Here is a 108,873-nt window from a genome sequence, read left to right on the forward strand (position 1 = left end):
GTCATAATTACTGACCAGTAACGCCATTTTCAGATCGAGCGTCTGCGCACGCCACATCGTCATATACTCTTCAGACCGGGTAATGTGCTTTTGGGACTTGCGTAATTCCGCCTCGATTTTTTTGATACGGCGGTAACGCACATCCGGACGCTCCTTGTATTTCGCATGCTGCAGAGAGGCCTGCGCGCGCTGTTCCCAGTATTCGGCGCGCTCGAACAGCATCACCGCACGTTTCATGCCGTTCTCAATTTTCTGCGCATGCCGGCGCGCGCGGCGCTCGCTGTGGTGGCCTACCAGGATCGGCTGTCCCAGCGGGACAGCCGATGCCAGCGAATCAACATGCGCAAGCGCCTGCTCCGATTCAACCGCCCGCCGGTCACTGTAGTCACTGAACCGCCCGGCGCGCTGCTCCTGGCGATCAAACAGGGTGCTGTCCTCGTCCTCGATATCACCGGCGAGGGAAAGCAGGACATCCTCCCGCCCCGGCGTCCAGGCTGGCGCCACAAATAGTTCCTGTTTGGGCGCCCAGCGAAAGCCTGCTTTGTTGATCAGGGAATACGTTTCTTCATCGAGTCGCAATGATGCGTAAAGTCGCAATTTATTATCATCGGGTGAATAAGTTGCCCGGTAAGTCTGGCTGACGGTATTTTCCGTCATGATCTGTGCGGTAGTCGGTGCCATTGTGTTTTCTCCTTCCTGCAGTTGCCGCCCCTCGCGGGGCGGCTCACCTCATCAGTTAAATGCGCGTTTCAGTTCCAGCGTGCGGAGTACCTGCCCGAGGGCGGTATTTTTCATCGCGGGGATGTGGACACCGCGCCCTTTGCGGTGACTTCTGGCGATATGACGCCCGAAAGCTCTGAGAGCGGGATCAATCTCAGGTGCGGTGATATCTGCGCGCAGAATGCGCGAATGACGACGGGGCTTTACAGCGCCTGCGGAAGGTGAAAAAATAGAAACGATCATAAAGTTGACTCCTTATGGTAGTTAACGAAGCCGGAAAAACCGTTCGTGCGATTTTTACGGCGTGGGAGAAGCAGGGTTTACCCTGCTTTTTTCATATCTGCGGTTTGCTTCCCGCTTCTTCTTCCTCCTTCTTAAGCTGATCGGTAATGTCTTCCGGTTCGCCCAGAAACCAGCCTTTGACGGGTTCACAGCGTTCAATAAACGCTTTTATCGCCCGTTTTCCGGTCGTGGCCTGCACCCGGGTAAACATCGGCAGATTGCCGCTGGCATTGCTTCCCAGAAATGCGATCCGATACGTTCGCAATGAAGGATCCTGCATTTTTCTTTTTCCTGATTTTTAAAGAACATCACCCGTTGCTTTTAAAAAACCATCACCCGTTGAGTTGCCGGGGCCGCGGTTTTGACGTTTTGCGGGGACCTGCTGAACGCCCCCGCTGGTTGTTACCTTCACCCGTTTGAGAGCCGTTCGCCGCAGGGGCGTAAACCAGCGCGGGCGATGGCGGATGTCCGGGGCGCGGTTTACCGCGTGCCATTTACCCTGGACAGCTGACAGCGGCTGTGCTTGTCTCAGCCCCGGCGAAAGGACTCAAAAGGGTGAAAAAACCAGGCAAGGAATGAGCAGGAACCCGCCGCAACGACGGAAAGCGCGGGCGCGAAACGGCGTTGCCCCTTACAGCCCGGCGGCCGTTGATTTTCGCCGGGGTGCAGGGAGCGCAGGCCACGGCGCGACAGAGGCGGCGCATCCTGATAAGGATGCTGCAAGCCCTGGTGTTGCGTCATGGGATGGAAGCCCGAAGGGCGGAGACGGTTTACCGGCTCCGTTCACGACAGCCCGCCCGGACGCCCGCAATGAAAACGGGAACGGGCAGAAAACAGAAAACGGGAGGATAAGAATGGATTACATGCGGCTAAAATGATGGCTGACGATCATCCAGCTTGATGCCAGCCGGGAACATCAGGAGCGAAAATGCTTTTCTTTTCTGTACTGCACAACGCTATACCAGGCCGAAGCCAGGAAAGCAAAAACGGTGATCAGCACTCTTAATTCGTCCCCCGGCTCCTTCCCCTTCAGCATCAACATTATGATGATGCCGGCAACGATAATCCATGCAACGCCACTCCAGAGACGCAGTTTATCCGCCGCGACATTAATCAGGATAAAAGCAACGGCCAAGATTCCCCCCCATAGAGCCGGTACAGGCTGAAACGGAATAAACAACAGGTTAATACCGGTTAAAAGAGTCACGGCCGCAAACATCAGAGACATACGCATAAAATTTCCTCCCTGGACACACTGACTATAAGAATCACTTCTGCTGCTCATCTCCGGGTTTATTATATTCGGGCGCATTTGCGCGCGGCAGCTGCTGACTGTTCTGCCGATGAACGTCAAGCCGTTCACGAAAATACTGGCGAAGATGTTCAGGCTGTTCCCGTTCAACAAGCTCAGGCACAACAGGCTTGTTCATCCTTTCCTGCCAGGCAACGGCAGCGGCGGCTTTATCGACTGAGACCTTATCCTGATCATCTTTTGAGAAAGAGGCGATATTCCACTTCGACATATGCTTCACCGGTCTGCTTTACAGGAAGATATCCCTGATAATACGCGCATTCCCGGGCAACAGCGACTGACAACGGAGAGGAGAGTGCGCGGCGCCGGAGGCGCGGCGAAGTTTCTCTCCGGCAGGCGCAGCCTGCCCGGTTTTTCGCGCGGGCTGACAGGCGCCCTCCGGCCCGGACGCCTGCCATCATACTTACTGGCCTTTTCCACCCTGTAAGATGAAATGACCGCCGATGTACACGGCACACTGACAGGTCATGTATTCGCAGATTTCATCCATCACCTGCGCGGTGGTCAGTTCCCGCTGACCGGCATCACGTCGGCGGGCATTAATCAGGGCTTTGTACTGTCGCAGGATCTCGCGGGTTTCCGGTGCAAGTTTCATACGTTTTCTCCTTAACCGGCGGGTTTCCCCGCCGGACATTAATCAGTTGCTGAAGACATAGCCGTCATGGAACACATAGCCGCTGCTGAACAGGTCACGCGCCCAGGCTTCAAAATCGAAATAGCTGCGCAACGGCTCCGGCACCTCATTTAACAGGCCGTTGTCCTCCACCATCTCCCGCGCATAGTCTTCCTCGCTTTCCGCCTCGCCGCGGTACGCATCATCAAACGCGTCATAGTCACATTCGCCGGTATACTCCGCCCAGGCGATAAAAGCGGCTTCCCTGCCCTCTTCTTCGGCGCGTTTGTAAGCGGCGATAAAATCCCAGTCAATGGAGCATTCAGAGACGAACTGCGACGGAATGCCTTCCCAGTCCTGGAACATAAACTCGGCATCCCATTCATCGGCATGCAGTGCCTGACAGGCCTCGTAAAAATCTTCCCTGCCGTCAAACTCCGTCAGATCAAACCATTTGCCGAAAATGCTGCCGCAGTTGTATTTGTGATACGTGCCCACGTAAACAGCCGGTGTGGTGGTTGTAGTGCTCATAAAAAATCCTCCATAGTCGATGTCGTCTGAGTTCCGGCTTACGCCGTGCCGACACGACAGCCGGGCGAAAAGCGGAGGATGCAAGGGCGTCACCGAAGCCGCAGCGCAGTAAAAAAGCAGGAGCTGGCTGGACGGTTTGACGGCGAAAATTGAGCCGGAAAACGACGGGAAGACGGCGGATAACGTATGAAATAAACTGCGACCGGGTGAAGGTGACGGCGTTTACGCTTCCCTTGCATCAGCCGCGGCCCGGCTATAGTAGAGGCACGGCGTTTGCCGCAGGCCGCACGGGACGTTACTCACCGCGAAGCCGGAACAACGTGAAGGAAGAGCCGTAAAAGTGGAGCCGGCGACATCCTTCGTGGTGGATTCAGGGGGCCGCCGCCCCCTGCTGTTCGCTACACTGGCCGGATTGCTGACAGGGCATTGCGGACAAGACTGATTTCTGCACGCGCTTCTGCCATGACCTCATGTAACAGGGTTAAATCCATCCACCGGCGCGGAGGCTCGCCCGGAATACGCAGCACATCGCACATCTGGCCACATGCCAGGATTTGATCAACTTTGTCGCTGATAACAAAGAACTCGACGCTGCTGTAGCGTGCCCCTTTGTTCAGGATGGCATCGAGCACCACCGGCAAATTGTCATCATCGTCCAGCCAGCAGGGCATATCATTTTCCTTCACAACCAGACGGAAGTTTCGGGTCTGGCGATAAAACAGCGTTTCCCCGCGCGTGGTCAGCGCCGCCTTTATCCGGCGCGCATCCTCCCATACCTGCCGGGAGACATCCCGCACGGCGCGGGACAGGCAATCCGTTACAGCCTGAATCTCCGGCTCCGTCAGCCATTCCCCGGCCCAGGGGAAAGCTATCTGTGTTCCGTCCTCCGGAAGCTGCGGCGCGTCGGCATAGCGGCTGCCGGATAAAATAATCTGCGCTGGCGTCCCGGCTATTTTTGTCATGGCACTTTGCAGCTCTGCGGGTACGTCACCGGTACAAAGCAAAGGAAGCAGATGAGCAATATTTGCCGCATCCAGACGGACATAAATGCTTATCCATCCCGGTTTATTGACCGGATCACGCTGATCAACATCGGTATGGTCAGGCCATCCATAATCAGCAATCAAATCGCGCGCACGGCGCATGACAAGGGCGGTTAACGTGGTGATTTCCTGCATAATGGGTTCCTCTGAACGGGTTCAGTACACGCCGCCCGGGCGGCGTGTTGATTTCATTTTTTCAGTAAGGCGCGAACTTTCGCCGCATCAGCCAGGCGACGGGTTACGCTTTCCGGCACCGGATGGTTCTCATCCCGGGCGGACCACTCCCTGTGCCACAACGCCTGTTCAGCGGTTATCAGCAGGGTTTCAAGCAGATCCGCCGGCACCATCACCGCCGGAACGGCCTCTTTCACCTGTTCAATCAGATCCATCACCGCACCGGCAGACACGCCCGACTCAAGCCGTTGTTCCTCCGGAATGGCGTCCATACGCGCCAGTACCGCCCTTGTGTCCTGCTCCGAAACGGCATATTCCATTCCGTCGGCCAGCGCTTCGATATCCGCCGGGGACCAGACAATGAGGTTCAGCGGGGTTTCTGCGGGATACTGTTCACGCAACAACCGGCAGAGGGTTTCACAGGTTCCGTACATGTTTTTCTCCTTAGTCCTTAAAGCAGGCATCCAGCTCAAGAATTTCGTTGTATGCCGCCATAAACAGGGCATTGATGCGAAAAAGGGTCTGACGGGCCAGGCGTTCGGCCAGCACATCGGAGTCAAAGCGATAGCGGTGCTCCATCCCGTTCAGCGTCGCCCGCAGGTCACACATGTTGTTAGCGACGTCCGCCACTTCTGCGCGGAGTTTCTCGTGTCCGGCATAGTTCATTACGCGGCCTCCGGGAACTCGTCGTTGGCGGCCGGGTACTGCATGGCGCGCCGGACGGCGGCCAGACGTTGCTGTCCGTTCCGGTGGTACTGTTCCAGCAGTTCGATACCGATGTAGCGACGGCCAGCCTGGAGGGCAGCTACACAGGTGGAGCCACTGCCGGCAAAGGGGTCGAGCACAATCGCACCGGGATGTGTGAAGGACTCAATCAGCGGTTGCAGGCTGGCTACGGGTTTTTCGGTAGGGTGATGCCGGTTGCCTGAATATTTCCACGCAATCACGTCATTCAACGGGTTTTGCGGCAGGGGCGGACGGCCTTTTGCAAGGATGTAGGCGCATTCGTGGCGGTAGCCCACATATGCGGCCTTCGATGTGTAGGTTTTAGGGAAAACCAGATGACCAACAACGCTGAACCCGGCCTGTTTCCACGCAGCCATAAAGCGATCGACGCGGTTCCATCCGTAGAAGCTCACCATCAGCGCGTCTTTTTTGAGGACGCGATACATCTCATGGCAGGCGGGTTGCAGCCATTCATCGGTTTTATCGCCGGCGATGGTACGCCCCTGACGGTCACGAAAACCGACGAGATATGGCGGGTCGGTGAGAATGAAATCGACAGCATTATCCGGAAAGCCGGACATGATATGGACGCAATTACCCTGGATAAATCGGGACATGGTAGTTCTCCTTTCTCAAATGCGGCGCCAATTACGCCGTGCCGATACGACAGCCGGGCGAAAAGTGGAGAATGCAGGGGCGGTGCCGCAAGCCGCAGCGCAGTGAAAAAGCCCACGCTGGCTGGACGGTTTGACGGCGAAAATTGAGACGGAAAACGACGGGAAGACAGCGGGTAAAGCCTTTGAAATAAACTGCGACCGGGTGAGGACACCGGCAGAGCGAACCCTTGCATTCGAAGCGGCCCGGCTACAGTAGCGGCACGGCGGCCACACGATGGCAGGAACCTGAAAAACGGCCTATGTTCTGAACTGATGAAAACACAGATTTCGCATGCGAAATCTACACCGGAGAAACGATAATGTGCGGTCGGTTTACGCAGTACAACTCCCGCGAGGAGTACCTGGCCTTTCTCGAAGAAGAAGCAGAACGGGACATCCCGTATGATCCGGAGCCCGTCGGCCGCTACAACGTTGCGCGGCACTGTTGCAAATAGTCGGTGGTGATAAACTTATCATCCCCTTTTGCTGATGGAGCTGCACATGAACCCATTCAAAGGCCGGCATTTTCAGCGTGACATCATTCTGTGGGCCGTACGCTGGTACTGCAAATACGGCATCAGTTACCGTGAGCTGCAGGAGATGCTGGCTGAACGCGGAGTGAATGTCGATCACTCCACGATTTACCGCTGGGTTCAGCGTTATGCGCCTGAAATGGAAAAACGGCTGCGCTGGTACTGGCGTAACCCTTCCGATCTTTGCCCGTGGCACATGGATGAAACCTACGTGAAGGTCAATGGCCGCTGGGCGTATCTGTACCGGGCCGTCGACAGCCGGGGCCGCACTGTCGATTTTTATCTCTCCTCCCGTCGTAACAGCAAAGCTGCATACCGGTTTCTGGGTAAAATCCTCAACAACGTGAAGAAGTGGCAGATCCCGCGATTCATCAACACGGATAAAGCGCCCGCCTATGGTCGCGCGCTTGCTCTGCTCAAACGCGAAGGCCGGTGCCCGTCTGACGTTGAACACCGACAGATTAAGTACCGGAACAACGTGATTGAATGCGATCATGGCAAACTGAAACGGATAATCGGCGCCACGCTGGGATTTAAATCCATGAAGACGGCTTACGCCACCATCAAAGGTATTGAGGTGATGCGTGCACTACGCAAAGGCCAGGCCTCAGCATTTTATTATGGTGATCCCCTGGGCGAAATGCGCCTGGTAAGCAGAGTTTTTGAAATGTAAGGCCTTTGAATAAGACAAAAGGCTGCCTCATCGCTAACTTTGCAACAGTGCCCGCGCATCTTCGTCGCGTCCAGGCACCCTAAAAGCTTCATCTCGCTCGACAACGCGGATCACCTTCTCACCGACGTCGCGGACGCGAACTACGCCGCGGCCATGGTGGCGGTTTGGGCGAGCCGCTTTCTCCCACCACTCAGCGCGGATCTTCCGCAGGTCGAGGTTGCGGAGGGCGTCGTCTCCACCGAAACTCTTGCAGGGACGTTCCAGCTCAAGGTCCGCAGCGGCGAGCACACTCTGTTCGCCGACGAGCCAGCATCGGTCGGTGGCCTCGGGACCGGACTATCTCCCTACGAACTCGTATCTGCCGGCCTCGCAGCCTGCACGGTGATGACGATGCGTCTCTATGCGAACCGCAAGGGCTTTCCGCTCGAACGGGCGAGCACGACCGTGCAGCACGAGAAGGTGCCGGACATGATGCCACCCGACCGGTTCACCCGCACCATTGTCCTCGATGGGCCGCTGAGTGATGATCAGCGCGCTCGGATCCTCGCGATCGCTGATCGGTGTCCCGTCGATCTGAGTCTCATCCGGGGTTCGGACGTGCAGACCGAGCTCTTGAGCGCCAGTCAGGCTGCGGATCCCGCGAGGCTGGCTTGACCGTGGCGCACACGGAGGAGGGCGAACGGACTGTGAGCCAATCGCCTACCGGCAATAGGGCGGCCGCGACAGAGCGAGCAATTCTCGCAGGCGGCTGCTTCTGGGGCATGGAGGATTTGCTGCGCCGAGCCAGGGGAGTCATTTCGACGCGTGTCGGTTACACAGGCGGAGAAATGCCTGATCCGACCTACGCGAGACATTACGGCCATGCGGAAGCAGTGGAAGTGACCTTCGACCCTTCCGTTCTCGCCTATCGCTCGCTCTTGGAACTCTTCTTCCAGATACATGACCCCACGACCTACGAGCAACAAGGCAGCGATGTCGGTCCGAGCTATCGATCGGCGATTTTCTACACCACCGAAGTGCAGAAGGAAGTCGCCCTCACAACCATCGCGGAAATCGAGGCATCAGGAAGCTGGCCAGGCCCGGTCGTGTCGGAGATCAACCCAGAAGAACCCTTTTGGGAGGCGGAGCCAGAGCACCAAGAATACCTGGTGCGCTATCCTGGGGGCTATAGCTGCCACTTCGTGCGCCCGACCTGGCGGTTGGACCGCTCAGACGAACGCCCAGCTGTAATACTTGACAGAAAGAGTTGATGATGACCGAAACCGTGACTAATCAGGCCGCCTGGCAGAAAGCGCCGGGGCAGCCACTGAGGATCGGTGTCACCGCTCTGCCGCATCTGGCGGCGAACGAGATATTGATCCGCAACGCGGCCATCGCGATCAACCCACTCGACTGGATTCTGCAGGACGTCGCGCTTTTGCCATGGCTCGACTATCCCGCGATTCTCGGCAGCGACGTCTCCGGTGAGGTCGCGGCGGTCGGTGGCGCGGTCGAGCGGTTCAAGGTCGGCGATCGAGTCATCGGACAGGCGGTCGGGACAACCGTAAATCAACCTGCGCAGGGTGCGTTCCAGCACCACACGATCGTGCTGGACCACATGGCGGCGCCGATCCCCAACAACATTGCCTTCGCTGATGCGGCAGTCCTCCCGCTTGGCCTTGGCACCGCCGCAAGCGGGCTCTACGGACGGACACAGTTGGCTCTCGCGCCACCGTTACACTCGCCGACCGCGCGTCCAGAGGTCGTTCTGGTCTGGGGTGGATCGTCGAGCGTTGGCTGCAACGCCATCCAGCTCGCGGTGGCGTCGGGCTACAGGTGCGTCGCCACCGCTTCGGCGCGCAACGTCGGCCTGTTGAAGGAGCTGGGTGCAAGCGAGGTTCTTGACCACTCGAGTCCAGCCATCGTGGAAGACGTGATTGAGGCAATGCGCGGGCGCAGTCTCGCTGGAACGCTTCACGCGACCGGTCACATGAAAGACTGTTTTGCCGTAGTTGCGAGATGCGAGGGCTCGCGCCGGGTGGCAGCGACGCTGGCCCCGCCCGACGAGCGTTCATTTGGAGTCGAGGCGACGCACATCTCCGGGACGAGCCTCAAGGATGACGAGGTTGGTCCAATGATCTACCGCGAATTCCTGCCGCAGGCTCTCGCGGCGCGCACGTTCGTCCCCGCCCCTCCGGCGAAGATCGTGGGCCAGGGCCTTGAAATGCTCCAGGCTGCCTTGGAAGCCCTGAAGGCGGGTGTATCCGCAGCGAAAATCGTCGTTACCCTGCCTTGAGTGACCAGCCAGGCGGTTTTTCGCGTTCGCAGTCTGAGGTGGCCCGCACTTTGCCGATTGGGAAGCTCTACCGGGAAAACGCGTTTGGGACGCGCGCTGCGCTCCTGCCGGAGCATGCGTTCCCGAAACCTGTTCCCGACTGCTTTTCCCCGAAACTACCTATCGGACATAGAGAAATGGGAATGCAGCGAGTGGTTTGAACGGCCGCTTCCGAAACCGCGTTCCGATCAATTGAGCGGCTAAAAGTGGGGCGATCACCGACATATTAGAATGAGACCGCCATGCCCGATCGGCCGGCTTGACGCGTAGCCAAAAGAATGCGGCTGATGGTAGGCTCGCTGACATTATGAAGCCCCGCCATCTGAGCAGCGTTGAGCTGCCGCAATTGCGAGTCTCCTACGCGTCGTCGTTCTTCTCGCGGTCCACACCTCGCTCATGCAATTCGGCATCGACGGGGCAGTTCGTGCAGCCCTCGTAGCAGCACAAGCGGCAGATGCGGTATGACTGCTCGAGGTTTTCCAAGCGATTTCGGAGAACGCGTTCAGCGATGTCCGATAAGGTTTTCAGTTCGTCTGGATTAAGGATCGATAGCCCTTCGGCAATCACTTGATCGCGCGAGGCCAGGACCTCGTCGCTCGCGACCTTGCCAGTTGGAGTAAGATAGAGGGATCGCGCGCGCCCGTCTGTCGAATGCTCCCTACGCTCGATCAATCCCTCGCTTACCAATCTATCCACCAGGCGAACAGTTCCAGCATGTGAAAGGCCCACCCCGATCGCAAGCATACGGATCGAGAGCCCGGGCTTGTGCGCGAGCAACGCCAGCGCTGAGGCGGCGGGTCCAGCTTCCGGCGCCCGCGATGAACTAGCGCGAACGATGTCGTCGCTGATCATGAGTGCGAACGCCCCGAAAATGTTTCGATCTCGAGGTCCATCCATTGCCACATCTATATGTGCGCGGAGCATAGACAGCAAGCCATACCGTGGTCCTCTTCCTCCGCGCGGCTTGTGGAAAATGTCCTGTTTTAGAAGGGTTTCGGAGGATTTCGACTGATCGAGCGCGCCGAAAAAAACGGGTCCGGCTCGTTAAGGCCGCGGAACCGTTGATACCTGGCGGCTATAGGGCAAGCCTTTTCGCTCGGAATCGCCGTAGGTCGCGCCCGAGAATCACTCCGCGTCAGCGCTGTCATCCAGGCCGCGCAGGTGCAGATCAGCGAGACCTAGCTTGCCCCCGGCGTCGCACTTCCATCGTGTCACCGCGCGCGATCACGATTGTATCAATCCCATTGAGGAACAGTCCGTGCTCCACGACGTCGGGGATTGCGGCGAAACGGGCGAAGACCGCGTCGCCATGCAGCTGAGCGCCTCCGGGCTCGATATCGCGACGGAGCATCCATGCCCCGCGGAGGTTCTGCAGGATTTGCACGCCCGCCGTCACGAGAGGACCACAGTCACGAGAGCACAAGCGCCCCTCTGTGGCGGACCGAAGCACGCAGCAGCACGAGGGACGCCGCTAGCAGAACTGCGTCCTTCAGTAGAAACTGCCCTGGTGCAGCCGAAATCGCAGGAAAGCCGCCGGCAGTCTGCTCCGCGACACCTGGAGTGGTGATGAAAAAGGTCAGCGTGATCAGATAGGTCGCTGCTGACATTAGTGCGCCTAGCGCAGAGAAGAGTGGACGAAATGCACCAAGGATCAGAACGAGACCGGTCGATAACTCGATAACGCCGATGAAATAGCTTTGCCCCTGCGTCCCGAACATGCCGAGCCAATTCATGATCGGGCTGTGTTCGATAAACGGGGCGATACCATAGGCCTCGTACGCTGTGAACTTCATCGCGCCGAACCACAGAAATACGATCACGAGAGCCCATCTAAGCAGGCCAAGATCCCTCCGACCGTGCTCGGGGACAAGAAATTCATAACGGTCGAAAATGCTCATCTAAAATTCCTCAACAGTGGTCCCGTGGGAACGTCACGAACGTCGTCTACGTGCTTCGGGCAGGCGTTGCAGTATATGCGCGACGCATATACCATATACTAATAAGCGAGATATGTCGAGCGGCTGGCTCGCGCTTCGCTGCCTCACGAAGCCATCCTCATCGGCGATGCCTTTACCCAGCAAACGCGCGACCTTTGCGGGATTTTGACTTGATGGGGCTGGCGCTCCGGGTGGGCCTATAGCCCGTTGGCAAACGTCCAGCCTGTACGGATGGACGCGGCCCTGGACGAGATAACCATGCCCACCGAAATCGTAGCAGCGATCGGCGAAGGCGCGCTCGCTTATCGAGAGAGCGGCATTCTCTCACTGGCAGATGGCAGAGTATTCTCCGCGTGCCGGCAGTATCGCTATCGCTTGAGCGAGGACAGTGTTGTCGTCGAGTTCGCAGACGGACCTCATATCGGGACGCAGTTCCTCAGCTTGAGTTTCTCGCGGACGGATACCGGGTTGGAAGCGAGTGGCGTCTATGCCTGCGGAGACGACACCTACCATGCAACCTACAGGATTCTGGGGCCGGCGGCCTTTGAAGTGGTCATCATGGTCCAAGGGCCTGCAAAGGCATACGAGCTAGTCAGCCGATATTCCCGGTCGGGATAAATGCTCATGTCAGGAGGGCAAGTCCTCTGTTGCCCTTATCATGGCCGTGAAAGGCAGCGCCGGAATAACTTACCACGCGCTGCAAATCCGAAGACGATTGTCGTCGTCATCAGAAGGTAGGCGACTATCCCACCAGGTGAAAGAGTCGGAACCGCTGCGAGGATCAACCCATCATTCCCGCCGGGTATGAGCGCGATGCCGATACCCATCAATGTGCCGCCGACGACAGATCGCAGAATGCCATTGGCTGTCGGCAGTTGGAGACGCAGATTGCCTTGGCGAAAGGAGGCGGTTAGGGCGCCTGCGATCGAAGAGATCACCGCAGTGAGCGCGACCTCGCCGGCCGGGGACATTCTGAGAGGAAGGGCGCGTTGAATCACGTCTGCGAAGGTCCAGGCCGGCGAGAGTGCATATAGAAGTCCGCCAGTGATACCGAGTCCAATCATCGAAGCGCCGAACGACCAACCCGGCTTTGTTCGCAGAACGCTCTTCGTGGAAACGAAAACGAGTGCCAGCACGAGCACAACTAGGAAGGCTAGGAGAGTAACGAGGCCTGTTGCGCTCGGTTTGGAGATTAAGCTTGGCCATGTTGAATCGTAGCCGAACCTGCCATGGTCGGCAGCCAAGATACCAATCGTTAATCCCAAGGGTAGAGCTAGAAGTCGCATCTCCCCATCCCCAAGCCGCGCCAGCGATCCGAGCAGGCATGTGTCATTAATGAGTGCGCCGAGGCCGAAGGCGATGGCGCCGATGAGCAGGAGGAAATTGATGCTGGTCGAGGGTGCGAGTGTTGCGCCCAGTGTTCCCGTCCAGACTATCGGGACCGCAACCAGGCCTGCCGCTGCCGACGCTGCGAGAAATCCGACGAACATTTTCGGCGGCTGTCTTCTGTGTAACTCATGAGCGGCCACCACTAAACAGGTTCCGCCTTGGTTCGCCGCATATCCGAACCCGAAGGCAAGTACGCATAGAAGAAGTTCGAGCGCAAACGATCCCATTATTTCAAGCCTGCCTGATCATATCGTCAGCCTTCTGATGCGACGTTCCAGCGTGGCGAGCGCCCCGGCTTAGCTTTACCACGGGAAGGCGCGATCCTGCTGTAGCCGCACAGATGGCAAAGGCTGACCGAGCCATCTTTGTCGAAGCCGTTTGCCACAAGGAGCCGCTCCGACAGCATGCCTAGAATGTCGAGGTCATTGGGCGACAGGGGCGAAATACATTCGGAGATCACCTGCTCCCGTGCCTTGAGCAAGGCGTCCGTTATCTTCTTCCCCGAATTGGTGAGGTGAATGAAGCGCGCCCGCCTGTCGGTGATTTGTCTTCGTCGTTCCACCAACTGTTCGCGCTCGAGCCTATCGATCAATCGCACCGTCCCGGCATGAGAAAGCCCGATCGAGGTAGCCAAAACGCTGATCGGCAGTCCGGGCTCCATGCTGAGTAACACCATCACGGCGGTCCCCGGGCCGCTTGGTGAAAACGAGGCCGAGACACTGGCGATGCTGTCTGCAACGGCCAACGCGAGTGCACCTAAATGGTACTTGGCGACCTCAGGCTCCATACCGCAAGAATATATGCTTCGCGCATAGACTTCAAGCGTGTGAAAATGTATGACCGCCGCATGCATCTATGACAGATTCGGACATGGTCATGCTCATTGAGGGGCTCAGCTCGGATTCCACATCTGAGATCAACGGACGTGCTCGTTCCCCAGGCGCTAGCGGGGGTGGGCTCGATGAAAGTGGACGTGCATGGGTGCCGCTCACCGGGCGCAGGCGGTTCGCCGATGAGACCGCCGGTATGATCGGACGGGTCTCATGCCCGACCTGACTCTTGATCTCCGATACCTGAAGTACGCCGTTCAGGTCGCCGAGGCCGGCAGCTTCCGCCGAGCGGCGGAGCGCCTATCGATATCGCAATCCACCGTCAGCCGACGTGTGCAGCTGTTTGAGCGCCAACTTGGCTTTTCTGGCACTGTTGCAAAGTTAGCGATGAGGCAGCCTTTTGTCTTATTCAAAGGCCTTACATTTCAAAAACTCTGCTTACCAGGCGCATTTCGCCCAGGGGATCACCATAATAAAATGCTGAGGCCTGGCCTTTGCGTAGTGCACGCATCACCTCAATACCTTTGATGGTGGCGTAAGCCGTCTTCATGGATTTAAATCCCAGCGTGGCGTCGATTATCCGTTTCAGTTTGCCATGATCGCATTCAATCACGTTGTTCCGGTACTTAATCTGTCGGTGTTCAACGTCAGACGGGCACCGGCCTTCGCGTTTGAGCAGAGCAAGCGCGCGACCATAGGCGGGCGCTTTATCCGTGTTGATGAATCGCGGGATCTGCCACTTCTTCACGTTGTTGAGGATTTTACCCAGAAACCGGTATGCAGCTTTGCTGTTACGACGGGAGGAGAGATAAAAATCGACAGTGCGGCCCCGGCTGTCGACGGCCCGGTACAGATACGCCCAGCGGCCATTGACCTTCACGTAGGTTTCATCCATGTGCCACGGGCAAAGATCGGAAGGGTTACGCCAGTACCAGCGCAGCCGTTTTTCCATTTCAGGCGCATAACGCTGAACCCAGCGGTAAATCGTGGAGTGATCGACATTCACTCCGCGTTCAGCCAGCATCTCCTGCAGCTCACGGTAACTGATGCCGTATTTGCAGTACCAGCGTACGGCCCACAGAATGATGTCACGCTGAAAATGCCGGCCTTTGAATGGGTTCATGTGCAGCTCCATCAGCAAAAGGGGATGATAAGTTTATCACCACCGACTATTTGCAACAGTGCCACTTTGGCCGGGTAAATTTTTTACGGTAAACAGCCTTCCCGCGACGATCCTGGCAATGAATATGGAAAGAGTTTTTACCCAGATCGATACCAATGAGCGCAATGTTTTCCATGATAGTTCTCCGAATGAAAGCCTGTCCTCAGCATAGTACCGGGAAGGAGGGAGTGACCATCTCATTAATTATCCCACGCTAAGACTATATTTTGTACAGCAGTGGAGAAGGATGAGAGACCAGCAGTTCATTAACAGGGACTCCTTTTTGCTTAAGCGGCTCAATGGTTCTTTCTATATAAACCGTATTCCAGAGTGTTATCGCCGCCGTATGTAGTGTCAGCGCCGGTGGCGTGGTAACGCTGATCCTCCCACCCCCAGATCCCTGATTTCATTCAGCCGGTGCATGAAGGATGCTCGCCCAAGGGCCTCACCCTTATTCAGCCCCGCCTGTATGCATCGGCCTAAGCCTTTATCGCAAAATCAGTCCAGCATAAACAGCGTCCGATCTCTGCAGAAAATCGCCCTCTGCGCTACGAGTTTGAACGCATTTACTCTGTTTATAGGTAACATTCGCTCCACGATATAATGATATCGGCAACGTATTCAGCATCCTGAGCATGAGTCAGAAGGTGATCCGCCTTACCCAACGAAATGAAACTCTTGGGATGCTTTGCTGCTTTGAATATTTTTTCGGCCTGCTCAATTAACACAGTATCATCTTCAGTCGCATGAAAAATAAGCAGAGGCTTGTTCATGGCGAACACCTTATGAGCGATTTTGTGTTCCTGAATATTGTCCAGCATCTGTTTCTTTAAGGTAAATACCCGCCCGGCCAGCTCAACGGGATAGGCTCCATGCTGGTTAATGTTTTCAACATCATCCTTAAAAAGACGTTTTACGTGTGTCAGTTCTCCGGGTGATCCTATGGTGACAACGGCCTTTGCCTCAGGAACTTCGCCGGCAATAGACAGAATGGCCGATCCCCCCAGGCTATGGCCGATGAGCAAAGAAGGCGCTTCGTACTGTCGGCGGAGATAATCTACCGCGCAAAGCAGGTCCGAAATATTGGATGAGAAGTTGGTGTTGGAAAAATCCCCTTCGCTGTTTCCCAGACCAGTAAAATCAAACCGGAGAACGGCGATAGCATTCTCTGTCAGTTTCCGCGCAATACGCGCCGCGCCTTTGAGGTCTTTGCCACACGTAAAACAATGAGCTAACAGCGCAAACGCTTTAGGATTTTCAGGAAGTTCAAGCAATCCGGCCAGTTCTTCACCAGCCGCATTTTTGAACGTAAATTTTAGTTTTTTCATAGGATATTCCAGGTCTTAAACTGATTTCATATGTTTGATCGCAGGGAAAAATAATCTTCTGCTCTGCATCTGGCATTACGCGTTTTCCTTCCTCTACTGGGGATGTGAAACAGAATTCATTCCGAATGCCTGTCCTCACCTTCCAGTTTGAAAGCTGATTATTGCTTCCTGTTCGGTGATCACTTACGCTATGCTACCAACTAGATGGTAGTTTACAAGAATTTTATGAGGTCTCACTGAATGGCCAATTGCGCGCTCATTCTTAAAATATCCCTGGCAATGCTGGCGTTTGCTGCAAACTCTATTCTGTGCCGTCTGGCCCTGCAGGGAGGCCACATTGATCCCCTTTCATTCAGCAGCCTCAGGCTGGCCAGTGGTGCACTCGTCCTGTCACCTTTCTTGTTTTATCACGCAAAAACTACATTATCGCTGTGGCGTCCGCTGAGCGGATTTTACCTCATGGTGTACGCAGTGCTCTTCTCTGTCGCCTATATCCATCTCGATACCGGGGCAGGTGCGCTGTTACTTTTTGGTGCCGTACAGTTTGCGATGGTGATCCACGGATTATTTAAAGGGGAATCACTCTCCGTTATGCGGGCTTGCGGTTTAGTTATTGCTCTGGCAGGAATTGCTGCCCTGCTGTTACCCGGGGCGAAGGCACCGCCGCTTTACAGTGCACTTATGATGATCGTTGCCGGATTAGCCTGGGCCGCCTATTCCGTCAGGGGGAGGGCGGGCCAGGCGGCCGGGGCTTCAACGGCGGCAAATTTTGTACTCGCCACGCCGATGGCTCTCGCTCTTTCGTTGCTGTTTATGAAGCAGGGTCACTATGATGCTGCGGGCATTGCTTTGTCATTGCTGTCCGGTGCCGCCGCCTCAGCCGGTGCATATGTATTGTGGTATACCCTTTTACCCTCTCTCGGCTCTATCACCGCCAGTACCCTTCAGCTCAGCGTTCCCTGTCTGGCAATGCTAGGGGGTGTGGTATTCCTGGATGAATCACTGACGGTCAGAACGATATTTTCTGCCCTGGCGGTGCTGACTGGCATTGTGATGGTGACACGCGAGAAATCCCCCCGTCAGTCGATGACAAAGGCGAGAGAACCTTAATAACGCAATTAATTCATGCAGTTGTGATGATTCTCTTATGTTAATCACACGAGCCAGTTTTCCCGCTCCGGCATCAGACTGACAGTAATACTGAGGTCGACGTTTCTGACTACACCTAAGGCAGGTTTATGAAATGAAATATGATTTTGATGAGTACGTAAGCAGAGAGAAAACAGACAGTCTCACCGTGGACGGCTGGCGGGAATACCTGTTTTCGGGACAGTCCGAATTTGCAATGCGGTATCCGGCAGAAGGGCTAATTGTAACGGCTCGCAATCGAAATCCTTCGGGCTCGCAATCAGCGCAATTTTCGGCTCAGATTAAGTGACAATGAAAATCCTCACAGGCTCACATTAAGTGATAATGAGCTCGCGTTTATCTTTTCCGGCTCGCCATTCATTGCCTCGGGCTCACAATAAATGCAAATGAAAATTCTCCCATTGCGTCACCAGTAGATAATTTATTGCTTCTTATGCTGGCGAAACAGGGCTGTCAAGACCCTTTCAATCATCTCTTTCACCACCTCAGATTTCGGACGCTCCAGCGCCGTCAACGCCAACCCTTTTTCCAGTGTGGTAATAAAACAGGCAAACGCTTCAGGAGCAAGGTAAGCAGGCAGCTCTCCACATTGCTGCGCCTCTCGCGCTTCGTTTTCCAGCCACTGGGTAAATGCCTGCCTTTCATCGCGTAATTGTGCGGCAAGGCCTCCTTCATCAATCTGGAAAGCCAGTGCGGAAAAGGTCATGGCGCACCCCAACGGTTTACCGTCACAACTGAACAACGTAAAGGCGTCATGAAGAAAATGACGCATCCGTTGTTCGAAAGTTTGTGTTTGATCCTGCAGACACTGTTCCAGCCCCCCCAACCAGTGCTGGCGGTAATACATAAGCGCCGCCGCATACATCCCCTCTTTGTTACCGAAGGCCAGATACAGCGATGGAGGTTTCATTCCGGTTACATGGGTCAGGTCTGCTATCGAGGTTGAGGCATATCCCTTTTGCGCAAAAACCTGAAATAACGCCTCCGCCAGCTTATCTGATGAGATGAGTTTTGGCCTGCCAGTTTTTTTCTTTTCAATCATGGAGATAGCCTTATCTTTTAACTTAATCATTATGTTCATAGTATCATGTTTTATAGTTATCGCTAAAAAACAATTGCATCACTGAAATATTTACCTTATATTTTTTATTGATCACTACAAAATACGAACGGGATAGGCGTATGAGAAAGTTCATTATTGCTGCAATATTGAGTCTGAGCATCCTGCCCGTGCTGACACAGGCATCAACCGAAATCAACAATTCTCACCAGTGCGAATTGCTTCGCCTTGGGAGCATCAGTGTTTCAGGTGGCACGATTGATGAGTTGACTAGCAAGCTTGCAGCAAAAGCAGAAAAATCAGGCGCCGATTATTTCCGCATCACTTATTTAAATACCAATGCCCATGGATATGCCACTGCAACGCTATACGACAATGCAGGCGCTTAGCTGCAACATAAATTTGACAAGTTAATCTGTTACATAAAGGATGTGTGGCTACAGAACCCTTATGGCTTTTTACATACGCAAAGGAAAATATTATGAAAACAAACATTAAAGCGCTGTTTTTTGCTTCGCACCTGGCTTTATTTGGCGTGGGTTTCGGTGTCGGTATCTATGTACTGCCTATCCTCACCGCTGAGAAAAACTCCAGTGCTGATGAAATTAAGGAAGTTAAAAATAATGCCCGCTACACGGGGGCATTTTTTAAAAACCAAAAAGGGAGTAATGCTGTTCACTGGGTTGATGGAAAGCTGTATGTCTCCGATCAAGAAATCGCATTTGAAGGTAGCATTGCTCCAGGTCCGGATTACAAGATCTATCTGACCAAAACCCAGGCTGATGATCGTAATTCATTTTTAAAAATAAAAGAAGAATCATTATATATAGGTGATTTGAAAAACTACGGCAACTTCAAAAAGAACCTGCCAAATGGTGTCAATATTGATGAATACACCACTGTGCAAATCTGGTGCGAAAAATTCGAGCAATTTATTGGTTCAGCCCAATACAGGTAGTGGGGTAAAACACGGGTTACTGGAGTTATTTTCGCAAACAGATCATGACGCTCTCTGTGTGACTGGCGCAATGATCACCGGATACGCTCGCAATTAAGGCTATCGGACCTTAAGACTCTGTCAAAATAGATAAACTGGAATATCCATTTACCCATATGGGGTCGTCTGGCGTACTGCAATTCAGTCAGCAAATCTCATGGAGTAAAATCGTATTTTATGGGTGCACCCAAAGCATACAGTTTGGTGAGACAGTTTTTCTGTCTCATTTGGATTGTTTTTGTCTCATCTGCATGTTACGTTTTCCTCATCTAGAGTCTAACGAGACATTTTTCATAACAATGGCTTTTTACGGTTATGCCCGGGTTTCAACCAACGACCAGGATCTGGATTTGCAAATACAGACGCTTCGCGCCGCTGGCTGCGAAATCATCCGTTCAGAAAAAGCGAGCGGGACCAGCCGCGATGGACGAACTGAGCTGCAACTGTTGCTGGATTTTCTGCGTAAGGGAGACACGCTGATTGTCACGCGAGTCGATCGCCTGGCCCGTAGCATTAAAGATTTGCAGGATATCGTGTATGCCCTGAATCAGCAGGGCATTACCCTCAAGGCAACAGAACAACCTGTGGATACGCGCACCGCAGCAGGTAAGGCGTTTCTGGATATGCTGGGTGTCTTCGCTGAGTTTGAAACCAACCTGCGCCGTGAACGCCAGTTGGAAGGTATCGCTGCCGCAAAAGCCCGCGGGGTTTATCAGGGGCGCAAACCGCGCATCGATCCTGTTGAGGTCCGTCGGTTGTACGTTGAAGAGAAAATGGGCGCAACGGCGATTTCTCGCCAACTGGGGATCGGTCGAGCCTCGGTCTATCGTGTGCTGGACCGCGATGAGCAGCCGGCGTAAGGCCATTCCAACCGATTCTTTGTTGCAACTGCGACAACGGCTTGACCGTCTGCCACCAAAAAGTCCGGAACGCGCGGCCCAGATCACCGCGATGGCGCTACTCTATTGCATTTCCGTCACCACCGTCTATCGTACACTCCGTGCCTTCCAGAAACCTCACATTGCACACCGGCGTGATCACGGGAAACCCCGGATACTGCCGCCGTCCGAACTCGAATATTATTGTGAACTGATCGCTGCATTGAAATTACGTACCACCAATAAAGCCGGTCGTCATCTGTCCACGACGCGTGCCATTCAGTTGCTCGAAGAACATGGTGTGGAAACGACTCAGGGGCTGGTTAAACTTCCAAAGGGGTTGTTGCGCAGGCCAACGGTTAACCGCTATTTGTCCCTGTTCCGACTCGATCACTCACGTCTGTTACGGGAGCCACCGGCAGCGCGGTTCCAGGCTGAGTGCAGTAATGACTGCTGGCAGTTCGATATGTCGCCCTCTGATCTCAAATATATCGAATGTCCTGAGTGGATTGATCCGGCCCGTGGACAACCTACCCTGATGTTATTCAGCGTGGTGGACGATCGCAGCGGGGTTAATTACCAGGAATACCGCTGTGTGTATGGCGAAGATGCGGAGTCTGCCTTGCGTTTTCTGTTTAATGCCATGGCGCCTAAAAGTCATCCGGAGATGTCTCTCCAGGGGCGACCGAAAATGCTGTACCTCGATAATGGCCCGGTGGCGAAAAGCCATGTCTTCCAGAATGTGATGCAGGCGCTGCAGATTGACTGGCAGACACATATGCCGGCAGGCAAGGATGGCACCCGCACCACAGCCCGGTCAAAAGGCAAGGTTGAGCGCCCGTTCCGTTCCGTCAAAGAAGCCCACGAAACGCTGTATCATTTTCATAAGCCGGAGACTGAACAGCAGGCGAATGAATGGCTCTGGAACTACCTGATACGCTATAACGCACAACGACATCGCAGCGAAAAGCATTCCCGTGAGGAAGATTGGCTGATGCATTTGCCACCAAAGGGAGTGCAGGACATGTGCACCTGGGAACAGTACTGTCGCTTTGCCCGGGAGCCGGAGTCTCGCAAGGTGGGTATCGATGCCCGCATAACGATTGACGGGACAGCTTACGAAGTCGAACCCGACATGGCGGGTGAAACTGTTATCCTGCTGTGGGGCCTCTTTGATGACGAAATGTTCGTGGAGTTTGACGGTGAAAAGTGGGGGCCTTATTTTCCTGTTTCCGGCCCGATACCTCTGCACCGCTATCGGGCATTCAAACGCGGAAAAGCAGCGGTGCGGGCAGACCGTATCCAGTCATTGGCTCGGCAACTGAACTTACCTATCAGCGCCCTGTCCGGTTGTGACCTCAAACTGGTGGCCGATAGCGTTCAGAGCACGCGGGTGTTGCCACATCAACCCTTCGAGTCCACAGCGTTTGAATACTGTTTTCCTACCCCGGTGGCAGCGAAGCTGGCTATTGCGGCTGATCTGGCCACACCGCTGGCGAAATTATCGGATGAAGACAAGGCGTTTATCGACCAAGTACTGACAGACACGCTGATCCGCAGTGAGGTATTTGCCCGGGTCAGGGAGTATTTCCGCAACACCCAATCAGGAGAGGATCATGCGGGTTGAGGTAATGGAACATTATGGACTGGCGCAACCAATCGATCAGGCCGGTTACTATGAGACGGCTCACCATAAGCAGCTTATCAAGGATATCCGCGGTGCTATCCACGAAGGCCGGTTAATTGCCGTTTGTGGTGTGGTTGGCAGCGGCAAGACAGTCACTCTGCGGCGTTTGCAGCAGCGTCTCAGGGAGGAAAATAAAATTACCGTAGCTCGCTCCCTGTCGATTGAAAAGCACAATATTAAACTGGCCACGCTCATCAACGCGCTCTTTTACGATTTGACGCAGGATAAACAGGTTCAGATCCCCAAACAGGGCGAACGACGCGAGCGTGAGTTACAGGAACTGGTCAAAAAAGGAAAGCGGCCAGTGGCATTGTTTGTTGATGAAGCGCATGACCTGAACGGGCATACACTGATCGGACTCAAAAGGCTGATGGAAGTTGTGGAGGACGGTGGCGGCCGGCTGTCGGTTGTTCTGGCCGGTCACCCCAAACTGCGCAATGACCTGCGACGCCCGACTATGGAGGAGATCGGTTATCGCACGGATATCTTTACGCTGGATGGGATCACCGGTAGCCAACGGGAATATATTCAGTGGCTACTGAAAACCAGTATGGGGAAAGGCAAGCCGGAAGACATTCTGACCGCCGACGCCCTCGACCTGCTGGCGATGAAACTACGTACCCCACTTCAGGTTCAACTACATCTGACGCTGGCCCTGGAGGCCGGTTATCAGACGGGAGAAAAGCCGATAACCGCCGCCCTGGTTGAATCGGTACTTTCCCGCCAGCTTGACGATTTGGAGCCGACATTAACGCGTCATGGTTATCGACTGAAAGACATGGTGGAGCAGTTTGATGCCAAACCGGCAGAAATCAGGGCCATGTTCAACCATCAGCTCGACCCTGCTCGAACAGCAGAACTGCGGGACAGGATGCTGGCGGTGGGGCTCCCGATATGACGAATTTCATTTGCAGTTATTGTGAGCCGAAGGAAATGGAATGCGAGCCGAAAAAGATAAACGCGAGCTCATTGTCACTTAATGTGAGCCCGGGAGGATTTTCATTGTCACTTAATCTGAGCCGAAAATTGCGCTGATTGCGAGCCCGGGGGATTTCGATTGCGAGCCGTTACAGCTAATCAACCTCTGGGTTGCTGACATGGCTTTTGCCACACCAGAGCCGATTCTTCAGGCCATCAGAGACCGTCTGGATAGAAAAATACTCGGCTACACTAAAATCTACGACGAAGAATACTATGAGATCTTTGGCAGCTGGTGTGAGCGACAATATGGTCACCGTTTCAAAACGGAAGACATTGTGCTGTCTCCGGGCATTATTCCCGCGCTGAACCGTCTCGTCCCGCTTCTGACCGACATGGATGACAGTATTCTTATTATGACGCCTTCATATGGCCCGTTTAAAAAGGCGGGTGAATACAGTCAGCGTCGCGTGGTGTACTCGGCGTTAAAAAAATCAGCAGGCGGCTGGGAACCTGACTGGGAAGACTTTGCACGCAAAGCCAGTCAGGCCGATTTACGTGTGAAAATTCTTTTCCTGTGTAATCCGCATAACCCGACCGGACGAGTCTGGCGGCCTGATGAACTTAAGCGGATTATTGAAATTTGCCTGGCCAATGACATCTGGGTGATATCTGACGAAATTCACTGCGACCTGTCCCGAAGCGGTATCGGTCATACACCGGCCGCCTCTCTTTTCCCTGATTCTACACGCATTATTACCTGCATGTCCTCGAGTAAAACATTCAATCTGGCCGGGAATTTGTTGGCAAATATCATTATTCCGGATCCCGGTGTCAGAAGCGAGTGGCGTCTCAGACACGACGAGTTCATCTCTCCACTGAGCCTGGCAGCAAACAAAGCGGCGTGGAGTGAATGTGATGACTGGCTTGTCCATCTGAGGGAATATATTGACGGCAATTTCCAGTACCTGCACGACTATCTCAAAAGCTATTTACCCGAAACCAGGTTCTCGATCCCCGAAGGGACATATCTGGCCTGGATAGATATTAGCCGCTACCTGCCCGACACCGCAGGTGAGGATTTATCGCTGTATTTTGCCCGGGAGTCAGGGGTCCTTCTTGAAGGGGGCTTGCTGTTTGTCGACAATGGGGACGGATATATCCGGTTAAATCTGGCCTGCCCACGGAGTATGCTGACAGCAGGGATGAAAAGAATTTCACAGGTACTGCGGATACCGGCTCCTCATCGTGTATAACCCCTTTCTCTCTGGCCGTTTTGTCCTGTCAGGATGTCGTCAGAACCCGGCATAACACCCTGTGCCGGGAACACAAAAGGCACGGATGAACAGGTCGTGAATATTCTTAGTGAAGCCTGCTGATGACATGTCTGGCGACAAAAAAATGCCGCCCTTAAGGGGCGGCTTATGCCAGCGTCACGGGGTTATCGTCTGACCGCCATGATGCCCGCATCGACATCCCAGATAGCGCCCGTCACCCATGAGGTTTTGTCAGACAACAGGAAGAGAATAGTGTTTGCCACATCTTCGGCAGTTCCGACGCGTCCCAGCGGGTGGAAATCGTTCAGCGACTTCATAGCATCTGCGATATCCGCTTTGTCCATGAAGCCTTCGTATATCGGCGTATGAACAATCCCGGGAGACACCGCGTTGACACGAAGGCACTGTTGCAAAGTTAGCGATGAGGCAGCCTTTTGTCTTATTCAAAGGCCTTACATTTCAAAAACTCTGCTTACCAGGCGCATTTCGCCCAGGGGATCACCATAATAAAATGCTGAGGCCTGGCCTTTGCGTAGTGCACGCATCACCTCAATACCTTTGATGGTGGCGTAAGCCGTCTTCATGGATTTAAATCCCAGCGTGGCGCCGATTATCCGTTTCAGTTTGCCATGATCGCATTCAATCACGTTGTTCCGGTACTTAATCTGTCGGTGTTCAACGTCAGACGGGCACCGGCCTTCGCGTTTGAGCAGAGCAAGCGCGCGACCATAGGCGGGCGCTTTATCCGTGTTGATGAATCGCGGGATCTGCCACTTCTTCACGTTGTTGAGGATTTTACCCAGAAACCGGTATGCAGCTTTGCTGTTACGACGGGAGGAGAGATAAAAATCGACAGTGCGGCCCCGGCTGTCGACGGCCCGGTACAGATACGCCCAGCGGCCATTGACCTTCACGTAGGTTTCATCCATGTGCCACGGGCAAAGATCGGAAGGGTTACGCCAGTACCAGCGCAGCCGTTTTTCCATTTCAGGCGCATAACGCTGAACCCAGCGGTAAATCGTGGAGTGATCGACATTCACTCCGCGTTCAGCCAGCATCTCCTGCAGCTCACGGTAACTGATGCCGTATTTGCAGTACCAGCGTACGGCCCACAGAATGATGTCACGCTGAAAATGCCGGCCTTTGAATGGGTTCATGTGCAGCTCCATCAGCAAAAGGGGATGATAAGTTTATCACCACCGACTATTTGCAACAGTGCCCCTGAAACTGCCTTACTGCTGACTGGGACAGGAGCGATTCCACACCCAATGCCTCGACCCGGTGCCGGCTGTCACTCAGCACAAGGTCAAGGGCCAGCAGAATCGTGCTTTTCCCGGACTCATTGTCCCCGACCAGAATGTTACGGTCATGAGTGAAGCGCAGGTCCAGTTCCGGAAACTTTTTAAAGTTTTGCAGCATAAGCCGCGTGATCAGAGGCATCTTTTATTCCTTTATATACCGCTGACTGAAAGAGTGTCCGGCTGCGCCAGACCGCCTGTTTTGTTTTACAGCGTTATCTTACCCAGTCTTCCAGCACAAGACCCGGTACCCGCTCAAATTCCCGCGTATTATTCGTCACCAGCACGGCACCGGCGGCGATGGCGTGCCCGGCAATGGCCGTGTCGTTCGGGCCGATCGGCGTCCCGGCCATTCGCAGCGCCACCTTAATCTCCGTGGTGGCGTCCACCGCAGCGCGATCCCAGGGCAGGATGGCATCGAGGCGGGCGCAGAACGCGTCGACCAGCTCGACGTGGCGCGGGGAGGCCTTCGGGCCGGTGGCCCCGAAGCGCATTTCAGAATAAGTGATGGCCGAGACAACGATGCGCTGGCCGCGCAGCACCGCCTGCTCCAGGCGCTTCAGGACGGCTTCCGGCTGCTCGCGCATGATGAACGAGCAGATACAGGTGTCGAGCATATAGGTCTTGTTCACAGGTTAAATCGTCCTTCGTCGCTGACAACGTCCTCGCGCTCCGCCATAAAGTCCGGGTCTGCCTTCTCGAACTGCGCGAACGAGCCCCAGGTCGGCCGGACGGGACGCAAAATAATGCTGTCCCCTTCCCGGACGATCTCCAGCTCGCTCACTCCCTCAAAATCCAGATCGCGGGGCAGACGAATGGCGCGGTTATTGCCGTTTTTAAAAATGGATACAGTTCTCATCATTTCCTCCTGGCCGACCGGCCTGTATGACTATGTTCAGTATATGCAGATGCAAAGCATATGTATAGTCATAGCATATGCAGATGGTAAGTATATGCGTATGCCACACCTATGCAGATGCCCGGCATATGGATATGTTGAACCTATGTTGTATTCTCTCTTTTCCCGGTCAGATCCGAAAAAAGCTAGTTCCGGATCTGCTTTCCGGCCTCCGGTGCGCAGCGGCCCGGAAACACAAGATGTAGCGGTGTTACCAGCTGAGGATGACGCTATATGTTGTGTCCCTCCCCTGCCCCGCGACCGGCCGCTCACCACCGGAAAACGCCGCTTTGCTTATTCTCTCACCGTGGCACACTTCCGGAAACTTCGTAAAGCGCGAAAAGTCGGATCCGGACGGAACGGCCGTCCTGTAATTTAACGGCGTGGCTGTATGGCTGCTTGTTATCTCTAAGGTGATTATTTTGTATGTGAATTTCACGAAGTGAAATTAATGGCGACATAACAGTATGTTTCAGGCGGGCGTGAGTCAGCTGCATCCTTACGCTATACTGATATGCATATCATCAGTATGTATTCCGGAGTGCATTATGAAGCAGCGCATCACCGTCACCATAGACAGCGACAGTTATCAGTTACTGAAATCCGCAGACGTCAATATCTCCGCCCTGGTGAACAGGGCCATGCAGAATGAGGCCCGTCGTCTGCGTGCCGAACGCTGGCAGGCTGAAAATCAGGAAGGGATGGCCGAGGTTGCCCGCTTTATTGAGATGAACGGTTCATTCGCCGACGAAAACAGGGACTGGTGAGATGCAGTTTAAGGTTTATGCCTATAAAAGAGAGAGCCGCTATCGTCTGTTCGTGGATGTGCAGAGTGACATCATCGATACCCCCGGGCGACGGATGGTGATCCCGCTGGCCAGCGCCCGGCTGCTGTCGGATAAGGTTTCCCGTGAACTCTATCCGGTGGTGCACATCGGGGACGAAAGCTACCGCCTGATGACCACGGACATGGCCAGCGTCACGTCCTCCGTCACCGGGGAGGAAGTGGCCGATCTCAGCCACCGGGAAAATGACATCAAAAATGCGATAAACCTGATGTTCTGGGGAATTTGACAGCCTCCCCGCCCTGAAAGACATCGAGGATGTCAAAACGAAGTATTGCCGCAGAGCTTAACCCTCAGCATGAACTGCTCTCCGGAGCGGATGCCCTGCAGGCTTTCGCGGGGTCAGCTTAAACGAACGGTTCACACAAACACCCTTAAGTCAGTAAAAGGAAACCAGATGAACAGAACTGATGGCGAACCAGAGACAGACGTGATGGCCACCGCTTTCAGCACCATGCGCAAGTACGGCATGAATATCATCACCGCCACGCAGCATATGGATATTAATGCTTACGTGAAATCCGATCCGCGGATGCCGAGAACGCGGCTGCGTCGTTACCTGGGACAGTACGGCCTGCGCGGTGAGGCCCTGAGCGCGGAGGTAAGACGTATCGTCGCTGGCCCTGAACGACCAGATAACACGCTGAAAGCCGGAATCTTCTATACGTGGCCCTATGGCTGGGAGCCTGCGGATTTCACGCCAGTGATGAGGCGCATTTTCAAGGGAAAGCGCACCCGCCATGTGATGTTGTTTGATGAACTGCCTCAGCTGTTTGGCAAGAATGACTATTGAACCGGATACTATTTTTGAGGCGAGGTATGGGTACACCAACATTTAGCTCATTTAACGATGTGGTCCGGGAGCTTGAGGATGTATATGGCCACCAGGAGCTGTGGCTTTATTCTGGCCTTAATGAGGACAGCCCCATCGAGACAGCCCGCAGGCGTCAGAAATGGCGATCTCCAAAAATTCTCAAACGAAACGGCAGAATGGTGGCAGAACAATCAGGCCAGCCTGATTTCTGGGTGCTCACGGGTGACTACCATCTGCCGCAGTCTGAACACAGCGCTCCGCCGTGGAAAGCCTGCCTCATCAATAAGGTCTTTAAAGTGTATTGTTCACTTCACTGTTAGGGAAAAAAACATGACCGACTGTGTTACCCGGACTGGTGACGACAAAACAATGTGGCTCGTGACATTGCCGGAGATCATTACAAATAACAGTACCCGCCAGGAGGAAAATCTGGTCGTTATTCTGAGCAGGGAGGAATCGTGGGGGCCAACTTCTGACCATTTTCCCGACGGATTGTACCGGGTCTCCTGCATAATGACACTGTACCTTGCCGATACCGAACTGACGAAGACTCAGACTTTCACTGCAATCTACTGGCCTCAACAGAAGGCCCTGCATCTGTTTACAGATGAGTTCAGACTGGAACGCCGCCTGCAGGGACTCGGCCTGGGTAGCTGGATCACGCAGCAGTTTGTTCTCTGGGCCAGAGGCCTTCCGCCAGCAACCCTGGTTTTGCCGATTGAAATTTCCCGGGTTGATGAAGAAAACGAAGAAAACAAGATCCGGAGGGACAGGCTGTGGCACGCAATGGGTTTCCGGTTCCCGGCGGGGGAAACCAGCTCAATGCCGCTGCGGGCAGACGAACTGCAGTTGCCACGGGGCAGGTGCTCAACGCTCCGGGTGGAGCCCCTGGTATCCGCGGTACGCCGGCTGGAAGACTGTTATCGCGGGCTGCAGGAAAAAATCGTGCAGCTCGAAGGCAAAAAACGGTCGCAAAAACAGTTAATTACTTCACTTAAGAATCGTCCATTTTATCATCTGTTGCACAGGAAAGAGGGCCAGCTCCCGGACGAGAAATGTGACGCCCTGCCGCTGCGGGCAGAAAAACTGTCTCTGCCGCAGAGCGGGGATTCAGACCTGGAGGTGGCGCAACGGGCAACCGGGGTCATCCGGCTGGCTACCCTGTGTGCTCAGTCGCAGAAAAGAATCCTGGAGCTGGAAAGGGAGCTTGCCTCGCAAAGTGAGGAGCTCGTTGACCTGCAGGCACATCCCTTTTTTAACCTGCGGGATAAATACCGCGGCCAGATCCTGTTCTGGGGATGGGGGATGGGTTTTCTGTGCTTTATCTACTGGATGTTGGTGTCATGAATGTTCCCGTTCCATAGCCACCCACTGAAGAGGAGTGAAACCTGTGCCCGAAAATATCGTGTCTACCGTCATTGACGGGGTAGTTTTGTTTGTGACTTCGTCTGTTTTCTGGCTGGCCGTCGCTGGCTGGTTAGTCATCCTGACTCCGGTAATATTACGAAGAAAATTCTCGGCAAAGAAAAAAATTAACAGAAATTATGAATAACCTGGTTCCAGTTGGATCTCCGGCATCTCCCGGAACATTGCTCCCGGTGGCCATCGATTACCCTGCCGCCCTCGCCCTGCGCCAGATGGCGCTCGTGCAGGATGAACTGCCGAAATACCTGCTGGCGCCGGAAGTCAGCGCCCTGCTCCATTACGTGCCGGATCTTCACCGCAAGATGCTGCTGGCGACGCTGTGGAACACCGGCGCGCGCATTAATGAAGCGCTCGCGCTGACCCGGGGGGATTTTTCGCTGGTGCCGCCGTATCCGTTCGTGCAGCTGGCCACGCTCAAGCAGCGCACCGAGAAAGCGGCCAGGACGGCAGGTCGTGCCCCCGCAGGCAGTCAGGTCCATCGTCTGGTTCCCCTTTCCGATCACCACTATGTCAGCCAGCTGCAGATGATGGTGGCCACCCTGAAAATTCCGCTGGAAAGACGAAACAAGCGCACCGGCAGAATGGAGAAGGCACGTATCTGGGAGATCACAGACCGTACCGTGCGCACCTGGCTTAGCGAAGCGGTGGAGGCCGCAGCGGCCGACGGGGTGACGTTCTCAGTACCGGTTACCCCCCATACGTTCCGTCACTCCTACGCGATGCATATGCTGTACGCCGGCATACCTCTGAAGGTTTTGCAGAGCCTGATGGGCCACAAATCGATCAGTTCCACGGAGGTCTATACGAAGGTGTTTGCGCTCGATGTCGCGGCACGGCACCGGGTGCAGTTTGCTATGCCGGAAGCTGAAGCTGTTGCGTTGATAAAAAAGTTAACCCCAAACCAATCTACATAGGTCAACTATGGGTAATACCCCAGGTTTCGACCTAAAGTAGTTCTTGTGTGGGAAACAGTCCAAGCTTAATGGGGGCTTATCCAGCCTCACTTTTTACAGCTTTCAATCACATTAATTATGTTCAGAAAGGCCCTCATTGCCCTAAAGAAAAAAAATGCAGCCATGAAAATAAGGAATAATTGAGATACAACTCCTGCTAAATCATGGTTGCTACCAGCCACTGATAGCAACGTAAATAGTAATGCAAGCGAAAAATGTAAGGCGATTGTAGTATTTGAATTCATGTATATCCCCTTATGTATAGGACTGAGGCCATCCGCAAATTTTCACTATCGCGAAGTTGTTGCCTCGATATAAAAGGTGTTACCACCCTGAACAAGATAACAAGATAACAAGATAACAAGATAACAAGATAACAAGATATTATCGTTGTTTCGCTTCTGCGATTAATCTGGATATCTCTGTTTTTGATAAACTTTTTAGTGCCTCTACCGCTGCCCTGACTACGTCAGAACGATTCACTCTGCTTTTACCTGAAATCATTTCACCCGCTATAAGATCATCAATGTCTTTTAAGTTTTCTTCAAAAAAGGAAATGCTCACTGGTTTTGCTTTACTTACAGCCAATGGTCTCTCTGAAGTCACTTTGGTATTATCAATACCAGCAGTACCACCGTTAATAAACGCTGCCTCATCACGAGATGGAGTATTTGCTCTATTTCTCACAGAATAACCTCTTTAACTAACGATTCGATTTCTTGTTGTGCTTTGTCATTTTGCGTTTCAAAAATTGTCATTGATTCTGCCCAGGCATCTCGATGCGCTTTTCGATCACAAACTCGGGAACTAGCCAGACGCATTTCAGGATAATCCTTGAGTACGTCAGCTGCCTGATTTGCTTCATTGACAAACATGTTCGTGGGCGTCATGTTTAAAACGAGATATCCCCGGACGTCCTCATTAAAATCTTTTGCTGCTGTAAAAACAGAGCATGTATGAGGCACTACATCCAGGTCCATCTGAGAAGGCCGCAACGGAGAAATGAATACGTCAGCGGCCATCAACCCACTACGCATTTCTGCACTGTCGCGGCCAGCACAGTCTGCGATGACAAAGTCATAAGATTTCTCGTGTTCCTTTAGCATGGCTTTGATGTTGCCTGTTGCGCCAGTAACCGGAATATGGGGAAGATCTTCAGGACGATTGTTGTACCAGGTCAATACAGATTTCTGGTCATCTGCGTCGACAATGATCACTCTATTGCCCAGTGACATCAGATACGCAGCTATAGATACCGCCAGTGTACTTTTACCAACCCCACCCTTTTGACTACCCAATACTATTATCATCATAGCCTCATATTAAATTGTTAAGTTAACAACTTAATATTGCCAAACAGGCGACAATATTGCAATTTCTTTATTAAGTTAATATCTTGTTAAGTTGTTAACTGTGTGATTTATAACTGAATTGTTTTTGTATCTTAACAAATTAGTAAGATGTTAGGATAACAATATAACAAGATAGCAAGATAACAAGATAACAAGATGGCAAAGTGGTGCCTTTATCCGAAATCCCCATAGAACCACATAATGCGGCTTTCAACTCCAGGCTACCTTTAGGGAGGGTAGTATCAACCAGTTATGACCGCGTGAAGCAAAAAGTGGGGCGTAGTGGGAAGCCTTTGAATCTTCGGTGTGTCGAAGTGGGGAGTCGGTGAGACAAATTTGGTAAAAGGTGGTGAGAAGCGGGATAGCTTCTCACTTCTATCCAAAAAGGTGTGTTGAAGTGGGAAGGTGCGTAAGTATATACGGCACTGTTGCAAATAGTCGGTGGTGATAAACTTATCATCCCCTTTTGCTGATGGAGCTGCACATGAACCCATTCAAAGGCCGGCATTTTCAGCGTGACATCATTCTGTGGGCCGTACGCTGGTACTGCAAATACGGCATCAGTTACCGTGAGCTGCAGGAGATGCTGGCTGAACGCGGAGTGAATGTCGATCACTCCACGATTTACCGCTGGGTTCAGCGTTATGCGCCTGAAATGGAAAAACGGCTGCGCTGGTACTGGCGTAACCCTTCCGATCTTTGCCCGTGGCACATGGATGAAACCTACGTGAAGGTCAATGGCCGCTGGGCGTATCTGTACCGGGCCGTCGACAGCCGGGGCCGCACTGTCGATTTTTATCTCTCCTCCCGTCGTAACAGCAAAGCTGCATACCGGTTTCTGGGTAAAATCCTCAACAACGTGAAGAAGTGGCAGATCCCGCGATTCATCAACACGGATAAAGCGCCCGCCTATGGTCGCGCGCTTGCTCTGCTCAAACGCGAAGGCCGGTGCCCGTCTGACGTTGAACACCGACAGATTAAGTACCGGAACAACGTGATTGAATGCGATCATGGCAAACTGAAACGGATAATCGGCGCCACGCTGGGATTTAAATCCATGAAGACGGCTTACGCCACCATCAAAGGTATTGAGGTGATGCGTGCACTACGCAAAGGCCAGGCCTCAGCATTTTATTATGGTGATCCCCTGGGCGAAATGCGCCTGGTAAGCAGAGTTTTTGAAATGTAAGGCCTTTGAATAAGACAAAAGGCTGCCTCATCGCTAACTTTGCAACAGTGCCTGAAGGTCTGATCTACAACTTCGACGGCATGATGTTTGGTGATACAGAAGATGCACACACCCTGCTGGTTGCCGCGCGTAAGGCCGGAATTGCGGACACGGTGGAAGAACGTTTTTATCATGGCAGTATCACCGAAGGTCGCTCTCTCTTTGACCGTCAGCAGCTCGTTGCCATGGCCGTAGAAGCCGGTATGCCGAAAGCTGACGCTGAAGCCGCCCTGGAAAATGACGATTTTCGCGCCACCGTTTCCGACGATGAAGCCCACGCACAGTCTATTGGCCTCAGCGGCGTTCCGGTTTTTGTGATGAACGAAAAATATGCCATCAGCGGGGCTCAGGCAGCAGATAACTTTTTGAATGCCCTGCGTCAGGTCTGGGATGAACAGCAAACCGAATTTTCAGCCACTGCGGGTCAGACCTGCGGAACGGATGGCTGCAGTATTTAATCCGTCAACCGCCGGCAGTTTCACGCTGCCGGCAACGTCTTACCCACCAGTAATGGAGTCAGAAAATGAACACTTTTTTCAAAGGTAAAAAACTGCTCGTCGTCGGCGGTACCAGCGGCATGGGCCTGGCCGTGGCACGCATGGTACTGGAAGCGGGCGGCAGTGTCGTGCTGACCGGGAATAAAAAAGACAAAGCCGAAGCGGTGCAAAAAGAACTGAGCCCTCTGGGACCGGTTGCGGTCATCGCGGCGAACCTGATGACCGAAGAAGGTATGGAAACTATCCGTCAGGAAATTAATGCTCACCATCACGATATCAGCCTGATGGTGAATGCCGCCGGTATCTTCATGCCCAAAGGATTTACCGAGCACAGCTTTGCCGATTATGACATGTATCTTTCGCTGAACCGAGCCACGTTCTTTATTACACAGGATGTCGTGAAGAACATGCTCGCCGCGAAGCTCGAAGGGTCTATCGTCAACGTCGGTTCGATTGGTGCTCAGGCTGCACTGGGTGACTCGCCGGCCTCGGCCTATTCAATGGCAAAAGCGGGTCTGCATGCCCTGACGCGTAATCTGGCGATTGAGCTGGCCAGCGCGGGTATTCGTGTCGGCACTGTTGCAAATAGTCGGTGGTGATAAACTTATCATCCCCTTTTGCTGATGGAGCTGCACATGAACCCATTCAAAGGCCGGCATTTTCAGCGTGACATCATTCTGTGGGCCGTACGCTGGTACTGCAAATACGGCATCAGTTACCGTGAGCTGCAGGAGATGCTGGCTGAACGCGGAGTGAATGTCGATCACTCCACGATTTACCGCTGGGTTCAGCGTTATGCGCCTGAAATGGAAAAACGGCTGCGCTGGTACTGGCGTAACCCTTCCGATCTTTGCCCGTGGCACATGGATGAAACCTACGTGAAGGTCAATGGCCGCTGGGCGTATCTGTACCGGGCCGTCGACAGCCGGGGCCGCACTGTCGATTTTTATCTCTCCTCCCGTCGTAACAGCAAAGCTGCATACCGGTTTCTGGGTAAAATCCTCAACAACGTGAAGAAGTGGCAGATCCCGCGATTCATCAACACGGATAAAGCGCCCGCCTATGGTCGCGCGCTTGCTCTGCTCAAACGCGAAGGCCGGTGCCCGTCTGACGTTGAACACCGACAGATTAAGTACCGGAACAACGTGATTGAATGCGATCATGGCAAACTGAAACGGATAATCGGCGCCACGCTGGGATTTAAATCCATGAAGACGGCTTACGCCACCATCAAAGGTATTGAGGTGATGCGTGCACTACGCAAAGGCCAGGCCTCAGCATTTTATTATGGTGATCCCCTGGGCGAAATGCGCCTGGTAAGCAGAGTTTTTGAAATGTAAGGCCTTTGAATAAGACAAAAGGCTGCCTCATCGCTAACTTTGCAACAGTGCCACGTAGGCATCTCTGAGGCTGGGAATATTCATGCTGCGCAGCTTGCCGGCAATCTGCTCGGGAGACAAACGCTCACGCAGCATATGCGCCACCAATTCGAAGCGCTCGCTACCCGGCAACAGCTTTTGCTTCGGTCGACACACCTGACGGCGGGCCTGCATCTGCTGCTGGGCCACGCGGGCCGAGTAGCCGCCACAGGCATCTCGATTGCGGCGCAGCTCCCGGCTGATGGTCGAAGGGGATCGGTTGATCAAGCAGGCAATCCCGCGCAGGCTGAAACCTTGGGCATGACCGATTTGAATGGTGGCGCGCTCTTCAACGCTGAGTTCGGAATAAGACATAGGGACAGCACCGTACCGGAAAGGTCAGGTGTTGCACTCAGTTTTCGCCGCCGCCCCCTTATTATCACTGCGAGGTGAATAGCTTTTCTGCCAATTGATTATGCCAATGCGATTCTCTTCGCCGAAGATTTCGTCCATGAGCATGCCAAGTCTAAATAGTTCCCTATGATCAATACAGATAGCCATAACCCCGCCTGGGGTTAGCATCTCACGCATCATCCAGATTCTGGGTGTCATGAAGCGCAACCATTTGCTGTGCTTGGACCCATCATCTTTAGGAACTACATCGCCGAGATCTGGATCGTTTGGATCCTTGTCCCACTTGTCGTTATAGCGGAAGTCCTCGCCGGTGTTGTACGGCGGGTCTGTTACTACAAGATCAACTTGACCACGATATTTATAGAGCGTGACCATCGCAGAAAGGTTTTCACCGTCCCAGATCTCATTCTCTGACTGGGCGGTTTCCTCTCCAAAGGATACTTTCTTGATAATACGATGCAGCTTCGGCTTGACCTGGCGGATGATCTGCCAGGGAGCAGCCCGCCCGGTGTAACTCATAACGATGCCATTCTTGCCAGCATCGGCAAGCGCCGCATCATGCTCCTGCAGCATACGGACCAAGGCGGCCCTCGGCAGTTGTTCGTAATCCATGCTTGCCCCTTGAATTCGTGCGGCGGCACCGAAAAGCTGAAAATTCTAGTACCGCTCGTGGATGCTTCACCATCCCTAGGGTGGCGAGTGTACTTGTGAACGTATTGATTTGGCTGTTAAACCGTTGAAAAAGACGGATCAACTGAGTTCCAAACGGGCTGCGTACTGGCTGGCAGATGCGAATCCGGCGCACGCCGCTCCCTTCTGGGCTCAAGCCCGCGAAGCGGGCATAAAGAACCCGGCCGAGGCCGGGATCCTTATGGGCTTATGGGCCGGCGTATTGGTCTGCCCAGTCCAAAGCCGGTGCCACGGGAGCTTGCACCTCCTGAGGCCAGGTTTTGGAGCCCACTGCAAATCGCCCGTAACCCATTAAAAGATAGCTGGGCATCCGACGAAAAGAGCACCAAGGCACCATTACCCTTGAGCTACAGCGCCGCTACGGGGCACCAGTTTGATTTCAACGCGGCGATTTTGGGCGCGACCCTCGGCGGTGTCGTTGGGGGCAATGGGCGAGCTGGAGCCTGCACCAAAGGTTTGCAGGCGCGAAGGATCGACGCCATTGCTGCGCAAAGAGAAAAAGGGGACTGATTTATGTGCGCCAGGCAAAGCTTGGTCGCCTGGGAATGACGGCGCAAGCCGTCACGAAATGGCGTAAGAAACCCAGCGGGTATGACCCCCGCCCGGTAAAGGTTAGCCACCGACCGGAAGCGAGTCTTGCGTGGTGACCGGGTAACCGGCGCTGCGAAGCGTAGACAGCAGAAAAGGGGATTTATTTTCCCTACTCTAAAACGGCCGCTGTTGGCCGATTGCTGCCTGTCGTGGACGACCGTTTAACTTCAAAGCCTGACTGGATTGCAAACTGCTGACACGCGTAGATTCTGTTTTCGACTCGTTTAATGCCGTCGATGCCAGGCCATAAACAGAGAGGAAACAACCGCTCGAAAATTCGAGCCATAGACTCTAGAGCCAGTGGGTAGTCGGAGTCATGTTCCTGCAACCATCAAATCCAGATTCTGCACCGCCGCTCCAGCGGCTCCCTTCCCAAGATTGTCAAACACCGCAGCCAACAAAACCTGCCCCGTCTCATCATTTTCACACACCACCAATCGCAAACTATCAGTCCCGTTAAGCGCCTGAGGATCAAGGCACGTCAACCCTTTGGCCTCCTGCATCGACATCACCTGTACATGGTCCGCATCGACGTAGTGCTGCATAAGACACGCATGCAACCGCACCGCATCCACGCCCGGCGCCAACAAGCGAAGTTGCAACGGTATGGTCAGCACGATCCCCTGCCGAAAAGCCCCATAAGCCGGCACAAACATCGGCCGCTCCATCAGACCGCTTTGCTGCTGAATCTCCGGAATATGTTTGTGTGCCAGCCCCAGACCATAAACCTGAAACGCGGGCGCCTGTGATGCGCCCTCTCCCTCATGCTCTTGCACGCCAACGCGCCCTTTTCCGGAATAGCCCGACACAGCATGAATGTTCGTCGGATAGTCCCTGGGCAGCAACCCGGCCTCCAGCAATGGGCGCAGCAGCCCTATCGCCCCCGTGGGATAGCAACCGGGATTGCTGACCCGCCGTGCCGTGGCGATGCGTTGGGCCTGCTGCGAGTTCATCTCCGCGAAACCATAGGTCCAGTCTGGATGGGTGCGGTGCGCCGAACTCGCATCGATCACCCGAACGGCGGGGTTTTCGATGCTCGCTACAGCGTCGCGTGCGGCTTGGTCGGGCAAGCAGAGAATCGCGATGTCGCAGGCGTTGATGATTTCGGCGCGACGTTGCGGATCCTTGCGATGTTCGGGGCTGAGCGTGATAAGCCGCAGATCGGTCCGGTCGCGTAGACGTTGATGGATTTGCAACCCGGTGGTGCCTTGGTCGCCGTCGATGAATATAAGAGGACTTGCCATGGAATGCTCTCGGACATAGGAAATCAGGAGTTCCAATCTTCAGTGAGGGGCTAAGATAGGAAAAGTTGAATTTCTAAACGATGAAATTCAGCTTTTCTGAACAAGGAGTGACTCATGCGCGAAATCAGCCTGGACCGTCTGCGCACGTTGGTGGCCATTGCCGACCTGGGTTCGTTTGCCGAGGCGGCCCGTGTGCTGCACCTCGCGCCACCCACGGTCAGTTTGCATATTGCCGACCTGGAGTCGCGGGTTGGCGGAAAGCTGTTGTCGCGCACACGTGGGCGCATTCAGCCTTCGGCGATTGGAGAAACGCTGGTGGAGCGCGCGCGGCGCCTGTTGGCGGATGCGGAGCAGGCGCTTGAGGACGTGGAGCGTCAGGTGCAGGGCTTGGCCGGGCGTGTGCGGCTGGGTGCCTCCACAGGGGCCATCGCACAGTTGATGCCGCAAGCTTTGGAGACGTTGGGCCAACGCCATCCCGCTATCGATGTGCAGGTCGCGGTGCTCACGTCGCAGGAAACTTTGAAGAAGCTTGCCGAGGGCTCTTTGGAGATCGGTCTGGTCGCGCTGCCACAGACCCCGGTGAAGGAATTGCGGATCGAGCCATGGCGGCGGGACCCGGTCATGGCCTTCTTGCCGGCTCGCTGGGAATGCCCGGATGTTGTGACCCCCGGTTGGCTGGCCGCCCAGCCATTAATTCTGAATGACAAAACTACTCGGCTTTCGCGCTTGACCTCGGAGTGGTTCGCCAGTGATGGACGGCAGCCCACGCCGCGTATTCAACTGAACTACAACGATGCGATCAAAAGCCTAGTGGCGGCCGGTTATGGTGCGACGTTGTTGCCGCATGAAGCCTCCACGCCATTGCCCGATACCAGGATCGTCATGCGGCCATTACAGCCCTTATTGTGGCGTCAACTTGGTATTGCCCACCGTGGTGGGGACGTCGAGCGGCCTACGCAACATGTGCTGGATGTGTTGTGGGGGTTGAGTGCGGGCTAGGGCGATGTTGTCAGAGAAAGGACCGCTTTCGACCCGGGCATACGGTGATTGAGGTCCCAGGCGTCAGCTACCGCACCTGAAGCCGTCGTTCATCGCTCCAAAGCCGGTGCCTGTCTCCGTTCGCCCAGGCCAGGGTGTCGTAGTACTTGTGCAGCAGCTCGGTAATGGCGGCGGTGTCGTCGGTCATGGGGTTTCCTTGGGGTTGGCGGTGAGGACTGCCTGGACGCGTGCTTGCAGCGCGGGCAGCACGTCTTGTTGGAACCAGGGGTTGCGCACCAGCCAGCGATTGTTGCGCGGGCTAGGGTGAGGCAGGGGGAACGCTTGCGGCCAGTGCTCGCGCCAGGCTTCGACCACCCGGGTGAGCGGCGTCTTGCCAGTACCGAGGTGGTAGTCCATGGCGTAGCTGCCCAGCACGATGACCAGCGACAGGCGCTCGAAACGCTGCATGAAGGCTTCGCGCCAGGCGGGGGGCGCACTCCGGGCGTAGCGGCAGGTCACCGCTTTTGCCGGTGCCCGGATAACAGAAGCCCATGGGCAGAATGGCGATGCGGGTAGGGTCGTAGAAGGTGTCGCGGTCCACGCCCAGCCAGGCGCGCAGACGCGCGCCGCTGGCGTCGTCGAAGGGCACGCCTGAGGCATGGACCCGGGCCCCCGGTGCTTGGCCGGCGATGAGGATGGGCGCACTCGGGTGAAACTGGAAGACCGGCTGCACGCCGTGTGGCAGATGCGGTGCGCAGCGCGTGCAGGCGCGGACGTCGGTCAGAAAGGCGTCGAGTGTCGGCATGGCGCGCTTCCGGAAAGGGTGGCTCGCGCAGGACGGAGGTGCCATCCTGCGCGAAGCGTAACCCGGCAGCAAGTCAGTGCTGGGTCAGTGTCGGATAGCCCTGGATGAATACGCGGTCGGTCTTGGCCGCCGGCACATGGCAGCCCATGCAGTCGGCTTCGTAGCTGACGGCGACATTCTTGGCGGGGGCGTCGGCCTTGAACAGCGCCCAGCCCCAGCCGTCGCCCCACAAGGGGTTGCTGGCGAAACGGCCTTTGGCGTCCTTGACCATCACGAACCACACGGCCGCATCGGAACCCCAGACCACAGGGTTGCCAGTGGTCATGGCGCTGGTTTCGAGCTTGCGGATCTCTTTCACCAGCGTGGCGCCGTCCAAGAACTTGCCGGTCTTGCGGTAGTGCTCGGCCGAGGCCTTTTCGGTGTACACATCGTGCAAGCCGCGAGAGGCGGATTTTTCGTCCAACACCGCATATGAGCCCAGGTGGACGAAGTTTGTGCGGAAGTCTGTGGGGCGGCTGATGCCGCCCTGGCTGTCCACATAGGGCGAAAAGTCGCCGGCCGTGACGGCCAGTGGCAGGACGAGGGCGCTGGCGAGCAGAGCGCCGGTGAGTGCGATTTTCATCGTGTTCTCCTTATATGCCTATGGAGATCAGACGGCGACCACGGGGAAATCCACCGTGGTGTCGGCGATGTGGTTGGTGTAGTTGGTGAGCGTGTTCAGCGCGACGTTGGCGATCACTTCCAGTATCAGGCCGTCGTCGAGCCCCGCGCGGCGGTAGTTGGCCATGGCGTCGGCCGACACCACGCCGCGTTGCTCGACCAGCGCGCGGGCAAAGCCGGCGATTGCATCGTCAAGTGCGTTGGCCGCCTGGCCGGTGCGGGCCGCGGCGATGGCCTCTGCCGACAGTCCGGCACCTTTGCCGATCAGGGTGTGTGCGCTCAGGCAATACTGGCAGCGATTGGCTTGACCGGCAGCGAGCGCAACGATCTCGCGCTGGGAGGCATTCAGGCGGCCGGTGCCCAGCGTTTCGGACAAGCCGAGGTAGCCATTGAGCGCCGCCGGCGCGTGGGCCAGCGTGGCGAACAGGTTCGGCACCATGCCAAGCTTGGCTTTGACGGCCTTGAGTGTGGCAGCGGTAGCGGCGTCAGCGGTGTCGATGGTCAGGGGGGCGATTTGGGTCATGTCTATCTCCGTAGTGGGTGAGGTGCAAGAGCACGTGGGCATGATCGCCCTTTGTTTGGTACGATATGGCACGTAAAGTATCAAATACGTAACCTATCGTCTTATATGGAGAGTGGAATGGCGGATCGACTGGCCGGCTTGCTCCGGCACTACTCGCTTTCGGCGCGCGTTTTTCACAGCGGCGCCTTCTGTGGGCAGCATCATTACGCGGCGCCGCATGGCTATATCCATCTGGTGCGGCGCGGCCCGATTACGGCGCGTTCGCCCGTGCATGAAGATCTGCTGGTTACCGAGCCGAGCCTGCTGTTTTATCCGCGCGTGGCGTCGCATCGTTTTGTCGCCGCCCCCGGCGATACCGCTGAGCGGTTGTGTGCGGAGGTCGACCTGGGCGCTTCGACGGGCAACCCGTTGGCCATGGCCTTGCCGTCGATGCTGCTGATTCCGTTGGCGGACTTGCCCGGCCTCGGGCCGACGCTAGAGTTGCTGTTTGCCGAAGCCGAGCGCGACCAGTGCGGTCGGCAGGCCGCCATCGACCGCTTGTGCGAGTTGCTACTGATCCAGTTGCTGCGTTATCTGATGGATGGGCGGCTTGGCGCCACCGGACTGCTGGCGGGCCTGGCCGACCCGAAACTCGCGCGCGCCATAACCGCCATGCACGATGCGCCGCAGACCGCGTGGTCGCTCGAGGCGCTGGCGGCGAAGGCGGGCATGTCACGCGCGCGCTTCGCCGCCGCGTTCAAGGACGCGGTGGGCGTCACGCCGGGCGACTATCTGGCCGACTGGCGGATGAACGTCAGTTGCACCCTGCTCAAGCAGGGGCGGCCGGTGGCGGTGGTGGCCGACCGCGTCGGCTACGGCAGCCCGAACGCTCTGGCGCGCGCCTTCCGCGTGCGCATGGGCTGCGCCCCGCGCGACTGGCTGGCGCAGCAGCGCGGTGACGCGGCGCTCAGCGGTTCGTGAGTTTGAGTTCGATTCGCCGGTTCTTGGCGTAGGCGGCGCCGGTGTTGCGCTCGTCGAGCGGGTGAAATTCGCATCACGCCGGAACAACTGGCGGAACTTCAGGTGGCGATCCGTCAACGGCTGGTCAGTCTGTTCGTGCGGCGCGGCCGGCTGGACAAGGCTGAGTCAGTGGCGCAGGTAGCTGGATGACGCTGTCCCGCCCTGAGCCGACGCTCACAGGCGGGGATTTCCAGTGTCGTCATTGTCGGCTATTGGCCGGCAGCAGCCCGTCGTTGCCTGATGGATCCAACCCCTCCGCTGCTATAGTGCAGTCGGCTTCTGACGTTCAGTGCAGCCGTCTTCTGAAAACGACAGGTTGAACGCCAAAGAGGGGGCGGGAGCGCTGCAACCGGAGCAGCGTCAGAGCCTCCAGAATCGCCCACACAACGCGGAAGCTGTCAGTCAGGGGGCAAGCCTACCTTGGCACCAGAAACGCGCCCAGGAGGCCGCAGGGGGCGATTTTGGCCGCTGCAACTGTCCAACCTTGGCCGGGCCTCGCCGGGCCGAGTGGGGCGGCCTTCGACCAGGGCGGGCCGGCGACCGTCCGTCGGGCATGGAGGGGACGATAGAGAAAACGGACAAAATCGTACGCTAAGCGTGCGGCCTGTCAGGTTGAGGCCCTAGAGGTTGCAGGCGAGTCGTCAGAAAATGCTGGAATCGGCCCTATTCTGACACTGCCCAAGGTTCCGGCCTGACGCCCAGTTAGGGCATGCCTCAATCTGACGGCTGCGAACCGCCAGGGACAGGCGCAATGTCAGATTCTGTCGCGGCCTTGGCGCGTGCCTGGAAGCGTTCATAGCAATCCAGCCCGCAGAAATGTTCGACGTATTCCGCGCCTTCCGGGGTGAAGGCGGCATCGAGCGGAATTTCTTTGCAGCATACGCAGCAGGTGGTGCAACTGGCAGTGTTCGGGGCGTTTGCGTTCATGGTGGTACTCCTCCAGATTGGTAGCGAAGCTCAAAGCTGCCCACTCTCGGCTGGCTGGGAAGCGGTCATGATCTTCCCTTGAAGGCCCGCAGCAGCCGCGTCACAGACAGGACGGCACTGTTGCAAAGTTAGCGATGAGGCAGCCTTTTGTCTTATTCAAAGGCCTTACATTTCAAAAACTCTGCTTACCAGGCGCATTTCGCCCAGGGGATCACCATAATAAAATGCTGAGGCCTGGCCTTTGCGTAGTGCACGCATCACCTCAATACCTTTGATGGTGGCGTAAGCCGTCTTCATGGATTTAAATCCCAGCGTGGCGCCGATTATCCGTTTCAGTTTGCCATGATCGCATTCAATCACGTTGTTCCGGTACTTAATCTGTCGGTGTTCAACGTCAGACGGGCACCGGCCTTCGCGTTTGAGCAGAGCAAGCGCGCGACCATAGGCGGGCGCTTTATCCGTGTTGATGAATCGCGGGATCTGCCACTTCTTCACGTTGTTGAGGATTTTACCCAGAAACCGGTATGCAGCTTTGCTGTTACGACGGGAGGAGAGATAAAAATCGACAGTGCGGCCCCGGCTGTCGACGGCCCGGTACAGATACGCCCAGCGGCCATTGACCTTCACGTAGGTTTCATCCATGTGCCACGGGCAAAGATCGGAAGGGTTACGCCAGTACCAGCGCAGCCGTTTTTCCATTTCAGGCGCATAACGCTGAACCCAGCGGTAAATCGTGGAGTGATCGACATTCACTCCGCGTTCAGCCAGCATCTCCTGCAGCTCACGGTAACTGATGCCGTATTTGCAGTACCAGCGTACGGCCCACAGAATGATGTCACGCTGAAAATGCCGGCCTTTGAATGGGTTCATGTGCAGCTCCATCAGCAAAAGGGGATGATAAGTTTATCACCACCGACTATTTGCAACAGTGCCGCCTACGTCTGTCGCGAGACGATCTATAACGCGATCTATGCCTTGCCAGTCGGCGAGCTGCGTAAAGAGCTGATCATCTGCCTGCGCCAAAGCAAGACGATGCGCAGGCCGCGCTCTGGCGGCGTGGATCGGCGCGGTCAGATCCCTGAGAGGGTCAGTATTCATGTACGTCCGCCGGAGATCGAAGACCGACTGATGCCAGGGCATTGGGAAGGCGACCTGATCAAGGGCAAGGCCAACGCCTCGTCTGTAGGTACGCTGGTGGAGCGCACCAGTGGCTACCTGATGCTGGTGAAGATGAACGACGCGACGGCGACCTCGGCGATGGAAGGCTTCAGTGCAGCGCTCAATGGCATGCCGCTGGCGATGCGCAAGAGCATGACCTACGACCAGGGCCGAGAAATGGCGCGGCATGCTGAAATCACCCAGCAGACCGGGGTGGCGATTTACTTCTGCGACCCGCACAGCCCTTGGCAGCGCGGCAGTAACGAAAACATCAATGGCCTGATCCGCCAGTACCTGCCCAAAGGCACGGACTTGTCGGTGCATAGCCAGGAGGAACTGGATGCCATCGCACTGCAACTGAACATGCGCCCCCGTAAGCGCTTCGACTTCAAGTGTCCGATCGAGGTTATGGACGAGGTGATGCAGGAAGCTATGGCTATGCGGCATGATGCTCCAGCTTCAATTCAATAACCGTGTTGCACTCAGCTCCTGTAACCGCCCACTTTAATGTCAGGAAGCTTAAGCTCTGTTAGTGTTTTGGCTATTCTCTCTCCTCTTGGAAGACTGGTTGAAAGAGCCAGGAATATTTCCAATAACCCATTAAGTCAATCCCTCTACACTGGGCGCACCGATGAGTTTGGCCAAATAGAGTTTGCTTTACGAATGATGCAAGCTGAAACAGGCGCCATAGTAGGTCGCATAGGTGATGCATCAAATCGGCTTAGCGAACACACCCGAGGCCTACTAAAGGATATTGAGTCAAGCAATGTACTTACAGTTGAGCAGCAGGCAGAGACAGATCAAATAGCAACGGCAGTAAACCAAATGGCGGCAAGCATTCAAGAGGTTGCGAGCAATGCACAGCATGCTGCAGATGCGGCCGGAAGAGCAGACACTGAGACGGCATCTGGCCAGCGTCTGGTAGCCCACACAAGCCAGTCAATCACTGCCCTTGAAGGTGAAATTAGGCAAGCCGCTCAGGTTATTCATGAGCTTGAAGGTCAAAGTAACGAGATATCAAAAGTTCTTGACGTTATACGAGGGATCGCCGAGCAAACGAATTTGTTGGCACTCAACGCAGCAATTGAGGCCGCGCGTGCTGGTGAGCAGGGGCGTGGTTTTGCTGTTGTCGCCGATGAGGTTCGCAGTCTTGCTGCTCGCACACAGCAATCGACAACGGATATTCAAAGCATGATCAGCGCTCTACAAGAGCGAGCGCAATCCGCTGTTACAGTCATGGAGCAAAGTAGTCGGCAAGCGCACACGAGTGTAGCTCACGCAGAGGAAGCAGCTACAGCTCTTGATGGAATTGGCCAACGCGTTAACGAAATTACCGACATGAACGCGCAAATAGCGACTGCGGTCGAGCAGCAGGGAGCAGTAAGTGAAGACATAAACCGCAGTATTATCAATATACGCGATGCTGCTGATACCAATGTACAGACCGGGCAGAATAATTTGCAAAGTGCGAAATCTGTCGCTCAGTTAACTAGCGCTCTGAGCGAACTGGCAAAACAGTTTTGGGAAAAACGAGGATAACGCTTTTCAGTATCTCGACAGGGATAACTTACTTTACCATCGGTTATCCCTTTTAGCCGCACAAATTTTAGCCATGGCTTTTCAGGAAGTCAGGGCTATCAGAATGGCCTTAGAAAGCCTAGTCAAAGAGCTGTCACGAGAACACCGTTAGCTTAGCGTACGATTTTTTCCGAATTCTGCGGTTCCCCCGAGATGGGCCTGGACACGGGTGATAGATGCTGAATTAAGCCGTGTGACGGCAGGCTGTGCTGGGCTGCACGTCGGCATGGGCGTGCGTGGTCAGGACGCAAAAACACACTTGCCCGCAATGGCGGGCAAGTGTGTTTGCAGAGGGGGAGTGCGTTGTTGGTTATTGTTTGTTGCGACCGGCAATCACCACCAGGATCAGCGACGCCAGGATCAGGATCGAACTGATAGCGGCAATGGTCGGATCGATCTCGTCGCGCAGCGCCGTGAACATGCGCTTGGTCAGAGTCTGGTTGTCGCCGCCGGAGATGAACAGCGCCACCACAGTTTCATCCAGCGAGGTGATGAAGGCGAACAGTGTCGCCGAGACCACACTGGGCTTGATCTGCGGCAGGGTCACGGCCATGAAGGCGCGAAAGCGGTTCATGCCCAGGCTGCGCGCCACCATTTCCTGGGACATGTCGAAGTTACGCAGACCGGCCAGCAGCGCGATGATCACGTAGGGCAAGGCGAGCATGATGTGCGCCAGCACCAGGCCGGTCAGCGTGCTGATCAGGCCGACCCGGGCGTAAACGAAGAACACGCCGGCGGCGATCAGGATGATGGGCACCATCATCGGCAGCAGCAGGATGATCTGCAGCGTACGCACCACCTTCAGGCTGGAGTTGTTGATGGCGTAGGCGGCCGCCATACCAATCGGCAGGCTGATGGCCATGGTGAAAAATGCCGTGATCAGACTGACCCGCGCCGCCGACATCCACTCCACGCTGTTGAAGAACGCCTCGTACCAGTGGAAGGACCATTGCTTGGGAGGGAATTGCAGGAAGCGCGCCTCGGAGAACGACATGGGTACCACGATCAGCACCGGGATGATCAGGTACAGCAGGATCGCCGCGACCAGCACCGTGAACAGCACGTGGGACAGGCGAAGGTGACGCAGGTTGGCAAGCAGGTTCATTTAGCGCGCTCCCAGGATGCGTTCGATGGGGATGAAGCGATTGATGCCCCAGAAGATCAGGAACACCACAAACAGCAGCACCAGGCCGACTGCGCTGGCTGCGCCCCAGGCGTGATAGAGCTCGACGTTGCGTTGCACCAGCATCGACACCAGGATCGTGCGGCCACCGCCGAGCAGTTCCGGGGTGATGAAGAAGCCTAGGCAGATGACGAACACCAGGATGGAACCGGCCATGACCCCCGGCGCTGCCATCGGCAGGAAGACCCGGCGGAAGGTGTAGAAGGGTTTGGCGCCAAGGCTCTCGGACGCTTGCATGAGGTCCTGGGGGATTTTTTTCATCACCGAATACAGCGGCAGGACCATAAAGGGCAGCATGACGTGCAGGGTGCCGATTACCGTGCCAGTGGTGTTGTGCATCAGCGTCAGGGGTTGGTCGATGATGCCAAGGTCCATCAGCGTCTGATTGACCAGTCCGCGGCGTTGCAGGAGCACCAGCCAGGCATAGGCCCGCACCAGCACGCTGGTCCAGAACGGCAGGATCACGCAGATCAGAATCAGGTTGGCCCAGAAACCCTGCAGGCGCGAAGCGGCGTAGGCAATGGGGAAGCCCATGACGATCGACAGGATCGTCACCAGGAAACTGATCTTGAAGGTCAGGGCGAAGGTGTCCCAGTAAATGCTTTCCTGGAAAATCCGGATGTAGTTGGCCAGGGAAAACCCTTCCTCGGTCTGGACCGACTGAAAGGCCAGCCAGCACAGCGGCATGATCAACAGCACCACGACCATGACCAGCGCCGGGGTGAGCAGCAACAGCATGGAGGTGTGCTCCTTGCGTTCTTCACGGGCCAGGGCGTCTTCGCTGGTCATGGGCGGCTGGTGCTGCTGGTCGCTGGAGTCGGGCATGGATTTGGCGAGATAGGCGTTGGACATGATGACCTCTCGTCACTGCGCAGTGCTGGAGGGTATCCAGCACTGACGGGTAGCGCTGGCGGTGGCAGTCGTCCTGGCGGACAGCAGGGTGCGGTGCTCGGGTAATGTCATGTGAAGAACTCCCAATGGTGGGCAGGTACTTGAGGCGAGCGCGAGTTGTCTGCACAGGTCACTCTGCGGGACCCTCAGGCCTAATGTACCGGGATGCCAACGAATGAAGTGGACGCAATTGACCGGTGCGCAAGCGCTTTATGTCGAAATCGCGGGGGCAGACGGCATGTCCTGCGCCGAGGCCTCTGGCCTGCGGCGCAGCAACGGCCGATGGCTATTTTTTCTGGACGAAGGACAACCAGCGTTCTTCGGCCTTGACCCCGGCTTCGGAGGCCCACCATTGCGCCGAGAGCAGGGCCTGGCGCGAGATGTTGCCGGGTGCGGAAGGCAGCTTGGCCTCGCGCTCGGCCGGGATTACCCCGGTCTTGAAGGCTTCGGGGTTGAGCGGGCCGTAGTCGATGATCATCGGCAACGCCGCTTGCAGTTTGGCATCGATGGCCTCGTTGACGAATTTCATGGCGGCCCCGGTGAACAAAACAAACCGGGAAAAGTACAGCTGCCCGGTGTGTCATATCAATCTCTGGGGTAAACCGGGGATAGTGGTTTACTGTGGTGGCGAGCACTGTAATAAAGCCGCGTTAGTAGTCTTAAAATAAAGTCCTTTCGGACTTTATTTTTTTTCCATTTCCGAGGTCGTGATGTTATTAATGCTGTACTTCGCGGCTTCTTTTAAAACAGTTTCAGCAAGGCTTGCTGGTATCCAGACCTGAACTAATTTTAATGGTTCGCCGTTCTCGGCTTTAAGAGTGGTGTTCTGGTACAAATCCCAGATTCGCTTAACGGTGCTGGAAATGTTTTGCTTGGAACGGCCTACTCGCGTGGCTACGTCTGATGATTTCTCACCTTTGACAAGCACGGAATAGCCAATATCTGTTGTGATGTGTGCAAAGGAAGCCATTTGCGGCAGCAGCTGTTTCCATTCTGTTTCTGAAATTCTGTTTTTCTGAGCCATCTGTGGCGCCTCCGTAGTTTTGGTTACAGAAAGGATATACTCAGAATAAACAGGGGTCAATACAAGTACGATTTTTATAAACTTTATTTTATTTGAGGGTGAGGCCCGGTGCGGCAGCAGCGCGGGCCTCGATGGTGCCGCGAAGGTGCTGGCGCCATGCTCGGATTAAAACATGAACCGTGAAGAACTGCGAAACTTGTTTTCGCGGTTCTGAGGGGTTGACCGAGCCGCGAAGCGGCGCTGGTAAGCGATGATATGCACATATCCACAGGCATATTTTTAAAAGGTATTTTATAGATTTTTTATCTTTTTAAAGTCTTTTAGAGCTATATAACTCATTGATTTAAAATCATAAATAAGTGTTATCTCTGGGAATTAGCCCACCTTGTTATGGGAATTGGCCCACCTTAGACGAAACTGTAAAAAATGTATTTACTTGTTTGAACTTTGTGGTAGTGTGGAGAGTAATTTTTAACCCACAAAGGCAAGGCGCATGGATAAGTTGCTGAACAAAAAGATAAAAGTTAAGCAGTCTAACGAGCTTACCGAAGCTGCTTACTACCTCTCGCTAAAAGCAAAGCGCGTTCTCTGGTTATGTCTTATGCAGACGTATTTCACAGCTTCAGTAAGCGAAGATGATGATGAGATGGCTGTACTCGGTGACTCTACTTTCAAAGTAAAGGTGGCTGACTATCAGCAAATTTTTCAGGTAAGCCGTAACCAGGCTATCAAGGATGTTAAAGAAGGCGTGTTTGAGTTAAGCCGTTCTGCGGTAATCTTTTACCCGAAAGAGGGGCGTTTTGACTGCGTCGCGCGCCCCTGGCTAACAGAGGCTGGCAGCCGATCAGCTCGTGGTATCTGGGAAATCGAATTTAACCATAAACTCCTGCGGTACATTTACGGCCTGACGAACCAGTTCACCACCTACTCGCTCCGCGATTGTGGCAGTCTTCGAAATCCCCGGACGATCCGCCTTTATGAAAGTCTTGCTCAATTCAAATCTTCAGGCTTATGGGTTACTACTCATGCTTGGTTAAATGACCGTTTCCTTTTGCCGGAATCCCAACAGAAGAACTTGGCAGAGTTGAAACGATCTTTCCTTGATCCTGCACTCAAGCAGATAAATGAGAAAACACCTTTACTTGCTAAGTATAGTATTGATGATTCAGGAAAATTTCTGTTCTCAATAATTGATAAGCAAAATCCCGTCTGACATAAATCAGCACACATGAGCCTGTCATTTGACAAATTTTTGTCATGAAGATGGGCGAATTTCCACACAGCACCGGCGCCCGGCAAGATGGGCGGATTCCCACACGACAGCGGCGCCCGGCAAGATGGGCGGATTTCCACACTACAGCGGCGCCCGGCAAGATGGGCGGATTTCCACACGGCAGCGGCGCCCGGCAAGATGGGCGGATTTCCACACGGCAGCGGCGCCCGGCAAGGTGGGCGGATTCTCACGCGGCAGCGGCGCCCGGCAAGATGGGCGGATTTCCACACGGCAGCGGCGCCCGGCAAGGTGGGCGGATTCTCACGCGGCAGCGGCGCCCGGCAAGGTGGGCCGATTCCCACGCGGCAGCGGCGCCCGGCAAGGTGGGCCGATTCTCACGCGGCAGCGGCGCCCGGCAAGGTGGGCCGATTCCCACGCGGCAGCGGCGCCCGGCAAGGTGGGCGGATTCTCACGCGGCAGCGGCGCCCGGCAAGATGGGCGGATTTCCACACGGCAGCGGCGCCCGGCAAGGTGGGCGGATTCTCACGCGGCAGCCTCGCCCGGCAAGGTGGGCGGATTCCCACACGGCAGCCTCGCCCGGCAAGGTGGGCGGATTCCCACACGGCAGCCTCGCCCGGCAAGGTGGGCCGATTCCCACGCGGCAGCCTCGCCCGGCAAGGTGGGCGGATTCCCACACGGCACCGGCGCGCGGCAAGGTGGGCGGATTCCCACACGGCACCGGCGCGCGGCAAGGTGGGCCGATTTCCACACGGCACCGGCGCGCGGCAAGGTGGGCCGATTCCCACACGGCAGCCGCGCCCGGCAAGGTGGGCCGATTCCCACGCGGCAGCCTCGCCCGGCAAGGTGGGCCGATTCCCACGCGGCAGCCTCGCCCGGCAAGGTGGGCCGATTCCCACGCGGCAGCCTCGCCCGGCAAGGTGGGCGGATTCCCACACGGCACCGGCGCGCGGCAAGGTGGGCCGATTCCCACACGGCACCGGCGCCCGGCAAGGTGGGCCGATTCCCACACGGCAGCGGCGCCCGGCAAGGTGGGCGGATTTCCACACGGCAGCGGCGCGGGGCCAGTGGGATTCAGGAGAATAGGTGTTTTACCGAATGCCCTGACGAGGCGTAAAAAAACCGCTTGGCGGCGGCCTCATAAAGCAGAAAACCCGCTCAAGGCGGGTTATCTGCTCTGTAGCCTGTGATGCTTCGCGGGCATCCGGCATACAGCGAGGTGAAATTCTTCTTTTGGCATGTTAATTATACGTCTAACGCGGCATATGATCAAACCTGTATTAAATAAGCCACTGTACCGTTTATAATGCTCTCAGATCAAAGAGGTAAAGCCCGTTTAGCCGCCTGTGTGATGAGCCAGTTCAGACTCTTCAAAATCGAATTTGGTACTAAACAGGACCCGAACCGTGGGCAAGCACACGGCAACGGTATAGCCCTCTTCCGGTTTCGCACCCGGAAGCCTGGGCGGCAGCGTGGTGAAATTCTTCTTTTGGTTAAGTGAATGGCATAACCGGATGGGCGGATTAGGGAAGGTGCGAATAAGCGGGGAAATTCTTCTCGGCTGACTCAGCCATTTCATTTCTTCATGTTTGAGCCGATTTTTTCTCCCGTAAATGCCTTGAATCAGCCTATTTAGACCGTTTCTTCGCCATTTAAGGCGTTATTCCCAGTTTTTAGTGAGATCTCTCCCACTGACGTATCATTTGGTCCGCCCGAAACAGGTTGGCCAGCGTGAATAACATCGCCAGTTGGTTATCGTTTTTCAGCAACCCCTTGTATCTGGCTTTCACGAAGCCGAACTGTCGCTTGATGATGCGAAATGGGTGCTCCACCTTGGCCCGGATGCTGGCTTTCATGTATTCGATGTTGATGGCCGTTTTGTTCTTGCGTGGATGCTGTTTCAAGGTTCTTACCTTGCCGGGGCGCTCGGCGATCAGCCAGTCCACATCCACCTCGGCCAGCTCCTCGCGCTGTGGCGCCCCTTGGTAGCCGGCATCGGCTGAGACAAATTGCTCCTCTCCATGAAGCAGATTACCCAGCTGATTGAGGTCATGCTCGTTGGCCGCGGTGGTGACCAGGCTGTGGGTCAGGCCACTCTTGGCATCGACACCAATGTGGGCCTTCATGCCAAAGTGCCACTGATTGCCTTTCTTGGTCTGATGCATCTCCGGATCGCGTTGCTGCTCTTTGTTCTTGGTCGAGCTGGGTGCCTCAATGATGGTGGCATCGACCAAGGTGCCTTGAGTCATCATGACGCCTGCTTCGGCCAGCCAGCGATTGATGGTCTTGAACAATTGGCGGGCCAGTTGATGCTGCTCCAGCAGGTGGCGGAAATTCATGATGGTGGTGCGGTCAGGCAAGGCGCTATCCAGGGATAACCGGGCAAACAGACGCATGGAGGCGATTTCGTACAGAGCATCTTCCATCGCGCCATCGCTCAGGTTGTACCAATGCTGCATGCAGTGAATGCGTAGCATGGTTTCCAGCGGATAAGGTCGCCGGCCATTACCAGCCTTGGGGTAAAACGGCTCGATGACTTCCACCATGTTTTGCCATGGCAGAATCTGCTCCATGCGGGACAAGAAAATCTCTTTTCTGGTCTGACGGCGCTTACTGCTGAATTCACTGTCGGCGAAGGTGAGTTGATGACTCATGATGAACCCTGTTCCATGGCTCCAGATGACAAACATGATCTCATATCAGGGACTTGTTCGCACCTTCCCTATAAGCTGGATAAATTGCAAAATGATATCTGGCGCTGGAGCGACCTGAGAAGAACCATCCTGATTTGTAAGGTTGTTGCCTGATAAACGGTGTGCTGTATAACGCAGAACCCGCCAATCAGGCGGGTTCGAGAAATTACAGTAAGCGCATTAGCTGGCGCTGATGGTAACGACCAAGCAGCAATACCGTGGTTAATGCCCCGAGCAAGGCGCAGAACATGTCCGACTGCGTATCCCACGGATCGCCCTGAGTCCCCAGGAAATCATCTGCGCCCTGGCCCATCGCCAGCGCCGCCCACCACTCGATCAATTCATAGGCTGCACTGATGGCCAAAGCGATACAGCAGACCAGAAAACCGACCATTTTACGCCCGCGCACGTAGCCGCTGCGCAGTAAAATTTCTCGCGCCGCCAGTGCCGGAACCAGCCCCTGGAAAAAGTGGCCCAGTTTGTCGTAAGGATTGCGGCTCAGGTTAAACATCTCCTGCACGTCGAAGCCGATGGGCACTTTGGCGTAGGTGTACATGCCGCCGCCGATCAGAATAAGCGCGTGGAAAAAGATAAGCGTGTAAAGGAGGGGCGTCAGCGGGTAGCGACGATGCGTGGACAATAGCAGCGGCACAATGATAATGACCGGGGTGACCTCCATGAGCCAGGTCGTGCGGTCAGCGGTAAAGAGGCCGGTGTAAATCAGGGCAAGCAACAGGATCAGCGCGCCGCCTTTGAGTGTCGATGAGAGTGCGGTTGATGTCATACTCGTCTTCTGTCTCAGTCAAAAAAGCACTATCGCCTGCTGGCGTGCGAAATTCAATGTTACCGGGTGTACGTTTTCGTCACTTCCTGCGCCATTGCCGTAAATGCCTTCACGGCGGCCGTTCTCCACGCGCCTTTGCGTAGCATCAGCGCGGCGGTTCGTTCCAGCAACTGCGGCGTCAGTGAAACGGCTTTTAATCCCTCATTTTGCGCGGCGATTGGCGATGGAAGCAGGGTGGCGAGCGTTGTACGACGCACCAGTTCCAGAATGGCATTGATAGAGTTTGCTTCTATTACTATCTGCGGATGCAGATCTCTTTGGCGGCAATAGCGATCAATTTGTTCGCGCGTCGCAAATTCCTCACTCAGTAAAATGAGTCGTTCATTATTAAGATGTGACAAGGCTACGCACTCCTGTTGCGCCAGAGGATGGCTTTCAGACACCATCAACGCAAGGGATTCCTTCAGTAGCGGCAGTACGTCGATGTCTGCCGAATGAACATCATCAAATGCGATGCCGATGTCCAGTTCATCGTTGAGCAGCAGCTCTTCCATCTTTTTCTGCGACATCTCCTGTAACGCAAGGGTGATATTGGGATAGCGCGCATAAAACCTCGCCATTAGCGGCCCGATAAGCCACGAGGTAAACGTGGGGGTAACGGCGACACGCAGTGAGCCACGGCTCAAATCCTCGACATCATGAATTGCCCGCTTTCCCTCTTCCAGCGATCTCAGCGCATTTTTCGCGTAACCCAACCAGGCTTCGCCAGCATCGGTGAGCTGAATATGGCGACCACTGCGATCGAACAGTTGCGCGCCAAGTGACTCTTCAAGCTGTCTGATTTGCTGAGAAAGCGCGGGCTGCGAAACGTGAAGCGCCGTGGCGGCACGGGTAAAGCCTCGATGCTCAGCGACTGCCAGAAAGTAGTGAATATGTCGTAACAGCATCATCTTTTCCATAAGTTTTACCAATAGACTTGATTATAAATGAGTCTTTTATCTTATGGAACGTAGCGAGTAGCCTGTGTCCATTCCATAGTGAGACAGAGGAACAATCGTGAAAGAGATTATTGATGGCTTTTTGAAATTTCAGCGCAGCGTCTTTCCCGAACGCGCCGAGCTTTTCAGATCGCTGGCAAACCAGCAAAACCCACGCGCGCTTTTTATATCGTGTTCAGATAGCCGCCTGGTGCCGGAGCTGGTGACGCAGCGTGAGCCTGGCGATCTGTTTGTCATCCGTAATGCGGGCAACATTGTTCCTTCTTATGGCCCGGAACCGGGAGGCGTTACCGCATCGGTGGAGTACGCCGTGTCGGTTTTGAAAGTAAATGACATTGTTATATGTGGTCACTCTGACTGTGGCGCCATGACGGCCATCGCCGGATGCCATTGCCTGGACAGTATGCCCGCCGTCAGCCACTGGCTGCGCTATGCCGATTCAGCCCGCGTGGTGAATGAATCACGCACGCATATTTCATTGCAGGCGAAAACCGCATCAATGGTGCGTGAAAACGTTATCGCACAGCTGGCCAATATTCAGACCCACCCGTCAGTACGCCTGGCGCTGGAAGAGGGGCGGATGGCATTACACGGCTGGGTTTACGACATCGAACGTGGCGATATTGCCGCCTACAACGGTGCCAGCGGGCAGTTTGTCTCGCTTGCCGAAAATCCAAATACCTGCGCGATGCCGCTTCGCAGCCTCACCGCAGCTTAATTTTTTCTCTCTATACAGGAGGTTCCATTATGATCCACGCACAAATTAACCGCGATATTCGCCTCTCTTTGGCTGACCAGATTCTGCTTATCAAAGCGAAAAAAGATCTGACCTTTGCGCAACTCACCGATGGTACGGGCTTATCTGAAGCTTTTGTTACCGCGGCCTTGCTGGGGCAGCATGCACTGCCGGCTGATGCGGCGCGTCTGGTTGGTGAAAAGCTCTCACTGGATGAAGATGCGGTGCTGCTTCTGCAAATGATCCCACTGCGCGGCAGTATTGACGATCGCGTACCCACTGACCCGACCATTTATCGCTTCTATGAAATCCTGCAGGTGTATGGCTCTACGCTGAAGGTGCTGGTGCATGAGAAATTTGGCGACGGCATTATCAGCGCCATTAACTTCAAGCTGGATGTCAAAAAAGTGGCTGACCCGGAAGGCGGTGAACGCGCGGTGATTACGCTTGATGGCAAATATCTGCCGACAAAACCTTTCTAAACCCGAGTAAAGCCTGGCGCGTTATCCGCGCCGGGCTCAAAGAACAATATGAATCAATCTCCTCGTACGGGTCTGATGCTCCTTGTGTTGGTGCTGATTGGCCTGAATATGCGTCCGCTACTCACGTCAATCGGGCCTTTACTCCCGCAATTACGTGCGGCCAGCGGCATGAGTTTTACTGTGGCTTCTCTTCTTACCGCATTACCGATGGTCGCGATGGGCGGACTGGCGCTGGCGGGAGGCTGGATCACTCGTCATATTCGCGAGCGTGATAGCGTGGCGGTCGGTCTGTTGATGATCATTATTGGGGCGCTAATGCGTGAGCTGGCGCCTCACAGCGTGGTGCTGCTGACTAAATAGCTGCGCCTAATACCGCTACACTTTTGCCTGACCATGTTTTCCTCCGGGGAATGGGCTGGCGGTTTCCATAAAATGGCGGACCTTTTTCAGTAACTGCCACATTGAGCGGCACTGATGATTACGGGTTATCGTGTCATGAAGTGCCTGCCATAGCCGTTCCACATGATTCACCCACGGCGAGTAAACCGGCTGGTAAATTACCCTGAACTTGGGATTTGCTTTCAACCAGCGCTGTGTTTCGCGGCTTTTATGGATAATGTAGTTATCAACGATCAGCGTGATTGTTTTCGCCCGCCGGTAAGTGGCTTTCAGGTGCTTCAGCAGAGCGATAAACAGCGCTGAACTTTTGCTGTTGCCGCCCACGTAGCTGACTTTACCCGTGCCACTGTGCAGTGCGCCGGCCAGATAGTATTTTTCGTTCTGCCCCGGCGTCACTACCCGTTTCTGCTGTCCGCGCAACTGCCAGTCCGCACCGATTTTAGGATTAAGGTGAATATCCACTTCATCTTCATAAAATACCGGATGCTCTGCGTTGCATTCATCCAGCGCTTTGTGGATTACCGCCATCTTTTCATCTTTATGTGGGTCACGGATGCGCAGAGTTGGCGCGGCCCTGCGCCATACAAGCCCCGCAGATGGCAACCAGCGGCGAACGGTTCCTGCATGTAACTGGCAACCGGTTATCTCATTGATTTTTATTGCCAGTAATTCGGTGCTCCAGCGTGAACGTTGATAACCAAAATCGCCGGGAGAATGCTTTATCAGCTCACGTAACAGGGTGCAGATATGTTCAAAAGGCCAGCGTCGGGAGCGCCCTGCGGGTAAGGATTTCAGGCCTTCAATACCTGAGTGCGTAAACCAGTTAATCCAGCGACCAACGGATGAACGGGCACAACAGAGAGTTCTGGCAACATCGCTGACCCGTTCACCCCGATGAAGCATCAGCATGGCCGTGAGTCTGCGGGCATGATTTTTATCGCGCGTTTTATGAATAGCTTTCTGCATCAGGCGTCGTTCGCCACGGGGTATTGGTGCTATGATCGGCATCGCTCAGTCCGGTTGGTGGTTTTGGTTGGTTTGGCGAATGATCAGATCGCGCAATCCGGGCTGAGTTCCCTTTCAGTGATCTACTATTCCGCGCAGCTATTTAGTGTTGGCCTGCGGGTTCCCCCGCACCCGCTGTATGTAGTATCGGCAGCATCTGAGAAAACCACTACATGTAGTTATCAGCGCCACAACGGCGCGGGGACGAGTGCGGTTCGGAAAAATTGGGGTTTTACCGAATCCGGCAAAAGATTGCTTCCTATAACGTCCGCTTCTGGCACACAGCAGCCGTTAAGATGTAAGGCCTTACGCCAACTAAATCTAATGGGACAGATTTAGTTGGTGATGGTCAAGTAATCTGCAAACGGTCACCAAGTAAAATGCAAATGGGTAGTCAAGTCCGATGCAATTACGCACCCGGCAAGGTGGGCCGATTCCCACACGACAGCAGCGCCCGGCAAGGTGGGCGGATTTCCACACGGCAGCGGCGCCCGGCAAGGTGGGCCTATTCCCACACGGCAGCGGCGCCCGGCAAGGAGGGCCGATTCCCACACAGCACCGGCGCGCGGCAAGGTGGGCCGATTCCCACACGACAGCAGCGCCCGGCAAGGTGGGCGGATTTCCACACAGCACCGGCGCCCGGCAAGGTGGGCCGATTCCCACACGGCAGCGGCGCCCGGCAAGATGGGCGGATTTCCACACAGCACCGGCGCCCGGCAAGGTGGGCCGATTCCCACACGGCAGCGGCGCCCGGCAAGGTGGGCCGATTCCCACACGGCAGCGGCGCCCGGCAAGATGGGCGGATTCCCACACGGCAGCGGCGCCCGGCAAGATGGGCGGATTTCCACACGGCAGCGGCGCCCGGCAAGGTGGGCCGATTCCCACACAACAGCGGCGCCCGGCAAGATGGGCGGATTCCCATATCGACATGTATGTAGCTTGTGTTATCCGTGGATTGTGCAGCTCAGCGGGTCGCTTGTCGTATGGCGTAGTGTCCCCCGTAACCGGCCGCGTGCGGCCGCTAACGCGCAGTACGGCGCCGCGACCCGAAGGCGGGCCGCCGTTCCCGCGCGCAGGCGCGCGGCGCCCACTGCGCACCCCCGTGGGGGACGTACGGCGGCACTGTTGCAAATAGTCGGTGGTGATAAACTTATCATCCCCTTTTGCTGATGGAGCTGCACATGAACCCATTCAAAGGCCGGCATTTTCAGCGTGACATCATTCTGTGGGCCGTACGCTGGTACTGCAAATACGGCATCAGTTACCGTGAGCTGCAGGAGATGCTGGCTGAACGCGGAGTGAATGTCGATCACTCCACGATTTACCGCTGGGTTCAGCGTTATGCGCCTGAAATGGAAAAACGGCTGCGCTGGTACTGGCGTAACCCTTCCGATCTTTGCCCGTGGCACATGGATGAAACCTACGTGAAGGTCAATGGCCGCTGGGCGTATCTGTACCGGGCCGTCGACAGCCGGGGCCGCACTGTCGATTTTTATCTCTCCTCCCGTCGTAACAGCAAAGCTGCATACCGGTTTCTGGGTAAAATCCTCAACAACGTGAAGAAGTGGCAGATCCCGCGATTCATCAACACGGATAAAGCGCCCGCCTATGGTCGCGCGCTTGCTCTGCTCAAACGCGAAGGCCGGTGCCCGTCTGACGTTGAACACCGACAGATTAAGTACCGGAACAACGTGATTGAATGCGATCATGGCAAACTGAAACGGATAATCGACGCCACGCTGGGATTTAAATCCATGAAGACGGCTTACGCCACCATCAAAGGTATTGAGGTGATGCGTGCACTACGCAAAGGCCAGGCCTCAGCATTTTATTATGGTGATCCCCTGGGCGAAATGCGCCTGGTAAGCAGAGTTTTTGAAATGTAAGGCCTTTGAATAAGACAAAAGGCTGCCTCATCGCTAACTTTGCAACAGTGCCGCCAAAGTTGATCGAATTTTTGGCGACATGCCCCGCTACAACCATCGCAATGGAAGCCTGTGGCGGTTCTCACTTTATGGCACGCAAGTTGGAAGGGTTGGGGCATTCCCCAAAGCTGATATCACCACAATTTGTCCGCCCGTTCGTTAAAAGCAATAAAAACGACTTTGTCGACGCCGAAGCTATTTGTGAAGCTGCATCGCGTCCGTCTATGCGTTTTGTGCAGCCCAGAACGGAATCTCAGCAGGCAATGCGGGCTCTGCATCGTGTCCGTGAATCCCTGGTTCAGGATAAGGTAAAAACAACCAATCAAATGCATGCTTTTCTGCTGGAATTTGGCATTAGCGTTCCCCGAGGAGCTGCCGTTATTAGCCGACTGAGTACCATTCTTGAGGATAATAGTTTGCCTCTTTACCTCAGCCAGTTATTGCTGAAATTACAACAGCATTATCACTATCTTGTTGAGCAGATTAAAGATTTGGAATCCCAGTTGAAACGAAAGTTGGACGAAGATGAGGTTGGACAGCGCTTGCTGAGCATTCCCTGCGTCGGAACACTGACAGCGAGTACTATTTCAACTGAGATTGGCGACGGGAAGCAGTACGCCAGCAGCCGTGACTTTGCGGCGGCAACAGGGCTTGTACCTCGGCAGTACAGCACGGGAGGTAGGACGACATTGCTGGGAATTAGTAAGCGAGGTAATAAAAAGATCCGAACTTTGTTGGTTCAATGTGCCAGGGTATTCATACAAAAACTGGAACACCAGTCTGGCAAATTGGCCGATTGGGTCAGGGATTTACTGTGCCGGAAAAGCAACTTTGTCGTCACTTGTGCTCTGGCAAACAAGCTGGCCAGAATAGCCTGGGCCCTAACGGCACGACAGCAAACTTATGTAGCATAACGGCAGAAATACACCGGTTTAAAGAATTACTGATCTGGTTTTGCGAATACTGATATTGATGATACTAACGGCCCACCGGCCTGTTGAGGAACCTGTAAAACGGAAAGGCTCATTGAAGCCGTATATTTTCTGGAGGTTCATCAGGCGCGGAACTCATCAAGGCGCGGGAATAAAATCCCATTCAGACGCCGGATAGATTCAAGCAAGCCAACTTGTCGTCAAAATCGGTGTTGCAAAAACGGGAGTGACCATAGATTCCGTTTTCCAAGCGGACCCCTTAAGTTACGGGCGGCACCAGCCGCCAAGGGCGTACTCGATGCCATCGAGGTGCTTCGCGGCATGAACAGCGACAACGCCCGCAAGGTGCCCGCCGACGCGCCGACCGCATTCATCAAGCCACGCTGGGCGAAACTGGTGCTCACGGACGATGGCATTGACCGGCGCTACTACGAGCTGTGCGCCCTGTCAGAGCTAAAGAACGCGCTGCGATCAGGCGATGTCTGGGTGCAGGGTTCGCGCCAGTTCAAGGACTTTGATGAGTACCTGGTGCCGGCCGAGAAGTTCGCTACTCTGAAGCTGGCCAACGAATTGTCGCTGGCAGTGGCCACCGATTGCGATCAGTATTTGCACGACCGACTGGCATTGCTGGAACAGCAGCTTGCCACCGTCAACCGCATGGCGGCGGCCAATGATCTGCCGGATGCCATCATTACCGAGTCCGGCCTGAAGATCACGCCGCTGGACGCGGCGGTGCCGGAGACCGCACAAGCCCTAATCGACCAGTCGGCGATGCTGCTGCCACACGTCAAGATTACCGAACTGCTGATGGAAGTTGATGAGTGGACAGGCTTCACCCGGCATTTCACGCATCTGAAGACCGGCGACACGGCCAAGGACAAAACCTTGCTGCTGACGACGATCCTGGCTGATGGCATCAATCTCGGGCTAACCAAGATGGCCGAATCCTGCCCAGGCACGACTTACGCCAAGCTGTCGTGGCTGCAAGCCTGGCACATCCGGGATGAAACGTACTCAACGGCGCTGGCCGAACTGGTCAACGCGCAGTTCCGGCAATCCTTTGCCGGAAACTGGGGCGATGGCACCACGTCATCGTCGGATGGCCAAAATTTCAGAACCGGCAGCAAAGCGGAGAGCACCGGGCATATCAACCCGAAGTATGGAAGCAGTCCAGGCCGGACGTTTTATACCCATATCTCCGACCAGTACGCGCCCTTCAGCACCAAGGTAGTCAACGTCGGCGTGCGTGATTCAACCTATGTGCTCGATGGCCTGCTGTACCACGAGTCGGACTTGCGGATCGAGGAGCACTACACCGACACAGCGGGCTTTACTGATCATGTCTTCGGCCTGATGCACCTACTGGGCTTCCGATTCGCGCCACGTATCCGAGACCTGGGCGACACCAAGCTATTCATCCCAAAGGGCGATGCCGCCTATGACGCGCTCAAGCCGATGATTAGCAGCGACCGGCTGAACATCAAGCAGATACGCGCCCATTGGGATGAAATCTTGCGGTTCGCCACTTCGATCAAACAGGGTACGGTGACGGCCTCGCTGATGTTGCGCAAGCTCGGCAGCTATCCGCGTCAGAACGGACTGGCCGTTGCACTGCGCGAGCTGGGGCGCATTGAGCGCACGCTGTTCATACTGGATTGGCTGCAAAGCGTGGAGCTGCGCCGCCGCGTGCAGGCCGGACTCAACAAAGGCGAGGCGCGCAACGCGCTGGCCAGGGCGGTGTTCTTCAACCGACTGGGCGAAATCCGCGACCGCAGTTTTGAGCAACAACGCTACCGGGCCAGCGGCCTCAATCTGGTAACGGCGGCCATCGTGCTTTGGAACACGGCCTATCTGGAACGGGCAACCAATGCTTTGAACGGGCACGGCAAACCGGTAGACGAGACGCTGTTTCAATACCTGTCACCGCTGGGGTGGGAACACATCAATCTGACCGGCGATTACCTCTGGCGCAGCAGCACCAAGGTCGGCGCAGGCAAGTTCAGACCGTTGCGACCACTGCCACCGGCTTAACGTGCTTTATTTAATGAGATGGTCACTCCCTCCTTCCCAGTACTATGCTGAGGACAGGCTTTCATTCGGAGAACCATCATGGAAAACGTTGCGCTTATTGGTATCGATCTGGGTAAGAACTCTTTCCATATTCATTGTCAGGATCATCGTGGGAAGGCCGTTTACCGTAAAAAATTCACCCGACCAAAGCTAATCGAATTTCTGGCGACATGCCCGGCAACAACCATCGCGATGGAAGCCTGTGGCGGTTCTCACTTTATGGCACGCAAGCTGGCAGAGTTAGGGCATTTTCCAAAGCTGATATCACCGCAATTTGTCCGCCCATTCGTTAAAAGCAACAAAAATGACTTCGTTGATGCTGAAGCTATCTGTGAAGCAGCATCACGTCCATCTATGCGTTTCGTGCAGCCCAGAACCGAATCTCAGCAGGCAATGCGAGCTCTGCATCGTGTCCGTGAATCCCTGGTTCAGGATAAGGTGAAAACAACTAATCAGATGCATGCTTTTCTGCTGGAATTTGGTATCAGCGTTCCGCGAGGTGCTGCCGTTATTAGTCGACTGAGTACCCTTCTTGAGGACAGTAGTTTGCCTCTTTATCTCAGCCAGTTACTGCTGAAATTACAACAGCATTATCACTATCTTGTTGAGCAGATTAAAGATCTGGAATCTCAGTTGAAACGAAAGTTGGACGAAGATGAGGTTGGACAGCGCTTGCTGAGTATTCCCTGCGTTGGAACGCTGACTGCCAGTACTATTTCAACTGAGATTGGCGACGGGAAGCAGTACGCCAGCAGCCGTGACTTTGCGGCGGCAACAGGGCTGGTACCCCGACAGTACAGCACGGGAGGTCGGACGACATTGTTAGGGATTAGCAAGCGGGGCAACAAAAAGATCCGAACTTTGTTGGTTCAGTGTGCCAGGGTATTCATACAAAAACTGGAACACCAGTCTGGCAAGTTGGCCGACTGGGTCAGGGAGTTGTTGTGTCGGAAAAGCAACTTTGTCGTCACCTGTGCTCTGGCAAACAAGCTGGCCAGAATAGCCTGGGCACTGACGGCGCGACAGCAAACTTACGAAGCATAAAGGCAGAAATACACCAGTTTAAACAATCATTCATCTGGTTTTGCGAATACTGATATTGATGATACTAACGGCCCACCGGCCTGTTGAGGAACCTGTAAAACGGAAAGGCTCATTGAAGCCGTATATTTTCTGGAGGTTCATCAGGCGCGGAACTCATCGAGGCGCGGGAATAAAATCCCATTCAGACGCCGGATAGATTCAAGCAAGCCAACTTGTCGTCAAAATCGGTGTTGCAAAAACGGGAGTGACCATAGATTCGTTTTCTGAGACGACCCCTAGCGGTGCGTACAATGAAGCCTTTATGTTAAATAGGGGCTTTTGTTGTCCGGAAAAGGCTGAGCAAAAATACGATAAACAGTGTCATACCGGTAACCAGCATGACATAGCCGGCTGTTGGGTTATAAGTCAGACAGAAGGCTGTGCAGGCACTGGGGGCGTGTATGCGAAAAAGCCCGGCAAAACACAGACTGGCCGAGAGTCCGTAAAATAACGATCCTGCGATAACGGTCAGCATAATTCTAAACATTGTCCCTTTGTCCCTTTGACCCTAATCATCCTCATCTTTTTTCTAATATGCCCCTTAAAATCAGGATGTTGATTGTTTTGTATGCAAGAAATGGACTAAAGAAATTTGTTTGTGATCCCATTCTCGTTTCTGCATATGAACAAAAAAGCCCCGCACATGGGCGGGGCTGAATGCTGCGAGTCTGCGACGGTGACTTATCCCGGAAGCGTCCAGTCAGGTCGTTCAAAATGGCAGGTATAGCCGTTGGGATTATGCTGCAGGTAATCCTGATGCTCTGGCTCTGCAGACCAGAACTCACCGGCCTGCTCTACTTCTGTCACCACGACTCCGGGCCAGACTCCTGAATCATCTATTTCACGGATAAGCTGGTTTGCCTGCTGCTTTTGCTCCTCTGTGGTGAAAAAGATGGCTGAGCGGTAGCTTGAGCCGACGTCATTACCCTGACGAAGTATTGTTGTAGGGTTGTGAATACTAAAGAAATATTCCAGTAGTTTTCGGTAGCTCAGTTTATCCGGGGAATACACCACCTTCACCGCCTCCGCATGTCCTGGGTGGTGCTGGTATGTCGGGTTATCATTACGTCCGCCGGTATAGCCCACTTCGGTGCTGACCACGCCATTGAGTTTGCGGATCAGCTCCTGGACACCCCAGAAACAACCACCGGCAAGGATTGCCACATCAGTTTTCATGCTTATCTCCTTTCTCAAACAGGGGAAGAAATTCACCGTATCCTTCTGTTTCCAGAGCGCCTTTCGGGATAAAACGCAGTGAAGCCGAGTTAATGCAGTAACGTAATCCACCGGTATCCTGTGGCCCGTCAGGGAAGACGTGTCCCAGATGGCTGTCACCGTGATGGGAACGCACTTCAGTACGCACCATGCCGTGACTGAGGTCGCTCAGGTTGCGGACGTTGTTTTCCACTGGTTTGCTGAATGCCGGCCAGCCACAGCCCGAATCAAATTTGTCCTTCGACGAGAACAGTGGCTCACCGGAGACGATATCCACGTACAGTCCGTCCTCAAAGTGGTCGTCATATTCTCCGGTAAACGGGCGCTCAGTGGCGCTTTTCTGGGTGACGCTGAACTGCAGTTCCGTCAGTGCCTGAATGGTCTGTGGGTCTTTTTTATACGGTTTGTTCATATCGCTCTCCTGACAAATCTCACTCACCGGGACGGGTCCTGCTCATGAATAAGATCCAGATAGTGTTTTTCAAAGTCCGGGTTGGCGGGGAGCGACTTATTTTCCAGGTAGCGCTCTAAAAAGTAGCGGGGAGTGATCCCCGCCCGAAAGGCGGCTTCCATGCCTCTCACCATGAACCCGGGAGTGGTGTCATATTTGCTGGCCAGAAATATCAGGCTGCTGCGTAATTCAGGGTCACCCCATGGCTGACAATGCGTCAGACGAGCGGGGTTTGTGCACGGCGCTGAGTTGCTTCGCCCTCCGGTTAATCAGTGTCCGTCGCAGGTCATGACGCAACAGCACCAGTCCAGCCCCAATCAGAAGAACATCCTTGATAATGAAGCTGTCAATGCGACCCAGCTGCGGCAGAAGGCTCAGGGTGACGATGCCGGTGCCTGCCACCATCAGGGCGCCTGCTGCACCCACTGCCGGCCGGAAAAATCCGGCAATCAGGGCCAGAAGGGTGATATTTTCCACCACGCCGAGTGCGTAGCTGAGCCCCTGAACGCCGAGAGCCGGATACAGCGCACCGAGCCAGGTGCCTGGCAGCAGGTGGTGAAGGGCATTGGCCTCGAAGGCAAACCATTTGTAGGTGCCAAACAGGGCGAAGATGAAAATCACTGACAGCCGCAGAACCATAATGTCCAGGCCTGACGTTTTACGAAGTAACCGGCGCAGTTGTGTCTCGACGTTATTTTTCATGGTGTGTGTCCTTTTATTTTCGTTTTGTGTTTATGCAAACAGCGTGGCGCGGGCATGAACGAAACGGGCCTGCTCAAGCTCAGAAATCAGATAAGCGGCAGCGCCATGTTCAAGGGCTTCGCGGATAACCTCCCGCTCCAGCTCATCCACGGAAGACACCCAGCCAACAGAGAGTGTACGGACCGGTACCAGAGCTGCTTTTTCTTCCTCAGTAAGATCGGATTTGATGATGACCGGTCCATGGGCTTTACGGGTGAAGACAGCGATAACGTCGTTGATAAGTGCTTTCATGATGATGCCCCCTGCATGTCTGTTTTATTGTGTTGTCGTGTTGTTAATATTTATTCTACCTACCAGTAGATAGATTGGCAAGGGGTAACTGGAAATTAAACGCAAGGAAAGTCTTAATGTCTTCTGAGGCCCCCGGAATACAGGCGTTGTCAGCGGTGATTTTTTTGAGTGCTGGCTGCCCCGGTTAAACCGGGGCAGCCACAGGCGTGGCTTTACGGGCGGGAGAGTAGCTGAATAAGCGCGCTCATGGTGCGGGAACAGGCATCATGAGGAGGGATCCGATTGAGCATCAGGGCCCCTTTAATGGCGCTGCCGATGATAATGGCCACGTCAGCCGGCTCAGCAGTAAAAGCCAGTTCACCGCTTTCACGACCCGAAACCAGCACACTGGTCAGGATGCGCAGGTCGGTTTGTGCCAGTCGTGAGGTGGCTTTCTGAAGAGGTTCTTCAAACAGGGCGCTGTCGGACAGCATGGCGTGAATGCCACACATCTGGCCGCTGTCGGCGCATTTGAGAAATGCGTCCATATAACCCTGCAGACGGGCTTTACCCGGTGGCAGCTGTAACAGGGCAGCTTCCAGTTTCAGCAGGCTGGCCTCCTTGTATTCACAATAGGCAAGCCCGAGGTCGGTTTTGGTCTGAAAATGGTAATGGATACTGGCCTTCCGTATTCCCAGACCGTCAGCGAGATCAGCATAGCTGAAGCCCTGGTAGCCGTTCTGCTGGATAAGGGTATCAGTCAGTTCAATCAGACTGTCATGGGTGGACATAATGTTCTCCTGGCACCTGCGGGTGCCTGTTATTCAGACACAACTGCGCCCGGAAACCAGAAGGGTTCCGGGCGCAGTTGCGAGGGTAACGGGTATTCAACGATACAGGACAGCGGTACCGGAAAGTTTATTCATACCGGTGGCACTGGTGATGCGGTAGTGTGTGGCCCCGGCATCAGCGGCTTTCATATCCAGTGAGGCCACCAGGTCATCCAGGGTGGTGAAGCCACCGGAAGAGACCACCCCAATTTTTTGCAGCGATGCTGCTTCGCTGCGGGAAACCATTTGCGGGCTGGCGGCATAGCTCAGTGCGCTGGCGGACAGGGCGATGATGGCAAGGGTGGTTTTGATGATGTTTTTCATGATGACGCTCCTGATGTTCTGTTGTGTGTTTTTGTTTGTGTGTCGTGTTGTTAAAATCAAATATACCAACCAGTAGATAGGTTGGCAAGTGTTAATTGGGGTCCGCTTGGAAAACGAATCTATGGTCACTCCCGTTTTTGCAACACCGATTTTGACGACAAGTTGGCTTGCTTGAACCTATCCGGCGTCTGAATGGGATTTTATTCCCGCGCCTTGATGAGTTCCGCGCCTGATGAACCTCCAGAAAATATACGGCTTCAATGAGCCTTTCCGTTTTACAGGTTCCTCAACAGGCCGGTGGGCCGTTAGTATCATCAATATCAGTATTCGCAAAACCAGATCAGTAATTCTTTAAACCGGTGTATTTCTGCCGTTATGCTACATAAGTTTGCTGTCGTGCCGTTAGGGCCCAGGCTATTCTGGCCAGCTTGTTTGCCAGAGCACAAGTGACGACAAAGTTGCTTTTCCGGCACAGTAAATCCCTGACCCAATCGGCCAATTTGCCAGACTGGTGTTCCAGTTTTTGTATGAATACCCTGGCACATTGAACCAACAAAGTTCGGATCTTTTTATTACCTCGCTTACTAATTCCCAGCAATGTCGTCCTACCTCCCGTGCTGTACTGCCGAGGTACAAGCCCTGTTGCCGCCGCAAAGTCACGGCTGCTGGCGTACTGCTTCCCGTCGCCAATCTCAGTTGAAATAGTACTCGCTGTCAGTGTTCCGACGCAGGGAATGCTCAGCAAGCGCTGTCCAACCTCATCTTCGTCCAACTTTCGTTTCAACTGGGATTCCAAATCTTTAATCTGCTCAACAAGATAGTGATAATGCTGTTGTAATTTCAGCAATAACTGGCTGAGGTAAAGAGGCAAACTATTATCCTCAAGAATGGTACTCAGTCGGCTAATAACGGCAGCTCCTCGGGGAACGCTAATGCCAAATTCCAGCAGAAAAGCATGCATTTGATTGGTTGTTTTTACCTTATCCTGAACCAGGGATTCACGGACACGATGCAGAGCCCGCATTGCCTGCTGAGATTCCGTTCTGGGCTGCACAAAACGCATAGACGGACGCGATGCAGCTTCACAAATAGCTTCGGCGTCGACAAAGTCGTTTTTATTGCTTTTAACGAACGGGCGGACAAATTGTGGTGATATCAGCTTTGGGGAATGCCCCAACTCTTCCAACTTGCGTGCCATAAAGTGAGAACCGCCACAGGCTTCCATTGCGATGGTTGTAGCGGGGCATGTCGCCAAAAATTCGATCAACTTTGGCCGGGTAAATTTTTTACGGTAAACAGCCTTCCCGCGACGATCCTGGCAATGAATATGGAAAGAGTTTTTACCCAGATCGATACCAATGAGCGCAATGTTTTCCATGATAGTTCTCCGAATGAAAGCCTGTCCTCAGCATAGTACCGGGAAGGAGGGAGTGACCATCTCATTAATTATCCCACGCTAAGACTGTTTTTTGTACAAAGCGGTATCGACTGTACGTAATGAGCGGTATTTTCCGGATCCCAGCTTAAGATTATTACGCCAGACGTAATCTCCACTCAGATTGATATGTTCCCAGCCCAGGGGAGAAAGATGAGAGACCAGTTGCTCATTTATCGGGATACCCTTTCGTTTTAGTGACTCAATAGCTCTTTCTATATATACCGTGTTCCACAACGTGATCGCTGCTGTCAGTAATGTCAGCCCGCTGGCGCGATAACTCTGATTCTCCAGCCCACGATCCCTTATTTCACCCAGACGGTGCAAAAAGACCGCTCGCGCAAGGGCATTACGGGCCTCACCCTTATTCAGCCCCGCCTGCACGCGTCGGCGCAGACCGGGATCACGGAACCAGTCCAGCATAAATAGTGTCCGTTCGATGCGGCCAATCTCTCTCAGCGCTTTGGCAAGTCCATTCTGTTTTGGGTAACTGGCTAACTTTTTCATCATCAGTGATGCGGTGACTGTCCCCTGCTTAATCGAGGTTGCCAGGCGCAATACCTCATCCCAGTGCGACTCAATGTCTTTGATATTTAGGCAGGTTGTTGATATGACAGACTGAAGCCCCGGATAGCGCTCGGCCTTTCCATGAATAAACAGCCGCTTGTCATGAAGATCACGGATCCTTGGCGCAAAAGCGAATCCCAGCAGGTGCATCAGGGCGAAAACATGTTCAGTGAAGCCTGCGGTATCGGTGTAATGCTCGGTAATTTCCAGATCGCTTTCATGGTACAGCAGGCCATCAAGCACGTGGGTTGAGTCGCGCACCCGGCTGATCACTTTGGCGTAGAACGGGCTGTATTGGTCTGAGATATGCGTATAAATCTGCACGCCCGGCTCCTGACCATATTTAAGATTGACCTGACCGGCATAACGTCCGTGACTGCCTACCCGAAAGTTCTGCCCGTCTGACGACGATGTTGTCCCGTCGCCCCAGAATGCGGCCAGAGGCCGCTCTTTCTGTGCGTTGACCAGCTCGGCCAGTGCCGCTGAATAAGTTTCATCCCTGATGTACCATGCCTGAATACCTTCGAGTGACGATCTTGTGGCCCCAGGGCAGGATTCCGCCATTTTTGTCAGCCCAAGGTTGATGCCGTCAGCCAGAATGGTGGTCAGCAACAGTCTTCCGTCTTTTGGTCTGACGTTATTATTTTTGAGGTGCGCGAAGTGACGCGTAAATCCCGTCCAGCTATCAACTTCTTCCAGTATCTCCGTAATTTTCGGATGGGGAAGCATGCCATAGACCAAATCTGCAAAGGGCGAAACACCTGAAGGAACGCTGTTCTCCAGTGGAGTGATTTTTACGCCTTTATCTGAGATATCTACATCGGGCAAATCACCGGCAAGCGCCATCGCGTTAACTTCTTCCAGCCGAGATGCAAGAAGAGTCATACGGGCCTGAAGGTATGCCTGGCTATCGGTCTGAACGGCCAACTGTAACTGGTCATTATGTCGGGATTTCTCAAACTCAGCAGTCGGGATGAGATAATCATCAAAATTTTTGTAGCGGCGCGATCCTTTTACCCAGATATCACCGGAACGTAATGGGCACTGTTGCAAAGTTAGCGATGAGGCAGCCTTTTGTCTTATTCAAAGGCCTTACATTTCAAAAACTCTGCTTACCAGGCGCATTTCGCCCAGGGGATCACCATAATAAAATGCTGAGGCCTGGCCTTTGCGTAGTGCACGCATCACCTCAATACCTTTGATGGTGGCGTAAGCCGTCTTCATGGATTTAAATCCCAGCGTGGCGCCGATTATCCGTTTCAGTTTGCCATGATCGCATTCAATCACGTTGTTCCGGTACTTAATCTGTCGGTGTTCAACGTCAGACGGGCACCGGCCTTCGCGTTTGAGCAGAGCAAGCGCGCGACCATAGGCGGGCGCTTTATCCGTGTTGATGAATCGCGGGATCTGCCACTTCTTCACGTTGTTGAGGATTTTACCCAGAAACCGGTATGCAGCTTTGCTGTTACGACGGGAGGAGAGATAAAAATCGACAGTGCGGCCCCGGCTGTCGACGGCCCGGTACAGATACGCCCAGCGGCCATTGACCTTCACGTAGGTTTCATCCATGTGCCACGGGCAAAGATCGGAAGGGTTACGCCAGTACCAGCGCAGCCGTTTTTCCATTTCAGGCGCATAACGCTGAACCCAGCGGTAAATCGTGGAGTGATCGACATTCACTCCGCGTTCAGCCAGCATCTCCTGCAGCTCACGGTAACTGATGCCGTATTTGCAGTACCAGCGTACGGCCCACAGAATGATGTCACGCTGAAAATGCCGGCCTTTGAATGGGTTCATGTGCAGCTCCATCAGCAAAAGGGGATGATAAGTTTATCACCACCGACTATTTGCAACAGTGCCACAGAAAATTACCTGAACTGCGTCAACTCGGAGTCTGGCCGCGTGCGCGTGGAAGCAAAGCGGGCGAGCGAAGAATACGGGCGAGTGCTGCGGCGCTATCCGCTGAAACCCGGCGAGACGGTCGAGCGTCCGCAACGCGGGGAAGTCGTCAGCAGCTCCGGGGTTCTCCCCCCACTGGACCCAGGCGAATACTAAGCGCGGCGGTGTGTAATAGACGGAGCGCGAGGCGACTACTGGTCAGGGTTTGCGCAAGGCGGGTGTGTAATAGACGGGAGGGGATCGATCCGGCGATCCAGCCTGTGGATAGTCCGTCTATTACCCACCCGGTTCCGTCGTTTACCCACCCAACCCCGTCTATTACCCACCGGAAACCGTCTATTACCCACCGAGGGGTTCTATAAGCAACTGATAATGAAGGTAAATTTTGCCTTCTGATTCCCTAAAACTCTTTAAAACAAAAAAAACATATATAAAACGTGTAGCCCTGGGGAAAACAGCCCGTGGAATTATGGACAATCCGGCAAGCCGGATACCTGCCTAACCGCTTCGCGGTTCCCCATTGACAGGCCAGGGACAACCGCGAGCGGTTGCCCCCACCCTGCCAACAGGTCGGCAGTTGCCCACAATACCACCGGCTCAAGCAACAGGATTTTTTTATATTTTTGTTTTTAAAAGAAAAAAGCGGCCGTGCTCTAGTGGCATGGCCGCGTTACGTGGTCCTATCAGGGGCTTGTGGCTCTTGCGCCTCCTCGGATCGACACAAGTGCCGATCACTGCGGCGGGGCGCTCCTGGCTCAAGCTGAAAAGCGATCAGTATCCGCACCAGTGGCGACGGCGTTCCCTCCACGCATTCGGGCCGGGCCTCCACTCAACGGCTAACCCCTCGGCCATGAGGGTTTGCCCCACGTCCCGCCCGTCGATCAGCAGGTGAACAAGGCGGCGGTCGTACTTGTCGGCTTGGCCGGAATCGACAACCTCGATGCGCTGAGCGTTGGCAACCAGTTCGCGGAGGCGTGCGGTTGCCTCGCGGCCCTTCGTCAGCTCGGCGTCGCACCTGGGCTTGTAGGTTTCCGGGGTGTCAATCGACAGCAGGCGCAAGCGTTGACCGTTGTATCGTAACCGTCCGGTGATTCCACCTTGAGCCAAATCGCCTGCCGACCAAAAGGCTCGAAGCTTACCACCCGGTCGATTCCGGTCAGATCCAGAAACGCCTCGTCGATGGAGTAGACATCCACTCTCGATGCCAGAGCTTCCAGGGTCGTCATCACCCGCCGGCTTATATCGCCATTTGTGTGGAATAGAGAATCAATTGGAACGGGGGCTTTGCTCGCCCCCCCTTGAACTTCTCATACCCAACCTGTTTGGCTATAGCTACTGAGGAGATCGCGGTGGCCCACCAAATCTTCCGGTCATCCTGTTCAATTACACCGCTAGCCGTACCCAGGAGGTGCCGCAGCGCCTCCTGGAGGCAGAAAGGCGTCGAGCGTATAGGTTGCTGGGCATGCGCGGCGCAAGTTCATCAGAAAACTCAATCCAAGGGCAAGATCGGCCGAGCGGAGATGGCACTGACTCTTATCAACAAGCTCTACGGCATCGAGCGCGACATGGAAGAGGCGGGCGATGCCCAGCGATACCAGACGCGCCAGTCGCAAAGCCAGGCTTTCCTGGAGCAACTGAAAGCTAGGCTGGACAAAACCCCTCCCCAGGTCACGTCGTCAAAGTGCCTTGGGCAAGCAATCAATTGCCTTGCGAGCAACTGGTTAAAGCTGATCCGCTACATCGAAAGGGGGACACCTGCCCATCGACAACAACCCTGCCGAGCGGGCGAGCCACCTTCTCATGTACATATGACCAAAGCGTCGCCCGTCTCCTCCCGTTATGTCATGCCTACCCACGACGGAGTATTGACGGTCTCTGTGCGCCAGAGCATAGTTTTCCCGAAGGGCGCTTAGGTACATATCTTCATGTGCTGTCCAGGCGCAGTTGCGTTTAGAGTACGTGTCCAATCAGTTTTAAATGGGTGTGAACATGAGAGCAGAAACTGAATCGCGGATTTTTTCGGTGGATGAATATGTTCGTCCGTCTAACGGCGAACCGATTCGTTCGGTTGTTCTGGAAACCAATGACTCTGTCGTCGTTGTTTGGCACGCCCACCCTGGGCAGGAAATAGCTTCCCATGTACATCCTCACGGCCAAGATACTTGGACGGTTATCTCAGGTGAAGCCGAATATCATCAAGGTAACGGCATAGTCACTCATCTTAAAGCTGGAGATATTGCGATCGCAAAACCTGGGCAGGTACATGGTGCAATGAACTCTGGCCCCGAACCTTTTATATTTGTTTCAGTGGTTGCGCCGGGCAATGCCGGTTTTGCGTTGGCTGAGAAATAGGCGAAAGGCCTGAGAGGAAACTGATGAATACACGATTATTTACGTTCGCTGGTGGAGAAACGGGTGTTTGGCGCGTTGTTCGGATGGATGCCGTGGCGGGAGCCCCTCTCCCTGGAATCCCCCGGCTCGACGTAGCCGCTGGCTCTGTTTCGCCGCAGCCTTTGGGCACCAAATGGCTTCTTCGCGGGATAACGAGTAACGAGCGTTATGTCGTGCGTGAAGAGAAGGATCGTCTCGTGGCGAAGCAGCCAAGTTTGGGTCGAGCAGAGGCCACCTGTGCCGCCCTGATCCCTATCCGGAAAAACCCCTCATGGTGGGGACTGGCTCAAGACGAACGCCGGAAGATTTTTGAGGAGCAGTCCCGTCACATTCACATTGGGCTCCAATATCTCCCTGCTGTGGCCCGTCGTCTCCACCATTGTCGGGACCTGGGCGAGAGCGAACCCTTCGACTTCTTGACGTGGTTCGAATATTCCCCGTCTGATGAGCCGGGCTTTAACAGGCTTTTGGCCGAACTCCGGGCCTCGGTGGAGTGGAAGTATGTCGACAGAGAAATCGACATCCGGCTAGTGCATGAGCCGGCCTAGTATCAGGTTTAACTGCGATCTCCGTGCGGCATACACCTGCGACACCCGCAGCCCAGCAAAGCCCGGAAAATCTAGTGTGTCTAATAACTTAGGAGTAACACGACACGTATGCCTAGCGAGCCACCAGTCGCTTGGGAAATTTTCTACTTATGGCCTCCTCTTTCTCTCATCGATCTCCCAGGGCATATCCTGCCGTCTAGAGTTGGCACCTTGTCCAGCTTTCGAAGAAGGCTCTCCATACACGTCCGGCCTACACCTTGTTAGGTATGGCCGGTTTCCAGTTGTGGGGCAATAGCTCGTCGATGGCGTTGTTCTTCTGTGTCGGCAGGCGAGTCAGCACATCCTTCAGGTAGGCATAGGGATCATGCCGATTCAGCTTCGCTGACTGTATTAGGGTCATGACCGCAGCCGCACGTTGACCACTGCGCAGTGAACCCGCAAACAGCCAATTGCTGCGCCCCAGCGCCCAGGGTCGGATCTGGTTTTCCACCCAGTTGTTGTCGATGGGCACAGCGCCATCGTCCAGGTAGCGCGTCAGCGCTTCCCAACGTTTGAGGCTGTAATCCAGGGCTTTGGCCGTGCCGGAGCCATCCGGCACTTTCTGGCGATGGGCCAGCATCCACTGATGGGCACTGTTGCAAAGTTAGCGATGAGGCAGCCTTTTGTCTTATTCAAAGGCCTTACATTTCAAAAACTCTGCTTACCAGGCGCATTTCGCCCAGGGGATCACCATAATAAAATGCTGAGGCCTGGCCTTTGCGTAGTGCACGCATCACCTCAATACCTTTGATGGTGGCGTAAGCCGTCTTCATGGATTTAAATCCCAGCGTGGCGCCGATTATCCGTTTCAGTTTGCCATGATCGCATTCAATCACGTTGTTCCGGTACTTAATCTGTCGGTGTTCAACGTCAGACGGGCACCGGCCTTCGCGTTTGAGCAGAGCAAGCGCGCGACCATAGGCGGGCGCTTTATCCGTGTTGATGAATCGCGGGATCTGCCACTTCTTCACGTTGTTGAGGATTTTACCCAGAAACCGGTATGCAGCTTTGCTGTTACGACGGGAGGAGAGATAAAAATCGACAGTGCGGCCCCGGCTGTCGACGGCCCGGTACAGATACGCCCAGCGGCCATTGACCTTCACGTAGGTTTCATCCATGTGCCACGGGCAAAGATCGGAAGGGTTACGCCAGTACCAGCGCAGCCGTTTTTCCATTTCAGGCGCATAACGCTGAACCCAGCGGTAAATCGTGGAGTGATCGACATTCACTCCGCGTTCAGCCAGCATCTCCTGCAGCTCACGGTAACTGATGCCGTATTTGCAGTACCAGCGTACGGCCCACAGAATGATGTCACGCTGAAAATGCCGGCCTTTGAATGGGTTCATGTGCAGCTCCATCAGCAAAAGGGGATGATAAGTTTATCACCACCGACTATTTGCAACAGTGCCGACCTTCAGATTTACCGGCGGTGCCCACCTGATTCATCATCAGCTCCGCTGAATGCTGACTGCCCAGCTTTTTAACGATGGCATCCTTAAAAGGCATCGCGGGAGTACCACCGGCCAGACGGTAGCTGTGATGGCGGATCACCACCTGGTCGCGAAATTCAAAGCGATTCAGACCCTGTTCAAATCTTTTTTTAGCAATCCAGCACCACGGGCAGACCAAATCTGACCAGATATCGATGGTAAGGGTGGGTTTCAGCGTTTGCATAATGATTCCTCAAAGACGTTGGGCGGTCGGTTCTCACTTATCAGAGAACCGCGACCGTATGGGATTTATTGCGCCTGCCAGACCGGGTAATCGGTATAGCCTTTTTCCGGGGAACCACTGACGCCGTAGTAGGTGGCGCGGTCACTTTCTGCCAGTGGCCAGCCGTTTTGCATTCTTTCAACCAGATCCGGGTTAGCGATGTAGGGCACACCAAATGCCACCAGATCCAGCTCATCATCTTCCAGAGCCTGCTCTGCGATATCACGGGTAAAACCGCCGGCAGCGATGATGGTGCCTTTAAACGTGTTGCGAAAACGGCGGCGGAAGCCTTCCGGAAGTGGCGCTTTGGTGTACACCGGCTGATAGTAAAGGTGTACGTAGGCCAGTTCCCGCTGACCGAGCGCGTCGGTGATGGCTGACCAGGTTTGCTCTTCACCTTCATACGGCGCGAGGTCATAAATGCGGCCGAACGGTGACAGGCGCACGGCAACGTGGCTGTTACCCACGGCTTCCGCCACGGCGTCAATGGTCTCCAGCAGGAAACGCTGACGATTTTCCACCGAGCCGCCGTATTCGTCGGTGCGGGTGTTCAGTTCGCTACTGAGGAACTGGTCAAAGATGAATCCGTTTGCCGCCATGATTTCCACGCCGTCAAAGCCGGCTTCCATCGCCAGGCGTGCGGAGTGCACGAAGTCTGCAGTGATGCGTTTAACTTCATGCGTTTCCAGCGCGCGTGGCTGGCTTGGTACAACCGGGCCCGGTTCTCCGGATTCGGTCAGCGCAAAAACGGTGGTATTGACCGCCTGAACGGTGCCCGCTGAAACCGGCGCTATGTGGCCTGGCTGAAGAGAGACGTGAGACATACGGCCGACGTGCCAGAGCTGCGCGAAAATACGGCCACCTTTGGCGTGAACCGCTTGTGTCACTTTACGCCAGCCCTGGACGTGTTCGTCGTTGTAGATACCAGGGGTATAAAGGTAACCCCGGCCTTCTTCTGAAACCGGCATCCCTTCGGTGATGAGCAGGCCAGCAGAAGCACGCTGTGCATAGTACAAAGCCACGACCTCATCCGGCACGTCATTCATGGTGCGGGTGCGGGTCATCGGTGCCATGACTACACGGTTTTTTAACGCCAGGCCAGACAGATTGTAGGGGGTGAAAAGCTTACTCATCGTATACCTCACAAAAAACAAAAAGGAGTATCCCGGCAGGGATTTGCACAGCCCGGCAGTATCATCGACTGGACGTCGCGCACTGGAGTTGCATAAACATCTGATGGGTGGCAATATGCCAACCATCTAGTAGGTAGGTCAATGGGTGTGTCGTATTTTTTTGTCATAACGCAGCCATTCCTGAATTGTCACTCATTTTGCGAGGTCATCACCATGCGTACATTAACAGCTTATAACGAAGATAATTTCCGCCAGATAGAGCAGTACAAAGGAATATCGGTGGTACGTTTCTCTGCACCCTGGTGTCCGCCCTGTCAGGCCAGCGAAGAAATGTTCAGTCAGTTTGCAGACCGGCTCGATAGAGATATTCAGGTGGGGAAAGTCAATGTAGATCAGGCGCCGGTGCTGACAACCAAATACGAGATCTGGGGGCTGCCGTCTGTGCTGATATTTCATGAAGGGCAATTAGTTAAACGCATACCGGGTGTGAAACCTGCATCGGTATATGCTCAGGCTATTGCGGACATAAAAAAAGGGCAGTAATGCCCTTTTAACGTGGAATTTATTAATGCTTAACCGCGTGCCTGACCGACGGCATCCAGAGTGCGGGCTGAATGAATGACCGCCGCGCCAGCGTTGAGGTTAATCGCCACGCCCAGCGCTTCAGCAATTTCAGCGTCGGTTGCACCGGCTTTCACAGCGGCGTCGGCGTGAAAAGCAATACAGCCGTCGCAGCGGGTTGTGACTGCGCACGCCAGGGCAATGAGTTCACGCACTTTTGCGCCCAAAAGGTCAGTTTTGTTACCTGCGTTGCCCAGGGCAACCACGCCTTTCATGGTCTCGGGGGTCAGTTTGCCCAACTCGCCTAAACGTTGCATTAACTCTGAGCGATAGTTGTTCCAGTCCAGCATAGTGTCATTCTCCTGAATGAGGGGTATTAAGAAGCAGTTTTATATACTTAAGGCTGTTGGCGAAGACTTCGGGTCTGGCCGTTGCATGCGCCACTACGCTTGAGCCTTCACAGACATTAATGATCATCAAAGCAATATCTGATGGTTCGGCATGGGATGAAAACTCACCTGACTCCATGCCCGCCCTGACGACTTTTGTGAGCCACTCGATTTGCATATCGAAATAAAGTGATGTCTGTACAGTAATTGCCTGAGGCAGATTGGCGGTCTCTGCTGACAACGCACAACACAGTGGCAGTAGCGAAGCTTTATGGCTTTGCGCGAAGATATCGATGTAAGCCGCAATTCTTCTCTCCGCGCTTTTCTCAGTCGCCTCTATCTGCTCAAATACGCGTTGTGTATCAGAGAACGCCTGTATTACCACCTGCTCACCCAGAATATCTTTGGTCGGGAAATGGTGATGAATACTGGCCTTGGTGATACCCACTATTTTTGATAAATCAGCATAGCTGAATACTGAATACCCTTTTTCGCGCATCAGGTGTTCTGCTTCGCTGAGCAGCCGTTCCCGTGTCATGGTTGTCATAATTACTCCATATAATCTACTAGTTGATAGATTATATTGTTGCTATTTTTCCGTAGCAAGTTGTATCACTGACTCAGTATCGTGCAGAGCTGAACGTCACTGCCATCCTGCATTCTGAATGGCAGCATTACATCTCTGACATCACGCCAGGCGTGTAATCATTTCAACCGGATTAGCCAGAGTATCGTGGATTGGCGAATTCTTTTGCATTTCGCTGACCAGCGCTTCTAACTCCTCGCGACTGGCGGTCTTGCTCGTAAGGTGAACATCGACGCGAATAGATTTCGCACCTTTACGCACGTTGCTGTCCAGCCCAAGGAAGCCGTTGAGGTTGATATCGAAATTAAGATCCAGCTCGATACCGTCCAGGTCGATCCCTTTTTCAGCAGCCATCATGGTAAGGGTGGCGGTATAACAGCCAGCCAGCGCCTGCATGATGTATTCAGTCGGGCTCATGCCGGTATCGGTGCCGAGTAAACCTGCGGGTTCATCACCGATATTAGAAAATTTCCCCACACGGCTGGTATCGATAACGCCGTTCTGGATTGTGGCGCCGGTCTCTGTGCGAACGGTTAATCCGCCGCTGGAACGGGCTTTCATCTGGAAAGTCAGGTTACCCAGGCCAGGCTGGCTGCGAACTGCTTCACGGGTATTGTGGATCGCAGCTGCGTCTGCAGAAGGTTTAACGGTAGTAGACATAATGGCTCCTGTAATTTCTTGATAAAAGGTATAGCTGGTGTAACCAGCACCAATCATCTAGTTGGTAGATTAGTGTCGCGAACCTCTTTTGTCTACTCTTTTATAAAAAATAGGGGGAAAAGAACCCAGCAGGCTGTTTTATTTCATAATAACCATTTGATTTTTTTATAATCTTCCCAGCCGCTCACTCTTGCAGCAATCCAGCCTTTACCCGAAGGATAGTCTGGCGGGTGGTATTAAATTCCCGGGCAATAGCACTGATACTGATGCCAGCATTTAGGCGCTCTGTCACTGTTTGCTTTTGTTCCTCGCTCAGGATGGGGGGGCGACCGAAGCGTTTTCCAGCCGCTTTTGCCCTCGCAATACCTGAATACGTTCGCTCAAGCAGCAAATCCCGCTCAAACTCCGCTACAGCAGAAATTACCTGCATAGTCATTTTTCCGGCCGGACTGGTCAAGTCAACGCCTCCGAGTGCGAGACAATGAACGCGAATATCTAAAGCCGCCAGTTGCTCTACTGTTTTTCGGATATCCATCGCATTACGACCCAGACGGTCAAGTTTGGTGACAATCAGTACATCCCCATTTTCCATGCGATCTAGCAACCGGATAAATCCGGGGCGTTCGCTGGCAGCAACCGAGCCACTGATATGCTCCTCAATAAGTCGTTGGGATCTGATGGCAAAACCCGCCGCTTCAATTTCACGACGCTGGTTTTCTGTGGTCTGTTCCAGAGTTGAGACCCTGCAGTAGGCAAAAACACGTGACATGGGAAACTTTCCGTACGAAATGGATGTCCGAATTATAACGTGTGTCCGAAATTAATTTCACTAAGTTTCGGACATGTGCTGTAAGTGGTGTACGAAACCGACCGGTTTCGGTCACAGCGAACAAATAACAGATGAAAACTATACGCGAGGGAGGCATTTATGCCACGGCGACAGATACTGAGCAGCGAAGAGCAGGAACGCTTACTGGTTATACCAGATGATGAAATTATTCTGACCCGAATGTGTTTTCTGAACGAACCGGATATTGCGCTCATTAATAAGCACCGAAGGCCAGCGAATCGCCTGGGCTTTGCTGTATTACTCTGTTATCTGCGTGGACCTGGATTTATTCCGGACAAAAGCAGTGCTCCTCACAATGGCGTTGTATCCAGGGTTGCTTCCCGACTGAAACTTCAGCCTGATTTATGGCCGGAATATGCATCCAGAGAGCAAACCCGCTGGGAACATCTGACCGAACTTTATCGCTACCTGGAGCTATCCCCGTTCAGCCGGTCAATGCAAAAAGACTGTATCCGTCATCTGCACCCCTATGCCATGCGAACTGACAAAGGATTTATGCTGGCGGAAGAAATGCTCAGCTGGCTACATAACAATAATGTTATTTTCCCTTCTGTTGAAGTGATCGAACGGACGCTTGCCGAAGTCGTCACGCTCGCTAACAGATCGGTATTTTCGACACTTACCGCGCAACTGGAAAAGCAGCATAAATCAGCACTCGACAGCCTGCTCATATCAGGGGTCGTCTCAGAAAACGGAATCTATGGTCACTCCCGTTTTTGCAACACCGATTTTGACGACAAGTTGGCTTGCTTGAATCTATCCGGCGTCTGAATGGGATTTTATTCCCGCGCCTCGATGAGTTCCGCGCCTGATGAACCTCCAGAAAATATACGGCTTCAATGAGCCTTTCCGTTTTACAGGTTCCTCAACAGGCCGGTGGGCCGTTAGTATCATCAATATCAGTATTCGCAAAACCAGATGAATGATTGTTTAAACTGGTGTATTTCTGCCTTTATGCTTCGTAAGTTTGCTGTCGCGCCGTCAGTGCCCAGGCTATTCTGGCCAGCTTGTTTGCCAGAGCACAGGTGACGACAAAGTTGCTTTTCCGACACAACAACTCCCTGACCCAGTCGGCCAACTTGCCAGACTGGTGTTCCAGTTTTTGTATGAATACCCTGGCACACTGAACCAACAAAGTTCGGATCTTTTTGTTGCCCCGCTTGCTAATCCCTAACAATGTCGTCCGACCTCCCGTGCTGTACTGTCGGGGTACCAGCCCTGTTGCCGCCGCAAAGTCACGGCTGCTGGCGTACTGCTTCCCGTCGCCAATCTCAGTTGAAATAGTACTGGCAGTCAGCGTTCCAACGCAGGGAATACTCAGCAAGCGCTGTCCAACCTCATCTTCGTCCAACTTTCGTTTCAACTGAGATTCCAGATCTTTAATCTGCTCAACAAGATAGTGATAATGCTGTTGTAATTTCAGCAGTAACTGGCTGAGATAAAGAGGCAAACTACTGTCCTCAAGAAGGGTACTCAGTCGACTAATAACGGCAGCACCTCGCGGAACGCTGATACCAAATTCCGGCACTGTTGCAAATAGTCGGTGGTGATAAACTTATCATCCCCTTTTGCTGATGGAGCTGCACATGAACCCATTCAAAGGCCGGCATTTTCAGCGTGACATCATTCTGTGGGCCGTACGCTGGTACTGCAAATACGGCATCAGTTACCGTGAGCTGCAGGAGATGCTGGCTGAACGCGGAGTGAATGTCGATCACTCCACGATTTACCGCTGGGTTCAGCGTTATGCGCCTGAAATGGAAAAACGGCTGCGCTGGTACTGGCGTAACCCTTCCGATCTTTGCCCGTGGCACATGGATGAAACCTACGTGAAGGTCAATGGCCGCTGGGCGTATCTGTACCGGGCCGTCGACAGCCGGGGCCGCACTGTCGATTTTTATCTCTCCTCCCGTCGTAACAGCAAAGCTGCATACCGGTTTCTGGGTAAAATCCTCAACAACGTGAAGAAGTGGCAGATCCCGCGATTCATCAACACGGATAAAGCGCCCGCCTATGGTCGCGCGCTTGCTCTGCTCAAACGCGAAGGCCGGTGCCCGTCTGACGTTGAACACCGACAGATTAAGTACCGGAACAACGTGATTGAATGCGATCATGGCAAACTGAAACGGATAATCGGCGCCACGCTGGGATTTAAATCCATGAAGACGGCTTACGCCACCATCAAAGGTATTGAGGTGATGCGTGCACTACGCAAAGGCCAGGCCTCAGCATTTTATTATGGTGATCCCCTGGGCGAAATGCGCCTGGTAAGCAGAGTTTTTGAAATGTAAGGCCTTTGAATAAGACAAAAGGCTGCCTCATCGCTAACTTTGCAACAGTGCCCGTTGCGCCCGGAACCAGGGTATTGCTGCTGAGTGAACGCCGCTCGCAGCTGCATCTTGCTCCTGTTCACTGGGGTTATGCACCGGAGTGGTGGAACAAGCCCGCTCTCATCAACGCCAGAAGTGAAACTGCGGCCGGCAGCCGGATGTTCAGGCCACTCTGGGAGCACGGACGGGCCATTGTTTTTGCCGACGGCTGGTTCGAGTGGAAACAGCAAAACGGCGTGAAACAGCCGTTTTTCATTTACCGTAAGGACGGAAATCCACTCCTGCTCGCTGCCATCGGGAAACCACCTTTTGAGAACGGCAATGACCAGGAAGGGTTCCTGATCGTCACGGCAGCTGCGGATGAGGGACTGCTGGACATTCACGATCGGCGACCGCTCGTGTACTCACCGGCTGCCGCACGTAAATGGCTCAGCGAAAACACAACCGGTAAAGAGGCGGAAGACATTGCCCGTGAGGGCAGCCTTTCCGCCGAAGATTTCACATGGCACCCCGTCAGCCGGGCTGTTGGCAATCCCCGGAACCAGGGCAGGGAATTTATAGAGCCACTGGCTTAGCAGACGGTGAGATACCCGGCATCCACTCACAGGGTTATGCACCGTTTCTGTGGATAACCCAGAGCCTGTTTTATCTGCCAGAACAATAACCTGGCAGGAGCAGGTAAAATTCTCCTTGCAGGACGGGAAATATCTTAAATAATGCTGTATATAAAAACAGGTATTTTAAGAGGTATGCCATGATCCTTTTTGTCACTCCCGCATCTGAGCCAGCACTGTCCACCGCACCACTTTTCACAGAGCGCTGTCCAGCAGGTTTTCCGTCACCGGCCGCGGACTATACCGAAGACGAACTGGATCTGAATGCCTACTGTATCCGTCGCCCCAGCGCGACCTACTTTGTCCGGGCCATTGGCGATTCGATGAAAGACATGGGCCTGCACTCCGGCGATTTAATGGTTGTCGATAAAGCCGAAAAACCCATGCAGGGGGATATTGTCATCGCGGAAACAGATGGCGAGTTCACCGTTAAACGCCTGCAACTTAAACCCCGAATCGCCCTGCTGCCGATGAATCCCGCCTACCCCACTCTCTACCCGGAGGAACTGCAGATATTCGGCGTGGTGATGGCATTCATACATAAGACGCGGGGTACTAACTGATGTTCGCGCTTGCTGATGTGAATTCGTTCTATGCGAGCTGTGAAAAGGTGTTTCGTCCGGACCTGCGTAACAGGCCCGTTGTGGTGCTCAGTAACAACGATGGTTGCGTCATCGCGCGCAGCGCCGAAGCGAAACGGCTGGGCATTAAGATGGGCGTCCCCTGGTTCCAGCTGAAGACGGCACAATTCCCGGAGCCGGTCATCACGTTCTCGAGCAATTACGAGCTTTATGCATCGCTGTCGAACAGGGTTATGTCTCATCTCGAGGAGCTGGCGCCGCGCGTGGAGCAGTACAGCATCGACGAGATGTTTCTGGACATTCGCGGCATAGACCGCTGCATTAATTTTGAGGACTTCGGCCGGCAGCTGCGCGAGCACGTGCGCTCCGGTACCGGGCTGACAATCGGCGTCGGGATGGGGCCGACCAAAACGCTGGCTAAAAGCGCGCAATGGGCGTCTAAGGAATGGCGGCAGTTTGGTGGCGTGCTTGCTCTGACTTCTGGCAATCCAAAACGAACGGAGAAACTGTTGTCACTGCAGCCAGTAGACGAAATCTGGGGGGTTGGCCGCAGGATCTCAAAGAAACTGAGCACAATGGGGATAACAACTGCACTGCAGCTGGCGCGCGCGAACCCTGTATTTATCAGGAAAAATTTCAGCGTTGTGCTGGAGAGAACCGTTCGGGAACTCAACGGAGAAAGCTGTATTTCGCTTGAAGAAGCGCCGCCGCCAAAACAGCAGATTGTCTGCAGCCGGTCCTTTGGGGAGCGTGTCACGACGTATGAAGCCATGCGCCAGGCAGTTTGTCAGTACGCTGAGCGTGCAGCTGAAAAGCTGCGCGGTGAGCGTCAGTTCTGCAGGCATATTGCCGTTTTTGTGAAGACGTCACCGTTCGCTGTGAACGAACCGTATTACGGGAATGTGGCCAGTGAAAAGCTGATGACTCCCACGCAGGATACCAGGGACATCATAGCCGCAGCGGTGAAAGCACTGGATCGGATCTGGGTGAATGGCCATCGGTATGCAAAAGCAGGTTGCATGCTCAATGATTTCACTCCTACCGGGGTTTCGCAGCTGAACCTCTTCGATGATACTCAGCCCCGGAGCAACAGTAACCAGCTGATGAAAGTGGTGGACGGCATTAACCATTCAGGACTGGGAAAAGTGTGGTTTGCGGGACGAGGCATTGCTCCTGAGTGGCAAATGAAACGAGAAATGCTTTCCCCTGCGTACACAACGCGCTGGAATGATCTCCCGATAGCAATGATAAGATGATCTGCCACCGAAAGATTTCGCATGCGAAATCTGGGTTACATCTACCCGTCAGAATTCGTCATCCGAATAGCCAGATTTCGCATGCGAAATCACTTCTTTTGTGCGGCCTTCCGTTAAATAGTGCGTGACTGTTGTTTCTGATGTGGAGTAATCAACACCCTCTATTTTATGAACTTCTATGCCATCGAGTTTTAGCTCAAGTATATCTTCCCTATTTTTCTTACTTGATAGCACCTTAAATTCACGACGGAAATCATCGGGAGTCGTCCTTATCTCTGGGTCAAAGTATGAAATATCCTCATCGTGCTGATACATATTTACTTCAGCTTCCCGGAACCTTCGGTCTGCATTCAGTACCCCAGACGATTTATGAAACAGGATAATATTCATGACAGAAGGGTCTGTGCTTTCCTTTGGCTTTTGCGCGGAAGTAAACAGTATCCCATCGAGTTCGCAACGCTCAAATGTTGAGAGATAATCAGCGATAGCTTGCGTCAACAAGTAATTTGTTTCTTCAAGCTCAGGAACAACCGGCATAACAAGTTTTCTGGAGAGATTCTGAATAAAACTACTGCGTTCATATCGAAGTAGATACTCCGGATCAAAGCGACTAAATCCGTTAACAGCCAGCCCTTTCAGACTGGAGAGGTCGAGTAATCTGACTGTCCGCAACAAAGTGAACTCAGCAACAGCAACATAACTACCTACAGGTGGCCGCACTTCGGATATGGCATTTTTTCTGGACGTAGCGCCATAGAAGACTGAGATACCTCTAGCATTCATTCTGCCGGAAGGTGTCAGTTCAGGAGGAGGAGGACCGAAACTAGACTCGGGCATACGTAATGCGATTTCAAGTGCATCCTCTGACTGAAAAATACGACCACGGAAAATTGGTTTGTTAGGCCCAAAATCGATGAATGCTGAGGGATGATTTTCGTGAAGGTAAGTAAAAACCTCTTCGAAAGTTGCCATCGCGTCCATATTAAAAAATCGATTACTCTCCCGAAGTTTCCTTTCCATTGAATTCCATTTTCTGGAAAGATTTCCTGAGATGGTTACAGCTTCAACAAAATGCGGCTCATCACCATATTTTCTTTCATGTGAGCTCCAGTCAAACCATAACTCGTCGAGCAGTTCCGATAAATCATTGATGATATTATCATTGACTGTGACCTCTTGCTCCAGAACAGAGAAGAGAGGTTCACCTTCATACTCTTCCAGATAATGGTTATATTCTCCGCCCCGATAATAGTTTTCAATCAACCAGTCGACCTTTTCAGCCAGTGTTTCCATCGACATCGTCATCTCTTCGGAGTCACAATAATCGCATGATTCTGAGGCATCAGGATCGCTTGCGATGATGTTGTTCAGATAACGGTCATCGTTCAGACACTGCCTACAAATTCTCTTTGAACCCGGCACTCTGTTTATTCCTTAGGTTAGACAGATTTCGCATGCGAAATCTTTTGATTTAATCACGTCGATGCAGCTGTATAAGAGCCTCAGAAGGACGATAGTGCTGCTTTGCCCACCGCCCGTAATTATTAACGGACTCATACTGACGTTCTGCAGCACCATCACGGTAATACAGTATATGGATAATTCCATGAAGCTGCAGGTAACTGGCTACCGTGGTTACATTATTACGAACGAAGCGCGTGTGGCTCTGGAAGGTATCAAGATCAACTCCATCCTGTCCGTCATCAAGCGCATCAAGAATAAAAGCGATTAATGCAGAAGCGATAGAACGTCTGCCAGAGCCTGCGATACAAGCATCAAGCTCTTGAAAGGTCATGTGGATTTCCTGTTGTAACGGTAGCTGGCATCCTCTTCAATTGCTGCCACGAACCATCCGGTAGCAGTTTGCCTGTCTATGCTATCAGGCAAGGAAGCGACTAACTGCTCAAGTGGAAGTGTACGATTAGCTCTGAATATCAGCGCCGACATACCACACCAGTCCTGGTTACTTTCGGGCTTCCAGCCGATGCTGAGCATCAATGTTAACGCCGTCTGAGCTGCCCACAACGGAGTTTCAGCTGGGTTAGAGGCCCATGAAAGTAACGCCGCGCCGGGTACGGGCCTGCTTCTTGTAACGTATCCTAGATTGATAGCCGCTTCTGTTAATGCGGCAGCTGCTTCGGATTGCGTTCCGGGATAACGAAGCGCCCAGTGGCGGACAATTTGGCCACGGAATGCCGTGGCCATTTCGGTGAACGGGGTTGATTTCATCACTGAGAGCGCATCCCTTTGACGCGTAGTTCAGAAGCCTCAACTGAAATCTCACCAATGTCCATTTTCACCCACACATACCCCGCTTTGTCTGGCGCACGATCAGTCATTATTACCCCTTGCTGACCGTCTATCTCGACAACAACCTGCCAGGTTTTTACATCTGAATTGCTGTCCAAAGGCTTGGTAGGCTTTTTGTTCCGAGCCTTAGATTTCGCATGCGAAATCTCACCTTTGCTTTTGTTCTTAACTGCATCAAGAACAGCTTTAACCTGCGCACGTGAAATACCTGACTCCCGCGCAGCCGCGATAAGCTTCTCGGCCTCTTCGGGAGACTTTTCATTTACCTGTATCAGTGTGTATGCCAGATCGACATCGGATGTGACTTTATCCCGGAGAAGGGCGGTAACATTTTCTGGTGCATCAATGAGACGAAGGTGTTTACTGACAAATGAGGTAGGCTTACCCATTGTTTTTGCGATTTGCTCACCCGTCATATTGAACTCATGCTTGAGCTCATAGAACGATTTTGCAGTCGCTAATGGTTTCAAACCAGACTGCTGCAGGTTTTCAATGAGCTGACCGATGATACGTTCTTTTCTTTCCCGTGGTGGTTTACCAACATAAATATCAATGTGGGTATCACCACGTTTGCGGGCAGTGCGAACACGCGTTTCGCCTAACCATATTTGGTAGCCACGTCTGTCACGAGGATAACAACGAGGTGGGGTAAGCATCCCTATCGTTTCGAAGGTATCAGACATACCATCAATGATATCTTCCTCGAAGTCTTCTTCAGGTCGCACTTGTTCTTCAGCATAAACCAGATTTATATCTACGCGGATTATCTGTCCATCAGGTTCGATATCCGGGCGGGCAATATCCGCCATAATCTTGTGCGCAGCTATATCATGGCTCTGCTCATCTGGCTGTTTATTTGCAATGACCTGTTCAATATCAGAAACAACGGCAGCATTTTTTTTCATTTCCTGCTGCGCCTGGAGTCGCTTCATAAAAGGTTTCTTGGCCATTACTTACCTCCTGCGAGCATAATAATTTTCTGGGTAAGTTCTTTATACTGAATTGCAGGAAGACACTTAGGGTCATATTCATCAAAGGAGAGACCAAGTTCGATCGCTTCTTTTGCAGCAGCAGGTACAAATGATATATAGGCGAGAATGTATTCTTCGGAATAGCCTTTTCCTTGAAGAATCTCGATGAGGAGATTTAGATTCAGTGTATCAATGGGCCCCAGATATCCTTCTTTAAGCGGTTTTTTATAATTTTTTACCTGCGTCTGAGTCACATAAGTCCCCATGAATTGCAGCGAAGGATTATAGTTCCGCTTAATTTTCTGCATATAAGTAAGTTGTTTACCAACTGCATTACGGGCCTGCTTCTCCAGCAGGGTAGGTATAAGAAGGTAATCAGCTGACATATGCGCTGCGATCATAACATTTGAATATGATGGCGCTGAATCAGCAATAATAAAATCAAACTGTTTCTTCAGTTCTTCAATACGGTCCCTGAAGTCGAACATGCAGTCGCTGTTGCGGTAGTTAATTTCATTAAGTTCACTGGTTGCACCGATAAAGAAACGCCCGCCAGGAAGTTCAATCGGTCGAACCTCTGTTTCCGGAAAGAAAAGCTGATATGTATTCGCCTCGCCGGGTGTAAAACTGTTACTTAAAGGTTCGCGTTCTATCTCGTAAGGTAAGTCATCGGGGAAAGCTCTCTCCGTCAGACCAGTTGTCCAGTCCATATCAATTTCAAGCACGCGGAAACCAGCTTTACGAAGATCATGTGCAATTTCACTGGATGACTGCGATTTAACGATTCCGCCCTTCTGACTACATACAACGATCAGTTTTCCGATAGGTCCAATTTTCAGTGTCATGTAACAGTCCTTAAGATTTCGCATGCGAAATGTTTGAGAAGAGGCGGCACGGCTTGAAAGCGTATTTCAATAATGAAATGAATTCATTGCGGGATTTCATACACACTCCTGTGAGTCAGGCGTTTCGCCAGGTGCAGAAGCAGCTATCTGCCACTGCGTTTGTTGTCGAGCTTTCATGACGACATAAACAGTATACAGATAAACATTAGAGTATCAATAATGATATGCAATAGATTTCGCATGCGAAATCACATTTTGATTATTTCTGGTGATCGTAATTGATTTTGTTGACCCACTACGCAAACCGTGAGTCTGTTCAGAGCTTGCATCTGAGCAGGCGAAGGGTTGGACAAGCCCAGTGGGCGCGTCAGCCTGTCACATTTGGGTACCCCCAAAATATACTAGCGACTTAGAATCTAAAACCCTGCTAAGATACTATTCAAAAGTTACTTAAAATTCTAATACCACTTAAAAGTTACCGAAGGCGATAAAATGTACATTTATGCGTATCTTCGCGCGTCGACAATTGAACAGGATGCGCTTCGCGCAAAAAACAGGCTGAAGGAATTTGCGGCGCATCATGGCCAACGTATTGCCGGCTGGTATGTTGAAAACGCATCGGGAGCATCGCTCGACCGTCCGGAACTTAATCGGATGCTGTCTGATATGGAATCAGGTGATGTGATTCTTATTGAGCAGGTAGATCGCCTTTCTCGCCTCAGTGATGGTGACTGGGACACACTCAAACGACGTATGTTTGAAAAGGAGCTATCGGTCATTAGTCTTGACCTTCCTACCAGTCATATTGCTCTTACTCATACTGCTTCGGATGACTTCACGAGAAGTATGCTGCGGGCTGTTAATGGCATGATGCTGGACATGTTGGCCGCTATCGCTCGAAAAGACTATGAGGATCGTCGCCGACGACAGAAAGAGGGTGTTGAAAAAGCCAGATTAGAAGGTAAGTATGCTGGTCGGCAGGCAGATAAGGCTAAACATGAGCTAATACGAACGTTACGCCTGCAAAACGGCTTTGTTGAATAAATCAGATTTCGGGTAAGTCTCCCCCGTAGCGGGTTGTGTTTTCAGGCAATACGCACGCTTTCAGGCATACCTGCTTTCGTCATTTTGTTCAGCGCTCGTACCAGGGCCATAGCCTCCGCAACCTGACCATCGTAGTCACGCAGCGTCAGTGAATCTCCCAACAACTGCTTAATTCTGTACATTGCCGTTTCCGCTATCGAGCGACGGTTATATTCCGTTGTCCATTTCCACCGTGCATTGCTTCCGCTCAGCCGCTGATTAGCAACGGCACGGTTGCGGTCTGCGTACTCACCGGGCCAGTAACCTGCTCCTTTTCGGGGAGGAATAAGCGCGCTAATTTTTTTGCGGCGCAGTTCATCGTGACAGAGCCGGGTATCGTAAGCCCCGTCTGCCGCGGCTGCCCTGATTTTTCTGTGAGTCTGCCGGATAAGGCCCGGGAAGGCTTCTGAGTCCGTGACGTTATTCAGCGACAGGTCTGCACAGACAACTTCATGTGTGTTGCTGTCAACAGCAAGATGCAACTTTCGCCAGATACGACGGCGCTCTTTGCCGTGCTTTCTGACTTTCCATTCGCCTTCACCAAAGACCTTCAGCCCGGTGGAATCAATCACCAGGTGTGCGATTTCACCCCGGGTGGACGTTTTGAAACTGACATTAACCGACTTTGCCCGCTTACTGACACTGGTGTAATCCGGGCAGCGCAACGGAACGTTCATCAGGGCAAAAATGGAATCAATAAAACCCTGCGCAGCCCGCAGGGTCAGCCGGAATACGCGTTTAATCACCAGAACGGTGGTGATGGCGAGATCAGAATAGCGCTGGGGCCTTCCCCGTGATGAAGGCGTTGCCGACTCATACCAGGCCTGAATCGCCTCATCATCCAGCCAGAAAGTGAGGGAGCCACGGTTGATGAGAGCTTTGTTGTAGGTGGACCAGTTGGTGATTCTGAACTTTTGCTTTGCCACGGAATGGTCTGTGTTGTCGGGAGGATGCGTGATCTGATCCTTCAACTCAGCAAAAGTTCGATTTATTCAACAAAGCCCCTTGGCACAGAAACCTGAGCAGTGGCGGTTTTCATATCCCACTATTGACAGAGGGTGATACAAGCTCATTTTATCCAGACTTTTTAGTATGGAAGTCAGACCTTGTCTATTGCCTTGATACCAAGGGGGGCCATCTATTGACTGATGCCGTAGCGCGCAAGCTTTTTAATATTCATGAAGATGGTCGGAGTAAGATTCTAGTGAGATTTATCACAGAAGGAAAGCAGACAGAGCTGCGCGGCAAAGCAACAAAGGGAGGATATACTGTATGGAAAATGAAATCTGGGCATCCTACCCCAATTTATGTGGCGGATTTAGACAAAGCTGTTAGGGAATGTCTAAAATAGCGAAGCCATAGCATAGAATTTTTAATGGCATTATGATCAGGACATAAAGGACTTCATGCAGGGAAAAAATATCCCAAAAGAAACTGGTCATGTCAGCACACCAAAGGATCCTCGCCGGATCCTTTGGTTTTTCTCAGCCACAATCGCTTAACGTGAGTTTTCGTTCCACTGAGCGTCAGACCCCTTTTACCGTTACGCACCACGCCTTCAGTAGCTGAACAGGAGGGACAGCTGATAGAAACAGAAGCCACTGGAGCACCTCAAAAACACCATCATACACTAAATCAGTAAGTTGGCACCATTACCGCATTCCCCACACCGACACATACAGGCGGGCGTCCCGCGAACCGCGATACGATGTAAAGGCGACAATCACCCCGTCTTTAAGGTCGTGCAGCTTTGCACCAACGGGATCAAACACCCTCCCCGGACTCAGCCAGTAAGCGTTGCTGAACAGGTGAAGGTAAGCGGATTGATTCAGCTCGCGCTCATGGCGAATGCGGGCATAAAAGGCTCCGCTTTCAGTTGCAGGCTCCGGGTCAGAATCATCTCCGGCGTTGAGATAAGGTTCGGTATAACGGTAATGCTCGCCTGTCATGACGGCAGGAGAACGCACTGAGACAGCGACATCCATTGGATCCCGTGCTGTACGATAATTGTAATCACGGGCCGAAACGTTCTCCGTCACCACGTTATGCCATGAACGCGCTCCCCAGCAGCAGAGTTCCGCCCCATCATGCAGGCCGGAAGGTTCATGGTATGGCAGGGCACCGTTAAAGATATAGTGGAGCTGGCTGTCGCCGAAGATCGTCACATCCAGCTCTGTGACGTCGTTTATCTCCTGACGGAACCAGATGCCCACGTCAGACAGAATGCGCTGAATAAACTGCAGGTCGGTTTCACGCCACTGGGTTATCAGTTCACGAACCGGATAATGCCGGGAAAGTGTAAACGCAAAATCCGCCCCTTCCAGCCCGTGAGAACGCAGCACCTGCGCCACCACTTCAGGTACAGAAAGGTTCTGGTAAATAGCACAGCGACGTGAGCGGGAGAGCAGAGCAAGGCGTGATTGCAGAGTCACAGCGTAATGTGACTGGTCAGCACTGGTGGAGAGCCATTCAAGACCGGTAATGATGCCATGCACCGCTTTGCAGCCCTGCATATGGAAACTGGCGTATTTCAGCAATACGTCCTCGCCCTGAACAACCTGTGGCGTGGTGAATTCAATACGCCATGAAAAAGGCTGACTCAGGGCTTCTGTTCCCCTGAACCGTAAGACATCCGGTCTGACGGTACTGTTATTAATATCCAGCGTATAACGGGATAAGGAACCTTTCCCGGTGAATGCAGACTGATCCATCAGCATGCTTTATCCTTAATGAAGTAAGCTCCCGGCGATAAACCCACCACTTTACTAAGGGTATTGTCCTTTAATTAACCAGCACACACAAGTAATCAGTTACTTACATACTTCAATAATAAGTGGCAGCGCCTTTTATCATCAGATCGGCAATCAGAAATAATATTAACGAAACGCCAGACTTACCGAAGCCGGCATCAAGTTTGCTCGTTGAGCAGGACCATCATTTTTGCTGCAAAAACAGCAGAATGAGCGGTTCCCATTAACGAAGGGGAATCCACTCAAAAGCGGAGACATTCCTGCGGGATTAATAAGCTTCGCCTTCGCCGAAGGCGCCGTCCACCAGGCAAATTCTCGCTGCAAAATGCGCAGCAGCCTGCAGTGCTGCGGTGATATTACCGTGCTGACGTAAATGGAGCAGAAACGCAGTGATAAACGCATCACCCGCACCTAATGTATCCACTGGTGTTACCGTCTCCGGCTCCTGCTGATACCAGTCTTTACCATCGAACAGAAGTGCACCTTGCTCGCCACGCGTCGCGACCGCCAAACCGCTGCCTGCCTGCACCGCCTGCACCAGAAGTTCACGCGTTTCTACCAGCGACCATCCCGCACAGGAGAAAAATGCCGCGTCGAGCCAGCGGCATAATGGCAGCGCCTGTGCGATGACAAAATCATCTGAGAAATCATATGAAAGCCATCCGGATAACGTTGCCAGCGCAGGTAGTTGCGCATCAATATAGCTGTAGCTGCTGGTGTGGATCAGCGAGAAATCATTAAGCCAGTCCATCTGTTGCAAAATAAAGTCCATCGATTCCGTCTGACGCACACCGCCGAGATTCGAACCGAGAAACACCCGTTCCCCCTGTTCAATCGTCAGCCGCGCATAGCCATTTTCACCCGCAACCTGACGGCAATGGCGTATATCGATGCCGAACTTTGCCAGCGCACGCATCACATGGTCAGCCGCCGCATCGTTACCAAAAATGCCCAGATAGGCAGCCGATGCATCCAGCATCGCCGCATACACGCTGAAATTGAGCGCGTTGCCTCCAGGATACCGTACACGCCGGTGTTCATATTTATCGACAACGTTGTCGCCTATGCCAATGACTTTCATTGATCGCCGCCCTTAGTAATCCACCACGCCCATATAGCGGCGGGTTGAGAGCGGATGCTGGCGGATATCAGCCAGTGCCGCACGGTAGTCGCACATGATGCTGTAAAACAGCACCGGGTTAAAGTAGTCCACCACTGATGCAGGCAGCGCATTCAGGCCCAACTCGCGGGCGTCCACAACCTCTGTTTTGTCGTTATAACGATTCAGGAACGCCTGCGCACGCTGATCCAGAGCACGTGTGCGGCCTTCATTCATCAGGAGGATAAAGGGTACGTGATTATCGGTGACTTCAAATGGGCCATGAAAGAACTCGCCGCTGTGAATAGAAGCGGCATCGAGACGCTGCATTTCCATCAGTGAGCAGATGGCGAATCCATAGGCATGCCCGTATGAGGCGCCACTCGAAAGCACATAGAACAGGGACTCATGCTGATAGCGTTCTGCGAACGCGGCGCAACGGGTTACCACCTTAGCGCGGGCCTGGCGGATCACCGTATCGATTTGCGCAAAGCCATGCTGGAAAGCCTGCCATTCGGCAAAATCTTCCACCTGATACAGCGTATCCATGCACAGGCTGAGGATCAGCGCCATCGGGTTTTCGGTGACCAGCGTATCATCACCCCATTTATATAACAGGTTATGGTCGGCCCATTGCAGCAGTTCCGCTTCCGCATTGTGCGTAAGCGTGATAGTGGCGGCACCACGGTTTTTTGCCAGTTGAGCCGCAGCCACAGACTCTGGCGTGTTGCCACCATGCGAACAGACAATCACGAGTGACGAGGCACCTAACGCGCGCGGTGCAGCATGCACAAATTCATTGGCAGTCATCATCCATGAGCGCAGATTTTCACTCTGCTCATTGAGGAAATAATGAGCAGGATACATATCGACCAGCGAGCCACCGCAAGCGACCAGGAAAACCTGACGCAGCGGCTTATCCTGAAAATGGCTGCTCATCAGGGAGGTAATGATGGGTTGGGTCTGCATGGGGTTAATCACCGTAGATATTGAAATTGAAGTATTTTTTCGCTAAACGATCATAGGTTCCGTTGGCGCGAATCGCGGCGATCGCCTTGTTAAAACGGGCCTGCAAATCTATATCATCCTGCCGTAACCCGATCCCGGTGCCGGGCCCAAAGATCTCATCATCTTTGACTTGCGGCTGGATTAGCGTGAACTTTTGGCCCTGGGGTTTGCTCAACAGCGCTTCAGTGATCACCACCGCATCATCGAGCGTGCCATCAAGGCGGCCATTAATCAGATCGGCATAGACCGATTCCGCATCCGGATAAGCAACCACCTCAACGCCCGCGTTGCGCCAGTATTTGTTGGCATAACTTTCAAATACCGAACCCTGCTGGACGCCAATACGTTTACCTTTCAGCGATGCCGCCGTGGGGGCGAGCGAACTGCCTTTAGCGGTCACCAGGAATGCGGGAGTATTGAAGAGTTTGTCACTGAAAGAGATGGCTTTTTTACGTTCATCAGTGATCGACAGAGAAGAAAGAATGGCATCAAATTTCTTTGCCTGAAGTGCCGGAATAAGCCCGTCGAAGCTGTTCTGTACCCAGGAGCATTGCACCTTCATCTCCGCGCAAATCGCATTACCAAGGTCGATATCGAAACCGATGAGCTGACCATTGGCATTTTTCGATTCAAACGGTGGGAAGGTCGGGTCGATACCGAAACGCAGCTGATCCGCCGCCGCCGACGTGTGAATGCAGCCTAACATGGCTATCGCTGAAGCAAGCCCGGCGATGGCTTTTTTAATTTTCATAGCTGTTCCCCCCAATGTTTAAACATACCAAAAAATATACCACGAAGATTGATATACGCTCGATCTGGCGGATATAGCAACAATAATTCGCGAATAATAACCAAAAAAATTGTCGTGGTATGTTATGCTTAGTGTCACGCCATACCGATATAAATGATTTTTATTTTGTATAATCAACTGATTGATTTCCTATTTTTTGCTTTCCATAACCGACACAAAACAGACCATGACCAGCCCAGTAAAACAGACCAGAAGGCCGCGCAGGAGCTATCTCGACGCGCGCAAAAAACTACTCGGAATGCTCAATTCACCCGATTTCAACAGCGGCGATCAGATCCCCGCAGAGCGCGAATTAAGCGAGGTGTTGGGTATCAGCCGTGTGACAGTGCGAAAAATCATCACTGAATTGATTGACGAAGGCGTGCTGGAAAGACGGGGGAATCAGGGAACCTGGTTGGTCGATACGGCGATTGAACGCCCGCTACAGCCTGCGCTGGGCATCAGTAAAATTCTTGAATTGAATGGCGCAGTGCCCAGCAGCCAGTTGATCTACTTCCATATTTCCGCGGCCAGCGCCCGCATTGCACGGCTACTGCACATTGAAGAGGGCGATCCTTTAGTCATGATCAAACGCCTGCGCCTGGCTGATGGACACCCTTTCTGCATCGAAACCAGTTACTTACCTCAAGCCCGTGTCGCGGATTTGAGCGCTGATATGTTAGAAAAAGAAGGGTCGCTTTATCGCCTGCTGGCTGAACGTTACGCTATTCACGATGTGTACGATGAAGGAACCATCCGGGCAGCGGCGATGAGCGAAGAGGAGCATCAACTGTTGCAGGCGAAACCAGAGAGCCCGGCGCTGGTCTACCGTGGTGTGATTTACGATAGCCAGCATCAGCCGATTGAGTATCTGGTCTCGGTGAATCACCCGCAACGCGTCGCTTTTCGCATCAATGGCGGCCTGAAGGAAGTGGACGTGCTTTCACCGTGACGGGCTATTGCATGTTTTCGCCGCCAGCGGGGCGTGGATAATGGCTTCCGCCATTTGGCCGGCACCAATAAAATGTACATTTGCCATGAGCGGCAACGCCTTATTGAAAGCGATATTCACCGCGACCGACGCGAAAACGCTGGCCTTTCAGCGACGGATCAGAGGCGTTAAAAACCAGTTCGACTAATCGATTGGCCTCCCCCTGACGAAAGAGAAAGCGCTGCTGTCCTGCGGACAGACCTTCAGACAGTTCATTAAAACCGAACAACGCGTGCCAGTGCTCACGCGCGGCCTGCGGATCCTGCACCTCAAAAATGGCGCTCTGTAATGTCACTTCGCCTGCCGGATGCGGCTTGTCGAGCCCCTGAGCGCGTAGCCGCGTTAGCCGTGCGTTATCATCTTCTCCCCATTGCAGAACAAAGGGATACGGCAGGCCGTTAAAATCCCCATCAATGGTAAAAATACGCCAGCTAATGACGTTTCCTTGCGGGTCGTTGCGCTGGCCGTTAACAATTGGCGAGACCTGTAACCCTTGACTGCGCAACTCTGCATGCGTCTGGTCAATATCATCCGTGCGCAACGCTACCCGGTGCAGCACCAGGTTTTCGGGCAAGAGTTGCGCCGCATCACGGGAGAGCAAAAAATCGGCCTGCGCCGAAGCCAGCTCAACATAATCGTAAATGGCGAGAAACTCGATGTAGGTAAGCCCGAAATAACTGAGCGCATTCCAGGTTCCCCAGCCAGGGTGACGCCCACCGGCAAACGCGTTGAGCCCCTGCCCGGCAAACGTTGCAATCGCCTCGTCCGGCTGGTTCACAAACTGAACAGCGTGATCCCATTTTAATGTTGTCATGAAGCCTCCTGAGACTGATAGAAACGCAGGCGGCAGGCGGCATCCCCCCGCGCCAGCGCCGTCTCAACCGCTAGCTGCACGCCATCAAGCGCATCGGTTAACGCATGATCCCCCTCCATGCAGATATCACACAGCGTCTCAATCTGCCGGGCATCGCGTCCCTGCTGGCGCCAGCAATTGACGTAAGGGCAATAATGGAACAGCACAATAAACTCTGACGGGCTGGCCGAAACGGTCTCCATTTCGTAAACCCGCGATTCCAGGCCACGGGTAAACACGGCGGCAAACTCCTGCAGGTCGTGACCATGACGCATCTTCGCGCGCACGGAACGTCCGATATCACGGCCATAATGGCGGATAGCGTCACGCGCATAATCGTCAGGCTGATGGCGTTGTCGGGACTCATCGGTAATGGTGCCAACTTACTGATTTAGTGTATGATGGTGTTTTTGAGGTGCTCCAGTGGCTTCTGTTTCTATCGGCTGTCCCTCCTGTTCAGCTACTGAAGGCGTGGTGCGTAACGGTAAAAGTACTGCCGGACATCAGCGCTATCTCTGCTCTCACTGCCGTAAAACATGGCAGCTACAGTTCACTTACACCGCTTCTCAACCCGGTACGCATCAGAAAATCATTGATATGGCCATGAATGGCGTCGGATGTCGCGCCAGTGCACGCATTATGGGCGTTGGCCTCAACACGGTTTTACGACACTTAAAAAACTCAGGCCGCAGTCGGTAACCTCGCGCATACAACCGGGCAGTGATGTGATTGTCTGCGCTGAAATGGACGAACAGTGGGGCTACGTCGGTGCTAAATCACGTCAGCGCTGGCTGTTTTACGCGTATGACAGGATACGGAGGACGGTTGTGGCGCACGTATTCGGTGAACGCACTCTGGCCACTCTGGAGCGTCTTCTGGGCCTGCTGTCGGCCTTTGAGGTCGTGGTATGGATGACGGATGGCTGGCCGCTTTATGAATCACGCCTGAAGGGAGAACTGCACGTTATCAGCAAGCGATATACGCAGCGCATTGAGCGGCATAACCTGAATCTGAGGCAACATCTGGCAAGGCTGGGCAGGAAGTCACTGTCGTTCTCAAAATCGGTGGAGCTGCATGACAAAGTCATCGGGCATGATCTGAACATAAAACACTATCAGTAAGTTGGAGTCATTACCCACTTTGCAAGTGAGAAAAGACTGGTCTAAAGGAGTTAAAATCAATCCTGAACACACGGGCGAAATAATAAACATTACTGCAGCGAATGTGTTGATCAAAAGTGACAAAAATCAGGCCATTTTTTATGGAGCGGATAGGGCTATGCAGGGCGGAATCAATACCTTTGCCCTTAATGATAAGGTTCGATTCACGCCAGAAGCAAGCTCCGCAAAATATCCTAATGCAAAGAATATAATGAAGCTTTAATACCTCAGTAATGTCATGAAAATGACCGGTCTGACTGAAGACGATCTGGCACAGATCAGCCACTAATCACCTTTTCTGGCACTCCCTGTCCGGCTATAAGCGTATACTGGTGGGGCAGGGAGGCACCAGACTCAGGCTCTGCTTGCCAGCCACAGCGATGAAACAGCTTCATCACCCCCGCTACGTTTCCCGTCAGACGCGCTGTCAGCGGATTTATCTGTTGGCCGCTGTCGTCAAAAGCGACATCGAGGTTGGCCCGTGAGAGATAAATGCCGTTCACGCCCGCACTGAGCGCCACAGCATTCCGGCCGGACCATTCCCGATCGCTAAGCAGACGGTAGTTCCAGTGCATATCTTTCGCTGTTTCCAGCGCATAGGTCAGCCGGAACAGATCGTTCTGTTCAGTCAGCTCGCCAGTGCAGGAGCGCCAGAGGTAATTCAGCTTGCTGGCCAGCTTCGCGCTGACGCCCAGCTGGCGTCCCTGTTTCAGAAGCCACTCGATATCGGGGGCAACATCACGCGGAAAACGCCGTTGCTTCAGTGCGGTAGCCAGCCAGCGTGTGAGAAAAAGGTTTTCCTGCGCCGGTGATAACACATCACCTTTTTGTCTGGCCAGCGCAAGCGCCACCAGGGCACACCAAGCCAGGTGGCCCGATTTTTCTGTCAGCGTCACTGCGTGTCCTTCTCCTTTCTGTTCCTGGTTGTTCATGCATCACTCTGGCATATTTTAACCGTAAAGGAGGCAGCCAGTCATATGAAACTAAGCGATTACTATAAATTTATTCAATGCCTTCCATAGTTAATCAGCTAAAGAAATGAATATACGTTCACTGTCATATATATTTATTATCCTTTTGGTTTTATCTTTATTCCAGTGACAACGACCTGCAAAAATAATTGCAGCCCCTTCGAGACTTTCAGAATCTGAAATATTAAATTTTTCGATTATTGCATCACGCAGATCGCCTAAGGGTATTCCAACATCCCTGCATTCAGCAGGATTAAGCCATTCAATATCATTGTTCGAGTTATATAGCGTCCCCCAGTAAAACCTGAGTGCATTTTTAGTCATGGGTTCAGCATCAGGAAATTTCACAAATAAATTTTTGGCTTTATACTTGAAGTCGCCGAACGGGATGATCGTATCAGACGTCGCCAGTCCTGTCCCCCGGATTAAGCTGTGCAGTATTTTTTGAAGTGAAACTGTCGGAACTCGCTTTTGTTCTGACTTTATGGTGTGAGCTTTATTGTGCCCCGTCCCGGTTATCTCCGTTTTCCCGCTTAAACCAGACGGTTCGCTGCCTGCTGAAGAAGCACTGTCAAAATTGAAGCTTATTTTAATTGTATCTGACTCTGCGATTATCTGCTGAACTTCAGAAGCATTTCTGACTTCCCTTTGTCGTTGCGGTGAGAGTGTACTTTCCCTGCAGGTGCAGTACCGGGACCCAAAACAGGCCTGTTTACCATCAACACTTTTTTTTCTGTAGAATGCCTGTTCACGGCAACCAGGGCATACCAGTGAATGCCTTAATTTCTCTATTTCTTTCTCAGGTAATTTTTGGAAATCGATAACTGAGTAGCACTTATCGACACCACCAAAAGTACAAATACTATTAAACATAGTAAAGTCACCTCCTGTTATTTTGTTATTTAAAAGATAATTAAAATCCCCTCAATATAACACATTACTTTTTCTCTCTTACCTGTTGTGCCCTTCTCAGCGCATAGCCCAGGCGTAATGTTTTTCCGCATAGTTGTACAGCCGGTAAGAGTTCTGTTCGTCGCCACCAATAAAAATACCGTTATCCATAATCCCCTCGGCCAGCCGCTGCGTATACCGGTGCGCAGCCTCATCCAGCTCTGCCCGGCTTCCCCATGCCCCCTGTTGCTTACGCCAGTTCAGCCTAACGGCTTTCAGCAGGCGGCACATCTGCTGGCAGATGAAGTAGCAGGCGACGACGTTGCGCGCATCCCCCACAAAGACCACATCGCTGTCCGGGTGCATCATTTCGTTCCACAGGTAGATATCGTAGCAGCCCAGCATCATGGCCACGCGTTTTGCCACGAAACCGCCGTACCAGTAATACGCGGTGCGGGGGATGTTCAGGCGGCGGCTCTCGGCAATATTACCGGTATGGAATGACAGCAGGCCAGATTCCGTCAGTTCCCGGACCAGCACCTCCAGAGCCCTGTGCCAGGCCCCGGTTTCACTGCGCTCAGACAGTGCTGAAAAGTACCGGCTAACAATGCCGGCAATCTGCTGTTCCGGTACGGCGTCACCATTCTCCGTCTGAAGGGACAGTTTACGACACAGTTCCTCGCGCTCCACCAGGGCATTCAGCATGGCATCAGTTGTCACGTTCTGTGCGGTGGCCAGTGACGCGACACGTTCACGCAGGTCGTCAGAGAGAAAGACGCCAGCCCCGGCGGCGACCGCCGACGGTATCCTGACGCGGCGTGTTACGGGCTTGTAGATTTCGCCGGTCTCCGGCCTGATTTTCAGGCCAGCCTTAAGCCAGCGGCTCAGCTCCTGGGGAAGGATATCCGGATTGTCCTTAAGAAAACGCGCCCGGTTTCCGCGCGCCGTTCCGTACACGCTGTCAATGTAGTCGGTCAGCAGCATAACGATATCCACAGAAGTGTTTATAAACACAATTGTTTATATCACATGCATACCGGACAGGCGAGCAGTGCGCAGCCTGTCCACTGAATGCCGCTTTAGCGGCATGGAGGCGCCTGCTGGTATTGAATATGGCACTGTGAGTGAGTGGCGCCGTAGCCCGGCGCAGCCGGTTACGTTATTGATAGGTTCCAGCAATCCATCCCTTCCCCCTGCTAGACTAAAACCCGCTGAAAGCAATGCAGAAGCTTTTGTGCGGCGTCGGAGTGGTCCCGACAAGGCTTTGCCGCAGTCGGGGCGTATCTCCGCGTTAGCGGGCCGTGAGGGCCGCTTACGGGCGTGTATACAATAACTCCAGCGACACCACTTATAGCGACTCATAATCCTAGTTACAACATCCATCATTAAAAGCGACGTTGTTCCGGGCCTTCGGCCCGGGGCGGCCTCGCTTTTCAGTGGTGGGGAGGGGCTGTGAGGGTTCATGCAGGCACTGTTCCTGCTTTTGTGTAAGTATTTTGAATGTTGTAACTATATGCGCTGTGCCGGGGCCCGTCGCGTAGCGATGGGAGCTACTTAAGGTAGTTGCCGAACCGGCGCGGACGTGAGTCCGCTGCAAGGGCGGGCATTCTCAGGAGCCTGTCCACAGGTCAGGCGACGAACAGGTTATATACTTATATGAATGAAATAAAAGATATTTAAAAGAAGTACAGAGCAGGTTTTTAAAGGAAACCACGCACTTTGAAATCAGGTCGGCTGGCGCTCTGTAAGCATAACGGTTGTAACCTTATGGAAAGGTCCCTTGCAGTTATTTGTGGGTAACTGAATTCAGCGACCGGAAATGATGCTGGCGAGGCAATTTCTGGCCATTCTGATGGCGGAATGGGATGAATGTCAGGAAGGACGGTCGTCATTTCGTGCAGAAAACCGTCAGTCGGGAGCTGCAGACGTGCGAAACCCTCCGGCGCCAGCCGGATTTTTCACACAGGAAGGGTTATATGGGGACGGTGGCCAGCCGCGTGTAGTTGTTATCACGCGACATCAGCATGCGCTCTTTCACGCGCCGCTCCAGCTCCCGCTTCATGGCATCAAGACCGCCGGTGAACCGCCCGCTGGCGTATTCCCGCGTCAGCTGTTGCTTCACCAGTGTCACAATGTCCTTACGGGTTCTGTCCGAGTCACGACGTGCACGGGCGCGTTTCAGGCCATGTAGCTTACGCTCGGACTGGTAACTGCGGAACCGTTCGCGCACAAAAAGCCAGGCCTTCGCTATCAGCTCGTCCATCTCCAGTGGCTTCAGGTTCTGCTTCTTACGCTGCTGATTTTCCCATTCGACGCGGCTGCGGCGTGCAGCCACAACAGCCACGTCAGAGACATCGAGCGCCGAGAACAGTGCCGGCGTGAAGGTGATATCTGTCGGTATATTGCAGCCTATCTGCGGGTCATACTCGGTCTGGTAGGTAATCAGCCCCAGCTCCGCCATAAACTTCAGTGCCCGTGTGGCACGGGTGATAGACAGATTGCCACTTTTTGACTCGGTGGCCAGACCGCACTCGATGGCCAGATTGGTAATAGAGCGCTGTGCACGATTGGCCAGCGGGTCATAGTGGAAGCACAACCCCTGGAGCAGCGCATCGATGGCTCGACGACGCAACAACGGCGGCATGCGATGACGTTTACCCAGCGAGCGAACGAACGCCACATGGACGGAAAAGTCAAAACGGGACGTGAAGCCCTCAGCTTTCGCCATCAGCTTACGACAGAACGGCAGGGTCTTTTTCCCCTCGCGCGGCGTGAATACCGGATTCGGGTTTTTGACCTGACGATAATGGGAGAACAGGGTCTGAGCGTCAGTCACACCTTCCCGCACTTATGTTGCACGGAAGGAGCACTGAGCACAGAAGGTATTGCAGTTTTCTGAGCATGCACATATACTCCCCGTACAGAGCAACAGCTTCTGTACGGTTTAGTTAGAGCCCCGGTAATCTTCTTCGTCGCCAAACATAGAAAGATTATCGGGGTTTCGTCTTTTCTGGTTCCGGGTAGACACCTCATCAGAACCAGTTCCCTGCCACCTTGCGGCGTGGCCAGCCATGAAATACATCAGACGATCAGTAATCTAGCACTGAGGTACTTCTTAAGCAACAAATGTGACTTGTTACTTTTTTAGTTTACGCAGTTCTTCCTGTTCAAGGAGGAACTCAAATAACTCAGCCTGAGTCATACCGTACTCGGAGCAAAGAGTATCAAGCGTGTGCTTATTAGCATTCTGAATGAATACCGTAACAGCTTTATGCGTATCCTTTTTACGGGATACCGAACGCTGTTTGCGTTCACCGGATGACAATGGTTGCCCTTTTCGATAAGGCCTCTTTTCTTTCGATGAGGAAGTTACTGCATTTCCGACCTGCGACATATTTGCCTCCTCAAGGATCAAGCAAGGATCGTTTGCAGAGGATACTACAGATTCGTGAAATCAGCGACTTAACTTTACGCGAAAGAGTGAGCCATGTTGGCGCATGACTCACCTGAATGGATGTAGATTGCAGATCACATTACGATGCTGATTAGTATGAAGAATGCCACTCCGTTCCCCCGTCCCAGCGCGACTGCCAGTGCTGAAGGTAGGCTTGCGCCACTTCCGGCACGTCCTTAATCACCAGCACATTCTCGCTATTTCTCGAGGCCGCAGAGCGGGTCATATTAAAGCTGCCTGACTCAACCGTATGATTATCAACAATAATGACTTTATCGTGCATGATGGCGTAGCGACCGTTGGTACGCAGCGGAATACCGGCATTCACCACAACATTCATCGCCGACTGGCTGGTTTTGTTTCGGTTCCCTTTCTCATCGAGCACTATCTTCACATCCACACCCCGGTGTTTTGCTCTGACAAGTGCGCTAACCACCTCAGGAGACGTAAATGAGTAGCCCATCAGCCGAATTTCGTGCTGTGCTGACTCAATAGTCTTAAGGACCAGCTGCAGTGCCGTTCCTTCCGGAGAAAAACCCGTCTCGATGCTGGCGGCATACGCTGCCGGTGCGGGGGCATAAAGGGCCAGACTGAGCAGCCCTGTCACCAACCATCTGCAGGTATTTGCTTTGCTGAGAACTGCCATAGTTATCCTCATTACATACCGTCCATAAAGTGCGGGGAGAGTATCTGTACGTCATTAATCAGCAGCCACAGACTCAGGGTCAGCTCTTCCATCAGAACCACAGCAGCAACCAGTGACGTCCACGCCCGCCGATCGCGTTTCAGGAGCTGACGAAACAGCGCCACGCTGGCCACAAAAATGCCGACAGTTATCCAGGGAACGAGCTGGTTGATAACCATTGCACTGCTGCTGCACTCAAAACATGCCATAGGATTTCCTTCACAGAATTGATTAAGAAACGCCGGGATCGGGGGAAACTCGCTTTGCCCCGAATCCGGGGTTGGACAACGACGCGGAGCGGAGGCGTCAGGACGTTCTGGTATAACGGAACCAGTAGCAGACAGGCCCGTCGTCGGTATCATGGACTGAGCCCAGAAACCAGCTGTCATCATCCGGCGGTTCGGGTATCCAGCCCCGTGCGTCCGGCGCTTCATCAGTAAATCCGGCAGCAAAAACCTCAGGAGCCTCATCGCGCATGGTCATTACAAAGCACTGCAGCCCGTGGATCCTCAGCCAGTAGCTGAACTCCGCCGCGGTTTCGCAGCCACTGCGGGCATACGCCGGATGCGACCAGTACCCCTGCTCATCACGCTCTGCGGTAACAGGCACAATCATCCCCTGACCTCCCCCGGCACGGACTGACTGACGGGCGTTTCGGTGTGGCATTCACCTGCCGTGTCTTCACCGGGCGCCGGTTCGTTCATCATCTGCATCCATCTCTGGCGCTCACCTTCCGACATCCTCCGGCACAGCCCCGGTGCCAGGACATTCAGCAGGCGCTCAATGTACGCCAGCCGGCTCAGCGTCAGGGATGCGTCTTCGGACTCCGGGTGCCTTATCGCCTGAGCCACCTCACGACACTCAAGAATACCTTTCATGAGCCGCACGCCACCGGCCACGCGCTCCAGCTCTTCGTAATGATGTATCTGCTCCATCATTCTCATGAAAATGACCTCATCGCGTTCACGGGCACGCGCTTTTTCACTCATCGCAGTAATGCGCTGATAAACCATCCAGATAAATAACGGCATTGTTATCAGCGCACATGTTTTCAGGCTGGCCCCCTCCGACTGAACGTTATTTATTGCCAGATAAGCAAACAGATAAATCAGGCAGCAGACAAATACCAGCCCGGTATATTTATAAATCCGCATAGTTCACCTTTTAAGTTTAACCTTTAAGTTCAGACATAAAGCCCACATTGAATCCCCGGAACAATCAATATACAGAAAAACCAGGAATGGCATTATTTCCCGTGAATTAACGTTATTTATCGGAAACTTTAATTAACGCAGTCATCTCTCATTAAGGAGTGAGTTTTATTCTGCACCGGGTCAGATGGAGAATGAATTAATACTGCATTGCGCCAGGTAGCTTAACCCGCTTTTTGTTGAGTGATGGCATCTGACACCCCGGACTCGGCCTCAAGTCCCGTCAGAAAGTCCCGTATCATCCTCTGCAGCTCCCGGGCATCACGGCTTCGCAGCAGCGGCATGCCCGCCTGGCGCATGACCTCATCCAGCAGGATGTCGCGCCGGCAGCGGCTTTTTTTCAGGTGGGACGCATCGTCCAGCTCCACGGCCGCCACAACGCGAAACGTCCTGCGGTCAACGATAACCACGTCACAGTGCCACTGGGCTGCCATATGGAAAAGCTTCCACCATGTCCGGCTCCGGCCCCTGACGCGCGGCGTTATCTGCACAATATCGGCCACCCTGACCTGCGGGCACAGATACCACCGCCTCATGTCCACAGCCCGGAACAACCCCTGCATAAAGTGAACCTCACGGTCGGTCATCAGCTGTGCCTGCCGCTCCCAGAACACGCCGCCCGCCATCAGTTGCTCTGTATCACCCACCCTGACGCCAGCCTCTCTCAGCCGCCTGATAAGCGGTGCCTGCGGCCGTTTCTGCTTCAGCACGCAGGAGAGCAGGAAAATCAGTGCCAGCAACGAAACGATAAATACCACCACACCGGCATTCATGAACCCACGCTCCCTTCGCTTCGCACGCCCTCGGATAACTGCCCGCCATCACCCGAGAGGGATTTATCCCGGTGCAGCCCGAACCGTTCAGAGAACAGCCAGCCGCTCAGGATGAGGGTGTTGGCGGGTTCATCAGGTGCGCAAATCGTAATACTCTCTTCCGTCACGTCTGTGATATCAAAGTTCGCACCGCAGAGATGCCGGATAATGTCATCCCGCGAATGAATGCGACCGTCCCCAATCAGTTGCTTCACCGTCCCTTTAATTATATCCCTTGCTTCTTCATTCACACCGGAGCATTTAATTTCTACTGACATACTATTTCCTCTACTGGTTTGAATTTTGTTTATTCTACTAAAAAGACATACCCACCTCTCTGGCGGTAACTTCATAACGAAAAATAAAAAGTCAGGCATCACGAACAGGCTTTGTTTTCCGCAGCCGGACATTACCTGCATCATGTCTGATAATATCTATCTCATTTAATACACGGCGTAATTCGTCACGCATGAACTCCATTTCATTCCATGAGCCAGAATGCCTTATATATTTAGTCATGTGGTAAAAAATTGTCGGCAGGAAAGAGGGTTCATAGTCAACCCTGTTTCTCCGGTAAAGTTTAATGACGGCAAATAGCAATAATATATTTAATATCACCGAAGCAATGACTACGGTATACATATCTGAGGCTCCGTTATATTGAATACAGAGAAGGACCTTTACCAAACGATGAAGGAACATTACTTCGTTAAATACCGTTCGGATGTGTTAACCAGAAACGCCGGAGACGGGGAAAACCTGCTTTTACCCTTCTCCGGGGTTGGACAACTGAGCACGGCGAAGGCGTCAGTCTCTTTTAGCGGTATCAGGTGGCGGACGCCTGATTATTTTTTGGTATCACCGGCAGCATGACTGATGGCCTGCTGCAGGGCCTCCGCGCTGGTGTATCCCGGAATAACCGTCACGTTATCAGCGCTGGCGCCGGTTGACGGGAGAACCACCAGGGCCGGGGTACCGCTGAAGCCCAGCTGCTGCGCGAGTGTGTTTATGCCATCCAGGGTCCCCTGAACGTCAGGGGCTGTTTTCGCATCGAACTTCACGGCTTTTGCGGCCGCGCTGATATCAGCATCGGTCAGCTTACCCTCGTTGTGACCGGTGGCGTAAATCGCGTTGTGATAGTGAAGGTAAGCGTCGGCCCCCTTCTGCTTCCAGACCTGGAGCCCGGTTTTCGCCGCACTGAGCGACGCCGGCCAGCGCTGGCCAAATATCGGGAATTCCCTGAACACAAAGCGCACGTCCGGGTTGGCTTTTATCACCTTCTCCAGCTCCGGCGCCAGGCGGGCACAGTAGATGCACTGGTAATCGAAAAACTCGACGACCGTCACTTTTGCGTCGCCCGGCCCATATGACGGCGTGCCTTTATCGTTGAGCAGTGCCGCCTGATTCTGAACCACGGCGGCCGTCATCGCCTGCTGCTGCTTCTCCTGCTGTTGAGCCTGCAGCTTCTGGCTGACCTCAACCAGCACCTCCGGATGGGCCAGCAGGTAGTCTTTCGCGATTTCACCAATGCGGGCTTCCTGCTCCGGGGTAAAGGCTACGGCTGGTTTCTCTGCTGCCCCCGCCACGCCGGAGACCAGAAGGCCAGCGGCAAGCATGACTGAAAGGGTTTTATTCATGTTCATCCTGTGTTTTTCTCTTCTCTGTTGTTATCAGTTCGTATCGTGTGCGGGCGCGGGTGCTTCCCTGGCCGCCCTGCGCTGTCGTTTAGCATGCTCCTGAGCCCTGCGCTCCACGGCATACGCCGCCTCCTCCTCGCTCACCGGTGCGACCGGTTGTCCGGCAAGGTTTTTACGCCACGCGCCCACCGTCATGGCGCCCAGATACGCATCCGAGCGGGTGACTGCGGCAAGGCAGCGTTTCAGCGTCTTCACGGAAACCTCCAGCCCGCGCTGGCGAATGTCATTGACCATCGCCTCCCGGATGTTGACCGCCAGGAGCTGCGGCTGGCCGTCCGTCACCAGGGACGGCCAGCAACGCTCCAGGAGCGCGAGCGCGTCCGCAAGCGGCATGACCTTCCGGTACACCGGTTCCGGGGCTGGCTTGCGCCTGGCCGCCCGCATGGCCTCCCGCTCCTGCGCCTGTCGCTCTGCCCACAGCCGGGCTTTCTCTGCTTTTCGGGCGGCCTTCTCATCTGCCTGCGCCTTTTTCGCGCTCTCATCCACCGCCTGCTTCCTGACCTTCCAGGCAGGCGTCGTGTTCACCACCACGGTCTTTTTACGCGTGACCCGGCCCGGTCCCACACCGTCCGGTTCACTGTTGTTTACGGCACGCTGACCTTCTGGCTCCGTCTTACGGCGCAGCGTCAGCGTGGGGCGCCCCTGCTCTTTCATCCTGCCTCCGGATAAATCTGTTTCACGTGTATTCCCCTGAGTGACCTTATTCTGACACGGCAGATATCACATCACCATCAGTCCGATGACGGCCAGGTGCACCGCGTAGAACAGCGGGAAAAATTCGCGGGGCCAGAAGCGCGGCACGCGGCAGCAGGTCCGGCTCAGCACCGTCAGGGTAACGCCGGGTATCACCAGACCCGCGATGGCAAAAGCGGGGCTGTCAGCGGCATTCAGCGCGAGTATGGCCAGCGCCAGACACAGCGCCAGCCCCGTGCGCGTGGTGCGCCGGCCCGTCATACAGACGCCGCAGGCCAGCATCAGCATGACTACCCCCGCCAGCCCGTAGCTTCCCGCCGAAAACGGCAGCCAGGCCAGAACCAGCATCAGTGAGAGCGGCCACGCGCGCGGCCCGTGCTGCTGCATCAGCGCCA

Annotated in this window: 119 protein-coding genes and 28 pseudogenes (1 of these 147 only partly in view); 53 read left to right on the forward strand and 94 right to left on the reverse strand. The window is 53.7% G+C overall.

The window, feature by feature from the left end; all coding sequences use genetic code 11:
* The 3 genes from AC1VYI_RS00120 to AC1VYI_RS00130 form a co-directional block, all read right to left on the reverse strand.
* A partial coding sequence (locus tag AC1VYI_RS00120; RefSeq protein WP_482875599.1) for a DUF3560 domain-containing protein occupies positions 1-681 on the reverse strand: 681 nt, incomplete at its 3' end.
* Between the two features lie 51 nt (positions 682-732).
* Positions 733-963, reverse strand: coding sequence for a CCDC81 family HU domain 1-containing protein (locus AC1VYI_RS00125; RefSeq protein ID WP_001568051.1), 231 nt, complete (start codon positions 961-963; stop codon positions 733-735).
* Positions 964-1,054: 91 nt separating this feature from the next.
* On the reverse strand, positions 1,055-1,282 hold the full coding sequence (locus AC1VYI_RS00130) for a hypothetical protein (protein ID WP_001568050.1): 228 nt from the start codon (positions 1,280-1,282) through the stop codon (positions 1,055-1,057).
* Positions 1,283-1,577: 295 nt separating this feature from the next.
* On the opposite strand from AC1VYI_RS00130, the pseudogene AC1VYI_RS00135 reads away from it, so the two are divergent.
* A pseudogene (locus tag AC1VYI_RS00135) lies at positions 1,578-1,801 on the forward strand (hypothetical protein); the annotation flags it as partial.
* Between the two features lie 117 nt (positions 1,802-1,918).
* On the opposite strand, the gene AC1VYI_RS00140 reads toward AC1VYI_RS00135, so the two are convergent.
* The 8 genes from AC1VYI_RS00140 to AC1VYI_RS00175 form a co-directional block, all read right to left on the reverse strand.
* On the reverse strand, positions 1,919-2,236 hold the full coding sequence (locus AC1VYI_RS00140) for a hypothetical protein (protein ID WP_016247540.1): 318 nt from the start codon (positions 2,234-2,236) through the stop codon (positions 1,919-1,921).
* Positions 2,237-2,270: 34 nt separating this feature from the next.
* Positions 2,271-2,525, reverse strand: coding sequence for a DNA polymerase III subunit theta (locus AC1VYI_RS00145; RefSeq protein WP_008324193.1), 255 nt, complete (start codon positions 2,523-2,525; stop codon positions 2,271-2,273).
* 192 nt (positions 2,526-2,717) lie between these two features.
* On the reverse strand, positions 2,718-2,909 hold the full coding sequence (locus AC1VYI_RS00150; protein ID WP_015493073.1) for a hypothetical protein: 192 nt from the start codon (positions 2,907-2,909) through the stop codon (positions 2,718-2,720).
* Between the two features lie 42 nt (positions 2,910-2,951).
* A complete protein-coding gene (locus tag AC1VYI_RS00155; protein WP_044789508.1) occupies positions 2,952-3,458 on the reverse strand; it encodes an antirestriction protein ArdA in 507 nt (168 codons plus the stop codon).
* A gap of 398 nt (positions 3,459-3,856) precedes the next feature.
* Positions 3,857-4,636 (reverse strand): hypothetical protein, encoded by a 780-nt coding sequence (locus tag AC1VYI_RS00160; protein WP_077138929.1) that lies wholly within the window; start codon positions 4,634-4,636, stop codon positions 3,857-3,859.
* A 53-nt stretch (positions 4,637-4,689) separates the two neighbouring features.
* A complete protein-coding gene (locus AC1VYI_RS00165; RefSeq protein ID WP_008455408.1) occupies positions 4,690-5,109 on the reverse strand; it encodes a DUF1380 family protein in 420 nt (139 codons plus the stop codon).
* 10 nt (positions 5,110-5,119) lie between these two features.
* Positions 5,120-5,341 (reverse strand): hypothetical protein, encoded by a 222-nt coding sequence (locus AC1VYI_RS00170; RefSeq protein WP_008455410.1) that lies wholly within the window; start codon positions 5,339-5,341, stop codon positions 5,120-5,122.
* Complete coding sequence (locus tag AC1VYI_RS00175) at positions 5,341-6,018, reverse strand: DNA methylase (RefSeq protein WP_008455412.1); 678 nt, start codon at positions 6,016-6,018, stop codon at positions 5,341-5,343. Before AC1VYI_RS00175 ends, AC1VYI_RS00170 begins: the two co-directional genes overlap by 1 nt.
* Before the next feature lie 359 nt (positions 6,019-6,377).
* On the opposite strand from AC1VYI_RS00175, the pseudogene AC1VYI_RS00180 reads away from it, so the two are divergent.
* The 5 genes and pseudogenes from AC1VYI_RS00180 to AC1VYI_RS00200 form a co-directional block, all read left to right on the forward strand.
* A pseudogene (locus AC1VYI_RS00180) lies at positions 6,378-6,494 on the forward strand (SOS response-associated peptidase family protein); the annotation flags it as partial.
* 64 nt (positions 6,495-6,558) lie between these two features.
* Entirely contained in the window at positions 6,559-7,263 is a 705-nt protein-coding gene (locus AC1VYI_RS00185) for an IS6-like element IS26 family transposase (protein ID WP_001067855.1), read from the forward strand.
* 39 nt (positions 7,264-7,302) lie between these two features.
* Positions 7,303-7,917 (forward strand): OsmC family protein, encoded by a 615-nt coding sequence (locus tag AC1VYI_RS00190; protein ID WP_244905709.1) that lies wholly within the window; start codon positions 7,303-7,305, stop codon positions 7,915-7,917.
* Positions 7,918-7,949: 32 nt separating this feature from the next.
* Positions 7,950-8,513: a peptide-methionine (S)-S-oxide reductase MsrA gene (gene msrA / locus AC1VYI_RS00195; protein WP_011191350.1), complete on the forward strand. Its 564-nt coding sequence runs from the start codon at positions 7,950-7,952 to the stop codon at positions 8,511-8,513.
* Positions 8,513-9,538: a zinc-binding alcohol dehydrogenase family protein gene (locus AC1VYI_RS00200; protein ID WP_004357654.1), complete on the forward strand. Its 1,026-nt coding sequence runs from the start codon at positions 8,513-8,515 to the stop codon at positions 9,536-9,538. Before msrA (AC1VYI_RS00195) ends, AC1VYI_RS00200 begins: the two co-directional genes overlap by 1 nt.
* 396 nt (positions 9,539-9,934) lie before the next feature.
* Here AC1VYI_RS00200 and AC1VYI_RS00205 read toward each other — a convergent pair whose 3' ends face one another.
* Positions 9,935-10,429, reverse strand: coding sequence for a MarR family winged helix-turn-helix transcriptional regulator (locus tag AC1VYI_RS00205; RefSeq protein ID WP_004099028.1), 495 nt, complete (start codon positions 10,427-10,429; stop codon positions 9,935-9,937).
* Between the two features lie 557 nt (positions 10,430-10,986).
* Entirely contained in the window at positions 10,987-11,475 is a 489-nt protein-coding gene (locus AC1VYI_RS00210) for a YkgB family protein (RefSeq protein ID WP_004099027.1), read from the reverse strand.
* 297 nt (positions 11,476-11,772) lie between these two features.
* Here AC1VYI_RS00210 and AC1VYI_RS00215 point away from each other — a divergent pair, with 297 nt between their 5' ends.
* Positions 11,773-12,132, forward strand: a complete 360-nt coding sequence (locus AC1VYI_RS00215; RefSeq protein ID WP_166479491.1) for a DUF6314 family protein — start codon at positions 11,773-11,775, stop codon at positions 12,130-12,132.
* Positions 12,133-12,170: 38 nt separating this feature from the next.
* Here AC1VYI_RS00215 and AC1VYI_RS00220 read toward each other — a convergent pair whose 3' ends face one another.
* Together AC1VYI_RS00220 and AC1VYI_RS00225 are read right to left on the reverse strand one after the other, a co-directional pair.
* Entirely contained in the window at positions 12,171-13,130 is a 960-nt protein-coding gene (locus tag AC1VYI_RS00220) for a YeeE/YedE thiosulfate transporter family protein (protein ID WP_004099025.1), read from the reverse strand.
* A gap of 26 nt (positions 13,131-13,156) precedes the next feature.
* Positions 13,157-13,579, reverse strand: coding sequence for a MarR family winged helix-turn-helix transcriptional regulator (locus AC1VYI_RS00225; RefSeq protein ID WP_223296479.1), 423 nt, complete (start codon positions 13,577-13,579; stop codon positions 13,157-13,159).
* A gap of 367 nt (positions 13,580-13,946) precedes the next feature.
* On the opposite strand from AC1VYI_RS00225, the gene AC1VYI_RS00230 reads away from it, so the two are divergent.
* Positions 13,947-14,261 carry a LysR family transcriptional regulator gene (locus AC1VYI_RS00230; RefSeq protein WP_227114060.1) on the forward strand — a complete coding sequence of 105 codons (315 nt, stop codon included), beginning with the start codon at positions 13,947-13,949 and terminating at the stop codon, positions 14,259-14,261.
* On the opposite strand, the gene AC1VYI_RS00235 is transcribed toward AC1VYI_RS00230, so the two are convergent.
* The 4 genes and pseudogenes from AC1VYI_RS00235 to AC1VYI_RS00250 all read right to left on the reverse strand — a co-directional run bounded on the left by AC1VYI_RS00235 (position 14,152) and on the right by AC1VYI_RS00250 (position 16,223).
* Complete coding sequence (locus AC1VYI_RS00235) at positions 14,152-14,856, reverse strand: IS6-like element IS26 family transposase (protein ID WP_001067848.1); 705 nt, start codon at positions 14,854-14,856, stop codon at positions 14,152-14,154. The genes AC1VYI_RS00230 and AC1VYI_RS00235 overlap by 110 nt on opposite strands.
* 64 nt (positions 14,857-14,920) lie before the next feature.
* Positions 14,921-15,031: pseudogene (locus AC1VYI_RS00240) on the reverse strand (IS110 family transposase); the annotation flags it as partial.
* Positions 15,032-15,130: 99 nt separating this feature from the next.
* Positions 15,131-15,444: pseudogene (locus AC1VYI_RS00245) on the reverse strand (Tn3 family transposase); the annotation flags it as partial.
* A 26-nt stretch (positions 15,445-15,470) separates the two neighbouring features.
* The gene (locus AC1VYI_RS00250; RefSeq protein WP_004729622.1) at positions 15,471-16,223 is read right to left on the reverse strand and encodes an alpha/beta hydrolase family protein; all 753 of its coding nucleotides are present in this window, start codon (positions 16,221-16,223) and stop codon (positions 15,471-15,473) included.
* 240 nt (positions 16,224-16,463) lie between these two features.
* On the opposite strand from AC1VYI_RS00250, the gene AC1VYI_RS00255 reads away from it, so the two are divergent.
* Positions 16,464-17,333, forward strand: coding sequence for a DMT family transporter (locus AC1VYI_RS00255; protein ID WP_001567390.1), 870 nt, complete (start codon positions 16,464-16,466; stop codon positions 17,331-17,333).
* A 460-nt stretch (positions 17,334-17,793) separates the two neighbouring features.
* On the opposite strand, the gene AC1VYI_RS00260 is transcribed toward AC1VYI_RS00255, so the two are convergent.
* Positions 17,794-18,444, reverse strand: coding sequence for a TetR/AcrR family transcriptional regulator (locus AC1VYI_RS00260; protein WP_482875687.1), 651 nt, complete (start codon positions 18,442-18,444; stop codon positions 17,794-17,796).
* Positions 18,445-18,554: 110 nt separating this feature from the next.
* Between AC1VYI_RS00260 and AC1VYI_RS00265 the strand changes: the two genes are divergently transcribed.
* The 6 genes from AC1VYI_RS00265 (at position 18,555) to AC1VYI_RS00290 (ending at position 24,168) form a co-directional block, all read left to right on the forward strand.
* Positions 18,555-18,821 (forward strand): YdgH/BhsA/McbA family protein, encoded by a 267-nt coding sequence (locus AC1VYI_RS00265; RefSeq protein WP_001567387.1) that lies wholly within the window; start codon positions 18,555-18,557, stop codon positions 18,819-18,821.
* Between the two features lie 92 nt (positions 18,822-18,913).
* On the forward strand, positions 18,914-19,390 hold the full coding sequence (locus AC1VYI_RS00270) for a DM13 domain-containing protein (protein WP_001567386.1): 477 nt from the start codon (positions 18,914-18,916) through the stop codon (positions 19,388-19,390).
* Positions 19,391-19,728: 338 nt separating this feature from the next.
* Positions 19,729-20,289 (forward strand): recombinase family protein, encoded by a 561-nt coding sequence (locus AC1VYI_RS00275; protein ID WP_021242984.1) that lies wholly within the window; start codon positions 19,729-19,731, stop codon positions 20,287-20,289.
* Positions 20,273-21,934 carry an IS481 family transposase gene (locus tag AC1VYI_RS00280; protein ID WP_033488203.1) on the forward strand — a complete coding sequence of 554 codons (1,662 nt, stop codon included), beginning with the start codon at positions 20,273-20,275 and terminating at the stop codon, positions 21,932-21,934. Before AC1VYI_RS00275 ends, AC1VYI_RS00280 begins: the two co-directional genes overlap by 17 nt.
* Entirely contained in the window at positions 21,867-22,892 is a 1,026-nt protein-coding gene (locus AC1VYI_RS00285) for an ExeA family protein (protein ID WP_370375586.1), read from the forward strand. Before AC1VYI_RS00280 ends, AC1VYI_RS00285 begins: the two co-directional genes overlap by 68 nt.
* A 199-nt stretch (positions 22,893-23,091) precedes the next feature.
* Positions 23,092-24,168: a MalY/PatB family protein gene (locus tag AC1VYI_RS00290; RefSeq protein WP_020277916.1), complete on the forward strand. Its 1,077-nt coding sequence runs from the start codon at positions 23,092-23,094 to the stop codon at positions 24,166-24,168.
* A gap of 185 nt (positions 24,169-24,353) precedes the next feature.
* Here AC1VYI_RS00290 and AC1VYI_RS00295 read toward each other — a convergent pair.
* The 5 genes and pseudogenes from AC1VYI_RS00295 to vapB form a co-directional block, all read right to left on the reverse strand.
* Positions 24,354-24,590 (reverse strand): annotated as a pseudogene (locus AC1VYI_RS00295) (SDR family oxidoreductase); the annotation flags it as partial.
* Between the two features lie 51 nt (positions 24,591-24,641).
* Positions 24,642-25,346 (reverse strand): IS6-like element IS26 family transposase, encoded by a 705-nt coding sequence (locus AC1VYI_RS00300; protein WP_001067855.1) that lies wholly within the window; start codon positions 25,344-25,346, stop codon positions 24,642-24,644.
* Between the two features lie 64 nt (positions 25,347-25,410).
* Positions 25,411-25,629 (reverse strand): annotated as a pseudogene (locus AC1VYI_RS00305) (AAA family ATPase); the annotation flags it as partial.
* Between the two features lie 73 nt (positions 25,630-25,702).
* Positions 25,703-26,119 carry a type II toxin-antitoxin system VapC family toxin gene (locus AC1VYI_RS00310; RefSeq protein ID WP_001044770.1) on the reverse strand — a complete coding sequence of 139 codons (417 nt, stop codon included), beginning with the start codon at positions 26,117-26,119 and terminating at the stop codon, positions 25,703-25,705.
* Positions 26,116-26,346: a type II toxin-antitoxin system VapB family antitoxin gene (gene vapB, locus AC1VYI_RS00315; protein ID WP_001261282.1), complete on the reverse strand. Its 231-nt coding sequence runs from the start codon at positions 26,344-26,346 to the stop codon at positions 26,116-26,118. The genes AC1VYI_RS00310 and vapB overlap by 4 nt, the downstream gene beginning before the upstream one ends.
* On the opposite strand from vapB, the gene AC1VYI_RS00320 reads away from it, so the two are divergent.
* From AC1VYI_RS00320 to AC1VYI_RS00350, 7 genes are all read left to right on the forward strand, one after another.
* Positions 26,303-26,764 carry a hypothetical protein gene (locus AC1VYI_RS00320; RefSeq protein ID WP_167819652.1) on the forward strand — a complete coding sequence of 154 codons (462 nt, stop codon included), beginning with the start codon at positions 26,303-26,305 and terminating at the stop codon, positions 26,762-26,764. The genes vapB and AC1VYI_RS00320 overlap by 44 nt on opposite strands.
* A 169-nt stretch (positions 26,765-26,933) precedes the next feature.
* Complete coding sequence (ccdA, locus tag AC1VYI_RS00325) at positions 26,934-27,152, forward strand: type II toxin-antitoxin system antitoxin CcdA (RefSeq protein ID WP_004197642.1); 219 nt, start codon at positions 26,934-26,936, stop codon at positions 27,150-27,152.
* 1 nt (position 27,153) lies between these two features.
* A complete protein-coding gene (ccdB, locus tag AC1VYI_RS00330) occupies positions 27,154-27,459 on the forward strand; it encodes a type II toxin-antitoxin system toxin CcdB (protein ID WP_013023785.1) in 306 nt (101 codons plus the stop codon).
* Between the two features lie 168 nt (positions 27,460-27,627).
* Complete coding sequence (locus AC1VYI_RS00335) at positions 27,628-28,023, forward strand: hypothetical protein (protein WP_017899885.1); 396 nt, start codon at positions 27,628-27,630, stop codon at positions 28,021-28,023.
* Between the two features lie 26 nt (positions 28,024-28,049).
* Entirely contained in the window at positions 28,050-28,364 is a 315-nt protein-coding gene (locus tag AC1VYI_RS00340; protein WP_053389906.1) for a hypothetical protein, read from the forward strand.
* Positions 28,365-28,374: 10 nt separating this feature from the next.
* Positions 28,375-29,391 carry a hypothetical protein gene (locus AC1VYI_RS00345; RefSeq protein ID WP_017899884.1) on the forward strand — a complete coding sequence of 339 codons (1,017 nt, stop codon included), beginning with the start codon at positions 28,375-28,377 and terminating at the stop codon, positions 29,389-29,391.
* A 197-nt stretch (positions 29,392-29,588) separates the two neighbouring features.
* Positions 29,589-30,383, forward strand: a complete 795-nt coding sequence (locus AC1VYI_RS00350) for a site-specific integrase (protein ID WP_004197635.1) — start codon at positions 29,589-29,591, stop codon at positions 30,381-30,383.
* A gap of 423 nt (positions 30,384-30,806) precedes the next feature.
* On the opposite strand, the gene AC1VYI_RS00355 is transcribed toward AC1VYI_RS00350, so the two are convergent.
* Together AC1VYI_RS00355 and AC1VYI_RS00360 are read right to left on the reverse strand one after the other, a co-directional pair.
* Positions 30,807-31,109 (reverse strand): hypothetical protein, encoded by a 303-nt coding sequence (locus AC1VYI_RS00355; RefSeq protein ID WP_071571079.1) that lies wholly within the window; start codon positions 31,107-31,109, stop codon positions 30,807-30,809.
* Positions 31,106-31,732 (reverse strand): ParA family plasmid-partitioning AAA ATPase, encoded by a 627-nt coding sequence (locus AC1VYI_RS00360; protein WP_004197649.1) that lies wholly within the window; start codon positions 31,730-31,732, stop codon positions 31,106-31,108. Before AC1VYI_RS00360 ends, AC1VYI_RS00355 begins: the two co-directional genes overlap by 4 nt.
* Positions 31,733-32,258: 526 nt before the next feature.
* On the opposite strand from AC1VYI_RS00360, the gene AC1VYI_RS00365 reads away from it, so the two are divergent.
* From AC1VYI_RS00365 to AC1VYI_RS00380, 4 genes and pseudogenes are all read left to right on the forward strand, one after another.
* Positions 32,259-32,963, forward strand: a complete 705-nt coding sequence (locus AC1VYI_RS00365; protein ID WP_001067855.1) for an IS6-like element IS26 family transposase — start codon at positions 32,259-32,261, stop codon at positions 32,961-32,963.
* 53 nt (positions 32,964-33,016) lie between these two features.
* A pseudogene (locus AC1VYI_RS00370) lies at positions 33,017-33,460 on the forward strand (DsbA family protein); the annotation flags it as partial.
* Positions 33,461-33,525: 65 nt separating this feature from the next.
* Positions 33,526-34,083, forward strand: a pseudogene (locus tag AC1VYI_RS00375) (SDR family NAD(P)-dependent oxidoreductase); the annotation flags it as partial.
* Between the two features lie 51 nt (positions 34,084-34,134).
* On the forward strand, positions 34,135-34,839 hold the full coding sequence (locus tag AC1VYI_RS00380; RefSeq protein ID WP_001067855.1) for an IS6-like element IS26 family transposase: 705 nt from the start codon (positions 34,135-34,137) through the stop codon (positions 34,837-34,839).
* A 51-nt stretch (positions 34,840-34,890) separates the two neighbouring features.
* On the opposite strand, the pseudogene AC1VYI_RS00385 reads toward AC1VYI_RS00380, so the two are convergent.
* The 4 genes and pseudogenes from AC1VYI_RS00385 to argC all read right to left on the reverse strand — a co-directional run.
* Positions 34,891-35,232 (reverse strand): annotated as a pseudogene (locus tag AC1VYI_RS00385) (transposase); the annotation flags it as partial.
* Between the two features lie 24 nt (positions 35,233-35,256).
* Positions 35,257-35,883 (reverse strand): DNA methyltransferase, encoded by a 627-nt coding sequence (locus tag AC1VYI_RS00390; protein WP_003465024.1) that lies wholly within the window; start codon positions 35,881-35,883, stop codon positions 35,257-35,259.
* 414 nt (positions 35,884-36,297) lie between these two features.
* Positions 36,298-36,456, reverse strand: a pseudogene (locus AC1VYI_RS00395) (OmpA family protein); the annotation flags it as partial.
* Positions 36,457-36,866: 410 nt separating this feature from the next.
* The gene (gene argC / locus AC1VYI_RS00400) at positions 36,867-37,796 is read right to left on the reverse strand and encodes an N-acetyl-gamma-glutamyl-phosphate reductase (RefSeq protein ID WP_003465021.1); all 930 of its coding nucleotides are present in this window, start codon (positions 37,794-37,796) and stop codon (positions 36,867-36,869) included.
* Between the two features lie 114 nt (positions 37,797-37,910).
* On the opposite strand from argC, the gene AC1VYI_RS00405 reads away from it, so the two are divergent.
* Positions 37,911-38,795, forward strand: a complete 885-nt coding sequence (locus AC1VYI_RS00405; protein ID WP_003465017.1) for a LysR family transcriptional regulator — start codon at positions 37,911-37,913, stop codon at positions 38,793-38,795.
* A 183-nt stretch (positions 38,796-38,978) separates the two neighbouring features.
* Here the strand turns inward: AC1VYI_RS00405 and AC1VYI_RS00410 are convergent, their stop codons facing one another.
* The 4 genes and pseudogenes from AC1VYI_RS00410 to AC1VYI_RS00425 all read right to left on the reverse strand — a co-directional run bounded on the left by AC1VYI_RS00410 (position 38,979) and on the right by AC1VYI_RS00425 (position 40,762).
* Positions 38,979-39,242: a uracil-DNA glycosylase family protein gene (locus tag AC1VYI_RS00410; protein WP_003830781.1), complete on the reverse strand. Its 264-nt coding sequence runs from the start codon at positions 39,240-39,242 to the stop codon at positions 38,979-38,981.
* Positions 39,243-39,303: 61 nt separating this feature from the next.
* Positions 39,304-39,624, reverse strand: a pseudogene (locus tag AC1VYI_RS00415) (uracil-DNA glycosylase family protein); the annotation flags it as partial.
* Positions 39,625-39,652: 28 nt separating this feature from the next.
* Positions 39,653-40,201: a cytochrome P460 family protein gene (locus tag AC1VYI_RS00420; RefSeq protein WP_003465000.1), complete on the reverse strand. Its 549-nt coding sequence runs from the start codon at positions 40,199-40,201 to the stop codon at positions 39,653-39,655.
* A gap of 27 nt (positions 40,202-40,228) precedes the next feature.
* Complete coding sequence (locus AC1VYI_RS00425) at positions 40,229-40,762, reverse strand: carboxymuconolactone decarboxylase family protein (protein ID WP_020309197.1); 534 nt, start codon at positions 40,760-40,762, stop codon at positions 40,229-40,231.
* A gap of 117 nt (positions 40,763-40,879) precedes the next feature.
* Here AC1VYI_RS00425 and AC1VYI_RS00430 point away from each other — a divergent pair, with 117 nt between their 5' ends.
* Positions 40,880-41,722, forward strand: coding sequence for a helix-turn-helix transcriptional regulator (locus AC1VYI_RS00430; RefSeq protein ID WP_003464996.1), 843 nt, complete (start codon positions 40,880-40,882; stop codon positions 41,720-41,722).
* A gap of 753 nt (positions 41,723-42,475) precedes the next feature.
* Here the strand turns inward: AC1VYI_RS00430 and AC1VYI_RS00435 are convergent.
* Positions 42,476-42,688 carry a DUF3330 domain-containing protein gene (locus AC1VYI_RS00435; RefSeq protein WP_000993245.1) on the reverse strand — a complete coding sequence of 71 codons (213 nt, stop codon included), beginning with the start codon at positions 42,686-42,688 and terminating at the stop codon, positions 42,476-42,478.
* 165 nt (positions 42,689-42,853) lie between these two features.
* A complete protein-coding gene (locus AC1VYI_RS00440) occupies positions 42,854-43,558 on the reverse strand; it encodes an IS6-like element IS26 family transposase (RefSeq protein ID WP_001067855.1) in 705 nt (234 codons plus the stop codon).
* Positions 43,559-43,621: 63 nt separating this feature from the next.
* Here AC1VYI_RS00440 and AC1VYI_RS00445 point away from each other — a divergent pair.
* Positions 43,622-44,317, forward strand: a pseudogene (locus tag AC1VYI_RS00445) (IS30 family transposase); the annotation flags it as partial.
* Between the two features lie 36 nt (positions 44,318-44,353).
* Positions 44,354-45,385 (forward strand): methyl-accepting chemotaxis protein, encoded by a 1,032-nt coding sequence (locus AC1VYI_RS00450; protein ID WP_073454648.1) that lies wholly within the window; start codon positions 44,354-44,356, stop codon positions 45,383-45,385.
* Between the two features lie 349 nt (positions 45,386-45,734).
* Here the strand turns inward: AC1VYI_RS00450 and AC1VYI_RS00455 are convergent, their stop codons facing one another.
* From AC1VYI_RS00455 to AC1VYI_RS00465, 3 genes are all read right to left on the reverse strand, one after another.
* Positions 45,735-46,529 carry an ABC transporter permease gene (locus tag AC1VYI_RS00455; RefSeq protein WP_003465028.1) on the reverse strand — a complete coding sequence of 265 codons (795 nt, stop codon included), beginning with the start codon at positions 46,527-46,529 and terminating at the stop codon, positions 45,735-45,737.
* The gene (locus AC1VYI_RS00460; protein ID WP_003465031.1) at positions 46,530-47,459 is read right to left on the reverse strand and encodes an ABC transporter permease; all 930 of its coding nucleotides are present in this window, start codon (positions 47,457-47,459) and stop codon (positions 46,530-46,532) included.
* A 325-nt stretch (positions 47,460-47,784) separates the two neighbouring features.
* Positions 47,785-48,027, reverse strand: coding sequence for a hypothetical protein (locus AC1VYI_RS00465; RefSeq protein WP_258178629.1), 243 nt, complete (start codon positions 48,025-48,027; stop codon positions 47,785-47,787).
* Between AC1VYI_RS00465 and AC1VYI_RS00470 the strand changes: the two are divergent.
* Positions 48,026-48,166, forward strand: a pseudogene (locus tag AC1VYI_RS00470) (sprT domain-containing protein); the annotation flags it as partial. The gene AC1VYI_RS00465 and the pseudogene AC1VYI_RS00470 sit on opposite strands and share 2 nt — an antisense overlap.
* Before the next feature lie 14 nt (positions 48,167-48,180).
* On the opposite strand, the gene ardK reads toward AC1VYI_RS00470, so the two are convergent.
* On the reverse strand, positions 48,181-48,522 hold the full coding sequence (gene ardK, locus AC1VYI_RS00475) for an antirestriction protein ArdAB regulator ArdK (protein WP_000057569.1): 342 nt from the start codon (positions 48,520-48,522) through the stop codon (positions 48,181-48,183).
* Positions 48,523-49,015: 493 nt separating this feature from the next.
* On the opposite strand from ardK, the gene AC1VYI_RS00480 reads away from it, so the two are divergent.
* Complete coding sequence (locus AC1VYI_RS00480; RefSeq protein ID WP_013263795.1) at positions 49,016-49,735, forward strand: replication initiation protein; 720 nt, start codon at positions 49,016-49,018, stop codon at positions 49,733-49,735.
* Positions 49,736-51,426: 1,691 nt separating this feature from the next.
* On the opposite strand, the gene AC1VYI_RS00485 is transcribed toward AC1VYI_RS00480, so the two are convergent.
* The 3 genes from AC1VYI_RS00485 to cynR all read right to left on the reverse strand — a co-directional run bounded on the left by AC1VYI_RS00485 (position 51,427) and on the right by cynR (position 54,177).
* Positions 51,427-52,407 carry an IS5-like element IS5 family transposase gene (locus AC1VYI_RS00485; protein WP_000019402.1) on the reverse strand — a complete coding sequence of 327 codons (981 nt, stop codon included), beginning with the start codon at positions 52,405-52,407 and terminating at the stop codon, positions 51,427-51,429.
* A 205-nt stretch (positions 52,408-52,612) separates the two neighbouring features.
* Positions 52,613-53,230, reverse strand: coding sequence for a DUF2238 domain-containing protein (locus tag AC1VYI_RS00490; RefSeq protein ID WP_003032543.1), 618 nt, complete (start codon positions 53,228-53,230; stop codon positions 52,613-52,615).
* A 59-nt stretch (positions 53,231-53,289) separates the two neighbouring features.
* Positions 53,290-54,177 (reverse strand): transcriptional regulator CynR, encoded by an 888-nt coding sequence (gene cynR / locus AC1VYI_RS00495; protein ID WP_109023025.1) that lies wholly within the window; start codon positions 54,175-54,177, stop codon positions 53,290-53,292.
* A gap of 109 nt (positions 54,178-54,286) precedes the next feature.
* Between cynR and AC1VYI_RS00500 the strand changes: the two genes are divergently transcribed.
* The 3 genes and pseudogenes from AC1VYI_RS00500 to AC1VYI_RS00510 all read left to right on the forward strand — a co-directional run.
* Positions 54,287-54,946, forward strand: a complete 660-nt coding sequence (locus tag AC1VYI_RS00500) for a carbonic anhydrase (protein ID WP_003032549.1) — start codon at positions 54,287-54,289, stop codon at positions 54,944-54,946.
* A 29-nt stretch (positions 54,947-54,975) separates the two neighbouring features.
* Entirely contained in the window at positions 54,976-55,446 is a 471-nt protein-coding gene (cynS, locus tag AC1VYI_RS00505) for a cyanase (RefSeq protein ID WP_003032552.1), read from the forward strand.
* 48 nt (positions 55,447-55,494) lie between these two features.
* Positions 55,495-55,800, forward strand: a pseudogene (locus AC1VYI_RS00510) (cyanate transporter); the annotation flags it as partial.
* Between the two features lie 21 nt (positions 55,801-55,821).
* Here the strand turns inward: AC1VYI_RS00510 and AC1VYI_RS00515 are convergent.
* Positions 55,822-56,853 (reverse strand): IS630-like element ISEc33 family transposase, encoded by a 1,032-nt coding sequence (locus tag AC1VYI_RS00515; protein ID WP_003033020.1) that lies wholly within the window; start codon positions 56,851-56,853, stop codon positions 55,822-55,824.
* Positions 56,854-58,031: 1,178 nt separating this feature from the next.
* Here AC1VYI_RS00515 and AC1VYI_RS00520 point away from each other — a divergent pair.
* The 4 genes and pseudogenes from AC1VYI_RS00520 (at position 58,032) to AC1VYI_RS00535 (ending at position 62,821) form a co-directional block, all read left to right on the forward strand.
* The gene (locus tag AC1VYI_RS00520) at positions 58,032-58,736 is read left to right on the forward strand and encodes an IS6-like element IS26 family transposase (RefSeq protein WP_001067848.1); all 705 of its coding nucleotides are present in this window, start codon (positions 58,032-58,034) and stop codon (positions 58,734-58,736) included.
* 56 nt (positions 58,737-58,792) lie between these two features.
* Positions 58,793-59,689 (forward strand): annotated as a pseudogene (locus AC1VYI_RS00525) (IS110-like element IS4321 family transposase); the annotation flags it as partial.
* Between the two features lie 276 nt (positions 59,690-59,965).
* Positions 59,966-61,738 (forward strand): annotated as a pseudogene (locus AC1VYI_RS00530) (Tn3 family transposase); the annotation flags it as partial.
* 78 nt (positions 61,739-61,816) lie between these two features.
* Positions 61,817-62,821: an IS110-like element IS5075 family transposase gene (locus AC1VYI_RS00535; protein WP_094309343.1), complete on the forward strand. Its 1,005-nt coding sequence runs from the start codon at positions 61,817-61,819 to the stop codon at positions 62,819-62,821.
* A 720-nt stretch (positions 62,822-63,541) separates the two neighbouring features.
* Here AC1VYI_RS00535 and msrA (AC1VYI_RS00540) read toward each other — a convergent pair.
* From msrA (AC1VYI_RS00540) to AC1VYI_RS00590, 11 genes and pseudogenes are all read right to left on the reverse strand, one after another.
* Positions 63,542-64,036, reverse strand: coding sequence for a peptide-methionine (S)-S-oxide reductase MsrA (msrA, locus tag AC1VYI_RS00540; RefSeq protein WP_001567377.1), 495 nt, complete (start codon positions 64,034-64,036; stop codon positions 63,542-63,544).
* Positions 64,026-64,487, reverse strand: a complete 462-nt coding sequence (msrB, locus tag AC1VYI_RS00545) for a peptide-methionine (R)-S-oxide reductase MsrB (protein ID WP_001567378.1) — start codon at positions 64,485-64,487, stop codon at positions 64,026-64,028. Before msrB ends, msrA (AC1VYI_RS00540) begins: the two co-directional genes overlap by 11 nt.
* Before the next feature lie 23 nt (positions 64,488-64,510).
* Complete coding sequence (locus AC1VYI_RS00550) at positions 64,511-64,648, reverse strand: hypothetical protein (protein WP_021243014.1); 138 nt, start codon at positions 64,646-64,648, stop codon at positions 64,511-64,513.
* Between the two features lie 73 nt (positions 64,649-64,721).
* Positions 64,722-65,228 carry a DUF417 family protein gene (locus AC1VYI_RS00555; protein ID WP_001567380.1) on the reverse strand — a complete coding sequence of 169 codons (507 nt, stop codon included), beginning with the start codon at positions 65,226-65,228 and terminating at the stop codon, positions 64,722-64,724.
* Between the two features lie 30 nt (positions 65,229-65,258).
* A complete protein-coding gene (locus tag AC1VYI_RS00560) occupies positions 65,259-65,519 on the reverse strand; it encodes a DUF1471 domain-containing protein (RefSeq protein ID WP_001567381.1) in 261 nt (86 codons plus the stop codon).
* Between the two features lie 212 nt (positions 65,520-65,731).
* On the reverse strand, positions 65,732-66,289 hold the full coding sequence (locus tag AC1VYI_RS00565; RefSeq protein WP_001567382.1) for a TetR/AcrR family transcriptional regulator: 558 nt from the start codon (positions 66,287-66,289) through the stop codon (positions 65,732-65,734).
* Positions 66,290-66,385: 96 nt separating this feature from the next.
* The gene (locus AC1VYI_RS00570; RefSeq protein WP_001567383.1) at positions 66,386-66,652 is read right to left on the reverse strand and encodes a YdgH/BhsA/McbA-like domain containing protein; all 267 of its coding nucleotides are present in this window, start codon (positions 66,650-66,652) and stop codon (positions 66,386-66,388) included.
* Positions 66,653-67,025: 373 nt separating this feature from the next.
* The gene (locus tag AC1VYI_RS00575; protein WP_000427623.1) at positions 67,026-68,030 is read right to left on the reverse strand and encodes an IS110-like element IS4321 family transposase; all 1,005 of its coding nucleotides are present in this window, start codon (positions 68,028-68,030) and stop codon (positions 67,026-67,028) included.
* 78 nt (positions 68,031-68,108) lie between these two features.
* A pseudogene (locus AC1VYI_RS00580) lies at positions 68,109-69,692 on the reverse strand (Tn3 family transposase); the annotation flags it as partial.
* Positions 69,693-69,746: 54 nt separating this feature from the next.
* Positions 69,747-70,451 carry an IS6-like element IS26 family transposase gene (locus AC1VYI_RS00585; protein ID WP_001067855.1) on the reverse strand — a complete coding sequence of 235 codons (705 nt, stop codon included), beginning with the start codon at positions 70,449-70,451 and terminating at the stop codon, positions 69,747-69,749.
* A gap of 873 nt (positions 70,452-71,324) precedes the next feature.
* Positions 71,325-71,612, reverse strand: coding sequence for a thermonuclease family protein (locus AC1VYI_RS00590; RefSeq protein ID WP_009486461.1), 288 nt, complete (start codon positions 71,610-71,612; stop codon positions 71,325-71,327).
* 292 nt (positions 71,613-71,904) lie between these two features.
* Here AC1VYI_RS00590 and AC1VYI_RS00595 point away from each other — a divergent pair.
* The 3 genes and pseudogenes from AC1VYI_RS00595 to AC1VYI_RS00605 all read left to right on the forward strand — a co-directional run.
* Positions 71,905-72,341, forward strand: a pseudogene (locus AC1VYI_RS00595) (IS66 family transposase); the annotation flags it as partial.
* Positions 72,342-72,530: 189 nt separating this feature from the next.
* On the forward strand, positions 72,531-72,905 hold the full coding sequence (locus AC1VYI_RS00600) for a cupin domain-containing protein (protein ID WP_001348195.1): 375 nt from the start codon (positions 72,531-72,533) through the stop codon (positions 72,903-72,905).
* 23 nt (positions 72,906-72,928) lie between these two features.
* A complete protein-coding gene (locus AC1VYI_RS00605) occupies positions 72,929-73,492 on the forward strand; it encodes a chlorite dismutase family protein (protein ID WP_001097412.1) in 564 nt (187 codons plus the stop codon).
* 250 nt (positions 73,493-73,742) lie between these two features.
* Here the strand turns inward: AC1VYI_RS00605 and AC1VYI_RS00610 are convergent.
* From AC1VYI_RS00610 to AC1VYI_RS00625, 4 genes and pseudogenes are all read right to left on the reverse strand, one after another.
* Positions 73,743-74,120, reverse strand: a pseudogene (locus AC1VYI_RS00610) (IS66 family transposase); the annotation flags it as partial.
* Positions 74,121-74,172: 52 nt separating this feature from the next.
* Entirely contained in the window at positions 74,173-74,877 is a 705-nt protein-coding gene (locus AC1VYI_RS00615; RefSeq protein WP_001067855.1) for an IS6-like element IS26 family transposase, read from the reverse strand.
* A 64-nt stretch (positions 74,878-74,941) separates the two neighbouring features.
* Positions 74,942-75,205: pseudogene (locus tag AC1VYI_RS00620) on the reverse strand (DsbA family protein); the annotation flags it as partial.
* Between the two features lie 65 nt (positions 75,206-75,270).
* Entirely contained in the window at positions 75,271-76,377 is a 1,107-nt protein-coding gene (locus AC1VYI_RS00625; protein ID WP_006687059.1) for an alkene reductase, read from the reverse strand.
* A 213-nt stretch (positions 76,378-76,590) separates the two neighbouring features.
* Between AC1VYI_RS00625 and AC1VYI_RS00630 the strand changes: the two genes are divergently transcribed.
* The gene (locus AC1VYI_RS00630) at positions 76,591-76,920 is read left to right on the forward strand and encodes a thioredoxin family protein (RefSeq protein WP_002431133.1); all 330 of its coding nucleotides are present in this window, start codon (positions 76,591-76,593) and stop codon (positions 76,918-76,920) included.
* A gap of 29 nt (positions 76,921-76,949) precedes the next feature.
* Here the strand turns inward: AC1VYI_RS00630 and AC1VYI_RS00635 are convergent, their stop codons facing one another.
* The 4 genes from AC1VYI_RS00635 to AC1VYI_RS00650 form a co-directional block, all read right to left on the reverse strand.
* Positions 76,950-77,288: a carboxymuconolactone decarboxylase family protein gene (locus AC1VYI_RS00635; RefSeq protein ID WP_020277919.1), complete on the reverse strand. Its 339-nt coding sequence runs from the start codon at positions 77,286-77,288 to the stop codon at positions 76,950-76,952.
* A gap of 4 nt (positions 77,289-77,292) precedes the next feature.
* Positions 77,293-77,874 carry a TetR/AcrR family transcriptional regulator gene (locus AC1VYI_RS00640; RefSeq protein ID WP_020277920.1) on the reverse strand — a complete coding sequence of 194 codons (582 nt, stop codon included), beginning with the start codon at positions 77,872-77,874 and terminating at the stop codon, positions 77,293-77,295.
* A gap of 141 nt (positions 77,875-78,015) precedes the next feature.
* Positions 78,016-78,573: an OsmC family protein gene (locus AC1VYI_RS00645; protein WP_000108589.1), complete on the reverse strand. Its 558-nt coding sequence runs from the start codon at positions 78,571-78,573 to the stop codon at positions 78,016-78,018.
* A 184-nt stretch (positions 78,574-78,757) separates the two neighbouring features.
* Positions 78,758-79,342, reverse strand: coding sequence for a recombinase family protein (locus tag AC1VYI_RS00650; RefSeq protein WP_012695450.1), 585 nt, complete (start codon positions 79,340-79,342; stop codon positions 78,758-78,760).
* Positions 79,343-79,501: 159 nt separating this feature from the next.
* On the opposite strand from AC1VYI_RS00650, the pseudogene AC1VYI_RS00655 reads away from it, so the two are divergent.
* A pseudogene (locus AC1VYI_RS00655) lies at positions 79,502-80,098 on the forward strand (DUF4158 domain-containing protein); the annotation flags it as partial.
* Positions 80,099-80,375: 277 nt separating this feature from the next.
* Here the strand turns inward: AC1VYI_RS00655 and AC1VYI_RS00660 are convergent.
* Positions 80,376-80,951, reverse strand: a pseudogene (locus AC1VYI_RS00660) (IS110-like element IS5075 family transposase); the annotation flags it as partial.
* A gap of 58 nt (positions 80,952-81,009) precedes the next feature.
* Here AC1VYI_RS00660 and AC1VYI_RS00665 point away from each other — a divergent pair.
* The 4 genes and pseudogenes from AC1VYI_RS00665 (at position 81,010) to AC1VYI_RS00680 (ending at position 84,204) form a co-directional block, all read left to right on the forward strand.
* The gene (locus AC1VYI_RS00665) at positions 81,010-81,714 is read left to right on the forward strand and encodes an IS6-like element IS26 family transposase (RefSeq protein WP_001067855.1); all 705 of its coding nucleotides are present in this window, start codon (positions 81,010-81,012) and stop codon (positions 81,712-81,714) included.
* A gap of 53 nt (positions 81,715-81,767) precedes the next feature.
* Positions 81,768-82,328 (forward strand): annotated as a pseudogene (locus AC1VYI_RS00670) (SOS response-associated peptidase family protein); the annotation flags it as partial.
* Between the two features lie 179 nt (positions 82,329-82,507).
* Positions 82,508-82,930, forward strand: a complete 423-nt coding sequence (gene umuD, locus AC1VYI_RS00675) for a translesion error-prone DNA polymerase V autoproteolytic subunit (RefSeq protein ID WP_015493080.1) — start codon at positions 82,508-82,510, stop codon at positions 82,928-82,930.
* The gene (locus AC1VYI_RS00680) at positions 82,930-84,204 is read left to right on the forward strand and encodes a Y-family DNA polymerase (protein ID WP_077138931.1); all 1,275 of its coding nucleotides are present in this window, start codon (positions 82,930-82,932) and stop codon (positions 84,202-84,204) included. Before umuD ends, AC1VYI_RS00680 begins: the two co-directional genes overlap by 1 nt.
* A 48-nt stretch (positions 84,205-84,252) precedes the next feature.
* Here AC1VYI_RS00680 and AC1VYI_RS00685 read toward each other — a convergent pair whose 3' ends face one another.
* From AC1VYI_RS00685 to AC1VYI_RS00705, 5 genes are all read right to left on the reverse strand, one after another.
* Positions 84,253-85,503, reverse strand: coding sequence for an RES family NAD+ phosphorylase (locus AC1VYI_RS00685; protein ID WP_227516826.1), 1,251 nt, complete (start codon positions 85,501-85,503; stop codon positions 84,253-84,255).
* Between the two features lie 172 nt (positions 85,504-85,675).
* Positions 85,676-85,999 (reverse strand): hypothetical protein, encoded by a 324-nt coding sequence (locus AC1VYI_RS00690; protein ID WP_000143877.1) that lies wholly within the window; start codon positions 85,997-85,999, stop codon positions 85,676-85,678.
* Complete coding sequence (locus AC1VYI_RS00695) at positions 85,996-86,433, reverse strand: hypothetical protein (RefSeq protein WP_000843283.1); 438 nt, start codon at positions 86,431-86,433, stop codon at positions 85,996-85,998. Before AC1VYI_RS00695 ends, AC1VYI_RS00690 begins: the two co-directional genes overlap by 4 nt.
* Entirely contained in the window at positions 86,433-87,464 is a 1,032-nt protein-coding gene (locus AC1VYI_RS00700) for a ParB/RepB/Spo0J family partition protein (protein WP_077138933.1), read from the reverse strand. The genes AC1VYI_RS00695 and AC1VYI_RS00700 overlap by 1 nt, the downstream gene beginning before the upstream one ends.
* Positions 87,464-88,330, reverse strand: coding sequence for a ParA family protein (locus AC1VYI_RS00705; protein WP_040118447.1), 867 nt, complete (start codon positions 88,328-88,330; stop codon positions 87,464-87,466). Before AC1VYI_RS00705 ends, AC1VYI_RS00700 begins: the two co-directional genes overlap by 1 nt.
* 492 nt (positions 88,331-88,822) lie before the next feature.
* On the opposite strand from AC1VYI_RS00705, the pseudogene AC1VYI_RS00710 reads away from it, so the two are divergent.
* Positions 88,823-89,362, forward strand: a pseudogene (locus tag AC1VYI_RS00710) (recombinase family protein); the annotation flags it as partial.
* 53 nt (positions 89,363-89,415) lie between these two features.
* On the opposite strand, the gene AC1VYI_RS00715 reads toward AC1VYI_RS00710, so the two are convergent.
* The 6 genes and pseudogenes from AC1VYI_RS00715 to AC1VYI_RS00740 form a co-directional block, all read right to left on the reverse strand.
* The gene (locus AC1VYI_RS00715) at positions 89,416-90,384 is read right to left on the reverse strand and encodes an IS5 family transposase (RefSeq protein WP_167786242.1); all 969 of its coding nucleotides are present in this window, start codon (positions 90,382-90,384) and stop codon (positions 89,416-89,418) included.
* 565 nt (positions 90,385-90,949) lie between these two features.
* A pseudogene (locus tag AC1VYI_RS00720) lies at positions 90,950-91,015 on the reverse strand (IS1 family transposase); the annotation flags it as partial.
* Positions 91,016-91,071: 56 nt separating this feature from the next.
* Positions 91,072-92,124, reverse strand: a pseudogene (locus AC1VYI_RS00725) (type VI secretion system Vgr family protein); the annotation flags it as partial.
* 307 nt (positions 92,125-92,431) lie between these two features.
* On the reverse strand, positions 92,432-93,244 hold the full coding sequence (locus tag AC1VYI_RS00730; RefSeq protein ID WP_003032093.1) for a PfkB family carbohydrate kinase: 813 nt from the start codon (positions 93,242-93,244) through the stop codon (positions 92,432-92,434).
* A gap of 12 nt (positions 93,245-93,256) precedes the next feature.
* Entirely contained in the window at positions 93,257-94,231 is a 975-nt protein-coding gene (locus AC1VYI_RS00735; RefSeq protein ID WP_003032095.1) for an SIS domain-containing protein, read from the reverse strand.
* A gap of 4 nt (positions 94,232-94,235) precedes the next feature.
* Entirely contained in the window at positions 94,236-95,021 is a 786-nt protein-coding gene (locus AC1VYI_RS00740; RefSeq protein WP_003032097.1) for an ABC transporter substrate-binding protein, read from the reverse strand.
* A gap of 226 nt (positions 95,022-95,247) precedes the next feature.
* Here AC1VYI_RS00740 and AC1VYI_RS00745 point away from each other — a divergent pair, with 226 nt between their 5' ends.
* Positions 95,248-96,012 carry a GntR family transcriptional regulator gene (locus AC1VYI_RS00745; RefSeq protein ID WP_032451558.1) on the forward strand — a complete coding sequence of 255 codons (765 nt, stop codon included), beginning with the start codon at positions 95,248-95,250 and terminating at the stop codon, positions 96,010-96,012.
* 100 nt (positions 96,013-96,112) lie between these two features.
* Here the strand turns inward: AC1VYI_RS00745 and AC1VYI_RS00750 are convergent, their stop codons facing one another.
* Together AC1VYI_RS00750 and AC1VYI_RS00755 are read right to left on the reverse strand one after the other, a co-directional pair.
* Positions 96,113-96,865 (reverse strand): VOC family protein, encoded by a 753-nt coding sequence (locus AC1VYI_RS00750; RefSeq protein ID WP_063928089.1) that lies wholly within the window; start codon positions 96,863-96,865, stop codon positions 96,113-96,115.
* Positions 96,862-97,287: pseudogene (locus AC1VYI_RS00755) on the reverse strand (L-2-amino-thiazoline-4-carboxylic acid hydrolase); the annotation flags it as partial. The gene AC1VYI_RS00750 and the pseudogene AC1VYI_RS00755, both read right to left, overlap by 4 nt.
* Before the next feature lie 40 nt (positions 97,288-97,327).
* Here AC1VYI_RS00755 and AC1VYI_RS00760 point away from each other — a divergent pair.
* Positions 97,328-98,025, forward strand: a protein-coding gene (locus AC1VYI_RS00760) for an IS1 family transposase (protein WP_227114072.1) whose coding sequence is annotated in 2 segments (ribosomal slippage) — positions 97,328-97,577 and positions 97,577-98,025 — 699 coding nt in all. Because the reading frame shifts where the segments join, the coding sequence is not laid out codon by codon here.
* Positions 98,026-98,044: 19 nt separating this feature from the next.
* Positions 98,045-98,287 carry a hypothetical protein gene (locus tag AC1VYI_RS00765; protein WP_176450295.1) on the forward strand — a complete coding sequence of 81 codons (243 nt, stop codon included), beginning with the start codon at positions 98,045-98,047 and terminating at the stop codon, positions 98,285-98,287.
* 55 nt (positions 98,288-98,342) lie between these two features.
* Here AC1VYI_RS00765 and AC1VYI_RS00770 read toward each other — a convergent pair whose 3' ends face one another.
* From AC1VYI_RS00770 to tap, 5 genes are all read right to left on the reverse strand, one after another.
* A complete protein-coding gene (locus AC1VYI_RS00770) occupies positions 98,343-98,960 on the reverse strand; it encodes a DUF2913 family protein (protein WP_063941969.1) in 618 nt (205 codons plus the stop codon).
* Between the two features lie 126 nt (positions 98,961-99,086).
* A complete protein-coding gene (locus AC1VYI_RS00775) occupies positions 99,087-99,908 on the reverse strand; it encodes a hypothetical protein (RefSeq protein ID WP_063941968.1) in 822 nt (273 codons plus the stop codon).
* Positions 99,909-100,004: 96 nt separating this feature from the next.
* Positions 100,005-100,910 carry a hypothetical protein gene (locus tag AC1VYI_RS00780; RefSeq protein ID WP_063941967.1) on the reverse strand — a complete coding sequence of 302 codons (906 nt, stop codon included), beginning with the start codon at positions 100,908-100,910 and terminating at the stop codon, positions 100,005-100,007.
* Between the two features lie 988 nt (positions 100,911-101,898).
* A complete protein-coding gene (gene repA / locus AC1VYI_RS00785; protein WP_163277218.1) occupies positions 101,899-102,774 on the reverse strand; it encodes an incFII family plasmid replication initiator RepA in 876 nt (291 codons plus the stop codon).
* On the reverse strand, positions 102,755-102,835 hold the full coding sequence (gene tap, locus AC1VYI_RS00790) for a RepA leader peptide Tap (RefSeq protein WP_071667455.1): 81 nt from the start codon (positions 102,833-102,835) through the stop codon (positions 102,755-102,757). Before tap ends, repA (AC1VYI_RS00785) begins: the two co-directional genes overlap by 20 nt.
* Positions 102,836-102,888: 53 nt before the next feature.
* On the opposite strand from tap, the pseudogene AC1VYI_RS00795 reads away from it, so the two are divergent.
* Positions 102,889-103,001 (forward strand): annotated as a pseudogene (locus AC1VYI_RS00795) (replication protein RepA).
* 61 nt (positions 103,002-103,062) lie between these two features.
* Here AC1VYI_RS00795 and repA (AC1VYI_RS00800) read toward each other — a convergent pair.
* The 11 genes from repA (AC1VYI_RS00800) to traX all read right to left on the reverse strand — a co-directional run.
* Positions 103,063-103,320 (reverse strand): replication regulatory protein RepA, encoded by a 258-nt coding sequence (gene repA, locus AC1VYI_RS00800; protein ID WP_057064915.1) that lies wholly within the window; start codon positions 103,318-103,320, stop codon positions 103,063-103,065.
* A 151-nt stretch (positions 103,321-103,471) separates the two neighbouring features.
* Positions 103,472-104,026, reverse strand: coding sequence for a phospholipase D family nuclease (locus tag AC1VYI_RS00805; protein ID WP_071667454.1), 555 nt, complete (start codon positions 104,024-104,026; stop codon positions 103,472-103,474).
* An 11-nt stretch (positions 104,027-104,037) separates the two neighbouring features.
* Entirely contained in the window at positions 104,038-104,274 is a 237-nt protein-coding gene (locus tag AC1VYI_RS00810; RefSeq protein WP_224019239.1) for a hypothetical protein, read from the reverse strand.
* Positions 104,275-104,371: 97 nt separating this feature from the next.
* A complete protein-coding gene (locus AC1VYI_RS00815; RefSeq protein WP_071667453.1) occupies positions 104,372-104,680 on the reverse strand; it encodes a hypothetical protein in 309 nt (102 codons plus the stop codon).
* Positions 104,677-105,219, reverse strand: coding sequence for a hypothetical protein (locus AC1VYI_RS00820; protein WP_482875956.1), 543 nt, complete (start codon positions 105,217-105,219; stop codon positions 104,677-104,679). The genes AC1VYI_RS00815 and AC1VYI_RS00820 overlap by 4 nt, the downstream gene beginning before the upstream one ends.
* 221 nt (positions 105,220-105,440) lie before the next feature.
* Positions 105,441-106,049 (reverse strand): DUF2726 domain-containing protein, encoded by a 609-nt coding sequence (locus tag AC1VYI_RS00825; protein WP_071667451.1) that lies wholly within the window; start codon positions 106,047-106,049, stop codon positions 105,441-105,443.
* A complete protein-coding gene (locus AC1VYI_RS00830) occupies positions 106,046-106,366 on the reverse strand; it encodes a hypothetical protein (RefSeq protein WP_071667450.1) in 321 nt (106 codons plus the stop codon). The genes AC1VYI_RS00825 and AC1VYI_RS00830 overlap by 4 nt, the downstream gene beginning before the upstream one ends.
* Before the next feature lie 91 nt (positions 106,367-106,457).
* Positions 106,458-106,730 carry a hypothetical protein gene (locus tag AC1VYI_RS00835; RefSeq protein ID WP_057069530.1) on the reverse strand — a complete coding sequence of 91 codons (273 nt, stop codon included), beginning with the start codon at positions 106,728-106,730 and terminating at the stop codon, positions 106,458-106,460.
* 203 nt (positions 106,731-106,933) lie between these two features.
* Positions 106,934-107,725 (reverse strand): DsbA family protein, encoded by a 792-nt coding sequence (locus AC1VYI_RS00840; protein ID WP_071667449.1) that lies wholly within the window; start codon positions 107,723-107,725, stop codon positions 106,934-106,936.
* 33 nt (positions 107,726-107,758) lie between these two features.
* The gene (locus AC1VYI_RS00845) at positions 107,759-108,439 is read right to left on the reverse strand and encodes a fertility inhibition protein FinO (RefSeq protein WP_071667448.1); all 681 of its coding nucleotides are present in this window, start codon (positions 108,437-108,439) and stop codon (positions 107,759-107,761) included.
* Positions 108,440-108,505: 66 nt separating this feature from the next.
* Positions 108,506-108,873: the 3' end of a type-F conjugative transfer system pilin acetylase TraX gene (traX, locus tag AC1VYI_RS00850; protein WP_047359711.1), read on the reverse strand. It continues 370 nt past the right edge of the window; only the last 368 of its 738 coding nucleotides appear in the window; its start codon lies beyond the right edge, outside the window; the stop codon is at positions 108,506-108,508.

The sequence above is a fragment of the Enterobacter sp. QK-SA4 genome (assembly GCF_056856775.1).

Coding starts and splice junctions, on each gene's coding strand:
- AC1VYI_RS00125 (WP_001568051.1), bottom strand. CDS start 963: ATGATCGTTTCTATTTTTTCACCTTCCGCAGGCGCTGTAAAGCCCCGT.
- AC1VYI_RS00130 (WP_001568050.1), bottom strand. CDS start 1,282: ATGCAGGATCCTTCATTGCGAACGTATCGGATCGCATTTCTGGGAAGC.
- AC1VYI_RS00140 (WP_016247540.1), bottom strand. CDS start 2,236: ATGCGTATGTCTCTGATGTTTGCGGCCGTGACTCTTTTAACCGGTATT.
- AC1VYI_RS00145 (WP_008324193.1), bottom strand. CDS start 2,525: ATGTCGAAGTGGAATATCGCCTCTTTCTCAAAAGATGATCAGGATAAG.
- AC1VYI_RS00150 (WP_015493073.1), bottom strand. CDS start 2,909: ATGAAACTTGCACCGGAAACCCGCGAGATCCTGCGACAGTACAAAGCC.
- AC1VYI_RS00155 (WP_044789508.1), bottom strand. CDS start 3,458: ATGAGCACTACAACCACCACACCGGCTGTTTACGTGGGCACGTATCAC.
- AC1VYI_RS00160 (WP_077138929.1), bottom strand. CDS start 4,636: ATGCAGGAAATCACCACGTTAACCGCCCTTGTCATGCGCCGTGCGCGC.
- AC1VYI_RS00165 (WP_008455408.1), bottom strand. CDS start 5,109: ATGTACGGAACCTGTGAAACCCTCTGCCGGTTGTTGCGTGAACAGTAT.
- AC1VYI_RS00170 (WP_008455410.1), bottom strand. CDS start 5,341: ATGAACTATGCCGGACACGAGAAACTCCGCGCAGAAGTGGCGGACGTC.
- AC1VYI_RS00175 (WP_008455412.1), bottom strand. CDS start 6,018: ATGTCCCGATTTATCCAGGGTAATTGCGTCCATATCATGTCCGGCTTT.
- AC1VYI_RS00185 (WP_001067855.1), top strand. CDS start 6,559: ATGAACCCATTCAAAGGCCGGCATTTTCAGCGTGACATCATTCTGTGG.
- AC1VYI_RS00200 (WP_004357654.1), top strand. CDS start 8,513: ATGATGACCGAAACCGTGACTAATCAGGCCGCCTGGCAGAAAGCGCCG.
- AC1VYI_RS00205 (WP_004099028.1), bottom strand. CDS start 10,429: ATGATCAGCGACGACATCGTTCGCGCTAGTTCATCGCGGGCGCCGGAA.
- AC1VYI_RS00210 (WP_004099027.1), bottom strand. CDS start 11,475: ATGAGCATTTTCGACCGTTATGAATTTCTTGTCCCCGAGCACGGTCGG.
- AC1VYI_RS00215 (WP_166479491.1), top strand. CDS start 11,773: ATGCCCACCGAAATCGTAGCAGCGATCGGCGAAGGCGCGCTCGCTTAT.
- AC1VYI_RS00220 (WP_004099025.1), bottom strand. CDS start 13,130: ATGGGATCGTTTGCGCTCGAACTTCTTCTATGCGTACTTGCCTTCGGG.
- AC1VYI_RS00225 (WP_223296479.1), bottom strand. CDS start 13,579: ATGGTGTTACTCAGCATGGAGCCCGGACTGCCGATCAGCGTTTTGGCT.
- AC1VYI_RS00230 (WP_227114060.1), top strand. CDS start 13,947: ATGCCCGACCTGACTCTTGATCTCCGATACCTGAAGTACGCCGTTCAG.
- AC1VYI_RS00235 (WP_001067848.1), bottom strand. CDS start 14,856: ATGAACCCATTCAAAGGCCGGCATTTTCAGCGTGACATCATTCTGTGG.
- AC1VYI_RS00250 (WP_004729622.1), bottom strand. CDS start 16,223: ATGAAAAAACTAAAATTTACGTTCAAAAATGCGGCTGGTGAAGAACTG.
- AC1VYI_RS00255 (WP_001567390.1), top strand. CDS start 16,464: ATGGCCAATTGCGCGCTCATTCTTAAAATATCCCTGGCAATGCTGGCG.
- AC1VYI_RS00260 (WP_482875687.1), bottom strand. CDS start 18,444: ATGATTAAGTTAAAAGATAAGGCTATCTCCATGATTGAAAAGAAAAAA.
- AC1VYI_RS00265 (WP_001567387.1), top strand. CDS start 18,555: ATGAGAAAGTTCATTATTGCTGCAATATTGAGTCTGAGCATCCTGCCC.
- AC1VYI_RS00270 (WP_001567386.1), top strand. CDS start 18,914: ATGAAAACAAACATTAAAGCGCTGTTTTTTGCTTCGCACCTGGCTTTA.
- AC1VYI_RS00275 (WP_021242984.1), top strand. CDS start 19,729: ATGGCTTTTTACGGTTATGCCCGGGTTTCAACCAACGACCAGGATCTG.
- AC1VYI_RS00280 (WP_033488203.1), top strand. CDS start 20,273: ATGAGCAGCCGGCGTAAGGCCATTCCAACCGATTCTTTGTTGCAACTG.
- AC1VYI_RS00290 (WP_020277916.1), top strand. CDS start 23,092: ATGGCTTTTGCCACACCAGAGCCGATTCTTCAGGCCATCAGAGACCGT.
- AC1VYI_RS00300 (WP_001067855.1), bottom strand. CDS start 25,346: ATGAACCCATTCAAAGGCCGGCATTTTCAGCGTGACATCATTCTGTGG.
- AC1VYI_RS00320 (WP_167819652.1), top strand. CDS start 26,303: ATGGCGCGGTTATTGCCGTTTTTAAAAATGGATACAGTTCTCATCATT.
- vapB (WP_001261282.1), bottom strand. CDS start 26,346: ATGAGAACTGTATCCATTTTTAAAAACGGCAATAACCGCGCCATTCGT.
- ccdA (WP_004197642.1), top strand. CDS start 26,934: ATGAAGCAGCGCATCACCGTCACCATAGACAGCGACAGTTATCAGTTA.
- ccdB (WP_013023785.1), top strand. CDS start 27,154: ATGCAGTTTAAGGTTTATGCCTATAAAAGAGAGAGCCGCTATCGTCTG.
- AC1VYI_RS00335 (WP_017899885.1), top strand. CDS start 27,628: ATGAACAGAACTGATGGCGAACCAGAGACAGACGTGATGGCCACCGCT.
- AC1VYI_RS00340 (WP_053389906.1), top strand. CDS start 28,050: ATGGGTACACCAACATTTAGCTCATTTAACGATGTGGTCCGGGAGCTT.
- AC1VYI_RS00345 (WP_017899884.1), top strand. CDS start 28,375: ATGACCGACTGTGTTACCCGGACTGGTGACGACAAAACAATGTGGCTC.
- AC1VYI_RS00350 (WP_004197635.1), top strand. CDS start 29,589: ATGAATAACCTGGTTCCAGTTGGATCTCCGGCATCTCCCGGAACATTG.
- AC1VYI_RS00360 (WP_004197649.1), bottom strand. CDS start 31,732: ATGATAATAGTATTGGGTAGTCAAAAGGGTGGGGTTGGTAAAAGTACA.
- AC1VYI_RS00365 (WP_001067855.1), top strand. CDS start 32,259: ATGAACCCATTCAAAGGCCGGCATTTTCAGCGTGACATCATTCTGTGG.
- AC1VYI_RS00380 (WP_001067855.1), top strand. CDS start 34,135: ATGAACCCATTCAAAGGCCGGCATTTTCAGCGTGACATCATTCTGTGG.
- AC1VYI_RS00390 (WP_003465024.1), bottom strand. CDS start 35,883: ATGGATTACGAACAACTGCCGAGGGCCGCCTTGGTCCGTATGCTGCAG.
- argC (WP_003465021.1), bottom strand. CDS start 37,796: ATGGCAAGTCCTCTTATATTCATCGACGGCGACCAAGGCACCACCGGG.
- AC1VYI_RS00405 (WP_003465017.1), top strand. CDS start 37,911: ATGCGCGAAATCAGCCTGGACCGTCTGCGCACGTTGGTGGCCATTGCC.
- AC1VYI_RS00410 (WP_003830781.1), bottom strand. CDS start 39,242: ATGCAGCGTTTCGAGCGCCTGTCGCTGGTCATCGTGCTGGGCAGCTAC.
- AC1VYI_RS00420 (WP_003465000.1), bottom strand. CDS start 40,201: ATGAAAATCGCACTCACCGGCGCTCTGCTCGCCAGCGCCCTCGTCCTG.
- AC1VYI_RS00425 (WP_020309197.1), bottom strand. CDS start 40,762: ATGACCCAAATCGCCCCCCTGACCATCGACACCGCTGACGCCGCTACC.
- AC1VYI_RS00430 (WP_003464996.1), top strand. CDS start 40,880: ATGGCGGATCGACTGGCCGGCTTGCTCCGGCACTACTCGCTTTCGGCG.
- AC1VYI_RS00435 (WP_000993245.1), bottom strand. CDS start 42,688: ATGAACGCAAACGCCCCGAACACTGCCAGTTGCACCACCTGCTGCGTA.
- AC1VYI_RS00440 (WP_001067855.1), bottom strand. CDS start 43,558: ATGAACCCATTCAAAGGCCGGCATTTTCAGCGTGACATCATTCTGTGG.
- AC1VYI_RS00450 (WP_073454648.1), top strand. CDS start 44,354: ATGTCAGGAAGCTTAAGCTCTGTTAGTGTTTTGGCTATTCTCTCTCCT.
- AC1VYI_RS00455 (WP_003465028.1), bottom strand. CDS start 46,529: ATGAACCTGCTTGCCAACCTGCGTCACCTTCGCCTGTCCCACGTGCTG.
- AC1VYI_RS00460 (WP_003465031.1), bottom strand. CDS start 47,459: ATGTCCAACGCCTATCTCGCCAAATCCATGCCCGACTCCAGCGACCAG.
- AC1VYI_RS00465 (WP_258178629.1), bottom strand. CDS start 48,027: ATGAAATTCGTCAACGAGGCCATCGATGCCAAACTGCAAGCGGCGTTG.
- ardK (WP_000057569.1), bottom strand. CDS start 48,522: ATGGCTCAGAAAAACAGAATTTCAGAAACAGAATGGAAACAGCTGCTG.
- AC1VYI_RS00480 (WP_013263795.1), top strand. CDS start 49,016: ATGGATAAGTTGCTGAACAAAAAGATAAAAGTTAAGCAGTCTAACGAG.
- AC1VYI_RS00485 (WP_000019402.1), bottom strand. CDS start 52,407: ATGAGTCATCAACTCACCTTCGCCGACAGTGAATTCAGCAGTAAGCGC.
- AC1VYI_RS00490 (WP_003032543.1), bottom strand. CDS start 53,230: ATGACATCAACCGCACTCTCATCGACACTCAAAGGCGGCGCGCTGATC.
- cynR (WP_109023025.1), bottom strand. CDS start 54,177: ATGCTGTTACGACATATTCACTACTTTCTGGCAGTCGCTGAGCATCGA.
- cynS (WP_003032552.1), top strand. CDS start 54,976: ATGATCCACGCACAAATTAACCGCGATATTCGCCTCTCTTTGGCTGAC.
- AC1VYI_RS00515 (WP_003033020.1), bottom strand. CDS start 56,853: ATGCCGATCATAGCACCAATACCCCGTGGCGAACGACGCCTGATGCAG.
- AC1VYI_RS00520 (WP_001067848.1), top strand. CDS start 58,032: ATGAACCCATTCAAAGGCCGGCATTTTCAGCGTGACATCATTCTGTGG.
- AC1VYI_RS00535 (WP_094309343.1), top strand. CDS start 61,817: ATGGAAAACGTTGCGCTTATTGGTATCGATCTGGGTAAGAACTCTTTC.
- msrA (WP_001567377.1), bottom strand. CDS start 64,036: ATGAAAACTGATGTGGCAATCCTTGCCGGTGGTTGTTTCTGGGGTGTC.
- msrB (WP_001567378.1), bottom strand. CDS start 64,487: ATGAACAAACCGTATAAAAAAGACCCACAGACCATTCAGGCACTGACG.
- AC1VYI_RS00550 (WP_021243014.1), bottom strand. CDS start 64,648: ATGGAAGCCGCCTTTCGGGCGGGGATCACTCCCCGCTACTTTTTAGAG.
- AC1VYI_RS00555 (WP_001567380.1), bottom strand. CDS start 65,228: ATGAAAAATAACGTCGAGACACAACTGCGCCGGTTACTTCGTAAAACG.
- AC1VYI_RS00560 (WP_001567381.1), bottom strand. CDS start 65,519: ATGAAAGCACTTATCAACGACGTTATCGCTGTCTTCACCCGTAAAGCC.
- AC1VYI_RS00565 (WP_001567382.1), bottom strand. CDS start 66,289: ATGTCCACCCATGACAGTCTGATTGAACTGACTGATACCCTTATCCAG.
- AC1VYI_RS00570 (WP_001567383.1), bottom strand. CDS start 66,652: ATGAAAAACATCATCAAAACCACCCTTGCCATCATCGCCCTGTCCGCC.
- AC1VYI_RS00575 (WP_000427623.1), bottom strand. CDS start 68,030: ATGGAAAACATTGCGCTCATTGGTATCGATCTGGGTAAAAACTCTTTC.
- AC1VYI_RS00585 (WP_001067855.1), bottom strand. CDS start 70,451: ATGAACCCATTCAAAGGCCGGCATTTTCAGCGTGACATCATTCTGTGG.
- AC1VYI_RS00600 (WP_001348195.1), top strand. CDS start 72,531: ATGGGTGTGAACATGAGAGCAGAAACTGAATCGCGGATTTTTTCGGTG.
- AC1VYI_RS00605 (WP_001097412.1), top strand. CDS start 72,929: ATGAATACACGATTATTTACGTTCGCTGGTGGAGAAACGGGTGTTTGG.
- AC1VYI_RS00615 (WP_001067855.1), bottom strand. CDS start 74,877: ATGAACCCATTCAAAGGCCGGCATTTTCAGCGTGACATCATTCTGTGG.
- AC1VYI_RS00625 (WP_006687059.1), bottom strand. CDS start 76,377: ATGAGTAAGCTTTTCACCCCCTACAATCTGTCTGGCCTGGCGTTAAAA.
- AC1VYI_RS00630 (WP_002431133.1), top strand. CDS start 76,591: ATGCGTACATTAACAGCTTATAACGAAGATAATTTCCGCCAGATAGAG.
- AC1VYI_RS00635 (WP_020277919.1), bottom strand. CDS start 77,288: ATGCTGGACTGGAACAACTATCGCTCAGAGTTAATGCAACGTTTAGGC.
- AC1VYI_RS00640 (WP_020277920.1), bottom strand. CDS start 77,874: ATGACAACCATGACACGGGAACGGCTGCTCAGCGAAGCAGAACACCTG.
- AC1VYI_RS00645 (WP_000108589.1), bottom strand. CDS start 78,573: ATGTCTACTACCGTTAAACCTTCTGCAGACGCAGCTGCGATCCACAAT.
- AC1VYI_RS00650 (WP_012695450.1), bottom strand. CDS start 79,342: ATGTCACGTGTTTTTGCCTACTGCAGGGTCTCAACTCTGGAACAGACC.
- AC1VYI_RS00665 (WP_001067855.1), top strand. CDS start 81,010: ATGAACCCATTCAAAGGCCGGCATTTTCAGCGTGACATCATTCTGTGG.
- umuD (WP_015493080.1), top strand. CDS start 82,508: ATGATCCTTTTTGTCACTCCCGCATCTGAGCCAGCACTGTCCACCGCA.
- AC1VYI_RS00680 (WP_077138931.1), top strand. CDS start 82,930: ATGTTCGCGCTTGCTGATGTGAATTCGTTCTATGCGAGCTGTGAAAAG.
- AC1VYI_RS00685 (WP_227516826.1), bottom strand. CDS start 85,503: ATGTCGATGGAAACACTGGCTGAAAAGGTCGACTGGTTGATTGAAAAC.
- AC1VYI_RS00690 (WP_000143877.1), bottom strand. CDS start 85,999: ATGACCTTTCAAGAGCTTGATGCTTGTATCGCAGGCTCTGGCAGACGT.
- AC1VYI_RS00695 (WP_000843283.1), bottom strand. CDS start 86,433: ATGAAATCAACCCCGTTCACCGAAATGGCCACGGCATTCCGTGGCCAA.
- AC1VYI_RS00700 (WP_077138933.1), bottom strand. CDS start 87,464: ATGGCCAAGAAACCTTTTATGAAGCGACTCCAGGCGCAGCAGGAAATG.
- AC1VYI_RS00705 (WP_040118447.1), bottom strand. CDS start 88,330: ATGACACTGAAAATTGGACCTATCGGAAAACTGATCGTTGTATGTAGT.
- AC1VYI_RS00730 (WP_003032093.1), bottom strand. CDS start 93,244: ATGAAAGTCATTGGCATAGGCGACAACGTTGTCGATAAATATGAACAC.
- AC1VYI_RS00735 (WP_003032095.1), bottom strand. CDS start 94,231: ATGCAGACCCAACCCATCATTACCTCCCTGATGAGCAGCCATTTTCAG.
- AC1VYI_RS00740 (WP_003032097.1), bottom strand. CDS start 95,021: ATGAAAATTAAAAAAGCCATCGCCGGGCTTGCTTCAGCGATAGCCATG.
- AC1VYI_RS00745 (WP_032451558.1), top strand. CDS start 95,248: ATGACCAGCCCAGTAAAACAGACCAGAAGGCCGCGCAGGAGCTATCTC.
- AC1VYI_RS00750 (WP_063928089.1), bottom strand. CDS start 96,865: ATGACAACATTAAAATGGGATCACGCTGTTCAGTTTGTGAACCAGCCG.
- AC1VYI_RS00775 (WP_063941968.1), bottom strand. CDS start 99,908: ATGTTTAATAGTATTTGTACTTTTGGTGGTGTCGATAAGTGCTACTCA.
- AC1VYI_RS00780 (WP_063941967.1), bottom strand. CDS start 100,910: ATGCTGCTGACCGACTACATTGACAGCGTGTACGGAACGGCGCGCGGA.
- tap (WP_071667455.1), bottom strand. CDS start 102,835: ATGTGCATGCTCAGAAAACTGCAATACCTTCTGTGCTCAGTGCTCCTT.
- repA (WP_057064915.1), bottom strand. CDS start 103,320: ATGTCGCAGGTCGGAAATGCAGTAACTTCCTCATCGAAAGAAAAGAGG.
- AC1VYI_RS00805 (WP_071667454.1), bottom strand. CDS start 104,026: ATGGCAGTTCTCAGCAAAGCAAATACCTGCAGATGGTTGGTGACAGGG.
- AC1VYI_RS00810 (WP_224019239.1), bottom strand. CDS start 104,274: ATGGCATGTTTTGAGTGCAGCAGCAGTGCAATGGTTATCAACCAGCTC.
- AC1VYI_RS00815 (WP_071667453.1), bottom strand. CDS start 104,680: ATGATTGTGCCTGTTACCGCAGAGCGTGATGAGCAGGGGTACTGGTCG.
- AC1VYI_RS00820 (WP_482875956.1), bottom strand. CDS start 105,219: ATGCGGATTTATAAATATACCGGGCTGGTATTTGTCTGCTGCCTGATT.
- AC1VYI_RS00825 (WP_071667451.1), bottom strand. CDS start 106,049: ATGAATGCCGGTGTGGTGGTATTTATCGTTTCGTTGCTGGCACTGATT.
- AC1VYI_RS00830 (WP_071667450.1), bottom strand. CDS start 106,366: ATGTCAGTAGAAATTAAATGCTCCGGTGTGAATGAAGAAGCAAGGGAT.
- AC1VYI_RS00835 (WP_057069530.1), bottom strand. CDS start 106,730: ATGTATACCGTAGTCATTGCTTCGGTGATATTAAATATATTATTGCTA.
- AC1VYI_RS00840 (WP_071667449.1), bottom strand. CDS start 107,725: ATGAATAAAACCCTTTCAGTCATGCTTGCCGCTGGCCTTCTGGTCTCC.
- AC1VYI_RS00845 (WP_071667448.1), bottom strand. CDS start 108,439: ATGAAAGAGCAGGGGCGCCCCACGCTGACGCTGCGCCGTAAGACGGAG.